General features: G+C 38.2%; 74 protein-coding genes, 1 other RNA gene and 6 pseudogenes (1 of these 81 only partly in view). 62 read left to right on the top strand and 19 right to left on the bottom strand.

Annotation, left to right across the window (positions count from 1 at the left end):
- The 8 genes and pseudogenes from SK629_RS09150 to SK629_RS09115 form a co-directional block, all read right to left on the bottom strand.
- A pseudogene (locus tag SK629_RS09150) lies at positions 1 to 236 on the bottom strand (IS4 family transposase); the annotation flags it as partial.
- A gap of 152 nt (positions 237 to 388) precedes the next feature.
- Entirely contained in the window at positions 389 to 7,135 is a 6,747-nt protein-coding gene (locus tag SK629_RS09145) for a G5 domain-containing protein (RefSeq protein WP_042901551.1), read from the bottom strand.
- 337 nt (positions 7,136 to 7,472) lie between these two features.
- Entirely contained in the window at positions 7,473 to 7,949 is a 477-nt protein-coding gene (locus tag SK629_RS09140; protein WP_042901550.1) for a glutathione peroxidase, read from the bottom strand.
- Positions 7,946 to 8,524, bottom strand: coding sequence for a DUF3278 domain-containing protein (locus SK629_RS09135; RefSeq protein WP_000711241.1), 579 nt, complete (start codon positions 8,522 to 8,524; stop codon positions 7,946 to 7,948). The genes SK629_RS09140 and SK629_RS09135 overlap by 4 nt, the downstream gene beginning before the upstream one ends.
- 26 nt (positions 8,525 to 8,550) lie before the next feature.
- On the bottom strand, positions 8,551 to 8,874 hold the full coding sequence (locus SK629_RS09130; RefSeq protein WP_000838776.1) for a hypothetical protein: 324 nt from the start codon (positions 8,872 to 8,874) through the stop codon (positions 8,551 to 8,553).
- A gap of 9 nt (positions 8,875 to 8,883) precedes the next feature.
- Complete coding sequence (locus SK629_RS09125; protein ID WP_000711746.1) at positions 8,884 to 9,126, bottom strand: hypothetical protein; 243 nt, start codon at positions 9,124 to 9,126, stop codon at positions 8,884 to 8,886.
- Positions 9,127 to 9,136: 10 nt separating this feature from the next.
- Positions 9,137 to 9,679 (bottom strand): DUF3278 domain-containing protein, encoded by a 543-nt coding sequence (locus SK629_RS09120; protein WP_042901549.1) that lies wholly within the window; start codon positions 9,677 to 9,679, stop codon positions 9,137 to 9,139.
- Between the two features lie 15 nt (positions 9,680 to 9,694).
- A complete protein-coding gene (locus SK629_RS09115) occupies positions 9,695 to 9,889 on the bottom strand; it encodes a helix-turn-helix transcriptional regulator (RefSeq protein WP_001082471.1) in 195 nt (64 codons plus the stop codon).
- Between the two features lie 165 nt (positions 9,890 to 10,054).
- Here SK629_RS09115 and rsmH point away from each other — a divergent pair, with 165 nt between their 5' ends.
- The 5 genes from rsmH to SK629_RS09090 all read left to right on the top strand — a co-directional run bounded on the left by rsmH (position 10,055) and on the right by SK629_RS09090 (position 17,014).
- Complete coding sequence (gene rsmH, locus SK629_RS09110; RefSeq protein WP_023946649.1) at positions 10,055 to 11,005, top strand: 16S rRNA (cytosine(1402)-N(4))-methyltransferase RsmH; 951 nt, start codon at positions 10,055 to 10,057, stop codon at positions 11,003 to 11,005.
- A 9-nt stretch (positions 11,006 to 11,014) separates the two neighbouring features.
- Positions 11,015 to 11,332 (top strand): cell division protein FtsL, encoded by a 318-nt coding sequence (gene ftsL, locus SK629_RS09105; protein WP_020902171.1) that lies wholly within the window; start codon positions 11,015 to 11,017, stop codon positions 11,330 to 11,332.
- A 3-nt stretch (positions 11,333 to 11,335) separates the two neighbouring features.
- Positions 11,336 to 13,588: a penicillin-binding protein PBP2X gene (gene pbp2X / locus SK629_RS09100; RefSeq protein ID WP_042901547.1), complete on the top strand. Its 2,253-nt coding sequence runs from the start codon at positions 11,336 to 11,338 to the stop codon at positions 13,586 to 13,588.
- Between the two features lies 1 nt (position 13,589).
- Positions 13,590 to 14,570 carry a phospho-N-acetylmuramoyl-pentapeptide-transferase gene (gene mraY, locus SK629_RS09095; RefSeq protein WP_042901546.1) on the top strand — a complete coding sequence of 327 codons (981 nt, stop codon included), beginning with the start codon at positions 13,590 to 13,592 and terminating at the stop codon, positions 14,568 to 14,570.
- Positions 14,571 to 14,908: 338 nt separating this feature from the next.
- The gene (locus SK629_RS09090) at positions 14,909 to 17,014 is read left to right on the top strand and encodes an AAA family ATPase (RefSeq protein WP_042901545.1); all 2,106 of its coding nucleotides are present in this window, start codon (positions 14,909 to 14,911) and stop codon (positions 17,012 to 17,014) included.
- A gap of 155 nt (positions 17,015 to 17,169) precedes the next feature.
- Here SK629_RS09090 and SK629_RS09085 read toward each other — a convergent pair whose 3' ends face one another.
- Entirely contained in the window at positions 17,170 to 17,652 is a 483-nt protein-coding gene (locus tag SK629_RS09085) for an S-ribosylhomocysteine lyase (protein WP_000032547.1), read from the bottom strand.
- 94 nt (positions 17,653 to 17,746) lie between these two features.
- Entirely contained in the window at positions 17,747 to 19,231 is a 1,485-nt protein-coding gene (locus SK629_RS09080) for a DUF1846 domain-containing protein (protein ID WP_042901543.1), read from the bottom strand.
- A gap of 152 nt (positions 19,232 to 19,383) precedes the next feature.
- Between SK629_RS09080 and SK629_RS09075 the strand changes: the two genes are divergently transcribed.
- From SK629_RS09075 to SK629_RS08975, 21 genes and pseudogenes are all read left to right on the top strand, one after another.
- A complete protein-coding gene (locus SK629_RS09075; protein ID WP_042901542.1) occupies positions 19,384 to 20,994 on the top strand; it encodes a glycoside hydrolase family 13 protein in 1,611 nt (536 codons plus the stop codon).
- A gap of 268 nt (positions 20,995 to 21,262) precedes the next feature.
- A complete protein-coding gene (locus SK629_RS09070; RefSeq protein WP_042901540.1) occupies positions 21,263 to 23,230 on the top strand; it encodes a peptide ABC transporter substrate-binding protein in 1,968 nt (655 codons plus the stop codon).
- Between the two features lie 205 nt (positions 23,231 to 23,435).
- On the top strand, positions 23,436 to 25,394 hold the full coding sequence (locus SK629_RS09065) for a peptide ABC transporter substrate-binding protein (protein ID WP_042901538.1): 1,959 nt from the start codon (positions 23,436 to 23,438) through the stop codon (positions 25,392 to 25,394).
- Positions 25,395 to 25,963: 569 nt separating this feature from the next.
- A pseudogene (locus SK629_RS09055) lies at positions 25,964 to 27,366 on the top strand (LCP family protein).
- 6 nt (positions 27,367 to 27,372) lie between these two features.
- Positions 27,373 to 28,104, top strand: coding sequence for a capsular polysaccharide biosynthesis protein Cps4B (gene cps4B, locus SK629_RS09050; RefSeq protein WP_042901537.1), 732 nt, complete (start codon positions 27,373 to 27,375; stop codon positions 28,102 to 28,104).
- An 8-nt stretch (positions 28,105 to 28,112) separates the two neighbouring features.
- A complete protein-coding gene (locus SK629_RS09045; protein ID WP_042901536.1) occupies positions 28,113 to 28,805 on the top strand; it encodes a CspC family polysaccharide chain length determinant protein in 693 nt (230 codons plus the stop codon).
- A 10-nt stretch (positions 28,806 to 28,815) separates the two neighbouring features.
- Complete coding sequence (locus tag SK629_RS09040; protein WP_042901535.1) at positions 28,816 to 29,526, top strand: tyrosine-protein kinase; 711 nt, start codon at positions 28,816 to 28,818, stop codon at positions 29,524 to 29,526.
- Positions 29,527 to 29,536: 10 nt separating this feature from the next.
- Complete coding sequence (locus SK629_RS09035; protein ID WP_080710275.1) at positions 29,537 to 30,169, top strand: sugar transferase; 633 nt, start codon at positions 29,537 to 29,539, stop codon at positions 30,167 to 30,169.
- A gap of 1 nt (position 30,170) precedes the next feature.
- Positions 30,171 to 30,590, top strand: a pseudogene (locus SK629_RS09030) (DUF4422 domain-containing protein); the annotation flags it as partial.
- Positions 30,585 to 30,806: pseudogene (locus SK629_RS12505) on the top strand (sugar transferase); the annotation flags it as partial. The pseudogenes SK629_RS09030 and SK629_RS12505, both read left to right, overlap by 6 nt.
- Positions 30,807 to 30,917: 111 nt before the next feature.
- Positions 30,918 to 31,865, top strand: a complete 948-nt coding sequence (locus tag SK629_RS09025) for a glycosyltransferase family 8 protein (RefSeq protein WP_042901534.1) — start codon at positions 30,918 to 30,920, stop codon at positions 31,863 to 31,865.
- A 9-nt stretch (positions 31,866 to 31,874) separates the two neighbouring features.
- Positions 31,875 to 32,585 (top strand): CDP-alcohol phosphatidyltransferase family protein, encoded by a 711-nt coding sequence (locus tag SK629_RS09020; RefSeq protein ID WP_235219621.1) that lies wholly within the window; start codon positions 31,875 to 31,877, stop codon positions 32,583 to 32,585.
- Positions 32,586 to 32,599: 14 nt separating this feature from the next.
- Positions 32,600 to 33,694, top strand: a complete 1,095-nt coding sequence (locus tag SK629_RS09015; RefSeq protein ID WP_042901533.1) for a glycosyltransferase family 4 protein — start codon at positions 32,600 to 32,602, stop codon at positions 33,692 to 33,694.
- Between the two features lies 1 nt (position 33,695).
- Positions 33,696 to 34,721, top strand: coding sequence for a glycosyltransferase family 2 protein (locus SK629_RS09010; RefSeq protein ID WP_050492371.1), 1,026 nt, complete (start codon positions 33,696 to 33,698; stop codon positions 34,719 to 34,721).
- Complete coding sequence (locus SK629_RS09005) at positions 34,700 to 35,668, top strand: capsular polysaccharide synthesis protein (RefSeq protein WP_042901532.1); 969 nt, start codon at positions 34,700 to 34,702, stop codon at positions 35,666 to 35,668. The genes SK629_RS09010 and SK629_RS09005 overlap by 22 nt, the downstream gene beginning before the upstream one ends.
- Positions 35,669 to 35,680: 12 nt before the next feature.
- A complete protein-coding gene (locus SK629_RS09000) occupies positions 35,681 to 36,652 on the top strand; it encodes a glycosyltransferase family 2 protein (RefSeq protein ID WP_042901531.1) in 972 nt (323 codons plus the stop codon).
- Positions 36,653 to 36,690: 38 nt separating this feature from the next.
- A complete protein-coding gene (locus SK629_RS08995) occupies positions 36,691 to 37,851 on the top strand; it encodes an O-antigen ligase family protein (RefSeq protein ID WP_160165281.1) in 1,161 nt (386 codons plus the stop codon).
- Positions 37,848 to 38,900, top strand: coding sequence for an acyltransferase family protein (locus SK629_RS08990; protein ID WP_042901530.1), 1,053 nt, complete (start codon positions 37,848 to 37,850; stop codon positions 38,898 to 38,900). Before SK629_RS08995 ends, SK629_RS08990 begins: the two co-directional genes overlap by 4 nt.
- Before the next feature lie 59 nt (positions 38,901 to 38,959).
- Entirely contained in the window at positions 38,960 to 40,384 is a 1,425-nt protein-coding gene (locus SK629_RS08985; protein ID WP_042901529.1) for a flippase, read from the top strand.
- Position 40,385: 1 nt separating this feature from the next.
- A pseudogene (glf, locus tag SK629_RS08980) lies at positions 40,386 to 41,488 on the top strand (UDP-galactopyranose mutase).
- A gap of 160 nt (positions 41,489 to 41,648) precedes the next feature.
- Positions 41,649 to 43,628, top strand: coding sequence for a peptide ABC transporter substrate-binding protein (locus tag SK629_RS08975; protein WP_042901528.1), 1,980 nt, complete (start codon positions 41,649 to 41,651; stop codon positions 43,626 to 43,628).
- Between the two features lie 289 nt (positions 43,629 to 43,917).
- Here the strand turns inward: SK629_RS08975 and pbp1a are convergent, their stop codons facing one another.
- Both pbp1a and recU read right to left on the bottom strand, forming a co-directional pair.
- Positions 43,918 to 46,095 (bottom strand): penicillin-binding protein PBP1A, encoded by a 2,178-nt coding sequence (gene pbp1a, locus SK629_RS08970; RefSeq protein ID WP_042901527.1) that lies wholly within the window; start codon positions 46,093 to 46,095, stop codon positions 43,918 to 43,920.
- Complete coding sequence (recU, locus tag SK629_RS08965) at positions 46,092 to 46,688, bottom strand: Holliday junction resolvase RecU (protein WP_000248750.1); 597 nt, start codon at positions 46,686 to 46,688, stop codon at positions 46,092 to 46,094. The genes pbp1a and recU overlap by 4 nt, the downstream gene beginning before the upstream one ends.
- Before the next feature lie 66 nt (positions 46,689 to 46,754).
- Between recU and SK629_RS08960 the strand changes: the two genes are divergently transcribed.
- The 10 genes from SK629_RS08960 (at position 46,755) to cbpJ (ending at position 63,411) form a co-directional block, all read left to right on the top strand.
- A complete protein-coding gene (locus SK629_RS08960) occupies positions 46,755 to 47,282 on the top strand; it encodes a DUF1273 domain-containing protein (RefSeq protein WP_042901526.1) in 528 nt (175 codons plus the stop codon).
- A 72-nt stretch (positions 47,283 to 47,354) separates the two neighbouring features.
- Positions 47,355 to 47,684: a cell division regulator GpsB gene (gene gpsB, locus SK629_RS08955; RefSeq protein WP_042901525.1), complete on the top strand. Its 330-nt coding sequence runs from the start codon at positions 47,355 to 47,357 to the stop codon at positions 47,682 to 47,684.
- 20 nt (positions 47,685 to 47,704) lie between these two features.
- Positions 47,705 to 48,086, top strand: an RNA gene (gene rnpB, locus SK629_RS11725) — RNase P RNA component class B.
- An 83-nt stretch (positions 48,087 to 48,169) separates the two neighbouring features.
- Entirely contained in the window at positions 48,170 to 49,327 is a 1,158-nt protein-coding gene (locus SK629_RS08950; protein ID WP_042901524.1) for a THUMP domain-containing class I SAM-dependent RNA methyltransferase, read from the top strand.
- A 12-nt stretch (positions 49,328 to 49,339) separates the two neighbouring features.
- Entirely contained in the window at positions 49,340 to 50,749 is a 1,410-nt protein-coding gene (mapZ, locus tag SK629_RS08945; protein ID WP_042901523.1) for a cell division site-positioning protein MapZ, read from the top strand.
- A 75-nt stretch (positions 50,750 to 50,824) separates the two neighbouring features.
- Complete coding sequence (gene gndA, locus SK629_RS08940; protein WP_000158785.1) at positions 50,825 to 52,249, top strand: NADP-dependent phosphogluconate dehydrogenase; 1,425 nt, start codon at positions 50,825 to 50,827, stop codon at positions 52,247 to 52,249.
- An 11-nt stretch (positions 52,250 to 52,260) separates the two neighbouring features.
- Positions 52,261 to 52,950 carry a response regulator transcription factor gene (locus SK629_RS08935; RefSeq protein WP_000518028.1) on the top strand — a complete coding sequence of 230 codons (690 nt, stop codon included), beginning with the start codon at positions 52,261 to 52,263 and terminating at the stop codon, positions 52,948 to 52,950.
- A gap of 551 nt (positions 52,951 to 53,501) precedes the next feature.
- Positions 53,502 to 55,346, top strand: coding sequence for a Rib/alpha-like domain-containing protein (locus SK629_RS12895; RefSeq protein ID WP_042901522.1), 1,845 nt, complete (start codon positions 53,502 to 53,504; stop codon positions 55,344 to 55,346).
- Entirely contained in the window at positions 55,303 to 61,854 is a 6,552-nt protein-coding gene (locus SK629_RS11030) for an Ig-like domain-containing protein (protein WP_152639379.1), read from the top strand. The genes SK629_RS12895 and SK629_RS11030 overlap by 44 nt, the downstream gene beginning before the upstream one ends.
- A gap of 555 nt (positions 61,855 to 62,409) precedes the next feature.
- Positions 62,410 to 63,411, top strand: a complete 1,002-nt coding sequence (gene cbpJ / locus SK629_RS08920) for a choline-binding protein CbpJ (RefSeq protein WP_042901521.1) — start codon at positions 62,410 to 62,412, stop codon at positions 63,409 to 63,411.
- A gap of 116 nt (positions 63,412 to 63,527) precedes the next feature.
- Here cbpJ and SK629_RS08915 read toward each other — a convergent pair whose 3' ends face one another.
- Both SK629_RS08915 and SK629_RS12700 read right to left on the bottom strand, forming a co-directional pair.
- Positions 63,528 to 64,760 (bottom strand): MFS transporter, encoded by a 1,233-nt coding sequence (locus tag SK629_RS08915; protein WP_042901520.1) that lies wholly within the window; start codon positions 64,758 to 64,760, stop codon positions 63,528 to 63,530.
- Positions 64,761 to 64,770: 10 nt separating this feature from the next.
- Entirely contained in the window at positions 64,771 to 67,230 is a 2,460-nt protein-coding gene (locus tag SK629_RS12700) for a lanthionine synthetase LanC family protein (protein WP_152639378.1), read from the bottom strand.
- 801 nt (positions 67,231 to 68,031) lie between these two features.
- Between SK629_RS12700 and SK629_RS12845 the strand changes: the two are divergent.
- From SK629_RS12845 to tig, 11 genes and pseudogenes are all read left to right on the top strand, one after another.
- A pseudogene (locus SK629_RS12845) lies at positions 68,032 to 68,256 on the top strand (transposase); the annotation flags it as partial.
- A 228-nt stretch (positions 68,257 to 68,484) separates the two neighbouring features.
- Positions 68,485 to 69,363 carry a mevalonate kinase gene (mvk, locus tag SK629_RS08900; protein ID WP_033684283.1) on the top strand — a complete coding sequence of 293 codons (879 nt, stop codon included), beginning with the start codon at positions 68,485 to 68,487 and terminating at the stop codon, positions 69,361 to 69,363.
- Positions 69,345 to 70,298, top strand: a complete 954-nt coding sequence (mvaD, locus tag SK629_RS08895) for a diphosphomevalonate decarboxylase (RefSeq protein ID WP_042901517.1) — start codon at positions 69,345 to 69,347, stop codon at positions 70,296 to 70,298. The genes mvk and mvaD overlap by 19 nt, the downstream gene beginning before the upstream one ends.
- Positions 70,285 to 71,292 (top strand): phosphomevalonate kinase, encoded by a 1,008-nt coding sequence (locus tag SK629_RS08890; protein WP_042901516.1) that lies wholly within the window; start codon positions 70,285 to 70,287, stop codon positions 71,290 to 71,292. The genes mvaD and SK629_RS08890 overlap by 14 nt, the downstream gene beginning before the upstream one ends.
- Positions 71,276 to 72,286 (top strand): type 2 isopentenyl-diphosphate Delta-isomerase, encoded by a 1,011-nt coding sequence (fni, locus tag SK629_RS08885; protein ID WP_042901515.1) that lies wholly within the window; start codon positions 71,276 to 71,278, stop codon positions 72,284 to 72,286. The genes SK629_RS08890 and fni overlap by 17 nt, the downstream gene beginning before the upstream one ends.
- Before the next feature lie 76 nt (positions 72,287 to 72,362).
- Positions 72,363 to 73,061, top strand: a complete 699-nt coding sequence (gene liaF, locus SK629_RS08880; RefSeq protein ID WP_042901514.1) for a cell wall-active antibiotics response protein LiaF — start codon at positions 72,363 to 72,365, stop codon at positions 73,059 to 73,061.
- Complete coding sequence (locus SK629_RS08875) at positions 73,058 to 74,053, top strand: sensor histidine kinase (RefSeq protein ID WP_042901512.1); 996 nt, start codon at positions 73,058 to 73,060, stop codon at positions 74,051 to 74,053. The genes liaF and SK629_RS08875 overlap by 4 nt, the downstream gene beginning before the upstream one ends.
- A gap of 13 nt (positions 74,054 to 74,066) precedes the next feature.
- Complete coding sequence (locus SK629_RS08870; RefSeq protein ID WP_042901511.1) at positions 74,067 to 74,699, top strand: response regulator transcription factor; 633 nt, start codon at positions 74,067 to 74,069, stop codon at positions 74,697 to 74,699.
- A gap of 339 nt (positions 74,700 to 75,038) precedes the next feature.
- Positions 75,039 to 76,220 (top strand): N-acetylmuramoyl-L-alanine amidase family protein, encoded by a 1,182-nt coding sequence (locus tag SK629_RS08865; protein ID WP_042901510.1) that lies wholly within the window; start codon positions 75,039 to 75,041, stop codon positions 76,218 to 76,220.
- Positions 76,221 to 76,309: 89 nt separating this feature from the next.
- Positions 76,310 to 77,491 (top strand): N-acetylmuramoyl-L-alanine amidase family protein, encoded by a 1,182-nt coding sequence (locus SK629_RS08860; protein WP_042901509.1) that lies wholly within the window; start codon positions 76,310 to 76,312, stop codon positions 77,489 to 77,491.
- Between the two features lie 221 nt (positions 77,492 to 77,712).
- Positions 77,713 to 78,996: a trigger factor gene (gene tig, locus SK629_RS08855; protein ID WP_042901508.1), complete on the top strand. Its 1,284-nt coding sequence runs from the start codon at positions 77,713 to 77,715 to the stop codon at positions 78,994 to 78,996.
- A 47-nt stretch (positions 78,997 to 79,043) separates the two neighbouring features.
- Here the strand turns inward: tig and SK629_RS08850 are convergent, their stop codons facing one another.
- From SK629_RS08850 to rnhC, 3 genes are all read right to left on the bottom strand, one after another.
- A complete protein-coding gene (locus SK629_RS08850; protein WP_042901507.1) occupies positions 79,044 to 81,410 on the bottom strand; it encodes an ATP-dependent RecD-like DNA helicase in 2,367 nt (788 codons plus the stop codon).
- Between the two features lie 241 nt (positions 81,411 to 81,651).
- Positions 81,652 to 82,266, bottom strand: coding sequence for a signal peptidase I (gene lepB / locus SK629_RS08845; RefSeq protein WP_033689324.1), 615 nt, complete (start codon positions 82,264 to 82,266; stop codon positions 81,652 to 81,654).
- Positions 82,267 to 82,269: 3 nt separating this feature from the next.
- Positions 82,270 to 83,151, bottom strand: coding sequence for a ribonuclease HIII (gene rnhC, locus SK629_RS08840; RefSeq protein ID WP_042901506.1), 882 nt, complete (start codon positions 83,149 to 83,151; stop codon positions 82,270 to 82,272).
- Between the two features lie 86 nt (positions 83,152 to 83,237).
- On the opposite strand from rnhC, the gene zapA reads away from it, so the two are divergent.
- From zapA to SK629_RS08825, 3 genes are all read left to right on the top strand, one after another.
- Positions 83,238 to 83,540, top strand: a complete 303-nt coding sequence (gene zapA / locus SK629_RS08835) for a cell division protein ZapA (protein WP_042901505.1) — start codon at positions 83,238 to 83,240, stop codon at positions 83,538 to 83,540.
- Positions 83,537 to 84,085, top strand: coding sequence for a CvpA family protein (locus SK629_RS08830; RefSeq protein WP_042901503.1), 549 nt, complete (start codon positions 83,537 to 83,539; stop codon positions 84,083 to 84,085). The genes zapA and SK629_RS08830 overlap by 4 nt, the downstream gene beginning before the upstream one ends.
- A gap of 217 nt (positions 84,086 to 84,302) precedes the next feature.
- The gene (locus SK629_RS08825) at positions 84,303 to 86,639 is read left to right on the top strand and encodes an endonuclease MutS2 (protein WP_042901502.1); all 2,337 of its coding nucleotides are present in this window, start codon (positions 84,303 to 84,305) and stop codon (positions 86,637 to 86,639) included.
- 50 nt (positions 86,640 to 86,689) lie between these two features.
- Here SK629_RS08825 and SK629_RS08820 read toward each other — a convergent pair whose 3' ends face one another.
- Entirely contained in the window at positions 86,690 to 87,619 is a 930-nt protein-coding gene (locus SK629_RS08820; RefSeq protein ID WP_042901501.1) for a helix-turn-helix domain-containing protein, read from the bottom strand.
- A 209-nt stretch (positions 87,620 to 87,828) separates the two neighbouring features.
- Here SK629_RS08820 and SK629_RS11690 point away from each other — a divergent pair, with 209 nt between their 5' ends.
- From SK629_RS11690 to SK629_RS08795, 5 genes are all read left to right on the top strand, one after another.
- Positions 87,829 to 88,938: an endo-beta-N-acetylglucosaminidase gene (locus tag SK629_RS11690; RefSeq protein WP_419991776.1), complete on the top strand. Its 1,110-nt coding sequence runs from the start codon at positions 87,829 to 87,831 to the stop codon at positions 88,936 to 88,938.
- A 61-nt stretch (positions 88,939 to 88,999) separates the two neighbouring features.
- Positions 89,000 to 90,058 carry a DUF6287 domain-containing protein gene (locus SK629_RS08810; RefSeq protein ID WP_042901500.1) on the top strand — a complete coding sequence of 353 codons (1,059 nt, stop codon included), beginning with the start codon at positions 89,000 to 89,002 and terminating at the stop codon, positions 90,056 to 90,058.
- Between the two features lie 193 nt (positions 90,059 to 90,251).
- Positions 90,252 to 90,620 (top strand): hypothetical protein, encoded by a 369-nt coding sequence (locus SK629_RS08805; RefSeq protein ID WP_042901499.1) that lies wholly within the window; start codon positions 90,252 to 90,254, stop codon positions 90,618 to 90,620.
- A 13-nt stretch (positions 90,621 to 90,633) separates the two neighbouring features.
- A complete protein-coding gene (locus SK629_RS08800; protein ID WP_042901498.1) occupies positions 90,634 to 91,095 on the top strand; it encodes a hypothetical protein in 462 nt (153 codons plus the stop codon).
- A gap of 1 nt (position 91,096) precedes the next feature.
- On the top strand, positions 91,097 to 91,768 hold the full coding sequence (locus SK629_RS08795) for a DUF2786 domain-containing protein (RefSeq protein WP_042901610.1): 672 nt from the start codon (positions 91,097 to 91,099) through the stop codon (positions 91,766 to 91,768).
- Positions 91,769 to 92,104: 336 nt separating this feature from the next.
- Here the strand turns inward: SK629_RS08795 and SK629_RS08790 are convergent, their stop codons facing one another.
- Positions 92,105 to 92,761: a hypothetical protein gene (locus tag SK629_RS08790; protein ID WP_042901497.1), complete on the bottom strand. Its 657-nt coding sequence runs from the start codon at positions 92,759 to 92,761 to the stop codon at positions 92,105 to 92,107.
- Between the two features lie 59 nt (positions 92,762 to 92,820).
- Here SK629_RS08790 and SK629_RS08785 point away from each other — a divergent pair, with 59 nt between their 5' ends.
- The 7 genes from SK629_RS08785 to SK629_RS08755 form a co-directional block, all read left to right on the top strand.
- Complete coding sequence (locus tag SK629_RS08785) at positions 92,821 to 93,387, top strand: helix-turn-helix domain-containing protein (protein WP_042901496.1); 567 nt, start codon at positions 92,821 to 92,823, stop codon at positions 93,385 to 93,387.
- Positions 93,388 to 93,650: 263 nt separating this feature from the next.
- Positions 93,651 to 94,682 (top strand): replication initiator protein A, encoded by a 1,032-nt coding sequence (locus SK629_RS08780; protein WP_042901495.1) that lies wholly within the window; start codon positions 93,651 to 93,653, stop codon positions 94,680 to 94,682.
- Positions 94,683 to 94,701: 19 nt separating this feature from the next.
- Positions 94,702 to 94,968 (top strand): hypothetical protein, encoded by a 267-nt coding sequence (locus SK629_RS08775; protein WP_042901494.1) that lies wholly within the window; start codon positions 94,702 to 94,704, stop codon positions 94,966 to 94,968.
- 300 nt (positions 94,969 to 95,268) lie between these two features.
- On the top strand, positions 95,269 to 95,583 hold the full coding sequence (locus SK629_RS08770; RefSeq protein WP_016397551.1) for a hypothetical protein: 315 nt from the start codon (positions 95,269 to 95,271) through the stop codon (positions 95,581 to 95,583).
- A gap of 190 nt (positions 95,584 to 95,773) precedes the next feature.
- Positions 95,774 to 97,438 carry an SEC10/PgrA surface exclusion domain-containing protein gene (locus tag SK629_RS08765; protein WP_042901493.1) on the top strand — a complete coding sequence of 555 codons (1,665 nt, stop codon included), beginning with the start codon at positions 95,774 to 95,776 and terminating at the stop codon, positions 97,436 to 97,438.
- 145 nt (positions 97,439 to 97,583) lie between these two features.
- Positions 97,584 to 102,569: an SspB-related isopeptide-forming adhesin gene (locus tag SK629_RS08760; protein WP_042901492.1), complete on the top strand. Its 4,986-nt coding sequence runs from the start codon at positions 97,584 to 97,586 to the stop codon at positions 102,567 to 102,569.
- An 11-nt stretch (positions 102,570 to 102,580) separates the two neighbouring features.
- Positions 102,581 to 104,556, top strand: partial view of a G5 domain-containing protein gene (locus SK629_RS08755; protein WP_042901491.1) — the 5' portion only. It continues 757 nt past the right edge of the window; 1,976 of the gene's 2,733 nt are visible here — the first part of the coding sequence; its start codon is at positions 102,581 to 102,583; the stop codon falls past the right edge of the window.

The following is a 104,556-nucleotide window of genomic DNA, read 5'->3' as shown; positions in this document are numbered from 1 at the left end:
GGTTTTATTTGATAGCGTCTTTGAACAAAGGCTGAATTTGAAACTGTCAGTCTGGCATCTAGTAATTCTTTTGACAGTGATTTCCCGCCCATTCCCAGAATTGTACGAATCATGGTTTCTAGTGATAACCTTCTTTTACGAGTAAAGGCCTGTTCATCTTGTTTGACGAACTCAACTTTTTGACCAAGGATACTCTGAATACTCTTATTCAAGTGGGATTTAATCTGTTTTATCATGGGAAATACCTCCTTAACTATAGTTTATCACATAAAAAAGAAACCCAAATACAGAATTGTATTTGAATTTCTTAACTTAATGACATTGAGACCGGCTGGTCTTCTCTTTGGGGGAACTAGAATCATTGAAAAGAATGAAGTAAAGATTTTAATTAGTCTTTAAAATTCTTTTGGAATATGAGTAGAGACAATACTGAAGTAATAGCAGCCAAGAATAAGAAGGCATTTGCTTCTTGTTCTCCAGTTTCTGGGAGTTGTTTTTCCTTGTCTTGTTTAACTGTAGTAGTAACAGGTGCTTTTTCATCTTTTCTTGGTGAATCTTCTGTTACAACTGCAGGAGCTGGTTTTTCAGTTTCTCTAGGTAGAACATACTCAGGAAGAGTAACGACTGGTGGCGCCTCTGTTCCTACAGAACTTTGTTTAGTTCCAACTTCAATCACTCGGTCTAGAGCTGGAGTTGATTCAGTTTGAACTACCTTACGATTGCTGCCGTCTACTTCGACGTACTCAACTAGCAAACCGTCTTTACCTTCTGATAGAACTTGTTCTTTTCCTTTATCTAAGTTTGGATTTTCGCGACGGATAGTCTTGAATGGTACCGCCTTCTTAACAATATCCAAACTTGGAAGTTGGAAGACAAGCTCTTTAACCCCTTCTTCAGGATTTGAAGAAGTAATTGGTTTTTCAGGTTCTTTTGGTAGAAGGTACTCAGGAAGAGTAACGACTGGTGGCGCCTCTGTTCCTACAGAACTTTGTTTAGTTCCAACTTCAATCACTCGGTCTAGAGCTGGAGTTGATTCAGTTTGAACTACCTTACGATTGCTGCCGTCTACTTCGACATACTCAACTAGCAAACCGTCTTTACCTTCTGCTAGAACTTGTTCTTTCCCTTTGTTTAAGTTTGGATTTTCGTGACGGATAGTCTTGAATGGTACTGCCTTCTTGACAATATCCAAACTTGGGAGTTGGAAGACAAGCTCTTTAGCCCCTTCTTCAGGATTTGAAGAAGTAATTGGTTTTTCAGGCTCTTTTGGTAGAAGGTACTCAGGAAGATTCACAACTGGTGGAGTATCTGTTCCTACAGAGCTTTGTTTCGTTCCAACTTCAATCACTCGGTCTAGAGCTGGAGTTGATTCAGTTTGAACTACCTTGCGATTGCTGCCATCTACTTCGACATACTCGATTATAGCACCATCTTTCCCTTCTGCTAGAACTTGTTCTTTTCCTTTGTCTAATTGTGGATTTTCGCGACGGATAGTCTTGAATGGTACTGCCTTCTTAACAATATCCAAACTTGGGAGTTGGAAGACAAGCTCTTTAACCCCTTCTTCAGGACTTGAAGAAGTAATTGGTTTTTCAGGTTGTTTCGGATCAACTGGTTGTTCTGGCTGGCTAGGTTGCAATTGCTTGATTTGTTCAAGAGCGTTATTGAGGGCTTTGTTGACGTCTTCTTGAGTCTTAGCATTTTGGATAGCTGCGATTGCTTTATCAGTAATTTCAACTAATTTCTTCTTAGCATTGTTGTTAGTACCAAGTTCAGCCACTTTTTTCTCGATAGCTTCAGTTAAGCTAGCCATAGCCTTATCATAATTGATTTCAGGCTGTTCAGGTTGTTTCGGTTCAACTGGTTTTTCAGGTTGGCTAGGTTGCAGTTGCTTGATTTGTTCAAGAGCCTTATTGAGGGCTTTGTTGACGTCTTCTTGAGTCTTCGCTTCTTGGATAGCTGCGATTGCTTTATCAGTAATTTCAACTAATTTTTTCTTAGTCTCGTTGTTAGTACCAAGTTCAGCCACCTTTTTCTCGATAGCTTCGGTCAAGTTAGCCATGGCCTTATCGTAATTGATTTCAGGCTGTTCAGGCTGTTTCGATCCAACCGGTTGTTCTGGTTGACTAGGTTGCAATTGCTTGATTTGTTCAAGAGCGTTGTTGAGGGCTTTGTTGACGTCTTCTTGAGTCTTCGCTTCTTGGATAGCTGTGATTGCTTTATCAGTAATTTCGACTAATTTCTTCTTAGCCTCGTTGTTAGTACCGAGTTCAGTCACTTTTTTCTCGATAGCTTCGGTCAAGCTAGCCATAGCCTTATCATAATTGATTTCAGGCTGTTCAGGTTGTTTCGGTTCAACTGGTTGTTCTGGGTCTGTTTCGTCTCCAGGTTTTTGGTAATTTTCATCTTTGCTAAGAATATCTTGCAAAGCAGTGACTGTTGCCATCACATCTTGTACATTTACAGTATCAGAACTTAATTGGGCAGTGAGTTTATCAAGATTAGACTTAAATGCTTGGCGTGCAGTTGCAGTATCTTTCAATCCAGCAGGATCAAAGTTAGACAAGTCTTCTTTCCATTTGGAGATAGATTGAAGGATTTCTGCTTTGCTGTATAGTTCGCTTCCTTCGCCTTGTGTAATGAATTGATCCACTTGCATACCGATTTTTTTGGTCAAATCATTCTTTTCAGGGTCTAGTTGGAGAGTTACTACGTGCAAGTTTTCATCAAGTCCTTTTAGGCTGACTAGAGTCTGGTCACCTTGGCGTTGGGCAGCATGACCGCTAAAGTATTTCTTACCATCAATAGTGGATGCATTGCCCATTCCATCTTGATAGGTGACTTCTTTACCATCAAGGAATACTTTGTAGACACCATGACCTGGGTCAACAAATCCTTTGATTTCTAAGCCTGTACCATAGAAATAAGCAGTCACAGTTGTCTTTTTCTTCTGATCCTCTGTCAGATGTCCAAATGATACCCATGATTCAGTGTTTTGGTATTTGCCAGAAGAGTTGGTTTCGTGTCTCCATCCAGGACTGTAATCTAATTGGCTAGCTTGGTCGTCGTAATTTGTCTGATTTGTCTTCAATAAATCAGCTTTCATTACTCGAATAGTTGCGTCGGTAGCAAAACCGAGTAGAGCACCATCAGACGCAGAAGTGAGTTTTGCTTTGAAGTCAAAGATTGAGTCAGCTTGTTCGGTGAAGTCGATAGTTGGAATGGTAACAGTTTTCTCTGTTTCACCATCTGAAAAGGTCACATCTTGAGTTGTATCTTGGTAAACCTTACCGTGAACACCTGTTCCAGGTTCCGTAATGAAGCGAACGGTAGCAGCTCCTTTGCTTCCACCAACACGTTTAATGGTAACAGTAACAGGTTTTCCTTTTTCTACATCGTAAGAAGTTGCTTCAAGCTCAAACATACCCTTACTGTTATTATTTAGAGTGTAGATTCCTTCTGTAGCGATTGGTTCACCTGTTTTGTTAACGAGCGTAATAGTGTGTTCTCCAGGTGCTAAATCACCAGTTTCGTAAACTTTTTGGCTACGTTTACGGCTACTGTTCTTGGTTTGTACATCTGCGACTTTTTGACTATCCACGAATACAGACATTTCACCATGGCTTGGATCGACTGTTGATACAACATAAGCCTTGGTTCCTGTGAAACGATAGGTGACTTTGGCGTCTTTCTTGTTGGTCCACATAGAAGTGCCGCGAATACCTTCTGACTCGTTGTACCAAGTTGTACCTTCCTTGTCAGCCGTTGTATTTGAGTGGTATTCTAGTCCAAGAGGATAGCCATCATTCTTTTCGATAGTGCTTGGAGTTTTAAAGACTGAGAAGTTGGTTAGGATTGGTGTAGCTTGTGAGCCAGTAATCGTAACTCGGATTTTTTGTGCTTCTACAGGTTGACTTTGGACCAAACGACGATAGCCTACGGTTGAACCTTCACCATATGGAACCCAGCGACCGTTGATCTCGACTTCGATTTTGAATCCAGAAATACGTTGTCCTTTGGCAATATCTTCCTTGAGTTCCACGACGTCAAAACGTCTCTTTTGTCCTAAATCAACTGTGAAACTACCAGTTGTAGCATCATTTGAAAGCGCCCAGCTAGTATCGTTTTTACCGTCTGTAAGGTGGCTGGCCTTGTAGAGATGATTCTGACGAGTAGAACTTGCCGTAACAGTCGCACCTTTGGCAAAGTCAGTCGCATACATTTGATCAAGGGTTGCCTTGAACTCTTTCAAGCGAGCCACATCAGCATCTGCGAATTTACCTTCTTTGTTTGGTGGAATGTTGAGAAGAAGTGGCGTTCCACGACCAACAGACTTGAAGTAGATATCCATCAATTCTTTGAGGGATTTTGGCTGCTGGTTATCGTGGTAGAACCAGCCAGAACGGATAGAAACATCTGCTTCCCCTACAGAGTACATATCTCCGTCAGGGTCACCGTGGTTAAGGTATTCGTTCTTAACGTTTTCGGTGATATTTGCTTTCTTGACCTTGTGCCATACAGGGTCACCGGCGATACCACGCTCATTTCCAATCCAACGGACACTTGTTGGTTCGGCAGAGAAGATAGCGATATCTCCTTCAGCTTCCTTGATGTATTTGAACCACTCATCAAAAGTATAGGTTACTTTTTGGGCACCGCTACCGCGTGCTCCATCCATCCAGACTTCGATAAATTTACCCTTATTACCGTATTTTGGATTGCCAAGGATTTCTTTTAGTTGATTGAGGTAGTATTCGTTGTATTCTTTTTGAGTAGCTACCTTATATTTAGGGCTATTAACATCCCATGGTGATAGGTAAACACCCATGTTCATATCGTATTTAGTAGCAGATTTAGAGATTTCTTCTAGAAGGTCCCCTTTTCCATCTTTCCATGGGCTTGCAGCTACGGTATGATTTGTATATTTAGATGGGTAAATAACGAAACCGTCGTGGTGTTTGACAACCATAATAGTGCGTTTAAAGCCAGTTTCCTTTAGAGTACGAATCCATTGGTCTGTATCTAAGTTAGTTGGATTGAAGTTTTTAGGATCTTCATTTCCGTGTCCCCACTCAGAATTGGTATAAGTATTCATACCATAGTGGATGAAGGCGGCTAATTCTTCCTTGTGATAATCAAGTTGAGCCTTGCTTGGAAGCGGACCGTGATTTCCGATTTCTGTTTCCTTATCTTCTGGATGAGCAACAGGTAAAACAGTTGAAGTCGGATTAGAGCTATCAGAGATTTTTTCGTATTCAAAGACGATATCATTCACACCCTTGTGCTGGATGCTGGCTTCTAAGCGTGGAGTGATTGCGCGGTAGCCTGCGATTTCTTTTGCTTCAAAAGTATTTACAAAGGAAACATCGTATTCTTTTCCATCGTTATTATCAGTAGTCACATCTGCTAATTCTTGCTCTGAGGCTTTCAAGCGATAATGAATGGCAAATGAACCTTTATTCACTTTATAAACCACCTTGATGACCCGTGTTCCTGGAGCTGTTTTGCTGACGACCTTGTAAGTCCACTCATCTTTGAGTTGCTTGTTGATTTCGACGCCATCAATAGAGACAATCTGGTATTTCTCTTGATTTTTTGTATAGAAGTCGGTCTTAGCGATTTCTTTTTTGAAGTCATAATCAAAAGCTGTTCCAACTTCGGTCTTTTCAACAAAAGTATCATCAGTTTTGATTGGATTGCCAGTTTCGTCTACGTGTTGAACCACTACACGTCCGTAATCGATTCCTTTAATGAGTGTTGCAACACCGTTTTCATCGAAAGAATATTGATTTTCACCAATAACAGCAGTTTTATTTCTGAACATTTCTCCTTCAGGAGTAAAGTAATATCGTTTCCCATTATCACCTTGGTACCAACCTTTGACACCATATTTAGCGATAATATCTTTTACCCATTTGACTTGCTCAGGGGAGAGAACGATTCCACCACCGAAACGGTCTTTGTCAGGGATGCCGTTTTCGATTGTGCCGTGTTGGTGAACACCGACTACTTTACCATCGCCGTTGATAATGCCAGCACCTGAAAGGCCTGAAATAGAAGTCATATGATAGGTGATGCCTTTTGAGCCTTTATCATCATACTTATCAACAGACTTCACAACACCATCTACCTTGTAAAGTTGACCAGCAACAATTGGTTTTTTGAGCTCTGGTGAGCTTGAATCGTTCGGATATCCAATCGTGCTAACAGGATCTCCTGGTTGATAGGTTTTATTTTCTGCCAAGGGAACAAAGGTAGCAGCTTTATTTGGACTAGCGATTTGAAGAGGAACAGGTGCTACAACAGCAGCCAAGTCATTTTGATATCCTTTTCCAAATTCTTTCTTGTTCCAAAAATGAATATCTTCTTCTTTAAAAAGAGTAGTATTACCCGTTACAGGTTGAGAATTACGAACTGCAGAATTAGAACCGAGGTTATAGTAAAACTTAGCAGAATCTCCACCTCGAATATGTCCTTCTTTTGTATCACGGTTTGATTCTAAAAAGTTGTGAGCGACAGTCAAGATGACATTTGGTGCCACAAAAATACCAGAACCAGGCACGATATAGCGTTGGGAACCACCATTGTAAATAGTGTAAATCATACTAGCAGCAGTAGCAGGTTGTCCTTCATAAGGTACGTGCTTCAAATCTAGACCACCGTTGATGATTGCACGATTAGCATTTTCAGCTTCTTTTGGAAGTTCTTCCTTGTTTTTTAGAATGCTTTCTGTCTCAACTTTTGGGCTATCCTTCTTGTCTACAATTGCTGAAGTATCTATGTTTTTCACGGGCGTATTAGGATAAGCTTGATCGTGGATTTCTTCAGGAAGCAGGTCAGCAGTTTTAGTATCTGCTACAGATTTTTCTTCTGCTGGTTTAACAGTTTTCTCTGCTTGCTCTGACTTTTGAGGTGTAGAGATTACAGGACTTTCATTTTTGATTTCTGGTTTGGTTTTTTCAGCCCCGGCCAATTTTTCTACGTTTGGTTGAGAACTTGTAGCTTCAAATTTTGCTTCGTCCGCTAGTGCTGTTCCAGATGCAAAAAAAGCGAGCCCAACCATAACCGAAGCAACACCAACGGTTAATTTTCTGATGCTAAAAGTTTGCCCTTTTTCAAAAAGGTATCGATTCATAATGTACTCCTAGTTTGAATAAAGACAGTCAGCTACTGTCTGAGCCCAAGTATGACTTGGAAACGATTTTCTTTAATGATAGTTGATTTGTTCAATAGTTTGAGTATAACCTTCCTCCTATTTAAGCGCTTTCATCTTAAGATAAAAAATTTAAATTGCCATCTTAATCTTTAAAATGACCCAAAATCCTTAATATAACAAATATACTAAATTATTCCAAGAAATGCAATAGAGAAATGTAAGAAAATCAATCTAACTTAAAGAAATTCATTTGCTTTTTAAAGAAAAAATACATCCTTTCAAAAATTAAACTAAATGAAAGGATGTATTCAAAAAATCAGAGTAATTTTCGTATCGCATCTTCAATTTGTTGTGGGTCTGTTTTGGAAGAGAAGCGTTCAAAAACAAGCCCATCACGACCGATGAGAAATTTAGCGAAATTCCATTCGATTCGTTTTCCTAGTGGGCCAGATTTCTGGTCTTTCAACCAAACATAGAGGGGATCTGCCTCCTTGCCGTTTACCTTAATCTTGGCAAAACGTGGGAAAGTGGTTTGATAGTTTAGGCTACAGAAGTTGTTGATTTCTTCTGCGCTGCCTGGTGCTTGTCCCATAAACTGATTGCAAGGGAAGTCTAAAATTTCAAAACCTTGTTCTTGATAGTGATCATAGAGTTCTTGAAGTCCTTGGTACTGGGGCGTTAAACCACATCCAGTAGCAGTGTTGACAACCAAGAGAACCTTACCACGATAGGTCTCTAGTGGAGTTTCTTGATTGTCTTGGTTCAAGACTGAAAAATCGTATAGTGAAGTCATTGCTTGCTTTTCTCCTTCTGTTTGGTATTTTTAGGAGTTTTCTCCTCCTGTAGTGATAGAAATCCGTAGGTCAGGGTTCCAAAAATGCTACCGATAATCAGGCCATACATCAGGAAAGGGACACTTTTATCGAATTGCATGAGCAACTTCCCAAAATCTGAAAAGGACATCTGCTGAACGAAGACCTTATGAAAGATGAGTAAGGTAAAGAGGCCAATCTGAAGACCGATAAACACAACCCAACTTCGAAATTTGATTTGAGCTTTGCTGTAGGTTTTGAGGATGATTTCTGACTTGTCATCTTTTTCCAAGTGGAGTTCTTTGACGGCTCTTTGAGTTTTTAAGGTAATGAAAAAAATGAGTCCAGAGTATACGTAGGGCATGGCATAGCGAACGGCTTCTATGAAGCGTCCAAATAATAGATAAAACAAGAAGAGAAAGAAGGAAGAATAAACGATTTGAACCATAGAACGGGCACAAGCCTTGTAGATAATCTCTTGTCGGCATTCATCAAAAGGGCCTTGGATGTGAAAGAGATTTCGAAGTAGGCGAGTGGTTAAGTCTTCTTTTTTCATACTAGTAACCTCCTAAATGAGCAGTTTTACTGACTTTCTTTTACGAATTGATAGAGATAATAAAGATAAGTGATAGAAGAAAGGATAGCGATAGTGAACAGTAAATAATATTTCCAACCGCTTGAGATGAGCATCAGTTGTGGTAAAGATAGAATCATAAAGCATAGTGCTAAGTTGAGTATGCGTGTTTTTTGGGAGTCAATCTTTAGATAAGTCAGTCCTTTGTTAAGGGCTGGAACAAAGACTAGCACGAGGAATATCTCTCTGATTAAGTTCCCTGAAACGATGATGAAGATGAGCAGAGAACTGAACAAAATATGATAGGTCAGTAAAGTTAGTAATGATTTCATAGGTACCTCCTAATCCTGGTCTTTTTTAGCTCTTGCAATACGAAGTGAGTCGACAATATGCATCATCACTCCGAAAAAGAAAGCTCCCAGTATAGTTTTAAAAATATGTTTTGTATTTAGAAGAGAAGTGATAAAATTTGGATTTTCACTTGTTAGGGTATCAATGAGTGGAATTATAAAAAATATCACTGTTCCATAAATCGAACCTGCTTTCAGACCAGGATAACGTAACTGTTTCTTTTCTTTTTTCATGAGTTTCCTCCTAATCATTATCTTGATTTTTCTTGGCTTTTGCAATGCGACGGGAGATGAGGAACTGTATGCTCGCTCCGAAGAAAATAGAACCGAGAATGCTTGATACACCATTTCTTATAGTGAGAAGAGAATGAAAATAGTCCTGACCTTCACCTATGAGTATACCGAGAAGAGGAGTTATAAAAAACATCCATAGACCAAAGAACAAACCTGCTTTCAGACCTGGGTAGTGTAGTTGCTTACTTTCTTTCTCACTCAGCATATCTGGATCAATAGCTGTAATCCCTGTTTTTTTCATTTGGTAGGTGACATAGCCAGCAGCGATGAGGGCAATCACTAAAATCAGAGGAGGATAGATTAGAGCCACTTCTTGAGGATATTTATAGGCCAGAAGGAGTGGAATGAGATTTCCGAAAATCATCAGATAAAAGAGGATGATAAAGACTTGGTTGCCGATACGATCAGCCTCACGCCGTTTGTATTCGTCAAGGGGACTAGAAATACCGTATGTGCGTTTGATGAGTTTTTCAGTGAAGGTTTCTTTTTTCATGAGTTGGCTCCTTTTTTAAAAATTATCCTCCCAAAAGAGACTGTTGAGGTCAGTTTGGAGGCTACGGGCGAGATTGAGACAGAGTTCCAGGGTTGGATTGTACTTGTCGTTCTCAATCATATTGATGGTTTGTCTCGAGACACCGATATCCTTGGCGAGCTCGAGCTGGGAAATGCCTAGTTCCTTGCGAAATTCTTTCACACGATTCATCTGTTCTCCTTTCTGATTTGTGTCGTATATATTTGACTATATTATATTCTCCTATAGATCGAATGTCAAGCATATTTGACATATTTCTTAAAGAAATCTTACTTTTTTTGACCTATTTGTCTGACTAGTGCAAGCTAGTCGGATTTGTGGTAAAATAGATAAGATATGACAAAAGAATTTCATCATGTAACGGTCTTACTCCACGAAACGATTGATATGCTCGACGTAAAGCCTGACGGTATCTACGTTGATGCGACTTTGGGTGGAGCGGGCCACAGCGAATATTTATTAAGTAAATTAAGTGAAAAAGGCCATCTCTATGCCTTTGACCAGGACCAGAATGCCATTGACAATGCGCAAGAACGTTTGGCACCTTACATTGAAAAGGGAATGGTGACTTTTATCAAGGATAACTTCCGTCATTTACAGGCACGTTTGCGCGAAGCTGGTGTCCAGGAAATTGATGGAATTTGTTATGACTTGGGAGTGTCTAGTCCTCAATTGGACCAGCGTGAGCGTGGTTTTTCTTATAAAAAGGATGCGCCACTGGACATGCGGATGAATCAGGATGCTAGTCTGACAGCCTATGAAGTGGTGAACCACTATGACTATCATGACTTGGTTCGTATTTTCTTCAAATATGGCGAGGATAAGTTTTCTAAACAGATTGCGCGTAAGATTGAACAAGCACGTGAAGTCAAGCCGATTGAGACAACGACTGAGTTAGCAGAGATTATCAAGTCGGCTAAACCTGCTAAGGAACTCAAGAAGAAGGGCCATCCTGCTAAGCAGATTTTCCAAGCTATTCGAATTGAAGTCAATGATGAACTGGGAGCGGCAGATGAATCTATCCAGCAGGCTATGGAGATGTTGGCTCTAGATGGTAGAATCTCAGTGATTACCTTCCATTCGCTAGAAGACCGCTTGACCAAGCAGTTGTTTAAGGAAGCTTCAACAGTGGAAGTTCCCAAAGGTTTGCCTTTCATCCCAGATGATCTCAAGCCCAAGATGGAATTGGTGTCCCGTAAGCCAATCTTACCAAGTGCAGAAGAATTAGAAGCTAATAACCGCTCGCACTCAGCTAAGTTGCGCGTGGCCAGAAAAATTCACAAGTAAGAGGAAAAAATGGTAGATAAAAAAGAAACAACCAGTCAATTCTTGCAGAGTCGTATAAAAAAATTCTCCCGTGTGGAGAAGGCTTTTTATCTTTCCATCGCATTTACAGCTCTCGTTTTAGCAGTAAGTATTATCTTTATGCAGACACGACTCTTGCAAGTGCAAAGTGATTTGACAAAAATCAATGCGCAGATAGAGGAGAAGAAGACAGAGCTGGACGATGCCAAGCAGGAAGTGAATGAATTGATTCGTTCAGAGCGCTTGAAAGAGATTGCAGATAAAAAAGATTTGAAATTGAATAACGAAAATATCCGAACAGCGGAGTAAGATATGAAATGGACAGAAAAAATAACCCGATTTGCGATAAGAAATCGTAAATCTCCAGCAGAAAACCGTAGAATAGTCGGCAAGTACATCAGTTTGTTAGCTGTCGTACTTTTCGCTATCTTTTTGGTCAATTTTGCTGTTATTATCGGGAGTGGTAGTAAATTTGGAGCGGATCTAGTAAAAGAAGCTAAGAAGGTTCATCAAACAACTCGCACAGTTCCTGCCAAACGTGGAACAATCTATGACAGAAATGGAGTGCCTATCGCTGAAGATGCGACCTCCTATAACGTATATGCTGTTATTGATAAAAAATACAAGTCGGCAACGGGGAAAATTCTTTATGTAGAGGATTCTCAGTTTAATAAGGTAGCAGAAGTTTTCCATAAGTATTTGGATATGGACGAAGCTTATGTAAAAGAGCAACTAGCCCAACCAAATCTGACCCAAGTTTCTTTTGGTGCAAAAGGAAATGGGATTACCTATGCCAATATGATGGCTATTAAAAAAGAATTAAAAGAGGCTAGTGTTGAAGGAATTGACTTTACAACTAGCCCTAACAGAAGCTATCCAAATGGACAATTTGCTTCTAGTTTTATTGGTTTAGCCCAACTTCATGAAAATGAGGATGGTAGCAAGAGTTTGTTAGGAACTTCTGGTTTAGAGAGTTCCTTGAATACTATTCTTGCAGGGACAGATGGGATTATTACCTATGAAAAAGACCGTTTAGGGAATATCGTTCCAGGTACGGAACAGATATCACAGAAGACTGTAAATGGTAAGGATGTCTATACAACATTGTCTAGTCCGCTCCAATCTTTCATGGAAACCCAGATGAATGCCTTTCTAGAAAAGGTAAAAGGTAAGTACATGACGGCGACCTTGGTTAGTGCCAAAACAGGGGAAATTCTCGCAACAACGCAACGACCAACCTTTGATGCCGATACTAAGGAAGGAATCACTAAGGACTTTGTCTGGCGTGATATTCTTTATCAAAGTAACTATGAACCAGGCTCAACTATGAAGGTCATGACGCTAGCTGCTTCTATTGATAACAATACCTTCCCAGGTGGAGAATTCTTTAATAGCAGTGAATTAAAAATAGCAGATGCGACTATCCGAGATTGGGACGTTAATGAAGGTTTGACTGGTGGTGGTATGATGACCTTTTCTCAAGGATTTGCTCACTCAAGTAATATTGGGATGACACTGCTTGAGCAGAAAATGGGTGATGCAACTTGGTTGGACTATCTAAACCGCTTTAAATTTGGTGTTCCAACTCGTTTTGGTTTGACAGATGAATATGCAGGCCAACTTCCAGCTGACAATATTGTTAATATTGCTCAGAGTTCATTTGGACAAGGGATTTCAGTAACCCAAACACAAATGATTCGTGCTTTTACAGCCATTGCCAATGATGGCGTCATGCTAGAGCCGAAATTTATTACAGCCTTGTATGATCCAAATGATCAATCTGTTCGTAAATCTCAAAAAGAAATCGTAGGGAATCCCGTTTCGAAAGATGCAGCTAGCCAAACTCGGACTCATATGGTCTTGGTAGGAACAGATCCTAGATATGGAACTATGTACAATCATAGTACTGGGAAAGCAACTGTCAATGTTCCAGGTCAAAATGTAGCCCTCAAGTCTGGTACAGCCGAAATCGCTGACGAGAAAAATGGAGGCTACTTAGTTGGTTCTACCAACAACATTTTCTCGGTTGTGGCTATGAACCCTGCTGAAAATCCTGATTTTATCTTGTATGTAACGGTTCAACAGCCTGAACATTATTCGGGTATCCAGTTGGGAGAATTTGCCAACCCAATCTTGGAGCGGGCTTCAGCTATGAAAGAATCTCTCAATCTTCAATCTCCTGCTAAAAATTTAGATCAAGTGACGACAGAATCTTCTTATGCAATGCCTAGCATCAAGGATATTTCACCTGGTGAGTTGGCGGAAGCCTTACGTCGAAATATTGTGCAACCAATCGTTGTGGGTACTGGGACAAAGATTAAAGAGTCTTCTGTAGAAGAAGGAAAAAATCTTGCACCAAACCAACAAGTTCTCCTTTTATCTGATAAGGTAGAAGAAATTCCAGATATGTATGGCTGGAAAAAGGAGACTGCTGAGACCTTTGCCAAATGGTTGGATATTGAATTGGAATTTGAAGGTTCGGGTTCCGTTGTTCAGAAGCAAGATGTTCGGACCAATACAGCTATCAAAAACATTAAAAAAATTAAATTAACTTTAGGAGACTAATATGTTTATTTCCATCAGTGCTGGAATTGTGACATTTTTACTAACTTTAGTAGGAATTCCGGCCTTTATCCAATTTTATCGAAAGGCGCAAATTACAGGCCAGCAGATGCACGAGGATGTCAAGCAGCATCAGGCAAAAGCTGGGACTCCTACAATGGGGGGACTTGTTTTCCTCATTGCTGCAGTTGTGGTGAGTTTCCTCGTTGCTCTCTTTACCCAACAATTAACTAACAATGTCGGTATGATTTTGTTTATCTTGGTCCTTTATGGACTTGTCGGATTTTTAGATGACTTCCTCAAGGTTTTTCGTAAAATCAATGAGGGCCTTAATCCTAAGCAAAAATTGGCTCTTCAGCTTCTAGGTGGGGTCGTTTTCTACCTTTTCTATGAGCGCGGTGGCGATATGCTTTCAGTCTTTGGTTACCAAGTGCATCTAGGGATTTTCTATATTGTCTTCGCTCTTTTCTGGTTAGTCGGTTTTTCAAATGCAGTCAACTTGACAGACGGCATTGACGGTTTAGCTAGTATTTCTGTTGTGATTAGTTTGTCTGCTTATGGAGTGATTGCCTATGTGCAAGGTCAGATGGATATTCTTCTGGTGATTCTAGCCATGATCGGTGGTTTACTCGGTTTCTTTGTCTTTAACCACAAGCCTGCCAAGGTCTTTATGGGGGATGTGGGAAGTTTGGCTTTAGGTGGAATGCTGGCAGCGATTTCTATGGCCCTCCACCAAGAATGGACTCTCTTGATTATCGGAATTGTGTATGTTTTTGAAACAACTTCGGTCATGATGCAAGTCAGTTATTTCAAACTGACAGGTGGCAAACGTATTTTCCGTATGACACCTGTCCATCACCATTTTGAGCTTGGAGGATTGTCTGGTAAAGGAAATCCTTGGAGCGAGTGGAAGGTCGACTTCTTCTTTTGGGGAGTGGGACTTCTAGCAAGTCTCCTGACCCTAGCAATTTTGTATTTGATGTAAGAATAGCACCCTGGTATTTCAGGGTGTTTTTGCTTTTTAAAAAACATTGGTCAATTAAAGTCAAATTCCTTGACCTTTTCTGACTAATGTAGTATATTATGAACGTAAGGTAAATGAAAGCCTTACGTGAACACTTATTTAAAGTAAAATAGAAAGAGGTGGGTCTATGTTTAATCTAGAAATCTTCATAAGTAAAGATAGTCTACTCCTGCTTGAAAAAGAAAAACCAGAAATAGTCCCTAGAGTAGCCATTTAGCTAGTCTAAATTTTTTAAAACAAAGGTCAAAGATAGTCAATATCAGTAATCATAACTAAGTAAACAAAAAGAGGTAAAGAATATGAACAACAACTTTAATAATTTTAACAACATGGATGATTTATTTAACCAATTGATGGGTGGTATGCGAGGATATAGTTCTGAAAATCGCCGTTACTTGATTAATGGACGTGAAGTGACACCTGAGGAATTTGCTCATTATCGTGCAACTGGCCAATTTCCAGGAAATGCAGAAGTTGATGGGCAAATGCAACAACAGGCTTCAGGTATGAAACAAGACGGTGTCCTTGCTAAACTAGGTCGAAACTTGACAGCGGAAGCTCGTGAGGGTAAGTTGGATCCTGTTATCGGACGAAACAAGGAAATTCAAGAAACATCTGAAATCCTATCACGTCGTACCAAGAACAATCCTGTTCTAGTCGGAGATGCAGGTGTTGGTAAGACAGCCGTTGTCGAAGGTCTAGCGCAAGCTATTGTGAACGGAGATGTCCCAGCCGCTATCAAGAACAAGGAAATCATTTCCATTGATATCTCAGGTCTTGAGGCTGGGACTCAATATCGTGGTAGTTTTGAAGAAAACGTTCAAAATCTAGTCAATGAGGTGAAAGAAGCAGGGAATATTATCCTCTTCTTTGATGAAATTCACCAAATTCTTGGTGCTGGTGGCACTGGTGGAGATAGTGGTTCTAAAGGGCTTGCGGATATTCTCAAGCCAGCCCTCTCTCGTGGGGAATTGACAGTGATTGGGGCAACGACTCAAGACGAATACCGTAACACCATTTTGAAGAATGCAGCTCTTGCTCGTCGTTTCAACGAAGTCAAGGTCAATGCTCCTTCAGCAGAGGATACTTTTAAGATCCTTCAAGGGATTCGTGACCTCTATCAACAACACCACAATGTCATCTTGCCAGACGAGGTCTTGAAAGCAGCAGTGGATTATTCTGTCCAATATATTCCACAACGTAGCTTGCCAGATAAGGCTATTGACCTTGTCGATGTAACGGCAGCACACTTGGCAGCTCAACATCCTGTAACAGATGTGCATGCTGTTGAACGTGAAATTGAGGCAGAAAAAGATAAGCAAGAAAAAGCAGTTGAAGCAGAAGATTTTGAAGCAGCTCTAAACTATAAAACACGCATTGCAGAATTGGAAAAGAAAATCGAAAACCACACAGAAGATATGAAGGTGACTGCAAGTGTCAACGATGTGGCTGAATCTGTAGAACGAATGACAGGTATTCCAGTATCGCAAATGGGAGCGTCAGATATCGAACGATTGAAAGGTATGGCTCATCGCTTGAAAGACAAGGTGATCGGCCAAGAAAAGGCAGTTGAAGCTGTAGCTCGTGCTATCCGTCGTAACCGTGCTGGTTTCGATGAAGGCAATCGCCCAATCGGTAGCTTCCTCTTTGTAGGTCCAACTGGGGTAGGTAAGACAGAACTTGCTAAGCAATTGGCGCTGGATATGTTTGGAACCAAGGACGCCATCATCCGTTTGGATATGTCTGAATATAGCGACCGCACAGCCGTTTCTAAGCTAATCGGTACAACAGCAGGATATGTGGGTTATGATGACAATAGCAATACCTTAACAGAACGTGTTCGTCGCAATCCTTACTCTATCATTCTCTTGGATGAGATTGAAAAGGCTGATCCTCAAGTGATTACTCTTCTCCTCCAAGTCTTGGATGATGGTCGTTTGACAGATGGTCAAGGAAATACGGTGAACTTTAAGAACACTGTCATTATCGCGACCTCAAATGCTGGATTTGGCTATGAAGCCAACTTGACAGAAGATGCGGATAAACCAGAATTGATGGACCGTTTGAAACCATTCTTCCGTCCAGAATTCCTTAACCGCTTTAATGAATTTATCGAGTTCTCCCACTTGACTAAGGAAGATCTTTCTAAGATTGTGGACTTGATGTTGGCGGAAGTTAACCAAACCTTGGCTAAGAAAGACATTGACTTGGTAGTCAGTCAAGCGGCTAAAGACTATATCACAGAAGAAGGTTATGACGAAGTCATGGGTGTTCGTCCACTCCGTCGCGTAGTTGAACAAGAAATTCGGGATAAGGTGACAGATTTCCACTTGGATCATCTAGATGCCAAACATTTGGAAGCAGACATGGAAGATGGTGGTTTAGTTATTCGTGAAAAAGCCTAATACTCTTCGAAAATCTCTTCAAACCACGTCAACGTCGCTCAAGTACAGCCTGCGGCTAGTTTCCTAGTTTGCTCTTTGATTTTCATTGAGTATAAGACAAAATTTTGAGAATAAAAAAGAAGGAGCCAGCTGAAAAAACTGGTTCCTTTATTTGTTTAAATAACATGACGCTCAAAGGCATCATCTGAAATCCCTTGTTCAAGGATGAGTTTCGCCCATTCTTTAGCAGAAAAGAGGCTGTGGTCCTTATAGTTTCCGCAAGATTCGATGGTTGTTCCAGGGACGTCTTCCCAAGTAGTAGTCTCAGCGATTTCCTTGAGCGAATCCTTGATAACAGCCGCAATTTCAGCGCTGGTATGGCGTCCCCACATAATCATGTGGAAGCCTGTGCGGCAACCAAATGGTGAACAGTCAATCATACCGTCAATGCGGGTACGGATAAGTTTTGCCAAGAGGTGCTCGATGGTGTGAAGTCCAGCGGTAGGGATAGAGTCTTCGTTTGGTTGCACCAAGCGAATATCATAATTGGAGATGATGTCTCCTTTTGGCCCTGTTTCTTCCCCAATCAAGCGGACATAGGGTGCTTTAACAATGGTGTGGTCAAGTTCAAAACTTTCAACAATAACTTCTTTTGACATGGTAAATCCTTTCAGTTTTCTTCTTTCATTATAACATAAAGCTGGCTCCTGAGACAGAGAGAAAACCTCTCCGAGAGTGGAGAGGCTGCAATCTTTACTTACGATACAAACGGTCGTATTGGTAGTAAGGGTCAAAGGTTACATTGATACCCAATTTACGAAGGACATTCTTGTCTTCATCTGTCAAGATGATAGTTGAGTGGGCTTCGCTTCCTTTGAGGTTGCCAAGTTCTTCCATAGCGCGGGCAGCATCAGGATTTTCTGTAGCTGTGATAGCAAGTGCAATCAAAATTTCATTTGAATGCAGGCGTGGATTACGGCTACCTAGATGATCGATTTTGAGACCTTGGATTGGCTTGACAAGTTCAGGCTCGATTAGTTTTACTTCCTTAGCGATGTTAGCTGATTTCTTGATGGCGTTGATCAAGGCAGCGGCTGTAGGGCCAAAGAGCTCTGAGTTCCTACCAGTGACAATTTCTCCGCTTGGCAATTCAAGGGCTAGGGCTGGCCCGCCAGTTTTTTCTGCTTTTTGACGTGCGGTAACAGCCACCTTACGGTCTGCAGGTGTGATACCGAGGTCATTCATAAGCAACTCAATTTTCTTGACAGCAGCTTCGCCAACTTTTTCAGCTTTAAAATCAAGAACAGTTTGATAGTAACGGCGGATGATTTCTTGTTTAGAAGCTTCGACAGCAGCTTCATCATCTGTAATAGCGAAACCAACCATGTTGACCCCCATATCTGTTGGAGAAGCGTATGGAGATTTACCAAGGATACGTTCTAACATGCGCTTGAGCACTGGGAAGATTTCGATATCACGGTTGTAGTTGACAGTGGTTTCTCCATAGGTTTGGAGATGGAAAGGGTCAATCATGTTGACATCATCAAGGTCAGCTGTGGCAGCCTCGTAGGCCAAATTGACTGGATGATGAAGGGGAAGATTCCAAACTGGGAAGGTTTCAAATTTAGCGTAGCCAGACTTGATGCCATTGATTTGGTCGTGGTACATATTGGACATACAGGTTGCCAATTTTCCAGAACCAGGTCCAGGAGCGGTCACGACAATCAGGTTGCGACTGGTTTTGATGTAGTCGTTTTTCCCCATACCTTCTGGAGAAATGATGTGATCCATATCCGTCGGATATCCTTTGATTGGATAGTGAAGATAAGAATCAATTCCGTTTTTCTCGAGTTGATTGCGGAAGGCATCTGCAGCCGGTTGGCCAGCGTACTGTGTGATGACCACTGAGCCAACAAAAATTCCCAATTCATTGAATTTGTCAATCAAGCGAAGAACTTCTTGGTCATAAGAAATGCCCAAGTCACCACGTGCTTTAGAATGCTCGATATTGCTAGCATTAATGGCAATGACAACCTCGACTTGCTCTTTCAATTCTTGCAAGAGCTTGATTTTGTTGTCAGGTTCATAACCAGGAAGGACACGAGCAGCGTGGAAATCTTCTAACATTTTACCACCAAACTCCAAGTAGAGCTTGCCGTCAAATTGATTAATGCGCTCCAAAATGTGGTCGCGCTGTAGATTCAAATATTGTTCAGAACTAAAAGCTTGTTTTTTCATTTTTTTACCTCTGACCTCTATTATAATAAAAAATTGGAAGTTAGGAAACTATGGAGTTAAAAAAGGAATCAAAAAGATTAGGCAAACGCTTGCACAAAATTCCGAAAAGCGCTATCATAGACTGTAGATTATTAAAATAATGAGGTAAGAAGATGCAAGAAAAATGGTGGCATAATGCCGTAGTCTATCAAGTTTATCCTAAGAGCTTTATGGATAGCAATGGAGATGGAATTGGCGATTTACCAGGTATTACCAGTAAGTTAGACTATCTAGCTAAGTTAGGAATTACAGCGATTTGGCTTTCTCCCGTTTATGATAGTCCTATGGATGATAATGGCTATGATATTGCTGATTATCAAGCGATTGCGGCTATTTTTGGGACCATGGAGGATATGGATCAACTGATCGCAGAAGCTAAGAAGCGTGATATTCGTATCATCATGGACTTGGTGGTCAATCATACCTCAGATGAGCATGCTTGGTTCGTCGAGGCCTGTGAAAATCCCGACAGCCCTGAGCGAGACTACTATATCTGGCGGGATGAACCCAACGACCTAGATTCTATCTTTAGCGGATCTGCTTGGGAATACGATGAAAAGTCAGGTCAATACTATCTTCACTTTTTCAGTAAGAAACAGCCGGATCTCAACTGGGAAAATGAAAAGCTTCGCCAGAAAATCTATGAGATGATGAACTTTTGGATTGATAAAGGCATCGGTGGTTTCCGTATGGATGTTATTGACATGATTGGGAAAATTCCTGACGAGAAGGTGGTTAATAATGGTCCTATGCTCCATCCTTATCTCAAGGAGATGAATCAAGCGACCTTTGGAAATCAGGATCTTTTGACAGTAGGGGAGACTTGGGGAGCAACTCCAGAGATTGCCAAGCTCTACTCTGATCCAAAGGGGCAAGAATTGTCTATGGTCTTCCAGTTTGAGCATATCGGTCTTCAGTATCAGGAAGGGCAACCTAAATGGCACTATCAAAAAGAACTGAATATTGCTAAGTTAAAAGAGATTTTCAACAAATGGCAGACAGAATTAGGAGTTGAGGACGGCTGGAATTCGCTCTTCTGGAACAACCATGACCTCCCTCGTATCGTCTCTATCTGGGGGAATGACCAAGAATACCGTGAAAAATCTGCCAAAGCCTTTGCAATCTTGCTTCATCTCATGAGAGGAACACCTTATATCTACCAAGGTGAGGAAATTGGGATGACCAACTATCCGTTTGAAACGCTGGACCAAGTAGAAGATATTGAATCTCTTAACTATGCGCGTGAAGCTCTTGAAAAAGGTGTTCCGATGGAAGAAATCATGGACAGTATCCGTGTCATTGGTCGTGACAATGCCCGTACCCCTATGCAATGGGACGAAAGCAAAAACGCTGGTTTCTCAACAGGTCAACCTTGGTTTGCAGTGAATCCAAACTATCAAGCAATCAACGTTCAAGAAGCGCTGGCAAATCCAGATTCTATTTTCTATACTTATCAGAAGCTGGTTCAAATCCGCAAGGAGAACAGCTGGCTGATTCAAGCTGACTTTGAGCTATTTGATACAGCTGACAAGGTCTTTGCCTATATCCGTAAAGATGGGGGCCATCGTTTCCTAGTTGTGGCTAACTTGTCCAATGAAGAACAAGACTTGGCAGTTGAAGGAAATGTTAAATCTGTCTTGATTGAAAACACCCTAGCTCAAGAAGTCTTTGAAAAACAAATCTTAGCTCCATGGGATGCTTTCTGTGTGGAATTGACTGATTAAAGCTAGAGAATCTTCAGCTTTTGGGGCTGAGGTTCTTTTTTATAGTACTCTTCAAAAGAACTTCTCAAACAAGGTCATCCTTGGATACTGTAGATATGGTTTAGCTCTTATCCGATCTCAAAGATGTGATTTGAGTGTTTTATCTACAACTGAAATGTTTTTGAATAACATCTGTTAGAATTTTCTAAAAAATCTGTCGAAAGCTCTTGCATTTAGAATAAAATAGAGTATAATGGTGGAAATAACATATTACTAAAGGAGTTTGGTTATGAAATCGAAAAAGTGGATTTTAGGAGCAGGATTAACGATGAGTGCAGCCCTTCTTTTAACGGCTTGTGGGAAAAGCGATAAGAAAGCAGATGCCCCGAGGAGCTTTTCTTATGTCTATGCGGTAGATCCGTCTTCCTTGGATTATAGCATTACGAGTAAAAGTTCGACCTCTGACGTGATTGGTAATGTTGTTGATGGTCTTTTAGAGAATGATAAATATGGGAATCTTGTTCCGTCTTTAGCAGAGGATTGGACTGTTTCAGCTGATGGTTTGACTTATACTTACAAACTTCGTAAGGGTGTGAAGTGGTACACTTCTGAAGGAGAGGAGTATGCAGAAGTTAAGGCACAGGACTTTGTTACAGGTCTGAAACATGCAGCAGATGGTAAGTCAGATGGTCTTTCTTTGATTGAAAAATCAATCAAAGGTTTGGAGGCCTATGTTAGTGGTGAGACCAATGATTTTTCAACTGTAGGTGTTAAAGCTCTTGATGATTATACGGTAGAATATACCCTTAATAAACCAGAAAGTTTTTGGAACTCTAAAGTAACCACTGCAACCATGCTTCCTGTAAATGAAGAGTTTTTGAATGCAACTGGTAAGGATTACGGAGCGCCAACTCCATCAAGTATTCTTTACAATGGTCCATATTTTTTGAAATCTTTGATTTCTAAATCTGTGATTGAGTATGAAAAAAATCCTAACTATTGGGATAAGGAAAATGTCAAGATTGATAATGTAAAATTAACATTCTATGACGGTTCAGATCAAGAGTCTCTTATCCGTAGTTTCTCTACAGGAGCATATAATACAGCGAGACTTTTCCCAAATAGTTCAAGTTTTGCTTCAACCAAAGAGAAATATGGCGATCAGATTATTTATAGCCCTCAGGAAGCAACTAGCTACTACTTTACTTTTAATGTAAATCGTCAATCATATAATAAAACAGCCAAGACAGATGAAGGACAAAAGCTTTCTACAAAAGAAGCTATGCTGAATAAAAATTTCCGTCAAGCGATTAATTTTGCCTTCAATCGCCACGCCTATACAGCTCAATTAAACGGTGAAGAAGGTGCGGATAAGATTATTCGTAATAGTCTAGTGCCAGATAATTATGTTCAGGTAGCAGGGAAGACCTTCGGACAGCTGGCTCAGGATGAACTACTGAAATATGGAGAACAGTGGAAAGATGTAACTCTCACAGATGGTAAGGATACAATTTACAATCCTACGAAGGCCAAATCAGCATTTGAGAAAGCGAAGTCAGAATTGCAAAGCAAGGGAGTAAGTTTCCCGATTCATTTGGATGTACCAGTAGAACAGACAGATGTAGTTGCAGTTCAACAGACAAATTCATTAAAACAATCGATTGAAGAAACGCTTGGTTCTGATAATGTCATTGTAGATGTTCTTCAAATGACAGATAATGAGAAGGAAAGTATTACTTCCCAAGCAAAAGTGCCAACTCAAAAAGATTATGATTTGAACGGAACAGGTTGGGGACCAGATTACCAAGATCCAGCAACCTATCTCAATATTTTAGATGCTAAGAAGGGTTCTGCCTTGAAACACCTAGGTATAACAAAGGGCAAGGATCCTGAAGTCATGGCGAAAGTTGGTTTGGATGAATACAAGAAGCTCTTGGACGATGCTGCTTCTGAGACGACCAATCTTGACAAACGTTATGAGAAATATGCTAAGGCTCAAGCTTGGGTAACAGATAGTTCTCTCCTTATTCCAGTGGCGTCTTCAGGAGGTTCTCCTATGGTAAGTCGTGCTGTACCATTTACTAAAGCTTATTCACAAGTTGGTATCAAAGGGGATCCATTTATTTTTAAAGGAATGGAACTTCAAAATGATATTGTCACAACGAAAGAGTATGAGGCAGCTCTCAAGAAGTGGCAAAAGGAAAAACTGGAATCGAATGCTCAGTATCAAAAGGATTTAGAAAAACACGTAAAATGAGTCTAGGCTCGTTTCTACAAATGGTTTTTTAGTTAATAAATCGTATAAAAACAAGGGAGGACTGTATGAAAGACAGGAATCCTTTGTTTTTTTAATGCCTAGAGTTTATAAACTTCCATTCTAGAAATTCAATTAACTTTACAAATCCCCACTAATTTGGTAAAATAAACTTATGTTATAAAAACTAACATAAAGGAGAAAGAAGATGAATGCAAAAAAGCGTGTCCTTAGTGCAGGCCTGACCTTTGCGGCTGCTTTGCTTTTAGCTGCTTGCGGGCAATCAGGTTCAGATACAAAAACTTACTCATCAACCTTTAGTGGAAATCCAACTACATTTAACTATTTATTAGACTACTATGCTGACAATACATCGATTATAACCAACCTAGTTGATGGTTTGCTTGAGAATGACAACCACGGAAATCTAGTTCCATCTTTGGCAGAGGACTGGTCTGTTTCGAGCGACGGTCTGACTTATACCTACAAATTGAGAAAAGATGCCAAATGGTTCACAGCTGACGGTGAAGAGTACGCCCCAGTCAAGGCACAAGATTTTGTGACGGGTATTAAGTACGCAGTGGATAATAAATCACAGGCCATTGACTTGATTCAAAATTCCATCAAGGGTTTGAATGATTATATTACAGGAGCGGATTCTGACTTTTCTAAGGTTGGGGTGAAGGCCATTGACGACCGGACTGTTGAGTATACTTTGACACGCCCAGAACCTTACTGGAATTCAAAAACAACCAATAGTATTCTTTTCCCAGTAAATGAAGAGTTTCTAAATTCAAAAGGGAAAGATTTTGGTACCCTATCTCCAGATAGCATTCTCTACAGCGGACCTTACTTGTTAAAAGATTTCACATCAAAATCATCTATTGAGTATGTGAAGAATCCGCATTACTATGATCATGACAAAGTATCGATTGAACACGTTAAATTGGCTTACTTTGATGGCTCAGACCAAGAATTGACCATCCGCAACTTTGAAAGTGGAGCTTACTCTATCGCTGGGGTTTATCCAAATAGTTCTAACTTTGCTAAAACTAAGGAAAAATATAAGGATAATATCGTTTATAGTCTGCAGGACAAGACTTCTTGGTATTTCAATTTCAACGTCAATCGTAAGGCCTACAACCATACATCTAAAACGACAGATGAGCAGAAGAAATCAACTGAGTCAGCTGTCTTGAACAAAAACTTCCGCCAAGCAGTGAACTTTGCCTTGGACCGCACAGCCTATTCTGCCCAATCAAATGGGGAAGAAGCGGCTAGCAAGACTCTTCGTAACACCATAGTGCCTCCTACATTTGTCCAAGTTGGAGACAAGACCTTTGGAGAAGTAGTCGCTTCTAAATTGGTTAACTATGGCACAGAATGGTCAGGTATAAACTTGGCAGATGCTCAGGATGCTTATTTCAACAAAGAAAAAGCCCAAGCAAAATTTGCGGAAGCTAAAAAAGAATTGGCAAGTCAAGGTGTGACTTTCCCAATTCACTTGGATGTGGCTGTTGATCAGACAAGTAAAAATGCTGTGACAGGTATGAACTCTGTTAAGCAGACCCTTGAGTCTGTTTTAGGTGCTGATAATCTTGTTATTGACGTTCAGCAACTCTCTACAGATGAGTACAATAATGTAGCCTTCTTGGCTCCTACTCCCAATGCAAGAGATTATGATTTAAGTTTTGATGGTTGGGTAGCGGATTATCAGGATCCATCTACTTACCTCAATCCTTTCAATGCAGAGGATGGATTCTATCTCAAGATTTTTGGTCTAGATGCCAAGGAAGATAAAGCGAAGATTGCTAGCCTAGGTTTGGATACTTACACTAAAATGCTCAAAGATGCGGATAGTGAAAATAAAGATGTAAGCAAACGCTATGAGAAATATGCTGAAGCTCAGGCTTGGATGATTGATAACTCTCTTATTATGTCAGCGATGTCAGGAGGAGGGACTGCTTCTGTGACCAAAGTAATACCATTTACAAGAGGATACTCATTGGTCGGTATCAAGGGTGACGGTTATAACTATAAGTATATGAAACTGCAAAAAGATACTGTTACGACTAAACAGTATGAAGAAGCCAAGACTAAATGGGAGCAAGAAAGCAAAAAAGCAATCGAAAAAGCTCAAAAAGAAGCAGAAAATCATGTTAAATAAATGATAGGCTGGGAAAAACTCAATTTCAGGAGAAAATGAAGTAAATACCCTCGAAATAAAATGCATAGTATCAAGGTTTTTCAATACCTGATAGTATGCGTTTTTTATTTTAATACTCTTCATTTTATAGTTTATTGAATCTGGAATAGTACACTATAGTTGCTAAAATGTTTCTAGAAATTAATTTAACTTTCCTAATCAATTTATTCATATCTTATTTCAATCTACTATAATACTCTTCGAAAATCTCTTCAAACCGCGTCAACGTCGCCTTGCCGTATATATGTGACTGACTTCGTCAGTCTTATCTACAACCTCAAAACAGTGTTTTGAGCAACCTGAGGCTCGTTTGCTCTTTGATTTTCATTGAGTATAAATTTATTGATGTAATTGTTTGTAAATCCAAAAGAATGTTTCAGAATGTTTCGGAAATAAGATGAAAACGCCTCACCTAAGTGGATTTAGCCCACAAGTGTATTTTTTATGATATAATGAAATGAAATAAAAATTGATAATAGAGGTATATCGTGAGTAGGTTTTCGAAGCGGGCTCGTCAGGGTAAAACAAAGATGTTGATTAGTTGGGGGTTGCTAGCTATCTATGCCGTACTAGCAGTCTTTTTATTGTTTTTGATTTTCAAATACAATATGCTAGACTTCCGATATATGAATATAGTAGTTACCGTCCTAATTGTGGTCTTAGCTATTTTGTGCTTTTTTTGATTTGGTCCAAGAAAGCTAAGAATCTAACGCTGATTTTATTACTGCTTGGTATTTTAATCAGTGGAACTTCTCTCTTTGCTGTAGGGCAGTTCATTGGCTTTACCAGTCGTTTGAATGCAACATCAAACTACTCAAATTATTCGATGAGTATTGCGGTGTTAGCAGATAGTCCAATTGATAATATCAGTCAGGTAACCAGTGTAACGGGGCCGACTGGAACGGATAAGGATAATATCCAACAACTGATGAATGATCTGAAAGCGACTCAAAATAAGGAATTGACAGTCGAAGAAAGCAGTTCCTATCTTGCAGCCTATAAGAGCTTGTTAGCTGGAGATACGAAAGCGATTCTTCTAAACAGTGTTTTTGAAAACATTATCGAATCGGAATATCCTGACTATGCTTCAAAAATTAAGAAAATCTATACCAAAGAATTAACCAAGACGGTTGAAACTCCAAAAGATGTCAAAGGTGACAGTTTCAACGTTTATATTAGTGGAATTGACACCTACGGTCCAATTAGTTCAGTTTCTCGGTCTGATGTCAATATCATTATGACAGTGAATCGCGAAACGAAAAAGATTCTCTTGACAACAACACCTCGTGATTCTTATGTTCCAATTGCAGATGGTGGTAACAACCAAAAAGATAAGTTGACCCATGCGGGTATCTATGGGGTAGACGCTTCAATTCATACATTGGAAAATCTTTACGGTATTGACTTGAACTATTATGCTCGTTTGAATTTCACCTCTTTCTTGAAATTGATTGATCTCCTTGGTGGAGTTGATGTTTATAATGATCAAGAGTTTACTGCTCATACAAATGGGAAGTTCTATTCCGTAGGGAATGTTCATCTTGATTCGGAGCAAGCTTTGGGATTTGTGCGTGAGCGTTATTCCTTGGCAGATGGAGACCGGGATCGTGGTCGCAACCAACAAAAGGTAATTGTTGCTATTTTGCAAAAGTTAACCTCAACAGAAGCTTTGAAAAATTATGACGGTATTATAAAAGGGTTGCAAGATTCGATTCAAACCAATATGCCACTTGAAACCATGATGAAACTGGTCAATGCCCAACTTGAGAGTGGTGGAACGTATAAGATCAATTCGCAAGATCTTAAAGGAACAGGGCGTATGGATTTACCATCCTATGCTATGCCTGAGAGCAACCTCTACATGATGGAAATAAGTGACAGCAGTTTAGAGTCAGTTAAGGCTGCAATCAATGATGTGATAGAAGGAAAATAAAGCAAAATGATTGATATTCATTCGCATATTGTATTTGGTGTGGATGATGGTCCGAAAACTAAGCAAGAAAGTAAGGCGCTTTTGACAGAAGCCTATAGACAAGGGGTACGGACTATTGTATCGACATCGCATAGACGAAAAGGAATGTTTGAGACTCCTGAGGAGAAAATAGAGGCAAACTTTCAAGAAGTTAAGGAGCTAGCCAAGGAAGTAGCTTCAGACTTGACTATTCTCTATGGAGCAGAAATTTATTATACCCATGATGTGCTTGAAAAGTTAGAGAAGCAAGTGATTCCAAGTCTCAATGGGACACGCTATGCTCTTATTGAGTTTAGTATGGCTACCCCTTACAGGGAAATCCATACTGCTTTGAGCAATGTTCTCATGCTTGGTATAACCCCTGTAGTTGCTCATATTGAACGCTACCATGAATTAGAGAATAATGAAAAGCGTGTGAAAGAATTGATTGATATGGGCTGTTATACACAAATCAATAGTTCTAGTATTTTGAAACCAAAGTTATTTGGGGATAAATACAAATTTATGAAGAAACGAGCTCGCTATTTTCTAGAGCGTGATTTGGTACATTTTGTGGCAAGTGATATGCATAATCTAGACCAAAGACCGCCTTATATGAAAGAAGCCTATGAACTTATCTCAAAACAATATGGTGAAAGAAGAGCGAGAGAATTATTTATTGAAAATCCTCGTTTAATTTTATCTGATCAAATTATTTAGGAGTTGACATGAAAGAAAATAAAGAAATCTCAATTGATGTTATTCAATTATTTAAAATCCTTTGGAAGAAAAAAATCACTATCATCTTGACTGCGATTATAGCTGCTGTTCTAGCTTTCTGCGTAAGTAGTTTTGTACTGAAGCCAGAGTATTCTAGTACGACACGTATTTATGTGGTCAATCGAAATCAATCTGATAAAGCAGGGTTGACCAACCAGGATTTGCAGGCTGGGACCTATCTGGTAAAAGACTATAAGGAAATCATCCTCTCTCAAGATGTACTTGAGAAAGTCATTTCAAATCTTAAACTAGAGAAAACAGTTAGGGAATTAAGCAAGAAGATTCAGGTAACAGTACCTGTTGATACTCGTATCGTGTCAATTACTGTAAAAAATGCACAACCAGAAGAAGCTAGCCGTATCGCAAATGCTCTTCGTGAAGTGGCTGCTGAAAAAATCATTTCTGTAACTCGTGTGTCTGATGTGACAACATTGGAGGAGGCAAGGCCAGCCCTAAGTCCTTCATCACCTAATATTCGTCGTAATACCCTGCTAGCTTTTCTAGCGGGAGGAGCAGTGATGGTAGTTTCAGTCTTGTTACTTGAGTTGTTGGATGATCGTGTTAAACGACCAGAAGATGTGGAAGAAGTAATGCAGATTGCACTTCTAGGGATTGTTCCAGATTTGAATAAGTTAAAATAAGGGAGAAAATATGCCAACATTAGCAATAGCACAAAAACGTTTAGATTTTGCGAAAAAAGCAGAAGAGCATTACAATGCTTTGCGAACAAATATTCAATTGAGTGGTGATAATCTGAAAGTTCTTTCCATCTCATCTGTTAAACCTGGTGAGGGGAAATCGACAACATCAATAAATATTGCTTGGACCTTTGCGCGTGCAGGTTATAAAACTTTATTGGTGGATGCAGATATTCGTAATTCAGTTATGTCTGGTGTTTTCAAGTCAAGGGAAAAAATTACTGGGTTGACTGACTTCTTAGCAGGAACTACTGATCTTTCAAATGGTCTCTGCGATACCAATATTGAAAACCTATTTGTTATTCAGTCAGGACCGATATCACCTAATCCAACGGCCCTCCTGCAGAGTGAAAATTTCCATACCATGATTGATACCCTGCGCAAGTATTTTGACTATGTCATTGTGGATACGCCACCAATTGGAGTAGTCATTGATGCTGCTATCATTACACAGAAATGTGATGCTTCTATCTTGGTAACGGCAGCTGGAGAAACAAAACGTCGTGATGTTTTAAAGGCCAAAGAACAGTTAGAACAAACAGGAACTCCATTTTTAGGTGTAGTTCTAAATAAATTTAACACTGAAGTTGAAAAATATGGAGTTTATGGTGGTTACGGAGCCTATGGTTCCTATGGCAATTACGGAAATTATGGGAAGAAATAATTAATTAAAAATGTATTTGATTTTAAAAAATACTTTAGATAGATTTTTGGCGTTTTTCCTATTTATTACCTTGATAATCATACCGATTATTCCTATAACAATTTTGGCTATTTGGATAGAAGATCCAGGATATGTTTTCTATTTACAAGATAGAGTTGGTTTAAATGGAAAAAAATTCAAAGTAATAAAGTTTCGGAGCATGTATAAAGATGCCGATCAGAGAATAAAGGAAAGTATTAATAGTGGTAAAACGGATCATCTAAATTTTAAAGAACATTCTCAAAGTATGACTACAAAAGTCGGTAAAGTGATACGTAAACTTTCAATTGATGAACTGCCTCAATTGTTGAATATTATAAAAGGCGACATGGCTATAGTGGGACCTCGTCCACTACAACAATTTGAGATTACGCATCATATTCTTACTAATAAAGAAATGGATAGTACTTTAAAAATGTCTAAAAGATTGTCTGTGAAACCTGGTTTGCTTTGTTATTGGCAAGTTACGCCAAATAAAAATGACATGCCTTTTAGTGATAGAATGAATCTAGATTTATTATATATTGATAATGTATCTTTCAAGACTGATTTCTTGCTTATTTTGAAGGGATTTTTTACAGTTTTAATGGGTAATAATAATTAACATGCAGAATATAAAAATATTAGTAGCAACACATAAAAAATATAAAATGCCTGCTGATACAAGTGTATATCTACCGATTCACGTAGGATGTGAAGGAAAGGAAGACTTAGGTTTTCAAGGTGATAATTCTGGAGAAAATATTTCAACCTTAAATCCTTACTACTGTGAACTTACAGGTCTCTATTGGGCTTGGAAAAACTTGGATTGTGATTATCTGGGTTTAGTACATTATCGTCGATATTTTACTAAAATGACGAAAAAATATAATGAATCAATAAATATTGATGATGTAATCTTAAATAGATATGAAATTGAAGAACTATTAGAGAACTCAGAAGTCATCGTTCCTAAAAGAAGAAAATATTATATTGAAACTCTCTATTCTCATTACGACCATACTTTTGATGGTATCCACTTGGATGAGTATGTGAAGTATGCACCTGAATAAAAATGTTGTCTAAACTTTAAACCTGGAATCACAGGCCTTTGGCAGATTAGTGGTAGAAGTAATATTATAAACTTCGATGATATAGTAAAATTAGACGTTACTTATTTAGATGGCTGGACAATTTGGAAAGATATTGAGATTTTATTGAAGACAATAAAAGTTGTAGTAATGAAAGATGGAGCGAAGTAAAAGTATTTAGCCTAATTATTATTTTTGGTGTTCAAATAAAATGATATGAGAGTTAGGTTACGTATGTAGAGAACTTAAACTCTCTTTTATGTATAGAAAAGGATAAAAGTAATGAATATTGTTTATGCAGCAGATAATAACTTTGTAGATGTATTATTACGCTTCTATTTAAGTCACTTTATAATAGCTAATCATGATTTTAAAATAAATCTTTGGATTATTGCAGATAATGTCTCTGATGAAAATAAAGATAAAATTAATGATTTATCACAAGAATATGGACAAAGAAAAATTTGTTGGGTTGATAATGTTGAAATACCATATAAGTTACAATTAGACAGAGGTTCAGCGAGTGCATTTAGTAGATTATTGTTAGGGAGTATTCTTCCGAAAAATATTTCTAAAGTTTTATATTTAGATAGTGACACTATTGTAATGAATTCTTTAAAAGAATTGTTTGATGTTGATTTTAAAGGGAATATTGTTTTAGGTGTTGCAGATGTATTTAATAAAGAATATAAGAAGGTTTTGAAGATTCCAAAAGATAAACCTATATTTAATTCCGGGGTAATGTTTATAGATTTAGAAAGATGGCGTAAGGAACAAGTTGAAACTCAATTATTTAAGGTTATCAAGGACTTTAATGGAAAAATAATTCAAGGAGATCAGGGAGTTCTGAATGCAGTTTTATTCAATTCATTTAAACCACTATCTCCGAAATATAATTTTATGACCATATTTGAAGATATGTCTTATGAGGATATGATTACTTTTAAGCAACCTGTAAATTATTATAGCAAGGAAGATTTAGAAGAAGCAAGAAAGAATATAACAATCCGCCATTTCACAACGTGTTTTCTATCACTAAGACCTTGGCAAGAAAGTAGTGAGGTAGCGCATGTGGAAATATTTAAAAAATACTATAGAGGAGAATACAAAGAAGTATCTCCATCTAAGTTATTAAGTATTTATAAAATTCTACCGAAAAAAATGTCGCTCCATCTACTAGGTTTTATTCAATCAAAAGTGCGTCCAAAACTGTATAGAATTATAAAATAGAGGTGTAAAATGATAAGTGTTAAAAGTATAGAACAAAAAACGATGACAGAAGAAAAGAAAAGAGAAGCAAAAAAAGACATTGTTGCTTTCTATGTGGGTAGACCTCTATCATACATACTGACAATTCCTTTTCTTAAAACAAAAATGACACCTAATCAGATTTCTATATTGTCTATTGTACCTTTAATTATTGGAACAGCTTTGGTAACAATAAGCTCTAATCAGTTTGTACTATTGCTAAGTTGGTTTTGTTTTTTCTTATGGAATTTACTTGACGGTGTTGATGGAAATGTTGCTCGTTTCAAGGGAATTACTTCTCCTATGGGAAGTGTTATAGATGCCATGGCAGGTTATGCTGCAATGTATTTATCATTCCTCACTATGGGAATTATTGCAAGTGATTATAGTCAAACATTGTTCTTTACACAAAAAACATATTTAATTTTAGGATCACTATCTGGTGTTTTTGTTTTGTTCCCTAGATTGATTATGCACAAGGCGATAAATACTGTAGGAAACAAAAATAGTGAACATTACAAAGGTAGAAAGAATCTTGGAATTATAGAAATGATTGCACTTAATATAACCTCTATAACAGGATTTGCACAAATTTTTATGCTTTTTGCAATATTGTTGAAATTAAGTGATTTATTTACACTAGTTTATTTCCTTATTAATCTATTAGTTATGGTGATCTCTATTAAAAAGATAATAAAGTAAGAGCAAGGTGTGTTATGAAAAAAATCGCAATAGTAAGGTATAATTTAAGTAAAATTGGTGGAGCCGAAAAAGTTGCTATAAATATGGCTAATGAATTATCTCAAAATTATAAAACATACTTAATTTCTATTTTACTAGATGAAGACAAAAGCATAAATTATGATATATCATTTGATGTTGAAGTTAAGTCGTTTTTTTATGGTGATTTAAGAGTTCGCCGTGTTATAATTCCTGCTATGATAAAGTTGAGAAAATACTTGATAAATAATGAAATTGATATAGTGTTTTCTATTGCTCCAGCTACGAATATTATAATCTTTTTAGCAACACTAGGATTAAATATAAAAACAGTCTTTTGTGATCATCATAGTTTAGAGTTTCAAGACACGTCCAGTCGCAAGATACAAAGATATATTGGAGCAAAGTTTTTTGACAAAATTGTAACTTTGACTGAGGAAGATAAAAATAGATACCGAAGAGACTTTTCATTAAGAAATGAAAAAGTTACTTCTATTTATAATTGGATTGAAGATACTGATAATATTTTTACCTACTCTAAAAAAAGCAAGAGCATTATAACAGTTGGGAGAATGGAATATCAAAAAGGCTATGACTATTTAGCTCAAATTGCTGTTAAAGTTTTGTCAAAATTTACAGATTGGGAATGGGATATATATGGTTCGGGAAATGAGCAAATAAAACAAGATTTGATAACTGAATTGGATAAAGGTGGCGTTTTGTCACGAGTTCATTTTAAAGGTAATGTAAAAGGTACAGATAATATTTACCCTGGTCATGCTATTTATGTAATGACTTCTCGTTATGAAGGACTTCCCTTAGTTCTTTTAGAAGCTAAACAATATGGACTACCCATTGTGAGTTTTAAATGTCCTACTGGTCCATCAGAAATTGTTTTAGATAAAGAAAACGGTTATTTAGTTGATGGTTATGACATTGATTCTATGAGTGAAAAAATTTGTATTTTGATTGAGAATGAAAATTTGAGAGAACAATTTGCTGATAAATCAATGAAGGACACCGAAAAATTCAGCAAGAAAAAAATTATAAAGCAGTGGGAAGATTTAATTGAGGAAATGACAGGAAAATAGAATGGAAAATAAATTATTAACCATAGCAATGCCATCGTATAATGCGGAACAGTATTTGCCAGATACTATACCAACAATATTATCTGCAAAAAATGCACATTTAATTGATTTGTTAATAGTAAATGACGGTTCTAGTGATAATACAGAGGAAATTGCTAAAAAATTTAAGCGAAATTACCCTAATATTGTTCGTGTCTTAAATAAACCAAATGGTGGGCATGGCTCAGCAGTAAATGCAGGTATAAAAAATGCTTATGGAACGTATTTTAAGGTTGTTGATGCAGATGATTGGGTTGATACAGATAATTTAGATGATTTGATAGAATATTTAAAAGAAACAGATGTAGATGAAATTCTTTCACCGTATTATCGAGTTTATGTTAATCAAACTGGAGATGTAGTTTCTGTTGAGAATTATAATGAATTTTCGATGATTCAAACAGATAAAGTGTACCAAGTCGATACTTTCTATGAAAAAATGGGGAGAACAGTAGGAATGCACACTATGACGTTAAAAACCAGTCTATTAAAAAAAAATCAAGTAGAATTATCTGAAAATATGTACTATGTAGATATGGAATATATCACCTATGTTCTACCATATATAGAAACGGTTTCTATTTTTGATAAACCTATTTACAAATATCGTTTAGGAACATCTACGCAAAGTGTTAGTATAGAAAGCTATATAAAAAATAGATCAATGCATAAACAAGTAATTTTTAATCTAATTGATTTTTACAGTAAAACGAAACTTGAATTTGGGCGTTCAGAAGCAGTAAATAATCTAATATTAAATCTAATAAATAAGCAGTGGAGTATCTATTTCAATTTAAATAGTGCAAGTGAAGCAAAAAAAGAACTAATAGAATTTGAAAAATCGATAGCTATTAAAAATAAAAGTTTCTTGAAAAAGTCTACTAACTTAAAGATGAATATTGTCAGAAAAAGCCGTTATCACTTATTTAATATTGCCAAATATTATAGTAATTGGAGAGTTAAATTTTGCATAAGATCAAAAAAATAATAAGAGAATACAGGGAATTAAGAAAAAATTTTTCGTCCCAAATTGCAAATAATATTCTCTTGGAAAAAATAGCTGCACGACTGTCAAGATATAATTTTTTTCATAATATTGTCGTATTTATTTATTCTAAAAAGCATAAGGATATTTTAGATTTTCTTAAAAAAGATTTTAATACATTTTTATCTACATATTCTTATGATTTCGAAAAATCTAATGAGCAAAATGGAAAAAAGATTTTTTCATTATGGCTCCAAGGATATGAAAATGCTCCAGAAATTGTTCAAAAAGCAATACAAACCCAAAAAGAATATGCCGAAAGATTTGGCTATGAATACATTCTGTTAGATGAGTCCAATTTAGAGACATTTGTTGAAATTCCTGAAAATACTGCAAGAAAATTTGAAGAAGGAAAAATAGATGCGATAAAATATTCGGATATTATTAGAACGTTCTTGCTATTTAAATATGGTGGAATCTGGTTTGATGCAACTATTTATATAAAAACAGATTCAAAACTAAATTATTTAGATAATGAGTTTTATACTATTCGTGCAAGGGGAGATGAAACTTATCCTAAGTATGTTTCTGATGGACGTTGGGCCTTGTTTTGTATAGCTGGATATCGTAATGGAATTATATTCGATTTTTTAAGAAGATTTCAAGTTGAGTATTTCTCTAAGTATGACTTACCAATAGATTACTTTTTGATAGACTATTTAATGCATTTGGGATATGAATATAATCCAATGATTCGTAAACAGATTGATAAGGTAATCACCAACAACCAAGATCTTTATTTTTTAGCAAATCATTTCTCTAATCTGTATATAGATGAAGATTGGAAAAAAGTATTAGAAACAACAAATATTTTTAAGTGTAGTTATAAAATAGATGTATGCGATAAATCGGATACATACTTTTATAAATTGAAAAATCAAACTCTGTAGTAAGGAAATATAATGATTTCGATTATTGTTCCAGTATATAATGTGCAAGACTATTTGCACTATGCAATGGAAAGTTTAATTAGACAAACATATAAGAACTTTGAAGTTATTTTAGTTAATGACGGTTCGACAGATAATTCTGGAGAATTATGTAATTGGTACGCTGAAAATCATGAGAATGTTTATGTATTTCATAAAAAAAACGGTGGACTTTCGGATGCTAGAAATTTTGGTGTTGAGAAGGCAACTTCGGATTGGATAGTTTTTTTGGACCCAGATGATTATTTCGAAGTAGATGCTTTAGAACTATTAGTTAAAATTCAGGAAAGATATAATGCAGATTTGATATCAACTAAGGTAAAATCTACTTCTACATATGGAGACTATAATTCTAATCACATAAAAGAATCTGATTATAGTAATCTTAGAGTGTTTTCTAAAGAGGAATCACTTGAACTGATGTTTCAGGATAAAATTGCAACAGTGTCAGCCTGTGCGAAACTGTACCGCAAGAGTATTTTAGAAAAAGCTCCTTTTCCTACTGGAAAAATTTACGAAGATTTTTTCGTTGTAGCTAAACATTTAAGATTAGCTAAAAGGATAGTTATTTCACCTGTTGTTACTTATCATTATTATCGTCGTTCTGGTAGTATCGTTCAATCTCAGTTTACAGATAAGCGATTTGATTTTTTTGATGCAGGTGAGAATAATAGAATTCAAATAAAACAATTTTATGATGGTAATAGTGTAGAAAAGGCGTTAAATTTAAAAATTGTTAGAGGTTCTTTTCCTATATCTGAAGCAGCAGCTTCTACGGACACAAAAGCTTTAAGAAATATTGTTAAAAAAGTACGATCATTTTACTGGAGTATAATTTTTGATTCAAAATCATCTGTAAAATTTAAATTTAAATATAGCTTATTCTTATTGTTTCCAGAATTTTATTTTAAATTTAAAAATATCGTTCGAAATAAGGGGATATAAAATTGAAAATTAATCTGAAAAGTATCCAAGATGTATTAATGTCGTTATTAATTGTTATAACGACAAATTCTATATATGTAAACACAGGTGATTCAAATAAGTTAATTCCAATATTAGCATTAGTAGTTATAATAGCAACAGTTTTAGAACTAATATCAAGCAAAATAAATTATAATTACTTTAAAATAATCTTAACGACAGTACTAATTTATTTAGTTGTATGTATTACTAACATTTTCATATCATTTAATTCTTTATCAATAAATGAAATATTATTTTATTTTGTGATAGCACCTCTTATGCTTATCTTATTAATGTTTAAGAATTTTAATGACCGATTATTTGATTTTTTAAATACCTTTGTGAAAATTATTTTAATTTTTGCAATAGTTTCTTTAATATTTTGGGCTTTTGGAAGTATTTTAAAGGTTGTTCATCCAACAAATGTCGTCATAAATAATTGGAACGGTGGACGTCCAACCCCAAGTTATTTCAATTTATATTTTGAAACTCAAGGGATTCATTTTTTTGGAACTACTATTACTAGAAATAGTGGCATATTTGCGGAGGCTCCAATGTGGAGTTTAATGTTAAGTTCAGCATTTATAATTCAGGAATTATTTTTAGAAAATAGTATTAAACGATTATCTTTATTAACTCTGACTATTTTGACAACAGTTTCTACAACAGGGATATTTGTAATAGGAATACTATTAATTTATAGAGTTTTAATGCTGAAGAAATCTTTATTTAAATATGTAAGTTTGATTACAATTCCAATAGTTATCTATGCTTTGTTACAGGTTTGGGAAGAAAAATCTGACTCAATTTCAGCTAGTATTAGGTTTGATGATTATATAGCTGGATTTTTAGCCTGGAGAGCTAATTTCTTTTTTGGTTCAGGATTGACGTTAGGGTTGAAAGCAATTGAATCAAATATGAATACTCTTATTCGTACGAACTTAGGATATAGCAATAGTCTATTTGTTATTTTAGCTCAGGGTGGGGTGATCCTAGGGATATTCTATTTATATCCGGTAATTAGTGTACTAATTAAGAAGGGTGTTTCTATAGATACCAAAATGTTTGCTCTCTTATTTATAATTTTATTATTTACTGCAATTTTTATAGATACACCATTATTTATTCTTTTTATAGGAATATTTTACGCTTTAATTTTGAATAGAGAGAGTACATGAAAAAGGAATACGATATTTTAAAAGTAGTAGCAATCTTAATGGTACTTGTAAGCCATAGTACATATTATATAATTTCAACTAAATATGGAGGGATTGATTATCAACAATATCTAGAACAAAATATGTCATTAGTTTTGTATAAAATTTTTGATAAAGTGAGAGAAATTCTATATTATTTTCATATGCCAATGTTTATGGCTTTATCTGGAGCTTTCTATTACCTGCAGGTTAAACGAGATAAATGGATTAATTTTATGTTAATTCTAAAACAGAAGATTAAGCGATTGGTTATTCCATTTGTTATTTTTACTTTATTATATGTTTTTCCAATAAAATATTTCTCTAATTATTTTGAGTATACAACTTTTTCTAGAGCAGTATTGGGACAATTGTTTTTAATTGGGAATAATCATTTATGGTATTTATTTACTTTATTTATTATTTTTATTATTTCATTTTTTACCTTAAAAAGAGAAATAAAATTTGCCACAATTATTATTTTTTATGTATTACATATTTTAAGTTATAAAGTTGATCCACTTTTATTTAAAGCCCCGTTACAATTTCTATTTTATTTTAGTATGGGATTTGCATTTGAATCAAAGAGAGAAAAATACAATCAATTTATAAGTACAAAAAGAAATTATGTTTTGATATTGTCTATGGTATTTGTTTTGATTACTTTGTTGAATTTTAATCTTAAATATACTTACACTCTAGTTAGTAAAATATTAGTTGAGTTATTAGCTATTTTAGGTTCTTTATTAACATATAGTATTTCCTACCTGATTTCTCGGAAAGAGCGCAGTGGTAGTAGTTGCTTTTTTAAGCTGATTTTAATGAATGGATTAGGTATATATATTTTTTCGGATCCATTAAATTATTTAATATTATATATAAGTTATTCATTGAATTCTCAATTTATGTTTTCACCTTTTGGAATCATTTTTATGGTTGTACTACGATTCTTCATTACGTTATTTGTATCTTTAATAGTAACAGTAATATTTAAAAAATGTTTTAAGAAATATACTTGGCTAGTTAATTAGCTAGCATTAAAAAGTTATTTTAATTATACAAAATATAGATATAATGGAGATGAGAAATAGTGAAAGTATTAAAAAACTATGCATACAACCTTTCCTATCAATTGTTAGTAATTATACTTCCGATTATTACGACTCCGTATGTAACACGGATATTTTCTTCAGATGATTTGGGGACATATGGTTATTTCAGTTCAATTGTAATCTACTTTATACTATTAGCAACTTTAGGTGTTGCTAACTATGGCACAAAAGTAATTTCAGGACATCGGAAAGACATTGATAAAAATTTTTGGGGGATATACTCCTTACAACTGGGAGCAACAATTCTTTCGATATTTTTGTATTGCATGTTGTATATTTTTCTTCAATTCATGCATAATCCAGTTGTACTTATTCTTGGTTTAAGTTTACTTTCTAAAGGTTTAGATATTTCTTGGCTATTCCAAGGTTTAGAGGATTTTCGAAAAATTACAGTCAGAAATATTACAGTGAAACTAGTTGGCGTTATTGCTATTTTTCTATTTATAAAATCAGCTAACGACCTACATTCATATGTATTTTTGCTTACTATTTTTGAATTGTTGGGACAATTAAGTATGTGGTTACCAGCAAGAGCGTTTATTGGGAAACCGCACTTTGATTGGGAGTATGCTAAGCAACATTTGAGACCAATTATTTTATTGTTTTTACCTCAAATTGCTATATCGCTCTATGTCACTTTGGATCGTACAATGCTGGGAGCTTTAGCTTCAACAAAAGATGTAGGAATCTATGATCAAGCTTTGAAACTTGTTAATATTTTATTAACTCTAGTGACTTCATTGGGAAGTGTTATGTTACCACGAGTTTCAAAGCTTTTATCCTTAGGTGATCATAAAGCAATTAATAAAATGCATGAGATGTCATTTCTGATTTATAATTTGGTTATTTTTCCAATTATGGCAGGAATGTTAATTGTAAATGATGATTTTGTGAATTTTTTCCTGGGACAAGATTTTCAAGAGGCACGTTATGCGATAGCAATTATGATTTTTAGAATGTTCTTTATAGGGTGGACCAATATCATGGGTATTCAAATCTTAATACCTCATAATAAGAATAAAGAATTTATGCTGTCAACAACAATTCCTGCTATTGTTAGTGTGGGATTAAATCTTCTCTTGCTTCCAAAGTTGGGCTATATAGGTGCTGCAATTGTATCTGTCTTAACAGAGGTGCTAGTATGGTTGATACAGTTATTCTATACTCGTTCTTATTTGAGAGAGGTGCCCATTTTAGATTCATTGATCAAAATTATAATCTCATCTGGAGTTATGTATGGTATTTTGCTATTTATAAAACAATTCCTAAATATATCACCGATGATTAATGTGGGACTATACGCTGTTCTAGGAGCAATAATTTATGCTAGTATGATTTTGATTTTTAAAGTAATAAATCTAAGTGAGTTAAAGCAACAATTATTAAAAAATAAAGGAGCTTAAGATGTACGATTATCTTATCGTTGGTGCTGGTCTTTTTGGTGCAGTATTTGCCCATGAAGCAGCCTTAAAAGGAAAAAAGTCAAAGTTATTGAAAAACGAAATCATATCGCGGGTAATATCTATACTCGTGAAGAGGAAGGAATTCAAGTTCATGAGTATGGTGCCCATATTTTCCATACTTCTGATAAGGAGATTTGGGATTATGTAAACCAGTTTGCAGAGTTTAACCGTTATACTAACTCTCCTGTAGCAAATTATAAGGGAGAGATTTATAACCTTCCTTTCAATATGAATACTTTCAATAAACTCTGGGGAGTTGTAACGCCAGCAGAAGCGCAAGCTAAGATTGAGGAGCAACGTGCTGTTTTAAATGGCAAAACTCCTGAAAATTTGGAAGAACAGGCTATTTCTCTTGTAGGTACAGACATCTACGAAAAATTAATCAAAGATTATACAGAGAAACAGTGGGGCAAGCCAACTACGGAACTTCCAGCCTTTATCATTCGCCGTTTGCCAGTACGCCTGACCTATGATAACAACTATTTTAATGATACCTATCAAGGGATTCCAATTGGTGGATACACTCAAATAGTTGAAAAAATGTTGGATCATGAAAATATTGATGTTGAAACAAATGTTGATTTCTTTGCCAATAAAGAGCAATATATGAAGGACTTCCCTAAGATTGTCTTTACCGGTATGATTGATGAATTCTTCGACTATAAGTTGGGTGAACTAGAGTATCGTAGTCTTCATTTTGAAAATGAGACCTTAGATATGGAGAATTACCAAGGAAATGCAGTTGTGAACTATACGGATGCAGAAACCCCATATACTCGCATTATTGAACACAAACATTTTGAGTTTGGGAGTCAAGCAAAGACTATCATTACTAAGGAACATTCTAAAACATGGGAAAAAGGTGATGAGCCTTATTATCCAGTTAATAATGATCGTAATAATCACTTATATAAATCATATAAAAAATTGGCTGACGAGCAAGGGAATGTTATCTTTGGTGGCCGTTTAGGACACTATCGTTATTACGATATGCACCAAGTAATTGGAGCAGCTTTGCAGTGTGTAAGAAATGAGTTAGATTAAACAACCCCAACGGGCTACCAATTGCTGTTTAGAAATATTATTGATAATATTCATATTTTTTAACGAAATTGTTTAAAAAATAATTTTCAAAAATTCTGAAAATTCTGTTGACAATGTTTAAAAAGGGGCTATAATGGATAGAAAAATGAAGGAGAAGTTTATGAAAACGAGAAAAGTATTGGCTCTTGCGGGAGTGACTTTATTAGCAGTGGGTGTTTTAGCTGCTTGTTCTGGTGGTTCTGCTACTAAAGGTGAGCAGACTTTTGCATTTACCTACGAGACACACCCAGATAATCTCAACTACTTAACAACTGGTAAGGCAGCGACTGCTGACATTACTAGTAATGTGATTGATGGATTACTTGAAAATGATAAATACGGGAATCTTATTCCCTCAATGGCAGAGGACTGGTCAGTTTCTAAGGATGGCTTGACTTATACTTATAAGATTCGTCAGGACGCCAAGTGGTATACATCTGAGGGAGAAGAGTATGCTCCTGTTAAGGCTCAAGACTTTGTAACAGGTCTTAAATATGCAACAGATAAGAAAGCAGAAGCCCTTTACTTGGTACAGGATTCAATTAAAGGTTTGGACGCCTACGCTAAAGGGGAAAATAAAGATTTCTCTCAAGTTGGGATTAAAGCGATTGACGATCAAACAGTCCAATACACTTTGAACAAACCTGAAAGTTTTTGGAATTCTAAAACAACCATGGGTGTCTTGGCACCAGTTAATGAAGAGTTTTTGAACTCAAAAGGGGATGATTTTGCCAAAGCAACAGATCCAAGTAGTATCTTGTATAATGGTCCTTATTTGTTGAAATCCATTGTAACCAAATCTGCTGTTGAATTTGTGAAAAATCCGAACTACTGGGATAAGGACAATGTCCATATTGACAAGGTCAAATTGTCATTCTGGGATGGTCAAGATACTAGCAAACCAGCAGAAAACTTTAAAGATGGTAGCCTTACAGCAGCTCGTCTCTATCCAACAAATGCAAGTTTTGCAGAGCTTGAGAAGAGTATGAAAGACAATATTGTCTATACGCAACAAGACTCTACGACTTATCTAGTTGGTACAAATATTGATCGCCAATCTTATAAATACACATCTAAGACTAGCGAAGAACAAAAGACATCTACTAAAAAAGCTCTCTTAAACAAGGATTTCCGTCAGGCTATTGCTTTCGGATTTGACCGTACAGCCTATGCCTCTCAGTTGAATGGACAAACTGGAGCAAGCAAAATCTTACGTAATCTCTTTGTTCCACCAACATTTGTTCAAGCAGATGGTAAAAACTTTGGCGATATGGTCAAAGAAAAATTGGTGACTTATGGGGATGAATGGAAGGATGTTAATCTTGCAGATTCTCAGGATGGCTTTTACAATCCAGAGAAAGCCAAGGCTGAATTTGCTAAAGCTAAATCAGCCTTACAAGCAGAAGGAGTCCAATTCCCAATTCACCTAGATATGCCTGTTGACCAAACAGCAACTACAAAAGTTCAGCGCGTCCAATCTATGAAACAATCCTTGGAAGCGACTTTAGGAACTGATAATGTCATTATTGATATTCAACAACTACAAAAAGATGAAGTAAACAATATTACATATTTTGCTGAAAATGCTGCTGGAGAAGACTGGGATTTATCAGATAATGTCGGTTGGGGTCCTGACTTTGCCGATCCATCAACCTACCTTGATATTATCAAACCATCTGTAGGAGAAAGTACTAAAACATATTTAGGATTTGACTCAGGTAAAGATAATGTAGCTGCTAAAAAAGTAGGTCTATATGACTACGAAAAATTGGTTACAGAAGCTGGTGATGAGGCTATAGATGTTTCTAAACGATATGATAAATATGCTGCGGCCCAAGCTTGGTTGACAGATAGTGCTTTGATTATTCCAACTACATCTCGTACAGGGCGTCCAATCTTGTCTAAGATGGTACCATTTACAATACCATTTGCATTGTCAGGAAATAAAGGTACAAGTGAACCACTCTTGTATAAATACCTTGAGCTTCAAGACAAGGCAGTCACTGTAGAGGAATACCAAAAAGCTCAAGATAAATGGATGAAAGAAAAAGAAGAATCCAATAAAAAAGCGCAAGAAGACCTTGCAAAACATGTGAAATAAGATAAAAAAGAAGTTAGTTTTTAGCTGACTTCTTTTGGTTTTTAGAAAATAGATTGATAGCTATTCTATAGTGAAATGAAATAAAATCTGAACAAATAAATGAGGGAATTTGTAATGGATTGAAGTTAGAAGAGTAGGCCATGGTTGCTAAAACATTTCTAGAAATTAATTTGATTTTATTAATCGATTCGTTCGAATCCTACTTCAATCTACCATATTTTCAATATTGCGAAATATATTTTATTATAGAAAAAATCCTGAGCAGAACTGTGAACTCAGGATTTACTTTTTACTGTTGTGGTTGCTGTTGAACTGGTGGATTTTGCGGTGTTGGTTGTACTGGTTGGACGGTTTGACTAGTTTGTCCCTGATTAGGCTCAGTTACTGGAGCATTATTTGGTTGTTGCCCAACCGTCGTATTTGCTTGAGTAGTTGAACTTTCAGTCGCTGTAGAGGAATTCTCTACTGACTGTGTTTGTTGTGTAGCTGGTGTATTCCAACTATTTCTTGCTCCGTTTTGGAAGACAAATTCTCCATTTCTGTATAAGCCCTCTGGCATTGTCCAATCTCCAGGGTGGTTATCTTCTGAGAGATAGGTCATCATTGCTCGATAGACTTTACCAGCTACGAGGAAACCATCTCCAATGATTGGAGTGAGACGATTTGAGTAACCTGTCCAAACAGCCATAGAATACTTACGAGTATAACCCACAAACATTTCATCTGGAGCTACGTAGCCAGTGTTCTTGATATATTTCTCAATTTCTTCGTCAGTATAGTTAGAAGTACCTGTTTTACCTGCTTGTGGAAGCCATGGTAAGTAGGCTCCACGTCCAGTTCCATAAACTAAGACAGTTTTCATCATTTCGGTCATCATATAGGCAGTTGTTTCTTTCATAGCTCGTGTGCCAGCGTCTGAAAATTCTTTTTCACTACCATCACTGAAGACGATTTTATTGATATACATTGGTTTATGGTAAATTCCACCATTAGCAAAGGCAGCATAAGCAGCAGCCATTTTTTCACTACTTGCGCCGTATTTTTTGTTGGATTCAGGTGTATTACTTGAAATGGCATTTGCGTAGTGTATGCTTGGATAATCGATACCAAGACCATTTAGGAAGGTTTTGGCTCTGTCCAGACCAACCTTATTCAAGGTTTCAACCGCTGTGACATTACGTGACTGTTGAAGTGCATACTGGATTGTAATATTTCCAAAGTATCCATGATCCCAGTTGTAGACTGGAGTATCAGTACCAGGATAGTTATAAGGAACATCATGTACAATAGTTGCAGTAGAGTCATAAACTCCATACTCTAAAGCGGGCGCATAGTCAGTAATTGGTTTCATAGTAGAACCCCAGTCACGGTTGGTTTCAACAGCTTGGTTGATGCCGAAAGATACATTACTTGATTGGTGACGGGCACCTAACTGAGCGACTACTTTACCATTTGATACATCTACGATAGTGGACGCTACTTGGAGTTCATCATCTGGGTAAGCAACATACTCATCTGTATTATAAACATCCCAAAGTCGCTGTTGAACATCTTTGTCCACATTTGTGTAGACATCCATACCTGTAGTAAGAAGGTTGTAACCAGTTTCTTGTTCAACTTGGTTGATTACTTCCTTGAGGTAGTTATCCATATAGGCTGGGTAACTATTGGCTGATTTCAAGCTCTGGAGACCATTAGTGATAGGAGTATTAATTGCTTTTTCATACTGTTCTGCACTGATGTAATTTTGCTCTTTCATTTCTGAAAGTACTAAATTACGACGTTCGAGAGCAGCTTCTGGATGGGAATAAGGGTCATATTGGTTCGGTGCCTGAGGCATTCCAGCAAGGAGTGCTAACTGCGGCAAGCTTAATTCTTTCAAGTCTTTTCCATAGTAATTTTGGGCTGCAGTTTGCATTCCATAGTTACCGTTAGACATGTAGACTTTATTGATGTAATAGGTCAGGATTTCTTGCTTGGTTGCTTTTTGTTCTAGCTGAACTGCTAGCCAAGCTTCTTGAGCTTTACGTGATATGGTTTGGTCAGCAGTTGAAGTAGAAAAGTAAGTTAATTTAATCAATTGCTGGGTCAAGGTTGAAGCACCTTGGAGTCCTCCTTGTCCTTGGAGGTTTCTCAATGCAGCTCCCATGATACGAATGGTATCAACACCTCTATGATCAAAGAAGCGGTGATCTTCGATTGAGACGATAGCTTTGACCAAATCAGTGGGAATTTCATTGGCTTGAGCATTTACGCGACGTTCAGAACCAAGGTCAGCAATCAATTCGTTCTTGTTGTCATAAATCTTGCTAGAAGTTGTCGTAACCAATTTACTTTCAGATAAGGCTGGAGCCTTGCTAACAAAGTAGAGGAAGACACCACCACCTAATAGAAATAAAGCGATAAATAAGGTAAGGGATGTAATTCCCATATACTTTAAGAATCGCAGAATAATTTGTTTGTTCATCTTGTTTTACCACCTAGTAAATGTTCTTTGATAATATCGAGATAGGGAATTTGAGGGAAAGCACCTTGCTTTACTAAATATCCGTTTTCCCGAATATATCCAAGTGGCATTGATTTTTGACCCTTATCTTGATGATAAAAACGAATCAAATCAAGTGCCGGTAACAAGTAAGTTTCTTGTTGAGAAGAAAAATGAAGTAGAACGAAGCAAATGCCCTGCTGTTCCAGAACTTGTTCCATATGTTGAATCTGATGAAGATGGAAGTTCTTTAGTGGAATAGCATTTTTTTGTCGTGTTTCCTTGGCTTCAAAGTCAATGTAATGTCCTCTATACACGCCAGAGTAATCTGTTGTGGAAGCTTGTCTAAAATAGGCCTCTACAATTTTGGCTCGACTACGTTGAGGATAGTCTACTCGAACAATCTGAACAGGAGTCGGCTTTTTATGGATAACTGCCATGCCATGCGTCAGATAGTAGTCGTTGGTAGCGTTAATCATCTTTTCAAAAGTCATTCCTCGATTTGCGAAATTTTTTGGTTGAGAAATAGATGTTTGGCTTTTTTTTGATGAAATTTTATGAGGATAGTTGACCATATTTCTCCTTATTGGTACAATAACATCGCTCTATTATACCATAAAAATATAAAGAAAGGGGCAAAAATGACTACAGCTTTAATTATGGGCTACTCTAACTTCGACTTGGGTGTCTTTAACGAAAAGGATGTCAGATTAAAAGTTATAAAGAAAGCGATTCGAAGGGATTTAGAAAGTTTAGCAGAAGAGGGGCTTAAATGGCTGGTATTTACAGGGAATTTGGGATTTGAATCTTGGGTTCTCGATGTTGCAAATGAAATGAAAGACGAGTATGATTTCAGCCTAGCGACTATTTTTGATTTTGAAACACACGGGGAAAACTGGAATGAAGCTAATCAGCTTAAACTTAGCCAATTTAAGCAGGTAGATTTTATTAAATATGCTTATCCTAAGTATGAAAACATGGGACAACTGCGTGATTACCAACGATTTTTGATAGAAAATACTGATTTAGCCTATTTTTTCTATGATCCAGAAAATGAGACAAAATTAAAATTTATGGACAAGCTGATGACAAATCAGGAAGGCTATCGTATAAAAAGGCTAACCTTTGAAGACTTAAATGAGCTGGCAGAAAATTTTTCTGAAAAGTAGGCCTTTGACCTTGATTTTTGTTTGCCTTTTTTTATATAATAATACTATTAGAAATCGAGAATGGAGAGAGAGATGGCAAGTATTATTTTTACAGCAAAAGATATTTTTGAGCAAGAGTTTGGACGTGAAGTCCGTGGATATAGTAAGGTTGAAGTTGATGAATTTTTGGATGATGTCATCAAGGACTATGAAACTTATGCTGCCCTAGTCAAGTCTCTCCGTCAAGAAATTGCTGAGTTGAAGGAAGAATTATCTCGTAAACCGAAACCTTCACCAGTTCAAGCAGAGCCTCTTGAAGCGGCAACTTCAGGCTCTATGACGAATTTTGATATTTTGAAACGCTTGAATCGTCTCGAAAAAGAAGTGTTTGGTAAACAAATTTTGGATAACTCTGATTTATAAGCGCTTATTTAAAATGTGCAATTTTTGGATAATCGCGTGGAGAGAATTTCTTTTCATGAGGAAAGTCCATGCTAGCACAGGCTGTGATGCCTGTAGTGTTTGTGCTAGGCGAATTCATAAGCCTAGGGACGAGAAATCGTTACGGCAGTTGAAATGGCTAAGTCCTTGGATAGGTCAGAGTAGACTTGAAAGTGCCACAGTGACGGAGTCTTTCTGGAAACGGAGAGAGTGGAACGCGGTAAACCCCTCAAGCTAGCAACCCAAATTTTGGTCGGGGCATGGAGTACGCGGAAACGAACGTAGTACTCTGACTACTATCAGCTCTATGCTCTTAGTGGTAGACAGATGATTATCAAAGGAAGTGGTCCTAGTCACTTCTGGAACAAAACATGGCTTATAGAAAATTGCATATAGGTTGGGGCTGAGAAATTTTCTCAACCTCATTTTTTAAAGTGGACATATAGAAAGGTCTTACAAGACTGAAAATGAAAAAGGAATTTAATTTAATGGCTACTGCAGCAGCAGGTCTTGAAGCTGTTGTGGGACGAGAAGTGCGAGAGTTGGGCTATGATTGTCAGGTTGAAAATGGACGTGTTCGTTTTCAAGGAGATGCAAGAGCCATTATCGAAACCAACCTCTGGCTTCGAGCAGCAGACCGTATCAAGATTATTGTAGGCACTTTCCCTGCTAAGACTTTTGAAGAGCTGTTTCAGGGAGTATTTGCCTTAGATTGGGAACATTATTTACCGCTTGGAGCTCGGTTCCCGATTTCGAAAGCTAAATGTGTTAAATCTAAACTTCACAATGAGCCCAGTGTACAGGCTATTTCAAAGAAGGCTGTTGTTAAGAAATTGCAGAAACACTATGCCCGCCCAGAAGGCGTACCTCTGATGGAGAATGGCCCAGAGTTTAAGATTGAGGTATCTATTCTCAAAGATGTAGCAACTGTCATGATTGATACGACAGGCTCTAGTCTCTTTAAACGTGGCTATCGTACCGAAAAAGGTGGGGCTCCTATCAAGGAAAACATGGCAGCAGCTATTTTGCAACTTTCTAACTGGTATCCAGACAAGCCTCTGATTGATCCGACCTGTGGTTCAGGAACTTTCTGTATCGAGGCAGTTATGATTGCTCGAAAGGTGGCTCCTGGTCTTCGTCGATCCTTTGCCTTTGAGGAATGGAACTGGATTAGTGATCGTTTGATTCAAGAGGTTCGCACAGAGGCAGCTAAGAAAGTGGATCGTGAGTTGGAACTAGATATTATGGGCTGTGATATTGATGCTCGCATGGTGGAAATTGCTAAGGCAAATGCCCAGGCAGCAGGGGTTGCAGGAGATATTACCTTTAAGCAGATGCGCGTGCAGGATTTGCGTTCTGATAAAATCAATGGAGTGATTATTTCCAATCCGCCTTATGGTGAACGTTTGTCAGATGATGAAGGGGTTACCAAGCTTTATGCTGAAATGGGGCAAGTATTTGCACCGCTGAAAACCTGGAGCAAATTTATCTTAACTAGTGATGAAGCTTTTGAGACCAAGTACGGTAGTCAAGCAGATAAGAAACGTAAATTATACAATGGTACCTTAAAAGTTGATTTGTATCAATATTTTGGTCAGCGTGTTAAACGCCAGAAAGTAAAGTAGGAAGGTAAACTCATGACTAAGAAGAGACGGAATCGTCATAAAAATGAAGATCAAGAACCGCAATTTGATTTTGATGATGCCAAAGAGCTAACGGTTGGACAAGCTATTCGAAAAAATGAAGAGGTGGAAGCAGGTGTATTGCCTGGAGATTCTATCTTGGACAAGTATGTGAAACAACATAAGGATGAAATTGAGGCAGATAAATTTGCGACCCGACAATACAAAAAAGAGGAGTTAATCGAAAAAGAAGAGGCAGAGGTAGAGCAGCCCCAGACTCTAGATAATTTGCTTCAAGAGCTTCGTGACGAAACAGGAGTAACTTCTCCAGAACTAGAAAATGAATTGAGTCAGTTTGATGATCTAGAATTCACACGCGTTTCAGAAGCTCCTCTTGCCGAAGAATTTGAGACTGAAGAAGTACAATTGTTTGGAGAGGAAGAAGTTCCAACATTTTCTCGAGTTACGGATAGTGAAGATGAAAAAAGTAAGAAGAAATGGGTGATTTACGGTATTCTAGCAGCCTTAGTAGTTCTTATCCTTGGAACTGGTTATTATGTTTATCGTCAAGTAGCTCGTTCGACCAAGGAAATCCAGACTTCTCAATCAACCACAAACTCGCAGGCAGAAGCGGAAGAATTTAATAATTTATATGATGCCTTCTACACAGATAGCAACAAAACGGCTTTAAAAAATAGCCAGTTTGATAAACTGACTCAACTTAAAACCTTGCTTGATAAGCTGGAAGGTAGTCGTGAACATACGCTTGCCAAATCTAAGTATGATAGTCTAGCAATGCAAATCAAGGCCATTCAAGATGTCAATGCACAATTTGAGAAACCAGCTATTGTTGATGGTGTTCTGGATACCAATGTCAAAGCTAAATCTGATGCTAAATTTACAGACATTAAAACTGGAAATACGGAGCTTGATAAAGTGCTAGATAAGGCTATTAGCCTTGGTAAGAGCCAGCAAACAAGTGCTTCAAGTTCAAGTCAAACTAGCAGTTCAAACTCTAGTCAAGCCAGCTCAAATACTACTAGTGAGACCAGTCCAAGTAGCTCAAATGCGGCCTCAACTGAGACTAGAAGTTCTCGTAGTGAGGTCAATATGGGCGTATCAAGTGCAGGAGTTGCTGTTCAAAGAAGTGCCAGTCGTGTTTCTTACAATCAATCGGCTGTTGATGATAGCAATAACTCTGCTTGGGATTTCGCGGATGGTGTTTTGGAACAAATCCTAGCGACTTCACGCTCACGTGGTTATATCACTGGTGATCAATACATCCTTGAACGTGTCAATATCGTTAATGGCAATGGTTATTACAACCTCTACAAGCCAGATGGAACCTATCTCTTTACCCTTAACTGTAAGACAGGATACTTTGTTGGAAATGGTTCTGGACATGCGGATGCTTTGGACTACTAAGCAGTCGTTACAAAATTCTTTCTTTTCAAAAGTAAAAATGATAAAATAAAACAAATCAAATAAGAGGAGTGTCAAATGACAAAAGCTAACTTTGGTGTCGTAGGTATGGCCGTAATGGGTCGTAACCTTGCCCTTAATATTGAATCTCGTGGTTACACAGTTGCTATCTACAACCGTAGTAAAGAAAAAACGGAAGATGTGATTGCTTGCCATCCTGAAAAGAACTTCGTACCAAGCTATGACGTTGAAAGTTTTGTAAACTCAATCGAAAAACCTCGTCGTATCATGCTCATGGTTCAAGCTGGACCTGGTACAGATGCTACTATTCAAGCCCTTCTTCCACACCTTGACAAGGGTGATATCTTGATTGACGGCGGAAACACTTTCTACAAAGATACCATCCGTCGTAATGAAGAATTGGCAAACTCAGGTATCAACTTTATCGGTACTGGGGTTTCTGGTGGTGAAAAAGGTGCCCTTGAAGGTCCTTCTATCATGCCTGGTGGACAAAAAGAAGCCTACGAATTGGTTGCGGACGTTCTTGAAGAAATCTCAGCTAAAGCACCAGAAGATGGCAAACCATGTGTGACTTACATCGGTCCTGATGGAGCTGGTCACTATGTGAAAATGGTTCACAATGGTATCGAGTATGGTGATATGCAATTGATCGCAGAAAGCTATGACTTGATGCAACACTTGCTAGGCCTTTCTGCAGAAGATATGGCTGAAATCTTTACTGAGTGGAACAAGGGTGAATTGGACAGCTACTTGATCGAAATTACAGCTGATATCTTGAGCCGTAAAGACGACGAAGGTCAAGATGGACCAATCGTAGATTACATCCTTGATGCTGCAGGTAACAAGGGAACTGGTAAATGGACTAGCCAATCATCACTTGACCTTGGTGTGCCATTGTCACTCATCACTGAGTCGGTATTTGCCCGTTACATTTCAACTTACAAAGAAGAACGTGTGCATGCTAGCAAGGTCCTTCCAAAACCAGCTGACTTCAAATTTGAAGGGGACAAGGCTGAGTTGATTGAAAAAATCCGTCAAGCCCTTTACTTCTCAAAAATCATTTCATACGCACAAGGTTTTGCTCAATTGCGTGTAGCTTCTAAAGAAAACAACTGGAACTTGCCATTTGCAGACATCGCCTCTATCTGGCGTGATGGTTGTATCATCCGTTCTCGTTTCTTGCAAAAGATTACAGATGCTTACAACCGTGATGCAGATCTTGCTAACCTTCTTTTGGATGAATACTTCTTGGATGTTACTGCTAAGTACCAACAAGCAGTGCGTGATATCGTAGCTCTTGCGGTTCAAGCTGGTGTACCAGTACCAACCTTCTCAGCAGCTATTACTTACTTTGATAGCTACCGTTCAGCTGACCTTCCAGCAAACTTGATCCAAGCGCAACGTGACTACTTTGGTGCCCACACTTACCAACGTAAAGACAAAGAAGGAACATTCCACTACTCTTGGTATGACGAAAAATAAGTAGGTCTGCCATGGGGAAACGGATTTTATTACTTGAGAAAGAAAGAAATCTAGCTCATTTTTTAAGTTTGGAACTCCAAAAAGAGCAATACCGAGTTGATCAGGTTGAGGAGGGGCAAAAAGCCCTCTCCATGGCTCTTCAGACAGACTATGACTTGATTTTATTGAATGCTCATCTGGGGGATATGACAGCCCAGGATTTTGCAGATAAGCTGAGTCGGACTAAGCCAGCCTCAGTTATCATGGTCTTGGATCATCGTGAAGAATTGCAAGATCAGATTGAGACAATCCAACGCTTTGCCGTTTCTTACATCTATAAGCCAGTTATTATTGAGAATTTGGTAGCTCGTATTTCAGCTATTTTCCGAGGTCGGGACTTTATCGACCAACACTGTAGTCAGATGAAGGTTCCAACGTCTTACCGCAATCTGCGTATGGATGTAGAGCATCATACCGTTTATCGTGGCGAAGAGATGATTGCTTTGACCCGTCGTGAGTATGATCTTTTGGCTACTCTTATGGGAAGCAAGAAAGTTCTGACTCGTGAGCAGTTGTTGGAAAGTGTCTGGAAGTATGAAAGTGCGACCGAAACAAATATCGTGGATGTCTATATCCGTTATCTACGTAGCAAGCTTGATGTAAAAGGTCAGAAAAGCTACATTAAAACCGTTCGTGGTGTTGGTTACACCATGCAAGAATAGAAAAGCAGTCACCCTTGTGTAACTGTTGTTTGAGCTCTATACTATCTGTAGCAGGAATTCCTGAACTCCAGATAGTATAGAGCTTTTTTTGAAGAATAACAAATGCAGGTTCTTATACTCAATAAAAATCAAAAAGCAAACTAGGAAGCTAGCCGTAAGCTGTACTTGAGTACGGTAAGGCGACACTGACGTGGTTTGAAGAGATTTTCGAAGAGTATTGGTATCTGATAAGCTTACTTTCATAGTTCTCTACTTTTTGACGCTCAAAAGGAAAGAGCTAGCTGTAGGTAAAATCAATATACTCTTTATAAGTATTCGAAAAATGGCATTTATCATAGTTTTGAAGAAAAGAGGGATTTTATTTTTATTGCAATATTACAATATAGTGAATGGTTTAAATCCTAGAATTTTCTGAAAATAATGGAAAATAATAAAAAATAATTAATATAATTGACAAATCTGCTTATATAAATTATAATGTTGAATGTATGTGTATGTGTATGTGTATGTGTACTACATGCTATTTTTAGAAATTAAAAGGAGAAAATATAGTGTATTTTAATCGTAAAAATGCAGAGCAAAAGAACTGGAGAATGATCAAAAAAGGAAAGCATTTCCTATTCGGTTGTTCTCTTGTTTTTGCGGTCGGAGCTAGCTTAGCTACTCAAGTAGTTCATGCAAACACAGCAGAAACTACTGTAGCAAGCAACTCGACTACTGGGAATGTTAACCCTACACAGAACGGAGATGGCAAGACTTATGAGGCACCTGCTGCTGTAGCAGAAATCAAGCCAGAAGTTGCTACAACACCAGCAGTAGCGGCAAAATTAGGTGGAGAAACTGCAAAAGAAGTTAAAGCTTTAGATAAAACTAAACTTGAAAACTACATTGCAGAAATCGAAGCAAAATTAGCTAACGGAACATACGAAAACAAAACAGAAGAGAGTGTTGCGGTATTAAAAGCTGACTTAGAAGCTGCGAAAGCTACATTAGCAAACGCAACAACTCAAGACGAAATAAAAAAAGCTTACAGCAAATTAGTAACTACAGCTAACACTAAATTAAAAGCAAAACCTGTAGAGAAAAAAGAAACTCCAGCAGTAGACACTACTAACGGACAACCAACTGTAGGTAAAAAAGCAGAAAACACTGAGAAAAAATCAGAATCTAACTCAATCGAAAACACAGGATCTAACGACTCACGTAACGGTAAAGCATTAGATAAGAATAATGCTTTTAGAGCGGAAGTTGCCTATGCAGAAGGTACAAATGCAGCCGCAAATGGTCATAGTGATACCTATATCCTTAATGATGTTAATAAAGCCACGTCTACAGCTGACGCTGTTAATGCAGTTTCTAGAGTTACAAATTATAAAGTTAAATATAATAAAGACGCTAGTGGGAAGATTACTTCATTAGATTGGCTTGTCTTTTATAATGATCATGCAGAAAATCTATCTAATACGTATAATACAGATGGAGGAGATGTATATCGAAATTTCATCCAAATTCCTGCAGAAGTTAATATGCCAACTAGCATTACACGTGCAAAATATAACTCTCCAATCAACCCTAAATTTATAAATGGAAAAGTTCAACGTATAAAACCTGATGGTTCAGCGTTGAGTAGTTCTGTAACGTTTGAAAATCCATCACCAGATAAAGCTGCTGGATTACCATTAGACAAAAAAGATACCTTTGCTCTGGCTTCTGGTTGGGAAAGTAATCTCTATGGTCGTTCTATAGAAAAACTTGCCGGTCAGGAGGACAGATATTTCAAGAGTGCGGCGTCTAATTCTTCTCCGAGAACTAAAGAGTTATTGAATAATGTTGCCTTGAATGACAAACGTTTGATTGTGGATCGTTCGACTACAGGTGGTGATGGGTATGATGCCTATGCATGGAGTTTTAGAACTGAAGTTCCTGCAACAACATCTAACGAACAGTTGAAAGATATGAAGGTTGTGTTTGGTATGATGCGTAGCGCCACTGCAGGTGCCAATGCAGCTTTCGCCAACATTGCAACTAACCCTGTGAAAATGTGGCAGTCTGATGTTTCCCCTGAACCAACAGCGAAAGTTCAAACTGTAAAAGTTGGTCAAAAACCAGATGCGACAAAATCAATTGGAAACTTAGACACTCTTCCAAAAGGGACAACAGTTAAGTACAAGAATGCAGTTGATACACAAACTCCAGGTGAAAAACAAGCAACAGTAGTTGTAACTTACCCGGATACATCTACAAAAGAAGTTCCTGTAAAAGTAATCGTTGAAAAAGAAGCAGTAGCACCAGCTAAGCCAGTTATCACGACAAGTCTAACAGGTAAGGCTAATACTAAAACTCCGGTTGATAGTGAAAGCAGAAGCGGGGTCTACAGTTTCCTTGTTCGCCCATGATGGCACTAAGCTTGGTACAGCCGTTGCGAACGACCAAGGTGTAGCAAGCATCACTCCAACAGTAAACATTCCAGCCGGTATTGTAGCAGCGACAGCTACCAAAAATGGTAAAACATCAGAAGTAAGTGCTGCTGTAGAAGCAACTCCAGCGGCAGATGCTGCAACTAATAATCCAACGCCAGGTGCAGCGACTAACAATCCATCGGCAGGTGCTGCAACTAACAATCCAGCGACAGATGCTGCGACTAGCGGTCCAGAAATTGTCAATGATTTGGAAGGTAAAGCAAGTACGCCGGCTGATGTGACAGTTAAAGCACCAGCAGGTTCAACTGTTAAGCTTTACAACACAGATGGTGTTGTGATCGGTGAAGCTGTAGCTAATGCTCAAGGTGTAGCAACTGTTCACCCTACAAACAGCCTTCCAGCAGGAGAGATTACAGCGACTTCAACACCAGCAGGTGGAACAGAGTCAGCTAAGAGTGCACCAATTACGGTTACAGCATCACCAGTAACTGTTAAGGATGGTGGTGTGACTGGTAACAATGACACTAGACTATTGGTAAGTAAGTCAGAGATTACAGTATATCCTGGCGATAACATTGATATTGATGTTGTAGCTCAAGCTACAGCTTTAGAGAAATTTTCGGTTGAGAAAAATCCGATAGCTATTAAAGGTGTAGTGCCATCAGGGGGGTACCTAGGATCTTCAAATGGAGCTACGATTAGACAACGTGATGCTAAGTATAGTGGTACTGTTGCAATGGACCAGCCAGCAGGAACAACTGAGGTTGTTTTTCATGCGAAGAATCGAGATAAACCAACAACGATATACAGAGCACTTATAGTAAATGTTCTTGAGACAGCTAAGAAATATGAACCAGTTGCAGGTACAAAAGTAGATATTGCAGATTCTAACGGCGTTAGTGAAACTGAAAAGAATAAGATTATCGAAGCAGTGAAAACTGCTAACCCAAGTCTTCCAGCAGATTCACAATACAGTGTGGATGAGAAAGGAAATCTTACTATCACTTATCCTGATGGATCAAAAGATAAGATTGCAGCAACATATCTAGTTAACCCACCAGCTCCAGCAGCTCCAGCAGCTCCAACAACTCCAGCAGTAGCTCCAACAGTAGAAATTCCATATTCAGATAAGTCTACTAAAGAAGTCTATGTATATGGTGGAGAAGAAAACTCATTCGATATCAAATTCAAAGATGATAGTGGGAAAATTGCAAGTGCCACTGTAAAACAAGGTGGTAACAGAGCGTTTGCTGATGTTGCAGGTGAAGCAAATACTATCAATACTCAATATGGATTTAAAGCAAATGTTATCAATGCTGAAACTCCAGCGACAGCAGATACACCAGCAGTCATTACTTACTCAGGTACTCCAGCAGCGACAGATGGTTTGAAACAAGAAGCCTTAGATGCAGCGACTAAAGGAGAAAATCCATCTGGTATGGCTTTAGGCTGGCGTTATGCAACTGCAACGGATACAGATGGTGCATTTATTGAGAATAAAGCTGTGGGTAGCTCAACTGCAACTGATCCAGGTGCATTCCGTGTCATGCTTAAGGGGCAAACTCAAAAATATGACATTGCAACTCCAACTGAAAAAGTTGTTGTAGCAGATCCAGCTAATGTAACAGATGCCGACTTGGCTAAAATCAAAGAGAAACTCCAACTTGAGTACTCTCAAACGAATGATGATGCTAACTTAGCAGACAAAAAAGGTACAGCTGTAGCTGATAAAGATGCTAAGATTGAATCAGTCACAAAAGACGACAAAGGAAATCTTGTAGTAACCTATAAAGATGGTTCTGTAGATAAAAAACCATTATCAGAATTTGTACGTACAAATGAAAAACCAACTGTAGAAATCCAATATTCTGATCCAGCGCCTAATAAGAAAGAAGTCTATGTTTACGCATCAGAAGTGAATTCTTTTGATATTAAAATCAAAGATGATAGTGGCAAACTTGCAAGTGCTGAGTTAAGAAGAGGTTCTAACCAATCATTCCAAGATGTAGCGGGAGAAACTAATAAACAAAATACAGAATATGGATTCACTGCGAATAAATTCACTACTGAAACAACAGCGACAGCAGAAAATCCAGCTGTTATCACATACACAGGTACTCCAGCACCCGAAGGGAAATTTACAAAAGAAAAATTTGAAGCTGCGATTCAAAATGGAGGAACTCCATTAGGATGGCGTTTTGTAAAAGCCATTGATAAAGATGGAGCAGATGCTAGAGGAAATGGTAGAGATGCTACTGATCCAACTGCGGTTAATGTAATTCTTAAACCTCAAACTCAAAAATATGATATTAAAACTCCAGCAGAAGCTGACAAAGTAGTTGTATCAGATGTTAACAATGTTACTGATAAAGAGTTTGAAAAAATTAAAGAGAAAGTTAAACTTGAATATTCTCAAAACAATCCAGACGCACGTTTAGCTGATAAAAAAGGTTCATTAGTGGATGCACAAGAACAACCTTCACGTATTCAATCAATTACTAGAGATGCTGATGATAATGTAGTTGTGACATATGCTGATGGTTCAAAAGATAAAAAACCTTTATCAGAATTTGTAACTAAAAAACCAACAGATGCAGATAAGAACACACCAACAGCTAAACCACAAACTGTAAACAAAGGAACAACACCAAAAGCAGAAGATTCAATTGGAAATGTAAAAGATCTTCCTAAGGGTACAAAAGTAGCCTTCAAAGCTCCAGTAGACACAGCGACACCAGGTGAAAAAGATGCGACAGTAGTTGTAACATACCCAGATGGATCTAAAGAAGAAGTTCCAGTTAAAGTAACGGTTAAAGCCCCAAGTTCAACACCAGATACAAAAGCACCAGCTAAACCAGAAATCAAAACAGATCTAACAGATAAAGCAGGAACTAAGACACCAGTTGAAGTAAGTGCAGAACCAGGATCTAAAGTTGAGTTATTTGATAAAGATGGTAACAAGATTGGTGAAGGCGTAGCAGGAAAAGATGGAAAAGCTACAATCACACCAACAGTAGAACTTCCAGCAGGAGATGTAATAGCGAAAGCAACAGACCCAGCAGGAAATGTATCACAACCAAGCGCACCAGAAAAAGCAACAGCAGATACAAAAGCTCCATCTAAACCAGAAATCAACACAGACCTAACAGATAAAGCAGGAACTAAGACACCAGTTGAAGTAAGTGCAGAACCAGGATCTAAAGTTGAGTTATTCGATAAAGATGGTCACAAACTTGGTGAAGGTGTAGCAGGAAAAGACGGTAAAGCAACAATCACACCAACAGTAGAACTTCCAGCAGGAGATGTAACAGCGAAAGCAACAGATCCAGCAGGAAATGTATCACAACCAAGCACACCAGAAGAAGCAACAGCAGATACAAAAGCACCAGCTAAACCAGAAATCAAAACAGATCTAACAGATAAAGCAGGAACTAAGACACCAGTTGAAGTAAGTGCAGAACCAGGATCTAAAGTTGAGTTATTTGATAAAGATGGTCACAAGATTGGTGAAGGTGTAGCAGGAAAAGACGGAAAAGCAACAATCACACCAACAGTAGAACTTCCAGCAGGAGACGTAACAGCGAAAGCAACAGATCCAGCAGGAAATGTGTCAGAACCAAGTACACCAGAAAAAGCAACAGCAGATACAAAAGCTCCATCTAAACCAGAAATCAACACAGACCTAACAGATAAAGCAGGAACTAAGACACCAGTTGAAGTAAGTGCAGAACCAGGATCTAAAGTTGAGTTATTTGATAAAGATGGTAACAAGATTGGTGAAGGTGTAGCAGGAAAAGACGGTAAAGCAACAATCACACCAACAGTAGAACTTCCAGCAGGAGATGTAACAGCGAAAGCAACAGATCCAGAAGGAAATGTGTCAGAACCAAGTACACCAGAAAAAGCAACAGCAGATACAAAAGCTCCATCTAAACCAGAAATCAACACAGACTTAACAGATAAAGCAGGAACTAAGACACCAGTTGAAGTAAGTGCAGAACCAGGATCTAAAGTTGAGTTGTTCGACAAAGATGGTCACAAGCTTGGTGAAGGCGTAGCAGGAAAAGATGGTAAAGCAACAATCACACCAACGAAAGAGCTTCCAGCAGGAGACGTAACAGCGAAAGCAACAGATCCAGCAGGAAATGTGTCAGAACCAAGTGTTCCAGCAACCGCAACTAAGGATACAAAAGCACCAGCTAAACCAGAAGTTAAGACAGACTTAACAGATAAAGCAGGAACTAAGACACCAGTTGAAGTGACAGCAGAACCAGGATCTAAAGTTGAGTTGTTCGACAAAGATGGTCACAAGCTTGGTGAAGGCGTAGCAGACGAAAACGGAAAAGCTACAATCACACCAACGAAAGAGCTTCCAGCAGGAGACGTAACAGCGAAAGCAACAGATCCAGCAGGCAATGTGTCAGAACCAAGTGTTCCAGCAACCGCAACTAAGGATACAAAAGCACCAGCTAAACCAGAAGTTAAGACAGACTTAACAGATAAAGCAGGAACTAAGACACCAGTTGAAGTAAGTGCAGAACCAGGATCTAAAGTTGAGTTGTTCGACAAAGATGGTCACAAGCTTGGTGAAGGCGTAGCAGACGAAAATGGAAAAGCTACAATCACACCAACGAAAGAGCTTCCAGCAGGAGACGTAACAGCGAAAGCAACAGATCCAGCAGGCAATGTATCAGAACCAAGTGTTCCAGCTACAGCAACAAAAGATAATGCAGTTAAGGATCCAGCGGTAACACCAGTTGTAGATCCAAGCAACTTGACTGAAGCAGAAAAAGCTAAGGTAGCAGACGAAGTTAAGAAATCAAACCCAACAGTAACAGATGTTAAGGTTGGCAAAGATGGCACAACAACGGTAACCTTCCCAGATGGTACAACAGCCGTTATCCCATCAGGTGATACAGTTAAGAAATCATCAGATAATGCAGTTAAGGATCCAGCGGTAACACCAGTTGTAGATCCAAGCAACTTGACTGAAGCAGAAAAAGCTAAGGTAGCAGACGAAGTTAAGAAATCAAACCCAACAGTAACAGATGTTAAGGTTGGCAAAGATGGCACAACAACGGTAACCTTCCCAGATGGTACAACAGCCGTTATTCCATCAGGTGATACAGTTAAGAAATCATCAGATAATGCAGTTAAGGATCCAGCGGTAACACCAGTTGTAGATCCAAGCAACTTGACTGAAGCAGAAAAAGCTAAGGTAGCAGACGAAGTTAAGAAATCAAACCCAACAGTAACAGATGTTAAGGTTGGCAAAGATGGCACAACAACGGTAACCTTCCCAGATGGTACAACAGCCGTTATCCCATCAGGTGATACAGTTAAGAAATCATCAGATAACGCAGTTAAGGATCCAGCGGTAACACCAGTTGTAGATCCAAGCAACTTGACTGAAGCAGACAAAGCTAAGGTAGCAGAAGCAGTTAAGAAATCAAACCCAACAGTAACAGATGTTAAGGTTGGCAAAGATGGTACAACAACCGTAACCTTCCCAGATGGCAGCACAGCCGTTATTCCATCAGGTGATACAGTTAAGAAATCATCAGATAATGCAGTTAAGGATCCAGCGGTAACACCAGTTGTAGATCCAAGTAACTTGACTGAAGCAGACAAAGCTAAGGTAGCAGAAGCAGTTAAGAAATCAAACCCAACAGTAACAGATGTTAAGGTTGGCAAAGATGGCACAACCACAGTCACCTTCCCAGATGGTAGCACAGCCGTTATCCCATCAGGTGATACAGTTAAGAAATCATCAGATAACGCAGTTAAGGATCCAGCGGTAACACCAGTTGTAGATCCAAGCAACTTGACTGAAGCAGACAAAGCTAAGGTAGCAGAAGCAGTTAAGAAATCAAACCCAACAGTAACAGATGTTAAAGTTGGCAAAGATGGAACAACCACCGTAACCTTCCCAGATGGTACAACAGCCGTTATCCCATCAGGTGATACAGTTAAGAAATCTAATCCAACAGCAACAGATGTTAACGTAGGTAAAGGTGGCACAACAGCAGTAATCCCAGCTAATAAAGCAGATGATAAGTCTAAGGATGCAGATGGTGTTAAAGATCCATCAGTAACACTAGTTGTAGATCCAAGCAACTTGACTGATGCAGAAAAAGCCAAGGTAGCAGAAGCAGTTAAGAAGTCAAACCCAACAGCAACAGATGTTAAAGTAGGTAAAGATGGTACCACAACCGTAACCTTCCCAGATGGTACAACAGCTGTAATCTCAGCTGATAAAGCAGTTACATCTGCTGAACAAGGTTCACATGGAGTAGCACCAGCTGGTAAGGCAGTTACATCTGCTGAACAAGGCTCAAATGCAGCAACACCAGCTAAGAAAGCAGGAGCGAAAGAGTTGCCAAATACTGGTACAGAACAATCTAGCGCTTCACTTGCTCTAGCACTTCTTGCAGCAGCAACAGGGGGACTCCTTATCGCGAAAAAACGCGAGGAAGAAGAGTAAGAAATTACCTTGATAAAATAATTTATAGGATAAACATTCTATAAATTTAACGAAAAGAGATTGGAACACTATGTTCTAGTCGCCCCCAAAAAGATAGCATCTCCGAGAGGAGATGTTATCTTTTTTTACTAGCTAATCAAATGATAGTTCATTATTATAGTAGATTGAAATAAGATATGAACAAATTGATTAGGAAAGTTAATACTCTTCGAAAATCAAATTTAAACCACGTCAGCGTCGCCTTACCGTACTCAAGTACAGCCTGCGGCTAGCTTCCTAGTTTGCTCTTTGATTTTCATTGAGTATAAATTAATTTCTAAAAATGTTTTAGCAGTTGTAGTGTACTGTTTTAGTTTCAATTTACTATAGTTCATTATTATAGTAGATTGAAATAAGATATGAACAAATTGATTAGGAAAGTTAAATTAATTTCTAGAAATATTTTAGCAACTATAGTGTACTATTCTAGCTTCAATAAACTATACATTATTTTAAGGCCGTCATATTGACATACAATTTGATTTTTACTATAATTCTTGCAGGAGGATACGTCTAATGAAAATAATAAAAAAATTGATGCAAATTGCCTTAGCAGTCTTTTTCTTCGGTTTGCTAGCAACAAGTGCAGTATTGGCGGATGATGCTGATTCAGAAGGATGGCAGTTTGTCCAAGAAAATGGTAGAACCTACTACAAGAAGGGGGATCTAAAAGAAACCTACTGGCGAGTGATTGATGGCAAGATCTATTATTTTGATTATAATGGTGAAATGGTTGTTGGTTGGCAACACATTCCAATGCCAGTTAAAGGATATACAATTGGTCCTTACCCTAATGGTATAAGATTAGAAGGTTCCCCAATGCCAGAATGGTACTACTTTGACAAAAATGGAGTGCTACAAGAGTTTGTTGGTTGGAAAGCATTAGAGGTTAAAACTAAAGACAGTGTTGGAAGAAAGTATGGGGAAAAACGTACAAATCTGGAAGATAAAGAAGAGAAGAGTTTTTACACGAACTATTACTTTAATCAAAATCATTCTTTAGAGACAGGTTGGCTTTATGACCAGTCTAATTGGTATTATCTAGCTAAAACGGAAATTAATGGAGAAAACTATATTGGTGGTGAAAGACGTGCAGGTTGGATAAATGATGGTTCAGCTTGGTACTATCTAGATCCAGAAACTGGTATCATGCAAACTGGTTGGCAACATCTTGGTAACAAGTGGTACTACCTCCGTTCATCAGGAGCTATGACAACTGGCTGGTATCAGGAAGGCTCAACTTGGTACTATTTAGATGCTGAAAATGGCGATATGAAGACAGGCTGGACTTATGTCGGTAACAAGTGGTACTACCTTCGTTCATCAGGAGTCATGGCAACTGGTTGGGTGAAAGATGGTTCAACTTGGTACTACCTAAATGCAAGTAATGGAGCTATGACGACAGGTTGGTTCCAGGTCAATGGCAAATGGTACTATGCTTACAGCTCAGGTGCTTTGGCAGTGAATACGACCGTAGATGGCTATTCTGTCAACTATAATGGCGAATGGGTTCGGTAATGACAGGGCGCTTATAATTATATTAGAACACTCGCTTAATCAAAGGAGTGACTTATTGTACTTGACCTGACGATTGGGGAGATTAAAAGCATGTGAAATCTACACATGCTTTTTCGTTAGTTATGAGTGTTGAACTTGACTAACCATTGACAAAAGATAAGAGTAATCAAAATAAGATACAAAAATACCAATGCTAACTGCACCGAAACGCTCGATGCTATGGATAGGGCTAATAGAGAGAGCAGTGACGGGGCGAGAATGTCCACTGTGCTCAGAGCAGAGCCCACCGTCCCCATCTTGTCACTGGGGATATAGGCAAAGACAGCTGCTTGTAGGCGAGGGCTGAGAATGCCGATAATCGTAGAACTGATGAAACTGGTCATGAAAATCACGATATAGGCTTGACAAAAGATACTAGTTATTAGAGCCAATAGGGAAATCTCACAGAAAACCAAGAGGTGCGTGAAACGGATATTTTTAAATAGATTACTGCTGGTCATATTGCCAAGGATAGCTCCACAAGAAATGATGATGGAGAGCAGGGCGAGGAGTTGCCCAATGCTCAGTTGTGCTAGTGTCTGTTGGATGAAGCGGAGGGCAATCAGCCGAGGGGACACATCCAAGATGGCAATCATACTGGTCGTCAGAAACAGTAGTATGACGGTCTCTTTTAATCTCAGGAGCACAGCCAGCGACTGTCTAAGATGTTGAAAATATTTCTTAAAAGTCAGTGCTGTATGTGACATTTCAATCCTTTTTTCAACCTCATACAAGGTATGTCGAATAACATACAGGCCCAAAAAGGCAATGACAAAAGTCAGAGTGTTGATAAGGGAAATAGTTTGAATACTCATAACATTGATAAGGAACGCGCCAGCCAGATTGGCAACAATGCGGACAGCCCTCATCAGTGACTGCCTGAACCCCATGGCATCATGCAGGTCGTCCTTAATTACACTGATGTAGAGGGCGTTCATCATGTAGGCAGACAGGTAGCTCAAGGTGTCAGAGATGAGGTTGATGATGACAATCATAATGACTGAAACTAATGAAAAGGGCGACAAGACGAGAAATACTGTCAAAATAGCGTAGAGCAGGATTTTGATTTTGGAAATCCAGAGTGCGTGTTTGACTCTATTTTCTTGAAAATCTCCTAGAATCCCGAGAAAGAGTTGAGATAGTAGGGGAACCATCTCTGAAATGGAAATCAGTAAAATCGCTAGCGGAGCGAAATTGTACTGAGCCACATAATTGATAATGGCGAGGTAGAAAATACTGTCGCCGAATGATGAAAAACAGCTGTTTAGCAGCAACTGTCTATATATGTTGTTTGTCCAAAATAATTTCATACTTTTCCCCTTATGTCTGCACATCGAATGGGAATTTATTATTTAATAGACACCAATATACCCCCATGCTTCCTATTCCGAAGTCAAACAAATCTGCTTTACCACTATCTCCTTGAAACATCAGTAAACCGTGATCATCTCGTTCAGAACATGCTAAAATTACCTGTTGGATTTTTTTCATCAGTAATTTGTTTTGATTGTAGACAGTGGTTTGTAGTAAGCTAGTTATTCCGTGGCAATATCCTGTCATCATTTTTAGATGATGGTTAAAAACAAATTCTTGATATTTACTAATAATATCTTTGTTTCCGTCACAATCGTACATACAAAGATATAAGATTATTCCGGAAATTCCTTCGCACCAAGAAAGTTGTAAATTTCCTAAATTTTCAGTATTAGAAGTAACTTTTTCTAATAATTTTTTTAATTCAGTATGGAATGTATGGAGATCATTATAGAACATAGAAGGTTCTAAGACTTTAGAATAGGCAAATAAAGTATATGCAATTCCACAATATCCATGAGCAAAGCTATAGTCTAAAATGGTTTCTTTGGCTGTATCTCTTTGTAGGAAATAATGATAAATTTCCCCTATACTATTGTGGATGAAAATTTTAAGAGTATTGTCATTGGTAAATTGATAGTATTTTATTAATGATAATAGGACACCAGATTTTCCCAATGCAAAGTCTATTTCCTCTAGAGTATCATAATTCTCTATTAATTTCTTAGCGGTGTCGTTTGCTAATTGTAGATAGTATTGATTTTTACTGATAGAAAATAAATGTAGGAGTAACCATAGATAGCCTGCATCACCAAATAGCAGTGAGTATTGATATTCATATGTGTGTGTCGTTCTAATTGTCACTGCCTTCTTGATGATAGAGAGTATTTTAGAATCCAGTTCTGGGTGGTACAATTTATTTAGAGGAAACAGTAGTCCAGCTATTCCGTGTTGGAATGATAAATTACTTACGAAATTTCCAAATTCTGTTGAAGAAGTGATCCTTCCTTCAGAATTTACAGTTTTATCTAGTAAAAATCGTAGAACACTATTACATTCTGTTTTGTAATCATATTTATGTTCCTCTATTTTTTTAATTTTGACTAAATTATTTGTTTGACTTAAATTTAGTAGATATTGTAACCAAAATAGTTGCTCATCTGTGAGCTGACCTTGAGTATGTGATAGTTCTAGTAATTGTTCTATTTTGTTCAGTACAGTTATATGATATTTAGAGTCGCCTTTAAGAAATTTTAATGTTCCACTCGTAAATATAGAATATCCTAGCATACATAGAGCAAAATACACTTGTCCAATAGTACTTTGTTTTAAGTCTACATCAGGATTGACAAAAAAAGGTGTGTGTACATTACGTACAGTAGTCATGATAGGTTCTAAGTTTTCTAAGTCAATCAAAAAAACATCATCAGTTTTAGAAGAGTATAGAAAATTTGAAGGTGATAAGTCCCCGATTTTATATCCCTCAGAATGAATATCATTTAGAATATCAATTATTTTATTCATAATACCTATTCTTTTGTTTGTATCGATGTTTGACTGTTTCAAAAAATTAAGTAAGTCTACTCCATCTATAAAATCCTGAACTACGAAGTAATCATCTGAGATATAAAAATCTTCTATAAAGTACCCAGTATATGTCTTGGATTCAAATGATTGTAATAATAATGCTTCATTACGTAATTCATCGTTAGCATAATACTTACCCTCAAAATCATACGATAAGAATGGGCGACACTGCTTAATAATGACTTTTTGGTGAGTTGAGCTTAGAGAGGCTCTATATACATTTCCTCTGTTGGATTTTTTTAGTATACACTCCATATTATAGTTTGTAATAGGGGTGTTTGATTGACTTTGAGTTTTAACATCAACTAAAAAATAATCTTCTAGCTCTTGATTTGTAAATAGAGGTTTAACATATGTAGGTAGAATTGGATAATTAAGCCTTTTATCTTCTACGAAATTGCCAGTATTATCTTTGATAAGGTAAAGTAATTTTTTGTTTTGTTTATCATATCTTCTAATTTTTTTGAATGCTCCAAAGCGATAATGTACAGGAGAGTGGCGTCCACATTGAAAATCTGTCAGTATTCTAGGGGCTTTGAATTCTGCAAGAAGTGATACTAAGTCAAGAATAGCACTTCTTGCCTCTCCTGAACTATTATTGTAGATTGTAATAAATTTGTTTGCAGTTGGTGATATTTCTCGGGGAGAGTTAATCTTTTTTAGTCTATGAATATTCTTACAAACTTTAAAGCAGTATTGATGTTTAATTAGAAAAGGTAATAGTATACGGAATATTTTCTTATAATCTTTTAATTGGGTGCTAATATGAATTTTCCACCCTTGGTCTACCGTAAGATTCTGTTTTGCAATATAACACCAATCTTCATCTTCAGTATATACTATATTATTAGACAAAAGACTGTTTTTTATAAAATCCATACATTTCTCCTTACAAATAATACTCAATGAAAATCAAAGAGCAAACTAGGAAGCTAGCCGCAAGCTGTACTTGAGTACGGTAAGGCGACGCTGACGTGGTTTGAAGAGATTTTCGAAGAGTATAAAATAAGCCTCTTTCGACTGTTTTGTGGAAAGAGGCCTGTTATATATTAGTTATCCAGTGACGCTACAACTGACACCACATGTGATTTCACAAAGCTCTAGCATATCTTGTTCGTTTGTATTTTCACTTGGTAGCATTTCGAGTTCGATTAGAGTGCTCATGTTTGACCCCCCATAATATTATTTACAGTTTTTGTCCGGTAAGGGTAGCTGTATGAACCTTAAGTGATATACATTGATTGAATAGGATCCTTTAGTTAGATTCAATCAATCTATAACATATCAATATAATAACTCTTTTAGGATGACTTGTCAAATATTAGTATATATTTTTAAATCTTGAATTGTCAAATTAAGTGTATACAATAGAATGAAATAAGAAATGAACAAATTGATTAGGAAAGTTAACTTAATTTCTAGAAATGTTTTAGCAACTATAGTGTACTATTCTAGCTTCAATAAATTATAGCTTTCCCGTAGCATACTTCATAAGATAAGGCGTTTTCCACTTAAGAAATTTTCGTGGTCGATTATTTAGAACCTGTATTCACAAAAAAATGTTAAACTAGAGTTATGATCCGCAAAGCATATGATACTGATTTAAACGATCAAGAATGGGCTAAGATTGAACCCTATTTCTCCAAACACCGCACCTATAAATAGCCGAAACGAGTACTTGTTAATGCGACTTTGTACGTCACTAAAACAGGTTGTCAATGGTGCATGCTCCCTCACGACTTTCCTCTTTACCTAACGGTATGGAGTTTCTTTCGTCGTTCTATGACGACAGGTTGGTTCCAGGTCAATGGCAAATGGTACTATGCTTATAGCTCAGGTGCTTTGGCAGTGAATACGACCGTAGATGGCTACTACGTCAACTATAATGGCGAATGGATTCAATAATGAAAGAGGTGATTGTGAATGGAAACAATCGCTTTTTTTGTGAAAATATAATAAAATAGATAGGAGAGAATAAATACTTGTAGGAAAAAATAATACTCTTCGAAAATCTCTTCAAACCACGTCAGCGTCGCCTTACCGTACTCAAGTACAGCCTGCGGCTAGCTTCCTAGTTTGCTTTTTGATTTTCATTGAGTATGAGACGGCTTTTTCGTCTAGTAAAAGGAAAATATGACAAAAAAAGTTGGTGTCGGTCAGGCACATAGTAAGATTATTTTAATAGGGGAGCATGCAGTCGTTTACGGTTATCCTGCCATTTCTCTGCCTCTTTTGGAGGTGGAGGTGACTTGTAAGGTAGTTCCTGCAGCGAGTCCTTGGCGTCTCTATGAGGAGGATACTTTGTCCATGGCGGTTTATGCTTCGCTGGAGTATTTGGATATCAAAGAAGCCTGCATTCGCTGTGAGATTGACTCGGCTATCCCTGAAAAACGAGGAATGGGTTCGTCAGCTGCTATCAGCATAGCGGCCATTCGTGCGGTTTTTGACTACTATCAGGCAAATCTGCCTCATGATGTACTAGAAATCTTGGTCAATCGGGCTGAGATGATTGCTCATATGAATCCAAGTGGTTTGGATGCCAAGACCTGTCTCAGTGACCAACCTATTCGCTTTATCAAGAACGTAGGATTTACAGAGCTTGAGATGGATTTATCCGCCTATTTGATAATTGCCGATACGGGTGTTTATGGTCATACTCGTGAAGCCATCCAAGTGGTTCAAAATAAGGGCAAGGATGCCCTACCATTTTTGCACGCCTTGGGAGAATTAACCCAGCAGGCAGAAGAAGCGATTTCACGAAAAGATGCTGAAGGACTGGGGCAAATTCTCAGTCAAGCGCATTTACATTTAAGAGAAATTGGTGTCAGTAGCCCTGAAGCAGACTCTTTGGTTGAAACGGCTCTTAACCATGGTGCTCTGGGTGCCAAGATGAGCGGTGGTGGGCTAGGAGGTTGTATTATCGCCTTGGCAACCAATTTGACTCAAGCACAAGAACTAGCAGAAAGATTAGAAGAGAAAGGAGCTGTTCAGACATGGATAGAGAGCCTGTAACAGTACGTTCCTACGCAAATATTGCTATTATCAAATATTGGGGAAAGAAAAAAGAAAAAGAGATGGTGCCTGCTACTAGCAGTATTTCTCTGACTTTGGAAAATATGTATACGGAGACGACCTTGTCGCCTTTACCGACGGATGCGACAGCTGATGCCTTTTATATCAATGGCCAGTTACAAAATGAGGCGGAGCATGCCAAGATGAGTAAGATTATTGACCGTTATCGTTCAGCTGGGGAGGGCTTTGTCCGTATCGATACTCAAAATAATATGCCTACCGCAGCGGGCCTGTCCTCAAGTTCTAGTGGTTTGTCTGCCCTAGTAAAGGCTTGCAATGCCTATTTTCAGCTTGGATTGGATAGAAGCCAGTTAGCGCAGGAAGCTAAGTTTGCCTCAGGTTCTTCTTCTCGGAGTTTTTATGGACCACTAGGTGCATGGGATAAGGATAGTGGGGAAATTTACCCTGTAGAGACAGACTTGAAACTAGCTATGATGATGTTGGTGCTAGAAGACAAGAAAAAACCAATTTCTAGCCGTGACGGTATGAAACGTTGTGTGGAAACTTCGACGACCTTTGATGACTGGGTGCGTCAGTCTGAGAAGGATTATCAGGATATGCTGGTTTACCTCAAGGAAAATGACTTTGCCAAGATTGGGGAATTAACGGAGAAAAATGCCCTTGCTATGCACGCTACGACGAAAACAGCATCACCAGCCTTTTCTTATCTGACCGATGCGACTTATGAAGCCATGGACTTTGTTCGCCAGCTCCGTGAGCAAGGAGAAGCCTGCTACTTTACCATGGATGCTGGTCCCAATGTCAAGGTCCTCTGTCAGGAGAAAGACTTGGAGCATTTATCAAAAATCTTCGGTCAACGTTATCGCTTGATTGTGTCAAAAACAAAGGATTTGAGTCAAGATGATTGCTGTTAAAACTTGCGGAAAACTCTATTGGGCGGGTGAGTACGCTATTTTAGAGCCAGAGCAGTTAGCCTTGATAAAGGCTATTCCCATCTATATGAGGGGCGAGATTGCCTTTTCTGACAGCTACCGCCTCTATTCAGATCTGTTTGATTTCGCAGTAGACTTGACGCCAAATCCTGCCTACAGCTTAATTCAAGAAACGATTGCTCTAGTGGAAGATTTCCTGACTTATCGAGTTCAAACTTTAAGACCGTTTTCTCTAGAAATTCGAGGAAAAATGGAACGAGGAGGGAAAAAGTTTGGTCTAGGTTCTAGCGGTAGTGTCGTTGTTTTGGTCATCAAGGCCCTGCTGGCTCTGTATGATATTACGGTTGATTCGGAACTCTTGTTCAAGCTGGCTAGTGCTGTCTTGCTCAAGCGAGGTGACAATGGCTCTATGGGAGACCTTGCCTGTATCGTGGCAGAGGATTTGGTTCTCTACCAGTCGTTTGATCGCCAAAAGGTAGCTGCTTGGCTGAAAGAAGAACACTTGGCAACAGTTTTGGAGCGTGATTGGGGATTTTCCATCTCACACGTACAACCTGCCCTAGAATGTGATTTCCTAGTTGGATGGACCAAGGAAGTGGCCGTGTCTAGTGATATGGTCCAACAAATCAAGCAAAACATCAATCAGAATTTTTTAAGTTCCTCAAAAGAAACGGTAGCTGCTTTGGTAGAAGCCTTGGAACAGGGGAAATCAGAAAAAATTATCGAGCAAGTAGAAGTAGCCAGCAAGCTCCTAGAAGGCTTGAGCGCAGATATTTACACGCCTTCGCTTAGACAGTTGAAGACAGCTAGCCAAGATTTGCAGGCTGTTGCCAAGAGTAGCGGTGCTGGTGGTGGTGACTGTGGCATTGCCTTGAGTTTTGATGTGCAATCAACTGAAACCATAAAAAATCGCTGGGCCGATCTGGGGATTGAGCTCTTATACCAAGAAAGGATAGGACATGACGACAAATCGTAAGGACGAGCACATCCGCTATGCCCTTGAGCAGAAAAGTTTCTATAATAGCTTTGATGAGGTGGAGTTGATTCATTCTTCCCTGCCCCTTTATGATCTGGATGAAATCGATCTTTCCACAGAATTTGCTGGTCGAAAGTGGGACTTTCCCTTCTATATCAATGCCATGACAGGTGGAAGTGATAAAGGACGAGAAATCAATCAAAAACTAGCTCAGGTGGCGGAAGCCTGTGGGATTTTGTTTGTAACGGGTTCTTATAGCGCAGCCCTCAAAGATCCATCAGATGCCTCTTTTTCTGTCAAGGCTAGTCATCCAAATCTCCTTCTTGGAACCAATATTGGATTAGACAAGCCTGTTGAGTTGGGACTTCGGACTGTAGAAGAGATGGATCCCCTTCTCCTGCAGGTGCATGTCAATGTTATGCAGGAGTTGCTCATGCCCGAGGGAGAAAGAAGGTTCAGAAGCTGGCAATCGCATCTAGCAGACTATAGCAAGCGAATCCCCGTTCCTATTGTCTTAAAGGAAATCGGCTTTGGGATGGATGTGAAGACCATCGAAAGAGCCTATGAACTGGGTGTTCGAACCTTTGACCTGTCAGGTCGTGGTGGCACCAGTTTTGCCTATATTGAAAACCGCCGCAGTGGTCAACGTGATTACCTCAATCAATGGGGCCAGTCCACCATGCAAGCCCTTCTCAATGCCCAAGACTGGAAAGACAAGGTTCAACTCTTGGTCAGTGGAGGGGTTCGGAATCCGCTGGATATGATTAAGTGCTTGGTCTTTGGTGCCAAGGCTGTAGGCCTGTCTCGAACAGTTCTGGAATTGGTTGAAACCTATTCAGTTGAAGAAGTGATTGGCATTGTCCAAGGCTGGAAAGATGATTTACGACTCATCATGTGTGCCCTTAATTGTGCCACCATAGCAGATCTACAAAAAGTAGACTATCTTCTTTATGGAAAATTAAAAGAAGCAAAGGATCAGATGAAAAAGGCGTAACCATCGCCTTTTTTCCATCTTCAGACCGAGGTGACTTTTTCCAATTGTGATAAAATAGAAGGGAGAGGATGAACCTATGAGAAAATTTAAAATCTTTTTATTTATCGAAGCCTGTCTTCTGACAGGAGCTCTGATTTTGATGGTATCAGAGCATTTTTCGCGTTTTCTGCTGATTTTATTCCTCTTTTTGCTTTTGATTCGCTATTACACTGGTAAGGAGGGCAATAATCTTCTTTTAGTAGTGGCAACCATTCTCTTCTTTTTCATCGTCATGCTCAATCCTTTTGTGATTCTAGCTATTTTTGTTGCGGTTATATACAGCCTCTTTCTTCTTTATCCGATGATGAACCAGGAAAAAGAGCAGACCAATTTGGTTTTTGAAGAGGTGGTAACGGTTAAGAAGGAGAAAAATCGTTGGTTTGGCAATCTCCATTATTTTTCAAGCTACCAGACTTGCCAGTTTGATGATATCAATCTCTTTCGTCTCATGGGCAAGGACACTATTCATCTGGAGAGGGTCATCTTAATCAATCATGACAATGTTATTATCCTCAGAAAGATGGTAGGAACCACTAAAATCATTGTACCTGTAGATGTGGAAGTCAGTCTCAGCGTTAACTGTCTCTATGGGGATTTGACTTTTTTCAATCAGCCTAAGCGAGCCCTCCGCAATGAACACTATCATCAAGAAACAAGAGACTATCTCAAGAGTAACAAGAGTGTCAAGATTTTCTTGACCAATATGATTGGCGATGTTGAGGTGGTCAGAGGATGAAAAAACAAGCTTATGTAATCATTGCCCTCACCTCCTTCCTATTTGTCTTATTTCTCTCCCACAGCTTGCTGGAAATTCTTGATTTTGACTGGTCTATTTTCCTGCACGATGTCAAAAAAACAGAAAAATTTGTCTTTTTGTTGTTGGTATTCAGCATGTCCATGACCTGTCTCTTAGTCCTGTTTTGGCGAGGTGTCGAAGAGCTTTCTTTAGGAAAAATGCAGGCCAATCTCAAGCGTTTGTTGGCAGGGAAAGAAGTGGTTCAGGTTTCTGATCCAGATTTGGATGCCAGTTTCAAGTCCTTGTCAGGGAAACTTAACCTCTTGACAGAGGCTCTTCAAAAGGCTGAAAATCACAGCCTTGATCAGGAAGAGGAAATCATCGAGAAGGAACGGAAGCGGATTGCTCGGGATTTGCACGATACCGTCAGTCAGGAGTTGTTTGCGGCCCACATGATTTTATCAGGTATCAGTCAGCAGGCTTTGAAACTGGATAGAGAAAAGATGCAGACCCAGTTGCAGAGTGTCACAGCCATCCTTGAAACAGCCCAGAAGGACTTGCGGGTCTTGCTCCTGCATTTGAGACCAGTTGAATTGGAACAAAAGAGCTTGATAGAAGGGATTCAAATTCTCCTAAAAGAGCTTGAGGACAAGAGTGATCTCAAGGTTAGTCTTAAGCAAAATGTGATGAAATTACCTAAGAAAATCGAGGAGCATGTCTTCCGTATCCTGCAAGAGTTAATCAGCAATACCCTCCGTCATGCCCAGGCATCTTGTCTGGATGTTTATCTCTATCAGACAGATGTTGAATTGCAGCTGAAGGTGGTGGACAATGGGATTGGTTTCCAGTTGGGGAGTTTAGATGACCTGAGTTATGGACTCCGCAATATTAAGGAGCGGGTTGAAGATATGGCTGGAACAGTTCAACTCTTGACAGCTCCCAAGCAAGGACTGGCAGTTGATATCCGTATTCCCCTCCTCGATAAGGAATGATAAAGGAGTAAAGATGAAAATTTTACTAGTAGATGACCATGAAATGGTCCGCTTGGGCTTGAAAAGCTACTTTGACCTCCAAGACGATGTAGAAGTTGTGGGCGAGGCTGCAAACGGGTCTCAAGGTATTGACTTGGCCTTGGAATTGCGTCCAGATGTCATTGTCATGGATATTGTCATGCCTGAGATGAATGGGATTGATGCGACCTTGGCTATCCTCAAAGAATGGCCTGAAGCCCAAATTTTGATTGTGAGCTCTTATTTGGACAATGAAAAAATCATGCCCGTCTTAGATGCAGGTGCTCGTGGCTATATGCTCAAAACTTCTAGTGCAGACGAACTACTCCATGCCGTCCGTAAGGTGGCTGCTGGCGAGTTGGCCATTGAGCAAGAGGTCAGCAAGAAGGTCGAATATCACCGCAATCACATAGAACTACATGAGGACTTGACTGCGCGTGAGCGAGATGTTCTCCAACTCATCGCCAAGGGCTACGAAAATCAGCGTATCGCAGATGAACTTTTTATCTCTCTCAAGACGGTCAAGACCCACGTGTCCAACATTCTTGCCAAACTTGAGGTCAGCGATCGTACCCAGGCTGCAGTCTATGCCTTTCAGCATCACTTGGTGGGGCATGAGGAGTTTTAGTAGTTATATAAAATAATGTTGGAGAAATGACTTAATTTAGTATCAAAGAAGTGAGTAAGTATCTCTAGTGTGATAAAATATTTTTTTCACAATATTTTTATGTTATTTGTTGACATTCATTTTATAGGGGAGTAGAATAGAGTTATAAATAGATAAAATAATATATTGACTATAAAAAGATTGATATAAACTCAAAAGGAGGTTAAAATCATGTCCCCGTAAATTATTAAAATAAGGTCACTAGAGCGTTAAGGTCTTTATTTCATCGCTTTAAGAGCGCTATAATAATATGGTCAAACTAACTCTATCTCACAGTTTCAATTCGTGGAGGAAATAACTATGAAAAAATCTAAACTACTCACACTTGGTTTGCTTGCAGGTGCTGGTCTGCTTTTGTCTATCAACCAAGCACAAGCTGCAGATACTTGGGTTAAAAATGGTTCTGATTGGAATCTTTCACAAGATGGTAGTCTTGCTAAAAATAAATGGGTACAAAATGCTGGTTATTGGTACCACTTTGACGGTTCTGGGAAAATGCAGACAGGCTGGCTCAAAGACGGTAACACTTGGTATTCCCTAGCAGATAGTGGCGCTATGCGTACTGGCTGGTACAAGGAAGGAAATACATGGTACTCCCTAGCAGATAGTGGTGCCATGCGTACTGGCTGGTACAAAGAAGGGTCTACATGGTACTATCTCAAAGACAGTGGAGCTATGGCAACAGGATGGGCAACTGCAAATGGTCAATGGTCTTACTTTGAAAAATCAGGTGCAATGGTCGCAGACAGAGCTGTTCCAGCCAGTGATGGGGAAAGTTATGTAATTGGTAAGGATGGATATCTGTTAACCAAACTCCCAAGTCAGGTTGAACAATCTCAAGCGGATGATACAATTATCACAAATATTGTTACTTTGTCTGATGGATATGATTATCATCTTATTCATAGAAAAGATGGAGTCATTGTTGAAAAGAATGCCTGGTACATCAAACCAGAGTTTAAAAAGTTTTCTAATAAATATGGGGATCACGTGTCAAATACGATGTTGGCTTTAACAGATAATAAAGATCAAGGACAGGAAATTGATCCTAAAGCTGTTATAAAGAATTTCCAAAACTTACCAAACAGGTATTACTTTGGGGCAGATGGTCGTCGAGTAACAAATTTACCAGAAATGACTACCTATTCAGAGATTAAAAAAGTTGGAAATGATGTCTATCTAGAAAATCCAGGTGCACGACTTTTTCTTGGAGCTACCAGCTTCACAATCAATAATAATAAACTATATTACTTAGATGGTGCTAATGACAAACTCAAAACAGGTTATTTTGCATTGATTGATGATAGACCAAGCTATCATCACTATCATATTCTTGTTTATGCAGACCAATCTGGTGAAATTCTTAAAATGAAACGATTGCCAACAGGAATTTCAGATTATCTTAATAAAGAAATTGACGGTTTCTACGGTCAAACTGTTAAAATCGATAGTAAGACAGGAAATGTTTCTGTTGTGAAATAAACTATCTGACATAGTAAAAAGAAAAAAGCGAACAGTTTCGTTTACTAGGAAGTCATGTTCATTTCACTATAGAACAGGAGGAAATGGCTATGAAAAAATCTAAACTACTTACACTTGGTTTACTTGCAGGTGCTGGTCTACTTTTGTCTATCAATCAAGCACAGGCTGCAGATACTTGGGTTAAAAATGGTGCTGACTGGAATCTTTCACAAGATGGCAGTCTCGCTAAAAACAAATGGGTACAAAACGCTGGCTCATGGTACCACTTTGACGGTTCTGGGAAAATGCAGACAGGCTGGCTCAAAGACGGTAACACTTGGTATTCGCTCGCAGATAGTGGCGCCATGCGTACTGGCTGGTACAAGGAAGGCAATACCTGGTACTCACTCGCAGATAGTGGCGCCATGCGTACAGGTTGGTACCAAGAAGGGTCTACATGGTACTATCTTCGTTTTAGTGGTTCTATGCAGACAGGTTGGGAGTGCATAGATAATAATTGGTATTATTTCGAACAATCAGGTGCAATGGCCTCTGATAGAGTTGTAAATTCTAGTGATGGGACAGGCTATATTCTCAGCAAGGATGGCCATATGTTGACTTTAAAAAATAGCCCTTATAAAGATGATGATATTGTTCGTTTAGGTGATGGATATGAGTATCTGATTAAATCAAAATTTGACGGACATAACTATACTGATGTTATCGTGGCTAAAAATACTTGGTATATCAAACCTGAGTTCAAGAAGTTCTCCGACAAATATGGAGATGAGGTTGCAAATACAACCTTAGCTTTAGTAGATAATAAAGAAGAAGGACAAGAAATTGATCCTAAAGCTGTTATTCGTAATTTCCAAAATCTACCAGGTCGATATTACTTTGGAGCAGATGGTCGTAGAGTATTACCACTTCCAGAGATGACGACTAGATCAGAAATCAAAAAAGTTGGCAATGATCTTTATCTAGAAGACCCAGGTGTACGACTTAGACTATCTGCTCACTTCACAATCAATAACAATAAACTATACTATTTAGATAATGGACAAGGTAAGCTCAAAACAGGTTATTTTGTATTGATCGATGATGGTATGGCTACAACCCACCATCACTTACTTGTATATGCAGACCAATCTGGTGAGATTCTTAAGCTGAAACGCTTACCATCAAGATTTATAGATTATTTTGACAAAGAAATCGATGGTTTCTATGGTCAAAAAATTAAGATTACACAGCCAAATAAGTATGAATATTACAAGGTTCTTGTGGTTAAATAAGACAAAACGAATCGCCTAATGAGGGATGTTTGGGCGATTCGTTTTTTACTGTAATCAGCCATCATTAAGCATCTTTTATAAGATTATATTCGAAAACTAAAGAAAACTAAGAAGAAACCGTACTTCCAGCATGATTGAAAAGCGCAGTCATTACTTGAAAAAAGTCGCTCATTTATGTTATAATAGACTGTATTTAAAAAATTTTAAGGAGAAATGACAGAATGTCTGTATCATTTGAAAACAAAGAAACAAACCGTGGTGTCTTGACTTTCACTATCTCTCAACACCAAATCAAACCAGAATTGGACCGTGTCTTCAACTCAGTGAAGAAATCTCTTAATGTTCCAGGTTTCCGTAAAGGTCACCTTCCACGTCCTATCTTCGACAAAAAATTTGGTGAAGAGTCACTTTACCAAGACGTTATGAATGCTCTTTTGCCAAATGCTTATGAAGCAGCTGTAAAAGAAGCTGGTCTTGAAGTCGTTGCTCAACCAAAAATTGATGTAACTTCAATGGAAAAAGGTCAAGACTGGGTTATCACTGCTGAAGTTGTTACAAAACCTGAAGTAAAATTGGGTGACTACAAAAACCTTGAAGTATCAGTTGATCTAGAAAAAGAAGTAACTGACGCTGACGTTGAAGAGCGTATCGAACGCGAACGCAACAACTTGGCTGAATTGGTTATCAAGGAAGCTGCTGCTGAAAACGGCGACACTGTTGTCATCGACTTCGTTGGTTCTATCGACGGTGTTGAATTTGATGGTGGAAAAGGTGAAAACTTCTCACTTGGACTTGGTTCAGGTCAATTCATCCCTGGTTTCGAAGACCAATTGGTAGGTCACTCAGCTGGCGAAACTGTTGATGTTATCGTAACATTCCCAGAAGACTACCAAGCAGAAGACCTTGCAGGTAAAGAAGCTAAATTCGTGACAACTATCCACGAAGTAAAAGCGAAAGAAGTTCCAGCTCTTGACGATGAACTTGCAAAAGACATCGACGAAGAAGTTGAAACACTTGCTGAATTGAAAGAAAAATACCGCAAGGAATTGGCTGCTGCTAAAGAAGAAGCTTACAAAGATGCAGTTGAAGGTGCAGCAATTGATAAAGCTGTAGAAAATGCTGAAATCGTAGAACTTCCAGAAGAAATGATCCACGAAGAAGTTCACCGTTCAGTAAACGAATTCCTTGGAAACTTGCAACGTCAAGGTATCAATCCTGACATGTACTTCCAAATCACTGGAACTACTCAAGAAGACCTTCACAAACAATACGAGGGAGAAGCTGAGTCACGTACTAAGACTAACCTTGTTATCGAAGCAGTTGCCAAAGCTGAAGGATTTGACGCTTCAGAAGAAGAAATCCAAAAAGAAATCGAGCAATTGGCAGCAGACTATAACATGGAAGTTGCACAAGTACAAAGCTTGCTTTCAGCTGATATGTTGAAACACGATATCACAATCAAAAAAGCTGTTGAATTGATTACAAGCACAGCAACAGTTAAATAATCTTAATAGACAAAAATCCCACCTGAATTGGTGGGTTTTCTGATGCACTATTTTCCAAAAATCTCTTTGAGATCTGCTTCTGTAATCCCAATCATGGCTGGGATGCTGTTCCAGTTTTCTTCGGTTAAGATGTAGGATTGTTCAGAGTCAGTTAATGTGGCAGTTTCAGAGACAGCTTGTTGCTTTTCTTCAACATTTTCAATTAGATCACTGAAGCGTTCAATCAGATAGGTTTTTCGGGCAGTTCCGATGTGCTGGGTAGCATAGTCGAAGGCCTGTAATTCACCTAGTAAGATGAGTTTGCTTTTGGCGCGTGTAATGGCTGTGTAGATGAGGTTTCTCTCCAGCATACGTCGACTAGCACTAGTAATGGGTAGGATGACAACAGGGAACTCACTTCCCTGAGATTTATGGATACTCATGGCATAGGCTAGGCGAATCTTGTACCATTCGTTACGTGGGTAAGAGACCTCGTTGCCATCAAAATCAATGACAATCTCGTCTTGTTTCGACTCGGTATATTTACCAGGAATCAGGTCTGTGATGGCTCCTAAATCTCCATTAAAGACATTGATTTCAGCATCGTTGACCAAATGAATGACCTTGTCCCCCTTACGATAGTGGCACTGGGGAGCTTCAAAACTGGGTTGGTCTTTTTGTGGTGGGTTCAGGAGGTCTTGCATGAGCTGGTTGATGGCATCAATCCCTGCTGTCCCTCTGTACATAGGAGCCAGAACTTGGATATCACGGGCGGGGATACCACTTCTAAGGGCAGCGCCTAAAATCTTTTCAATAGTAGCAGGGATATGACCACTAGCGATTTCAAAGTAGGAACGGTCTGCTTTTTTCTGGGTGAAATCAGCTGGCAAGATACCCTGTCGAATCTGACTAGCTAGGGTGACGATGGTTGATTCTTCGCTTTGTCGATAAATTTTTTCCAAGCGAGTCTGAGGAATCAAGGGAATATGAAGCAGATCCGCTAGAACCTGTCCAGGGCTGACAGAAGGCAACTGGTCGCTGTCACCCACTATGAGGATCTTGCTGTTAGAAGAGATGTTGGAGAAGAGTTGGTTGGCCAGCCAAGTATCAACCATAGAAAATTCATCCACGATAATAAAGTCGGCATCCAGATAATCTTCCAGATGGCTGGTGTCATCGTCGCCTGTCATTCCCAAGTGACGGTGTATGGTCGCGCTAGGCAAACCTGTCAATTCATTCATGCGTCGAGCGGCTCGTCCAGTTGGAGCAGCAAGAAGAATAGGCAAATTGCTTTTTTTCCTGAGGTCAAGCCCTTCTAAAAGGGCATAAACAGCGATAATCCCATTGATAACCGTTGTCTTACCAGTACCAGGTCCACCTGTTAGGATAAAGACTTTATTCTGGATAGCATCGCAGATAGCTTGTTTTTGAATGCTATCATAGTGGATTCCCAGATCTTCCTCGACAGTAGTGATATGTTTTTGAATGGTTTCCATATCTGGGCTCTTTTGTTCTCTTTTTTCAAGGATACGAACCAAGTGACTGCGGATGCCTTCCTCAGCGAAAAAGAGGCTGTTGTCAAAAATCTTGGTATCAATCTGCTGAACCTTGTCTTCTTCGATCAGGTAGGAGAGCTCTTGGGCCACTTGGCTGGGATCCAGTTCAACGGGGCGGGAAGACTCAAGGAGGGTAAGGGTTTGTTCTAGTAAATCCCGTGCTTCAACATAGGTATCCCCTGTTTCCATACAGGCCTGAAAAAGACTGTGAACTAGACCGGCGCGGAAGCGTTCAGGAGCCTGACTTTCGATGCCTAGTTCCTCTGCTAATTGGTCAGCAATGGTAAATCCCAAGCCCTTGATATCCTCAACCAGCTGGTAGGGATAATTTTCAACCACATCAAGGGTTTCTTCCTTGTAAAAGTCTTGAATCTGAAAGGCTAATTTATTGGGAATACCGTAGTTAGCAAGTTTGGCCAAAACCATCTCGGTTCCGTAGTTGAGACGGAGGGTGGAGACGAAAGCCTCGCGATTTTTGGCAGAGAGTCCTGCGATGCCTTCTAACTTTTCTGGGTGTTGCAGAATTTCGTCAATGGTATTTTCGCCATAGGTGTCGACGATTTTCTGAGCAGTCTTGAGACCAATTCCCTTGAAATGACTACTTGAAAAGTACTTAACAAGACCCTTGCTAGTTGGTTTTGCTCGTTCATAACGGCTGATTTGCAGTTGTTCCCCATACTTGGAGTGCTGGACAATTTGTCCCCAAAATGTATAGTCTTCTCCCTCAATCACGTCAGCCATGGTTCCTGTGACAATGATTTCAAAATCATCAAAATCCGCTGCGTCCGTATCTTCGATTTCTAGGAGGAGAATGCGATAAAAATTGCTGGGATTTTCAAAAATAATCCGTTCAATGGTTCCTGAAAAATAAACTTCCATAAAATTCCTTTGCATGAATAGGTGAGAGTTAACTTTGTATCTATTTTATACTCAATGAAAATCAAAGAGCAAACTAGGAAGCTAGCCGCAGGTTGCTCAAAGCACGGCTTTGAGGTTGCAGATGGAAGCTGACGTGGTTTGAAGAGATTTTCGAAGAGTATTAAGCAAACTGGGACTAAAGAATCCCTTCTCGCGATAGAAGAAGAGGCTGAGATTGTCGCTTCTCGGCCTCTTCGATTTCTTAAAATGTTCCGATACGGGTGATTGGCCAGAAGCGGAATTTAGCTTCCCCTGTGATATCTTTTGCTTTAAAGGTACCTACGTGACGGCTGTCGCTAGAAACCAGGCGGTCATCTCCGAGGAGAAGGTATTCTCCTTCTGGGACAGTAAAGCTAAAGTTGGTGTTGTAATTGACATCAACTGTGAAGGCTTGGGCTTTTTCAGCAATACTTCTAAAGAAAGTTCCTTTATTTCCTTCAAATCCCTTGCCTGAGTAGGTGCTTTGGAGTTTGTCGTCCTTGAAGCGTTTGATGTAGTCAGCTAGGTAAGGTTCATCTGTCTCTTTGTCATTGATGTAAAGTTTATCATTTTCGTAACGGATAGTGTCGCCAGGCATTCCAATCACGCGCTTGACGATGTCCTTATTGCCATCTTCCTCATGGGCCACCACGATATCAAAACGGTCAATAGGGAGATGTTTGACAACAAAGAGGATTTCGCCATCCGCTAGGGTCGGATCCATGGAATGGCCTTCTACACGGACATTACTCCAAAAAAAGATACGGCTTAAAGCTAGTAATGACAGAATCAGGAGGAATAATCCCCACTCTTTTAGAAAATGTTTAAATGAATTCATAACTTACCTTTCTAAGCGTTTTTTCGCTTTTTCAGTATTTTTAAAGTGCAACTTGGCGCAGAAGTTGAGTCCCTGCATACCATAGACTTGTAAAATCTGGCTAGCCACCTTGTCAGAAGCTGTTCCAGCTCCACTTGGAAGTTGATAGCCCAATTCTCGTCCCAGATTTTCAAGATTTTCCAGAAAGAGATCACGCGCAATGACAGAAGAAACTGCGACAGCCAAGTATTTACCCTCAGCCTTTTCTTCTAAGCTGATAGGATTGCTGAAACGATTGGCCTCTTGTGCCAAGTACTTGTCATAATTTTTAGCACTGGTGAAGGCATCAATCACAATTTTCTCAGGCTGAAGACCTTTTTGAAGGAGGAGATAGATAGCCTGATTATGGAGGGCGACCTTAACTGAAACAGCATTGTAGCGGTCTCCGATGACCTCGTTGTACTTGCTTGGTGAGAGAAGCAGTGCCTGGTGCTGAATTCTTTCCTTGAGAATAGGAGCAATCTGACGAATCTTTTGGTCGGTCAGAGTCTTGGAATCTCCCACACCGAGTTTTCGCAAGAAGTCATGCTGGTCAGGTGTGACAAAGGAAGCCACAACTGCCAGCCCACCAAAGTAGGAACCATTTCCTACCTCATCTGTCCCAATCAAAGGGAAATTTTGTCCCCTATTTTCCTCGACAACCTGATGGCCAAAGAAACTGGCGTATTTCTCAGCCCCTTCACCCTGAAGCAAGACCTTTCCAGAAGTATAGATAGAAACGGTTGCTTGAGGTAGTCGCAAAAAGTAGCGAATATAGGGGTTTTTACTGGGAGCCAGACTGGTTTGATAGTGTTCAAGAAAAGTCTGAATCTCCTTTTCGCTTGGTGTGAGTGTTATACTTGCCATAGTTTCTATTGTACCATAAAAGCAGGCAAATTTGTAAAAACTGACAAAATTAGCGAATTTTGGTATAATATCGTGAGGTGAATTTTATGGCAAATCTAAATCGATTCAAATTTACATTCGGGAAAAAATCATTAACCTTGACAAGCGAGCATGATAACCTTTTTATGGAGGAAATCGCCAAGGTTGCGACAGAAAAATACCAAGCAATTAAAGAACAAATGCCAAATGCAGACGATGAAACAATCGCTCTTTTGTTGGCAGTTAACTGTTTGTCAACTCAACTCAGCCGTGAGATTGAATTTGACGATAAGGAGCAAGAGTTAGAAGAACTCCGTCACAAGCTTGTGACCTGCAAGCAAGAACAGAGCAAGATTGAGGATTCCTTATGATTTCACTCCTTCTTCTATTGGTCTTGGCTTGGGGATTTTATATCGGCTATCGGAGAGGCTTGCTCTTGCAGGTTTATTACCTGATTTCAGCCATGGCATCGGCTTTTATGGCTGGCCAGTTTTACAAGGGGCTTGGTGAGCAATTCCATTTATTGCTCCCTTATGCAAATCCGCAGGAAGGTCAGGGAACTTTCTTTTTCCCATCGGATCAACTCTTTCAGTTGGATAAGGTCTTTTACGCAGGTATCGGCTACTTGTTGGTTTTCGGGGTTGTCTATAGCATCGGTCGTTTGCTTGGTCTCCTCTTACACTTACTTCCTAGTAAAAAACTGGGTGGCAAGTTGTTCCAAGTTTCAGCAGGTATCTTGTCCATGTTGGTGACCTTATTTGTCTTGCAAATGGTCTTGACCATACTAGCAACCATTCCCATGGCAGCTATACAAAATCCTCTTGAAAAGAGTATCGTCGCAAAACACATCATCCAGAGCATACCAGTAACAACCAGTTGGCTCAAACAAATCTGGGTGACAAATTTAATCGGATAAAAAGGGCAGGAGTTTTCCTAGCCCTTTGTTTACAGATTGACTAGAATCTATCAGAATGTAAAAAGCTAATACTCTTCGAAAATCTCTTCAAACCACGTCAGCTTCCATCTGCAACCTCAAAACACTGTTTTGAGCAACCTGTGGCTAGCTTCCTAGTTTGCTCTTTGATTTTCATTGAGTATCATACACCTAGACATTCAAAGACAAGGAAATAAAGATGAATAAGAAAATATTAGAAATATTAGAGTTTAATAAGGTCAAGGCCTTGTTTGAACCCCATTTGTTGACCGAGCAGGGCCTAGAGCAATTGAGACAGCTGGCTCCGACTGCCAAAGCAGAAAAAATCAAACAGGCTTTTGCTGAGATGAAGGAAATGCAGGCTCTTTTTGTTGAGCAACCGCATTTTACCATTCTCGCAACCAAGGAAATCGCAGGAGTCTGCAAGCGGTTGGAGATGGGGGCGGATCTCAATATCGAGGAGTTCCTACTCTTGAAGCGCGTGCTTCTTGCCAGCCGAGAGCTTCAAAGTTTTTATGCTAATCTAGAAAATGTTAGCTTGACAGAATTAGCCCTTTGGTTTGAGAAATTACATGATTTTCCGCAATTACAAGGAAATCTCCAAGCCTTTAATGATGCAGGTTTCATTGAGAACTTTGCCAGTGAAGAATTGGCGCGCATCCGTCGAAAAATCCATGATAGCGAGAGTCAGGTACGCGATGTCTTGCAAGACTTGCTCAAGAAAAAAGCGCAGATGTTGACAGAAGGGATTGTTGCCAGCAGAAATGGCCGTCAGGTTTTACCAGTCAAAAACACCTACCGCAATAAGATTGCAGGTGTTGTTCATGATATTTCTGCTAGTGGAAATACCGTCTATATCGAACCCCGTGAGGTGGTCAAACTGAGCGAAGAAATTGCCAGTTTACGAGCAGATGAGCGCTATGAAATGCTTCGCATTCTCCAAGAAATTTCTGAACGTGTCCGCCCTCATGCGGCTGATATTGCCAATGACGCCTGGATTATCGGCCATCTGGACTTGATTCGTGCCAAGGTTTGCTTTATCCAAGAAAGGCAAGCAGTCGTTCCTCAGCTATCAGAAAATCAAGAGATTCAACTGCTCCATGTCTGCCATCCTTTGGTCAAAAATGCCGTCGCAAATGATGTCCATTTTGGTCAAGATTTAACAGCGATTGTCATTACAGGTCCTAATACAGGTGGGAAGACCATCATGCTCAAAACTCTGGGATTGACGCAGGTCATGGCCCAGTCAGGCTTGCCGATTTTAGCTGATAAGGGAAGTCGTGTTGGTATTTTTGAAGAAATTTTTGCTGATATTGGGGATGAGCAATCTATTGAGCAGAGCTTGTCTACCTTCTCTAGCCACATGACCAATATTGTGGATATTCTTGGCAAGGTCAATCAACATTCACTCTTACTCTTGGATGAGTTGGGAGCTGGTACAGACCCTCAAGAAGGAGCTGCTCTTGCCATGGCTATTCTGGAGGACCTTCGCCTACGTCAAGTCAAGACCATGGCGACGACCCACTATCCGGAACTCAAGGCCTACGGTATTGAGACAGCCTTTGTGCAAAATGCCAGCATGGAGTTTGATACTGCAACTCTTCGCCCTACCTATCGCTTTATGCAGGGTGTGCCTGGCCGAAGCAATGCCTTCGAAATTGCCAAACGTCTAGGCCTATCTGAAGTCATCGTAGGGGATGCCAGCCAGCAGGTCAATCAGGACAATGATGTCAATCGGATTATTGAGCAACTGGAAGAGCAGACGCTGGAAAGCCGTAAACGCTTGGACAATATCCGTGAGGTGGAGCAAGAAAATCTCAAGATGAACCGTGCGCTCAAAAAACTTTACAACGAACTCAATCGTGAAAAGGAAACGGAGCTTAATAAGGCGCGTGAACAGGCTACTGAGATTGTGGACATGGCCCTCAGTGAGAGTGATCAGATTCTCAAAAATCTCCATAGTAAGTCCCAGCTCAAACCCCATGAAATCATTGAAGCCAAGGCCAAGTTGAAAAAATTGGCTCCTGAAAAAGTAGATTTGTCTAAAAACAAGGTCCTTCAAAAGGCCAAGAAAAAACGAGCTCCCAAGGTGGGAGATGATATCGTGGTTCTCAGTTACGGTCAGCGTGGTACTTTGACAAGTCAGCTTAAGGACGGCCGCTGGGAAGCCCAAGTCGGTCTGATTAAGATGACCTTGGAAGAAAAAGAATTTGACCTTGTTCAAGCCCAGCAAGAAAAGCAAGTCAAGAAGAAACAGGTCAATGTTGTGAAACGGACTTCTGGTCGTGGCCCACAAGCAAGACTGGACCTTCGAGGCAAACGTTATGAAGAAGCCATGAATGAGCTAGATGCCTTTATCGACCAAGCTTTGCTTAACAATATGGCTCAAGTTGATATCATCCATGGTATCGGAACAGGTGTTATCCGTGAAGGTGTCACCAAATACCTACAAAGAAACAAGCATGTCAAGAGTTTCGGCTATGCCCCACAAAATGCTGGAGGTAGTGGTGCGACTATTGTGACTTTTAAAGGATAAGAAAAGCCTGAGGAAATACAAGATTCCTCAAGCTTTTTTTGATTTCTAGACTAGATGTCTAAAGGTTGCCCAGTGTGATTGAGTTGTGTGACAGTTGCAAAGAAGTCTTCTCTCATTCGTGTCAAAAGTTGATTTGGATAAATTTTTTCAAAGTTATCGAGACTAGCAAAAATGTGTTTTGCAAGTTCTAGTCCTCTGACGTCATCCTGTCTGAGAAAATTATTAGCTCGTTCCATGGAAAGATTAATCATTTCTATCATCTTGGTACTCAATAGAGGGAAGGCATTAATTACTTCCAGAGTCTTCACCGCTAAATTCTCAGCCTTATCATAGTAGCCATTGACAGAGTAATGCTTGATAGCAGTTCTTAAGCAGGCGATATAGTAGTCAGCAGTACGGATTGAATGGTATTCAGTCTGTTTTTTGAGAGTATCTAATAAGTGGTAGAGTCTGTAGTCTAAAAATTCGATTGAAAAGTGAGGCAGGATAGATGAAAAGATATTGACCTCAATTTTGTTCCAGTCGTCCAATTCGCTCAAATAGTTCTTGATATATTCTAGTTCTTGATAATCTTTTGGAGTCAGAAAAGAATCGCCGATGATGTTTGCGATAGCAAATTTATTGACTACACGATTGGCAATCACATAGTGTTCAGCGATCCCAGGATTTTCCATGGGTTGATTAATAAAACTAAGGATCTTTTTAAATTCACGCTTATAGGCTAAATCAGCAACCTGAGCCTGTAATTTATGAAATTCCGTTGGAAACATCTGAGTTTTGAGACTATCAAAGGTTTCTTTATCAATTCCAATATTAGATAGAATCTCTTCAAATTTTTGAATGGTTATTCGAGATTTCCCTTGCTCAAACTGACGTAAAAAATGAGGAGTCACTGTAGACCCAGCAGCTTCCTTCTGTGTAAATCCTCTCTCCTCACGGATGGCCTTATAGACTAATCCATACACACTTTCATCTTGCATCCTAAATCTCCTCAAGTCCTTTTTTCCATTCTATCATAATTCTACCAGTTTTTAAGGGAATTTTTAGAAAAAAGTAAATATAGTTACGCTTTTTCGGGGGGGGGGGGTAATTGTTCAATAAAGGTAAATATAAATACGCTTTTCGTAAATAAGGTAAATAGCATGCTATACTGTAACCGTAAACAATAAAAATTTAAAGGAGATCTTTGATGATGAAGTCAAAAACAGTTTTAGTAACAAGCCTAGCGGCTGCAACATTTGGTCTTGTCTCTCTTGTAGACACAGCAGGAGTTCTACCTTTTTCAGCACAAACGGTGCAGGCTGACACAACTCAGGCTTCTCTTGATGTAAAAGCAGAAGTGCTTGGGGATAAGCATCTTGTCTTAAAAATTAAGGCGACTCCTTTTTTGGAAGAGTCTGAAGATATCGTTCCCACGTTATTTAGTGCCGATACACATGAACAAGTTTGGGGCTATAGAGGTCCAGAATTTGGTGAAGTGAGCAAAGAGAAAGGGCTTGAGAAAGATTTTTATTATGTACCTTCTAAGCATGTAAGTGTTAATAAGTTTGAAAAGTTACCAGATGGGAAGTATTACTTTGAATTTAGCCATCAGTATCTAAGGGGTCAAAAGTTTTTAGGAAGGTCAAATCTTATTACTGTTAAAGATGGAAAATATGTAAAAGATGAAGCAAGTTTAACTACACAGCCAGCAGAGAGTTCTAAGGTAGCAGAGAGTTCTAAGCCAGTAGAGAATTCTAAACTGGTTGATAATGCACAAGCTGTAGAAAGTACAAGATCAGTTGGAAATTCTAAAACTAATCAAAGTCCAAAATCAACTTCTAATAGGGTTCAATCTGGTTGGTCAGGTTTATCCTACTACCAGAATGGCACTAAAGTCACTAGTAAGTGGATTTTCGATAAAAACTATAATTCCTACTTCTACCTAGATGCTTCAGGTAACTTTGTCCAAAATTCTTGGATAGGAAACTATTACCTTAAATCAGGTGGTTACATGGCTAAGAGTGAGTGGATTTTTGATAAGAACTATGGTGCCTACTATTATCTAACGTCTGAGGGAAGCTATTCTTACAGTACTTGGGTTGATAGTTATTATGTTAAATCAAATGGCAAGATGGCTACAAAAGAGTGGATTTTTGATAAGAACTATGATTCATACTACTACTTAACATCAGAAGGTAGCTATGCGCGTAACACATGGGTAGGTGACTATTATCTCAAGTCAAATGGTAAGATGGCAGTCAACGAACGTACCCCAGATGGTTATCAAGTGGATGAATCAGGTAAGTGGGTTAAATAAAATAAAAATAGTGAAAGGAATTAGCACAGGCTGGTTCCTTTCTCTTAGATAAGGGAGTAATATGAAAAAGTTTTTATTAGCCACAACGCTTTTACTGACACTGGTTTTGGGAGGCTGTCAGTATCTACCTTGGAACAAAAGCTCGGAAACACCATCTGCTTCAACATCAGATACATCTGTAGCGACACCAGAGATAGATTACAGCCAATATAACAAGGTTCTCGATGACTATGAAAAAGTAACCAAAGGTATCTTTCCTACAGGTATGGAGGTCAATCCTTTGGCTAGTCAAGTGAAGTCTTCTCAAGGTTTTTACACAGATGTGGTTTACCACAATACAGATTTGAATAACGACGGAGTGGATGAACTCTTGCTTGCTCTTGAAATGAAGAGTGGCGAAAAGAGTTTGCTTGATATCCGTACTTTGAAAGATGGAAAGGTGATCCGTCTGACCAATCAAGAAAATCGTTTAGACCAGATTGGTGAGAGAATGACAGTCGGTATTTTGCCAGACAATTCTCTGCTTTATCGTGGGGCTGGTACAGCAACGAGTCACATCTATGTCCACTATCAATTTAGTGAGGATGGCCAGTCCTTGGTGAAGGCCAAGGAAGCTCAAGAGTTAGCAGATCTTGGTGTCGGTTCGCCTATTTCTCTAGAAACCCTAAGTTGGAAGTCTGTTTCAGATAAGATTCCTGGAGGAGCAAGTGCAGATAAGGGGACAGCTGAGACATCATCTTCAACAAACCAACATACTTCTGGGAAAATGGATATTAACGCCATAAAAAATGGAGATTTCTCTAGTATTGAAGGAAGATGGAGTAATGGTCACGGAGGAGAAGACCTAGTCTTTAGCAAGGATGGGTTAGTGGCTCCAGAACAGTTTACAGTTAAAGTTGCAGAATCAGAAATAGTAAATGAGTTTCTACGAGCTCGCTATTCAGGTCCATCTTTTGGAGTCTTTATTCAATTCATACCAGCAGGAGTTAGAATACCTGATGAGACATCTATGGATGGAATAATATCAGACGCTTCGGATATTAGTAAAGATAGAATCATCTATCGTGCTTCATTTCCAGTACATAATAAACCAGAACAATTCTTATATCGTGTAGACTAGAAGTGAAATAGATTCATTTAATTAATAGCATTTCACGCACATGGGAATGCTCAATCTTTTTCTACAGAGTCAAATAAGATTTTTCCAGTAAGTGTCTAGAGTTTTGAGAAATGCAATAAACATATAAATGTATGTAGAGGACGAGGAAATTCGTTCTCTTTTTTCGTTGCCAAAATTAAGGAAAGGAGAAAAAATGTCAGATAATATTGAAATTGTTATGGATATTGATTCGCTAGAAATTTTCGATGTAATAGATCTTGATAAGAATGAAAATATGGTTGATTGTATCCCTGAAGGAAATTCTGATGAAAAAGTATCTGTATACGATGAACTCAATAGAGTTTGGCTTGGAGACGGTTATTATTATAAGCCCTCTAGTCTACTTTGGGAAGTTATTAAAGACGATGTTATTCATGAATTAAAGCCTAGAAATAAACATGGCAGTTATCCTTACTCCAGAAGAGCAAGAGATGAAACATGGGGACAAACTAGCCAATTGACTCAGGATGAAGCCTTATGGTTGACTCTAGAATTTAATCCAGAATTGATGGGATATGTGTAGGAAGGAGTAAAGCATGGAGACTGGAATTTGTAGACGATGTTCTTGCAACTGGGTTACACCTTGCATCAATGAAAAGTATGGTCCTTGTTGGTGGGTAGATAAAAACAGAACGCTGTGTAGCCACTGTTTTTATGGATTTAATGATGAATCTTGTCAGACAAAAGTTTATTACAGACCAGGGCATGATTGGCTAGAGAGAGATTGGGAATTTGCTTGGGAAATACTGACAAATTCAAAAAGTCATTGGGTATATGATATGGAACATGATGTGTTGTGTGTGGTTGGTTTAGGAGATCATATTGGAGCTGTTAGATTTATTGTAAGGAACTTTTATGGACTTAATCGCATTTATCGCGAGGAGATTCCTAAATGGCAAGAAATTATTGGGGATAATATGATTTTTTATAATGCAAAGGTTAATGATTCAAAACATTACGCTAGTTCCTTATCTAGAAAGTATAAACATGTGGATTGATATGGATAATAAAATTATTGAGAAGATACAAAACCTTTTAGAATTAGCTTACGATGCACCAAACGATGAAGAGGGGCAGACTGCACTTCTTATGGCTCAAAGACTTATGGTGAAGCATAATCTTTCTATGAATGATTTAACGAATAGTAAAACTCAAAAAGATATTGGTGAAACAATAGGAACATGGGAATATAGACTTCCATGGTGGCAAGAAAAGTTGGCAGGTATTTTAGGTGAAAATTTTAGATGTAAAACGATAAGAAGACGACTTCACGAAGATGGCATCACACAGATAATTTTCTTTGGATATCAATCTGATGCTGAATTTTGTAGTAAGGTTTACGAAGGTGCGCTCTTATACCTTAAATATCGACTGAAACGACTTTTCCCTACAGTCTCAAGAGCAAGATGGAAAGACTATAAGAAATCGTACTTACTAGGTTTCTTAAACGGAATAGATCAACGTTTTCAGGACCAGGCTCAATCATCAGAAGAATTTGGTTTGATGGTAAAAATCCCAGCAGAAGTTTTGGAAGAACAACGACTACGTATGGGTAAATTAGAGAGTAGAAGCCTAAAAATAGAAATTGAAGTTGATTATGAGGCTTATATTGCTGGTTTTGAACAGGCAAAAGAGACTAGGCTGCTATCAGAAGAATTACTACAAGTATGAATATAAAGTGGCTTACTTAAAGAAAGGATTACATATGAAACAACACCAAACAAACTTCTCAAGTTTGACTAGAGATGTAATGATTTTCGATTTGATGAATAGGAAAATAAATGATATATCTTAATTCTATACTTTGTTAATATCAAAAAACCTGGCATCTAACCAGGTTAAGGAGGAAACAAATGAAACCATTAGTAAAAATATTTACTAAAGTGACCATGTATACTTTTTTAGGTTACGCTTTGTTTATGATTAGGTTGGTAGGTGGAGGTCAAACTTTATTGTCCTTAATACTAATTAGTTTAACTGTAACCGCCTTAATTTATTGCTGTACGGTTATTGAATCATTTTTAAAACAAAGAAAAAAATCCAATAGGCGATAGTGAATACATAAGTGAGAGAGTTCTTAATAGATTTCTTAAAGAATGCATTAAATCCAATCAACAAAGGACTAAGAATGGTTGATAGGACCAGAATGATATAGAAAGCGGTAAGAACTATATTATAGCTAGGATAATACGATAAAAGTTCGAAAGCTTTTGGTATTAAGCTACTGAAAAAACTATTTACAGCAGTTTTCCAAGAGGATAAATCGGGATTTGTACTCATCTTATCCAATATTGATTGAAAATTAGCTGGGATTTGATTACTAACTGAGAATATTGTCGTTAGAGTACTTAGGACAGAAGGAACCATTTCAGTGATTAGTAGCTTCATGTCTTTTGATTTGAAATAAACATAGCAATTGACAACGATAAGTAGAATGATTTGAGTCATAGTAATTACTTGTTTATGTTCTTGAATAAAACCTAGAAGTAAGTTTCCTAGAGATAGTGTAATTACTAGAAAAATGATAATCCACATACCTGAATTATCTGATGAGCTACTAGGTTGAGGATCACCGTATGTTAAAAATATATTTGTTGTAATACTTTGATCGATGTATTGATTTCCATGTCCGTAATGAGTTTGGTTATTATTTTTGTTTAGCATGTCACCTCCATGACCACCTACCGAAAATTATTATAACACAATATATATGAGGAGTAGTTATGTCTAATAGGCTTAAAAATCTAAGAAAAGAAAAATTGCTAACTCAAGCTGACTTAGCAAAAGTTTTGAATACTAACCAGTCTCAATACGGGAAATATGAAAATGGAAAAACAAATCTTAGTATAGAAAATGCAAAAATTCTTGCAGGATACTTTGGAGTGTCCGTACCTTACTTACTAGGTCTTGATGATGGTTTTAGTATTGATGGAAGAAAAAAGATGACTCCATTCCAGTCACTTGCTAGAGATAGAGGGTTATCCCTGAAGGAGATAAGTGAGGCTACAGGTATAGGCTACTCTACTCTCGGAAATTACAATCAAGGGAGTAGAAGTCCAAATGCTAAAAATGCGCAAATTCTATCAGAATACTTCGGAGTGTCTATCCCATATCTACTTGGTTATGAAGAGAACTCTATGGCTAATAAACCAAACGCAACAATATCGATAGAGTTAGTTAAAGAACTTTATTCTATCAGTGAAAAAAGGGCAAAACTTCTACAGGAATACATAGAACTTGATAAAAAGGAAAGAGATACTATCAAACAGATAAAGGAAATAGTTCGATAATTTATTGATTGTCCCTTTAAAATAGAATTTCTCATTATACATTATGATATAGCTGTGAATAAATCACCATCAGCTGCTGATAAGAAAGGATAACCCAATGACAAGACAAGCGCAACAATCACGTGACCTAGTATTGAAAGAAATTATGAAGTCACAAAATATGACAAGAACGAGAGCACATTTAATTTTGAAAGAGCTAGAGGAATTTGGTTTGTTTCAGTTTTCTGATACTGGTCAGTTTTTGTTGAAAGTAGGTGTTTAGTATGAAGCGAATTTCTGCAAGCCAGATTCAATCAAGTGAAAGATTTTATAAAATACCAAAAATATTTGTTGAATCGCCACTTTATAAACCGATGAGTACAGATGCTAAATTTACATACGCTATCTTGAAAGATCGTTTTGAACTATCTCTTAGAAATAACTGGATTGATAAAAATGGAGATGTCTATCTGATTTATACAATTACTGAACTTCAAGAAATTTTAGGCTATGGTAATAAAAAAGTTATTAAACTAAAAAAAGAGCTCCAAGAATATGGCCTCTTAGAAGAGGTTCGACAAGGTTTGAATAAGCCTAATCTACTGTACTTGGGCAATATTGACTATCAAGTTCTCCCTGCTGAAGAAATTCACTCCCACCCATCGGCAACGGCGGAAATGTCAAAACGACACTTCCAAAAAAATCAAGGAAATGTTAGAACGACATGTCAAAAAATGTCGAAACGACACGCTAATGATACTGAGAATAACGAGACTGAATTATCTAACGATACTAATCGATACGAGAACGAATCTCCTTTATCTGATTTATCAATTTCTGAAGCATTTAAAATGGGGCAACATGGTTTTCTTTCTCCTCAACTAGTTCAGAAACTCAGTATGTTTGGAAAAGATGCAAAAATTCTTGAAAATAAAATCTATCAAGCAAAACGCCAAGTTGAGAAGAATTACAACAACCTCTTAGCTGATCAGGAAATTTATGGAGAGGTTTGGCTGCAAGATCTTGAGCGTGAGCTTGATAAATTGATTTTTAAAATCAAAACCGGAGAGGCTGAAGGAAAACCAATCCAGAATGTCCCAGCCTACTTCTACAAAATGATGATTCGTTTTTGGAAGATGGCTCTACTCATTGAAAAAGAACAGGGTTTCCTTGAGCTATCAGGACAAAGTGAGTATGCTAGAAAATTTCCTGAAGAGTGTCCTAGTGTGGTTGCACATTATTATCCAGACAAACTATCAGAGATTAAACTGAATCATTTTTTAGCTGAGTTGTCTAAAGACACTGTGACTTGTTAAAAGAAAGAGAGTTGATTTTATGGGATTGTTTAATCATCAAGATAGAATTAACAGAATACAAGCTGTGAAGGCTACACCTCCCCAACCAGTTCAAGAGATTGAAATGATTGTAGAGTATTTTGATAAAGCGGTAGAAAGTATTACTATCACTTCCAACTTGGAGGAACTAGTAAAATTGGTATCAAGTTCATTTGGAAAAGGAGCAAGTATGAATTTTACATCAGCGACTCCTCCGTTTTCTATCAATCCTCGATGGGTGAAGAAGATAACTTATCGGACAAAATAAAGCTATTGTATAGTATTCAACCTTGACCTAAGCAAGTCAGTAAACTACTTTTGACCTTTGAAAATTGAATACCCCCACTGTCCTGATTAGCGGAACTAAGCATAAAAAGAAGAACAAGGGCGGTGTGTAGGCTAGAAAAGGATATCTAGTGCTGTTCCACCACGTAAAAGCAGGCAAAGCCTAAGCTGAAGGAGTTTGCGGTTTCTAGACTTAAAACCGTGTGTAAAAAATACAGCAGGTATGTACGTCATACCTCGGCATGGCTGTAAATCAGCCTTGATTCAGTAAGGAGGAGATAAGATGAATCAATCAAAATTAGTTACAGAGGTCACTTTAGCTGACCTTAGACGCTTAGGAAATCAAGGAAATGCAACCGCAAGACTTGATAATGGCGATGAAATCAAATTAACCAGCAGATATGGTTTGGTACCTAAAAAAGGATATCTAGCAGGTAAACTAGAAACAGTTTGGATGATTGTAGAATATTCAAAAATTTATAAAGAGATTCGTACCATCAAACGAGGTGATGTTTTAGTGGCTAGACGCATTAAACAAGGAAATACTAATCGTTTACTGCTGACTGGTAAAGGATATCATCGTCCAACGAAGCATTAAACAGATAGAGCCTCATCTATCTGTTTCATCAAGGAGAGGAAATCTGAACGGTTCTAAATGTCCTATCTTTGATTAAGCGGATAGATGAATGAAAATCAAGAAAAAATTGAGAAAAACCTCTAAAAATGGTAAAATAAAAGTATAAAATAAATATTTTAAGAACGTTTTCAAACAAAAAGGAGATAAGATTATGAAATTGAGAACAACTATCTTGGCAACAACTGCCAGCGTAACGTTGCTTGGGTTAGGAAATAGTCAACCTGTGTATGCGAATAGTACAACAAGCAGTCAAGTAGAGAATTTAAAAAGTGAATTGATTAAAGCTAAAAGAGAATATGAACAAGCTAAAAGTATCTATGACAATGCTTTATCATCTGCACCTAGCAATACGATTACACTGAGCGATAAGTATATAAAGGCTTTGAAGACGGCTTTTTCTGATTTTAATATTAGCCAGACTGAACGTGATAAGGCACAGTATATTCTTGAGTCAGAGAGTGCTCAATTGAAAAATCAGCACAAGTTCCAAAAAGATTCAGTTGATCAAGGGGAGTATTTTGATGTCAACACTCTACCGCTAGTTGTTCGTCAGGAGTTGTCATTTTTTGCCCAAGATTTAATTAACCAAGTTCGTTCTCAGGTTGGGACACCTAGTGTCAGTGTTTCTAGCTCGGCGATTGATTTTGCGGATAAGGTGGCGAAAGCATATGTTCAAGATAACTGGGGATGGGATAAAATGAATATCTCAGGAAGTTCAGGACATGATGCAACTGGAATCAATCGTGTGGCGAGAGAGTATGGATTACCTACATCTAATGCAGAATCAGAGCTAAAAGGTGGGCAAAATTATGAAAATCTAGCTTCTCGTCTACCTGGTTTTAAAACAGCTACTAAGTCTCAATTGAAAGAGGCTATTTATGATGGTATGGTTGAATTTATGGTCGGTGGGACAGAATGGGGCCATGCTCAAGCAATTGCAGGATTGAACTGGGGGAATCCATCAAGTAAAGATTATTTTGGATTATCGTTTTCTAGTCTTTCCTCAGTAAGCTCTGCTCATTTCATCACTATTTCTCAGGAAAATATTAATCGAGCAACGAAATCTAATTTTAGTACAGCTTCAGTAACGGATCCAAGATCTTCAAATCGTTATCAGGCTGTAAAAAAATTAGAAAATGATTACAAAAATAAAGAGAAAATTTATCAAGATTTAAAAAGTAAGCTGGAGAACCAGACGGGTAAAAGTACTGTAGAAGAAAATAATTCTAAGAAAGCAGAACCCATTAAACCGATTGAAAACACATCTGATTTGCATGACCAATGGAAACAAGATGGAAGTTATTGGTATTATTTTGATCATGCAGGAAAAGCTCTTGTCAGTGGTTGGAAGGGAAACTATTATCTCAAATCAAATGGTGTGATGGCACGTAATGAATGGATTTATGATACAAACTATAAAGCTTGGTATTATCTCAAGTTAGATGGAAGCTATGCACAAAATAGTTGGCAAGGAAGTTACTACCTTAAGTCAGATGGAAAAATGGCACAAAGTGAGTGGTTATACGATTCCAACTATAAAGCTTGGTACTATCTCAAGTCAGATGGAAGTTATGCACAAAATAGTTGGCAAGGAAACTACTACCTTAAGTCAGATGGAAAAATGGCACAAAGTGAGTGGCTATACGATTCCAGCTATAAAGCGTGGTACTATCTCAAAGCAGATGGAAGTTATCTGAAAAATCAATGGTTCAAAGACGGAAGTGCTTGGTATTATTTAACAGCAGATGGTAAGATGGCACAAAATGAGACGATTGGCGGTTATCGTTTAGATTATTCTGGTAAGTGGATTTCTTAAAATTCATTACAATATTGTATAGAAAAGTCAGTGAAAGCTGGCTTTTTTCTATTGGAAAGGAAAGAGATGATTTTATATTATAAGAGGCCTCGGGCGCCAACATTTGAGGTTTTATATTGATTGATATTTTAGATAAGGAGATAGAATGCACAGAGTAAGAGAAACAAAAACATATGGATCTATTCGGAAATCAAAAATTTATGGAACTTGTGGAGTGATACTAGGTTTAGCAGCTTTAAGTATGATAAGTCCAGTTATGGCAGATGAACGAACTGAAAATAAGGCCACAAATGCGCCTTATGCCCAGACGAGTCCAAGCAGTATTTCTACTGAAAATCAAGGAAAGAGTGAAGAAAAAATAGGAAGGATAGAAATTTCTTTTTCTCATTCCAGTTTAGATGAAACTATTCGAAAGGCACAAGAAGCTGGATTGAAGGTGGAATTTGATTCTGTAGTAGATAAAGGAACTGCAAGTACAGCCTCTGAGTTGGAAAAAAAGCAAAAGGAAGTCGAAAGTGATTATCGCACACAAGCAGATAGTATTGAGAAAGCTACTGAAAAATATCGTGAAGATCAAAGACAAAATCAAACGAACCGAAAGAAAATCCAAGATGAAAATACTGCGAAGAAGGAACAATATCAAAAGGATTTAGCTTCTTATCAGGATGAAGTGAATCGAATTAATCAGAAGAATGCTGCTATTCGTGCAGAGAATGAAAAAAATCAACGAGAGAATCAGGCAGAAACAGATCGTATTAATCAAGAGAATGCAGAAATCCGAAAACGAAATGAAGCCAAGAGAGTAGCTTATGAAAGCTCTTTGACAGACTATACAAAGAAGCTAGCAACTATTAAAGCTGAACGAGAGGCAATTCAAACAAGCAAGCCTTTATTTGGATCTGAAACAGGTTTCAAAGTTTATGGAGGATACAATTCAGCTGGTAGGGGAAGTTTAGACTATTATCATAATTTTACAGTAGTACCAGATGATAATCTACCAGTAGAAAGTATGAGTGGTTTTTTAGGTTATCATGCAGATACCTATGTAACAGGAGGTACAGGAACTCGAGTTAGTAAGGATATTACGGGAACTTATGATGTAATTAAATCTCCAACATTTGGAGATACATTTTATATTCATAATATTGGGACGTTGACAGATGGTAGAAAGATTATGGCCAAAGTCATGGTTTCGGATTTAGGAGACTATCAGGGAGAAGTTCGAAATGGTGTTCCTGTGACAGATCCAGATATCTACCTCAAGAGTGGAGATGGTGGTAGTCTTTATTTTGTATATAATAATCATACACGTTTAGAGTTGATTTTTGATTTTTACATTGAAGGTACGACAACTCCTGTTTCCCTTTTAATTGGAACAGTGATTACCGATGTAGATTGGGGTCAAGGTTCAAATTTGAGTTATGGCTCGTCTGGTCGTGGAATGGTTCTTAATCCAAGTGGTTCAGGTTTGGATTTTGATGGTCGCGTTATGAAGGGAATAGAAAATGGTGTTAATGATACCTCGGATATTCCTAAGGGATCCTTTGCTTCAGTAGGGTATGGTTCTAGTTTAACGTACCTTCACATATCATCTCCTGGATCAACAGAGGGAAGAACTCCCGCTGAATGGGATGCAGAGAATGCGAGTGGAAATGTTCAAAACGTTGTTTTCACAATTCTTGGGGAGGGGGCGGAGTTGAAAAGTATTACACCTATCAAGCGTATCACTGAGCCAACCTATGAGAAGGAAACTACTCCACCCAATTCTCCAACTGGAAAAACTGAAGATGTACTCCCACCTAAACCTGAGGAGCCAAAGGAAAAAGAGATCCCCTCATTACTATCTCCTCCAACAGTAAGGGTTAGATATGCACGTTTACAGGCAATGCCTGGTCTAGAAAAATTTGTAAAAAATTCTTCTGGTGAATCTATTGATAAAAGTTATGTACCTAAACTTTCAACGGTCCAGTGGGAATTAACAACTAAGCCTCTTCCAGCTAATCGTGAAGCTATTACAGACTTTGAAATTGTGGATGCCTTGCCTTCAGGTTTTGTGTTAGATGTTGAAGCATCAAAAAAAGTTAGCTCAGATTTTGAATTAACTTATGACGAATCGAGCCATATTGTTCGGGTGAAAGGCTTAGAAAGTTTGAAATCTAAGCTTAATCAAGATTTAAGTAAGGAAGTACAAGTACCAGCTCCAATTTTAGTTGGTAAAGTAACGAATGATGGTGCAACCTATAAGAATAACTTCCAATTAAAAATTAATAATAAGTACGAAAGTTATTCAAACATTGTTCAGGTTTCAACACCTGGTAAACCGAATGATCCTAACAATCCGAATAATAATTTAATTCAACCTCTTAAACATAATTACAATAAGGATAAAGTTATCATTGATGGTAAACCAGTTCTAGCTGGTTCGACAAACTACTACCATATTACCTTGGATTATGATCAATATAAGGGGATGAAGGCAGATTCATCTACTATTTTAAAAGGATTCGGAGCGATTGATGATTACCCAGAAGAGGCTGTTACGATTAATCAATCGGATATTCGTTATATTGACAGCGAAGGACAAGAAGTTGCTGGTATCTCAGTGTATCAGTATGATTCTATAGATGCCGTTGATAATGATAAGGTAAAAGCTTTTCTTGCTAGTTCTGAAATTAAGCCTAAGGGTGCTTTCCAAGTATTTTTAGTGGATGATCCAGAAGCCTATTTTAACCAGTATATTAAATCAGGAAAATCGGTTACAATTATTGATCCAATGGTAACCAAGAAAGAACTGCGAAATACAGGGAAATCATTTGAAAATACAGCTTATCAAGTTGATTTTGGTAACGGTTATCAAACAGAAACAGTCGTTAATAATGTTCCTACTGCGAAACCAACCAAGAAGAATTTGAATAAAGCAGGCGTGAACATTGATGGGAAACAGGTCTTAGCAGGCTCTGTCAACTACTACAAGGTAACGGCAGATTATAGTCAATACAAGGGTATTGAAGCAGATAAAGACCGTATTGCCAAAGGGTTCTATATCGTTGATGATTACCCAGAAGAATCTGTTACCATCAATCAAGATGGTGTACAAGTGACGGATTCTAAAGGGCAAGTAGTTAAAGGTTTGAAAATGGCTCTTTATGAGAGTCTAGATAAGGCACCATCAGGCGTCCAAGAAGCCTTGAAGTCCAGCAATTTCACTCCTAAAGGAGCGATTCAAGTATTCGAGGCAGAGAATCCAGAGGAGTTCTACAAGACCTACGTGCAAACTGGAGAAGTTCTGACCATTACCAATCCAATGACTGTTAAGAAAGAATTAGGCAAAACAGGTGGTAAGTATGAGAATACAGCCTATCAGCTTGATTTTGGTTCAGCTTATATCACGGAAACAGTCGTTAATAATGTTCCTACTGCGAAACCAATCAAGAAGAATTTGAATAAAGCAGGCGTGAACATCGATGGGAAACAGGTCTTGGCAGGCTCTGTCAACTACTACAAGGTGACGGCAGATTATAGCCAATACAAGGGCATTGAAGCAGATAAAGATCGTATTGGTAAAGGGTTCTATATCGTTGATGATTATCCAGAAGAAGCTGTTACCATTAATCAAGATGGTGTACAAGTGACGGATTCTAAAGGGCAAGTAGTTAAAGGTTTGAAAATGGCTCTTTATGAGAGTCTAGATAAGGCACCATCAGGCGTACAAGAAGCTCTGAAGTCTAGCAATTTTACTCCGAAAGGAGCGATTCAAGTATTCGAGGCAGAGAATCCAGAAGAGTTCTACAAGACCTACGTGCAAGCTGGAGAAGTTTTGACCATTACCAACCCAATGACTGTTAAGAAAGAATTGGGTCAAACAGGTGGTAAGTATGAGAATACAGCCTATCAGCTTGATTTTGGTTCAGCTTATATCACGGAAACAGTCGTAAATAATGTTCCTACTGCGAAACCTACCAAGAAGAATCTGAATAAAGCAGGCGTGAACATCGATGGAAAACAGGTCTTGGCAGGATCTGTCAACTACTACAAGGTAACGGCAGATTATAGCCAATACAAGGGCATTGAAGCAGATAAAGACCGTATTGGCAAAGGGTTCTATATCGTTGATGATTACCCAGAAGAAGCTGTTACGATCAATCAAGACAGTGTACAAGTGACGGATTCTAAAGGGCAAGTAGTTAAAGGTTTGAAAATGGCTCTTTATGAGAGTCTGGATAAGGCACCATCAGGTGTCCAAGAAGCCCTGAAGTCTAGTAATTTCACTCCGAAAGGAGCGATTCAAGTATTCGAGGCAGAGAATCCAGAAGAGTTCTACAAGACCTACGTGCAAACTGGAGAAGTTCTGACCATTACCAATCCAATGACTGTTAAGAAGGAATTGGGTCAAACAGGTGGTAAGTATGAGAATACAGCTTATCAGGTTGATTTTGGTATGGCTTATGTTACTGAAACTGTAGTCAATAATGTTCCGAAGATTGAACCTAAGAAAGATGTAGTGATTGACCATTTAAGCAAAGAAAGTTTGGATGGAAAAGAGCTTAAGTTAAATCAAACATTTAATTATAAATTAGTTGGTTCCCTGATACCAAAGGATCGCTCGGAGCAGTTGTTTGAGTACAAGTTTAGCGATGATTATGATGAAACACATGATGAGTATCAAGGTATTTATCAAGTGTTTGCGACTGTAGATTTTGAAACAAGTGATGGCCAAAAATTTAAAGCTGGTGATGAATTAACTAAGTATACTAGTCAGGTAGTAGACAAGGCTAAAGGAAAAGTAGATATTAGCTTTGATGATGCTTTCTTGAAGTCGATTTTAGAAACTTCAGTATTTCAAGCAGAAGCTTACCTACAAATGACACGTATTCAAGCAGGAACAGTAGAAAATACATATCGTCATACGGTTAATGGTGTGGAAGTTGTATCTAATACAGTTGTGACTCATACTCCAGAAGAAGTCAAACCAAAGAAAGAAGAACCGAAATCCGAGGAACCAAAAGAAGAAGTTTCAAAAGTGGAATTGCCTAATACTGGTATGAGTAGTTCCAACAATTTAGCTCTTCTTGGAATGGCTATGGGAACAATCGCTTTAGCTTTATCTATGCGAAAAAAGAAGGAAGAATAGGTTAAAAAATTATGAGAAAATGGAAACAGAGTTGTAGTGTAATCTTAGGGCTAACAGTTCTAGGATTTGCGAATTTAGTTGAAGTTGTTACACCGTTTGTAGAGACCACAAAGGTTTATGCACAAGAGAATAGTAACGTAAATGGTAATACTCTAACTTTTACGGCTAAGTCTAGAGAAGAAATCAATCGAACTACAGAGAAGAAGATAAAGCCTATGGATTTATTGGTTTTGTTAGATTTTTCACCTTCGAATAACAGTAATATCACTAAAATGTTTTCAGATTTGAAGTCATTGGTTTCAACAATGTCTGATGAAGATCAAATTTGGTTGTTTAGTTATGATATGAATTTTAAAGATTCTTATAAAGCTAAAAGGTCTGAAATTGCATCGGGAAAGCCGATGAATAAGAAAAATCTTATTAATTTATTAGAAAATAAGGAACTTTCTTTTCTTTCGAGAGACACAGCTGCTTATAAGTTTAAAGATTTATTCAAAACAGAAGGCTGGAATGTATCAGGAGATAGTATAGGGAAAGATTTTTCAGAAATATACAATAATTATAGCGGAAAAAAGAACTCTTATGTTTCGACAATTCAGTTTACTGATGAGTGGCAAGGTGATGAAAAAATCGATGTTCAATATGCGAATTGGGCAAAAAATCATGCTAAAACATTCTATACAGTTACCTATAATGCCAATGAGAGTAGCTACTCTGTTGAAGCTATGAAGGCAGCAGGTCATAATAATATTTTTATATCTGGTTACTCTACGAATGAATCAGAAAGACAAAAAGCAATTAATGCTCAGTTTGCTAAAACAGCTGTTGAGGAAATCAAAGAAGAGACAGTTTCTGTGAAACAAAAAGGAACAGTCTCTATTATCCCTGAAGCAGATTTGACATTAACATCAGCAGAGCTAGTTTCTCCTAATGGTCAAAAAACTCCTCTAACTATCACCAATAATACCGTTTCTTGGTCAGGTGATTTGGATAATGGTTCTTATACTGTTCATTATACCTTTACTGGTACACCGTCTGTAGAACGTAGTATTCGCAGTTCTGTAACAGTAGATGGTAAAAAAGTAGATGAAAAAATCAATACTCTCAGACCTGAAAAAATTGCTTTTGAAACCAAATATGAAGAGGATCCATCGCTGGCTGCTGGTCAAGAGAAAGAAAAGCAAGCTGGTAGTGAGGGTTCACAATTGGTTTCTCTAAAAGATGGTAAGGTTATTTCAACTACTATTACAAAACCTAAAGTTGATCGCATTGTTCTTAGAGGAACTAAAGGATCAGACGTTGAGGTGAAGACAGAAGACATTCCTTTTAACACAACTTATACAGAGGATCCTGAGTTAGAAATTGGACAGACCAAAGTTGTAACTGAAGGCACTGTAGGTCAAAAAGAAATAACAAAGACTTATGTTACTCAATCAGGCAAACGTGTAGGGGATCCAGCTGTCACAGAGAAAATCCTTAAAAAAGCCGTTGATAAAGTAATTGCAAAAGGTACAAAAGGGCAAGATGTGGATGTTTCAGAGTCTGATATAGCTTTTAAGACTGTTTATACAGAGGATCCTGAATTAGAGTTTGGACAAGAAAAAATTCTAACTGAAGGTGTTCTAGGGGTTAAAAGAACTACTAAAACCTATGTAACTCAAAAAGGAGTTCGAACGAAAGATGAACCATCTATAAAAGAGGAAGTCCTCAAAGAAGCTGTTGATAAAGTAGTAGCTAGAGGCAGCAAATCAGCTGTTGCGGCTAAGGAACTAGATTACAAAACAACATATGTTGAGGATAAGGACTCAGAAGCAGGTAAAAAGACAGTTGTTACAAAAGGTAGCAAAGGTCATGAAACAAGCACTGTTACTCATAGCTTTAATTCTGAAACGGGAGAAGTGACCGCAAATGAACCAAAGGTTGAAAAAACTGAATCTGTAGACGAAGTTATTTCTGTGGGAACAAAGCCTGTTGTCACAACTAAAGA

It is taken from the genome of Streptococcus mitis (genome assembly GCF_000722695.1).
In the GTDB taxonomy this organism is placed as follows: domain Bacteria; phylum Bacillota; class Bacilli; order Lactobacillales; family Streptococcaceae; genus Streptococcus; species Streptococcus mitis_O.
This window is presented reverse-complemented; position numbering and strand designations above follow the sequence as displayed.

Bases quoted from the DNA above. Each gene is read 5' to 3' on its own strand.
- SK629_RS08975 (WP_042901528.1), top strand. From the start codon at position 41,649: ATGAAAACGAGAAAAGTATTGGCTCTTGCGGGAGTGACTTTATTAGCA.
- lepB (WP_033689324.1), bottom strand. From the start codon at position 82,266: ATGAATTCATTTAAACATTTTCTAAAAGAGTGGGGATTATTCCTCCTG.
- SK629_RS08770 (WP_016397551.1), top strand. From the start codon at position 95,269: ATGAATCAATCAAAATTAGTTACAGAGGTCACTTTAGCTGACCTTAGA.
- mraY (WP_042901546.1), top strand. From the start codon at position 13,590: ATGTTTATTTCCATCAGTGCTGGAATTGTGACATTTTTACTAACTTTA.
- SK629_RS11690 (WP_419991776.1), top strand. From the start codon at position 87,829: ATGATGAAGTCAAAAACAGTTTTAGTAACAAGCCTAGCGGCTGCAACA.
- SK629_RS09015 (WP_042901533.1), top strand. From the start codon at position 32,600: ATGAAAAAAATCGCAATAGTAAGGTATAATTTAAGTAAAATTGGTGGA.
- SK629_RS09020 (WP_235219621.1), top strand. From the start codon at position 31,875: ATGATAAGTGTTAAAAGTATAGAACAAAAAACGATGACAGAAGAAAAG.
- SK629_RS08950 (WP_042901524.1), top strand. From the start codon at position 48,170: ATGAAAAAGGAATTTAATTTAATGGCTACTGCAGCAGCAGGTCTTGAA.
- SK629_RS08990 (WP_042901530.1), top strand. From the start codon at position 37,848: ATGAAAAAGGAATACGATATTTTAAAAGTAGTAGCAATCTTAATGGTA.
- SK629_RS08890 (WP_042901516.1), top strand. From the start codon at position 70,285: ATGATTGCTGTTAAAACTTGCGGAAAACTCTATTGGGCGGGTGAGTAC.
- SK629_RS09035 (WP_080710275.1), top strand. From the start codon at position 29,537: ATGTATTTGATTTTAAAAAATACTTTAGATAGATTTTTGGCGTTTTTC.
- recU (WP_000248750.1), bottom strand. From the start codon at position 46,688: ATGGTCAACTATCCTCATAAAATTTCATCAAAAAAAAGCCAAACATCT.
- SK629_RS08780 (WP_042901495.1), top strand. From the start codon at position 93,651: ATGAAGCGAATTTCTGCAAGCCAGATTCAATCAAGTGAAAGATTTTAT.
- SK629_RS08790 (WP_042901497.1), bottom strand. From the start codon at position 92,761: ATGCTAAACAAAAATAATAACCAAACTCATTACGGACATGGAAATCAA.
- SK629_RS09090 (WP_042901545.1), top strand. From the start codon at position 14,909: ATGAACAACAACTTTAATAATTTTAACAACATGGATGATTTATTTAAC.
- tig (WP_042901508.1), top strand. From the start codon at position 77,713: ATGTCTGTATCATTTGAAAACAAAGAAACAAACCGTGGTGTCTTGACT.
- rnhC (WP_042901506.1), bottom strand. From the start codon at position 83,151: ATGGCAAGTATAACACTCACACCAAGCGAAAAGGAGATTCAGACTTTT.
- SK629_RS09085 (WP_000032547.1), bottom strand. From the start codon at position 17,652: ATGTCAAAAGAAGTTATTGTTGAAAGTTTTGAACTTGACCACACCATT.
- SK629_RS08795 (WP_042901610.1), top strand. From the start codon at position 91,097: ATGGATAATAAAATTATTGAGAAGATACAAAACCTTTTAGAATTAGCT.
- SK629_RS09080 (WP_042901543.1), bottom strand. From the start codon at position 19,231: ATGAAAAAACAAGCTTTTAGTTCTGAACAATATTTGAATCTACAGCGC.
- SK629_RS09075 (WP_042901542.1), top strand. From the start codon at position 19,384: ATGCAAGAAAAATGGTGGCATAATGCCGTAGTCTATCAAGTTTATCCT.
- SK629_RS08800 (WP_042901498.1), top strand. From the start codon at position 90,634: ATGGAGACTGGAATTTGTAGACGATGTTCTTGCAACTGGGTTACACCT.
- rsmH (WP_023946649.1), top strand. From the start codon at position 10,055: ATGACAAAAGAATTTCATCATGTAACGGTCTTACTCCACGAAACGATT.
- SK629_RS08915 (WP_042901520.1), bottom strand. From the start codon at position 64,760: ATGAAATTATTTTGGACAAACAACATATATAGACAGTTGCTGCTAAAC.
- SK629_RS08960 (WP_042901526.1), top strand. From the start codon at position 46,755: ATGACTACAGCTTTAATTATGGGCTACTCTAACTTCGACTTGGGTGTC.
- SK629_RS08820 (WP_042901501.1), bottom strand. From the start codon at position 87,619: ATGCAAGATGAAAGTGTGTATGGATTAGTCTATAAGGCCATCCGTGAG.
- SK629_RS09000 (WP_042901531.1), top strand. From the start codon at position 35,681: ATGATTTCGATTATTGTTCCAGTATATAATGTGCAAGACTATTTGCAC.
- SK629_RS12700 (WP_152639378.1), bottom strand. From the start codon at position 67,230: ATGGATTTTATAAAAAACAGTCTTTTGTCTAATAATATAGTATATACT.
- SK629_RS09010 (WP_050492371.1), top strand. From the start codon at position 33,696: ATGGAAAATAAATTATTAACCATAGCAATGCCATCGTATAATGCGGAA.
- SK629_RS08850 (WP_042901507.1), bottom strand. From the start codon at position 81,410: ATGGAAGTTTATTTTTCAGGAACCATTGAACGGATTATTTTTGAAAAT.
- SK629_RS08785 (WP_042901496.1), top strand. From the start codon at position 92,821: ATGTCTAATAGGCTTAAAAATCTAAGAAAAGAAAAATTGCTAACTCAA.
- SK629_RS09135 (WP_000711241.1), bottom strand. From the start codon at position 8,524: ATGAAAAAAGAAGACTTAACCACTCGCCTACTTCGAAATCTCTTTCAC.
- cbpJ (WP_042901521.1), top strand. From the start codon at position 62,410: ATGAAAATAATAAAAAAATTGATGCAAATTGCCTTAGCAGTCTTTTTC.
- mvk (WP_033684283.1), top strand. From the start codon at position 68,485: ATGACAAAAAAAGTTGGTGTCGGTCAGGCACATAGTAAGATTATTTTA.
- SK629_RS08830 (WP_042901503.1), top strand. From the start codon at position 83,537: ATGATTTCACTCCTTCTTCTATTGGTCTTGGCTTGGGGATTTTATATC.
- SK629_RS09065 (WP_042901538.1), top strand. From the start codon at position 23,436: ATGAATGCAAAAAAGCGTGTCCTTAGTGCAGGCCTGACCTTTGCGGCT.
- SK629_RS08810 (WP_042901500.1), top strand. From the start codon at position 89,000: ATGAAAAAGTTTTTATTAGCCACAACGCTTTTACTGACACTGGTTTTG.
- SK629_RS09120 (WP_042901549.1), bottom strand. From the start codon at position 9,679: ATGAAAAAAGAAACCTTCACTGAAAAACTCATCAAACGCACATACGGT.
- gpsB (WP_042901525.1), top strand. From the start codon at position 47,355: ATGGCAAGTATTATTTTTACAGCAAAAGATATTTTTGAGCAAGAGTTT.
- SK629_RS09125 (WP_000711746.1), bottom strand. From the start codon at position 9,126: ATGAAAAAAGAAAAGAAACAGTTACGTTATCCTGGTCTGAAAGCAGGT.
- SK629_RS09115 (WP_001082471.1), bottom strand. From the start codon at position 9,889: ATGAATCGTGTGAAAGAATTTCGCAAGGAACTAGGCATTTCCCAGCTC.
- SK629_RS09140 (WP_042901550.1), bottom strand. From the start codon at position 7,949: ATGACTTCACTATACGATTTTTCAGTCTTGAACCAAGACAATCAAGAA.
- liaF (WP_042901514.1), top strand. From the start codon at position 72,363: ATGAGAAAATTTAAAATCTTTTTATTTATCGAAGCCTGTCTTCTGACA.
- SK629_RS09130 (WP_000838776.1), bottom strand. From the start codon at position 8,874: ATGAAATCATTACTAACTTTACTGACCTATCATATTTTGTTCAGTTCT.
- SK629_RS09145 (WP_042901551.1), bottom strand. From the start codon at position 7,135: ATGAATCGATACCTTTTTGAAAAAGGGCAAACTTTTAGCATCAGAAAA.
- SK629_RS08825 (WP_042901502.1), top strand. From the start codon at position 84,303: ATGAATAAGAAAATATTAGAAATATTAGAGTTTAATAAGGTCAAGGCC.
- SK629_RS08865 (WP_042901510.1), top strand. From the start codon at position 75,039: ATGAAAAAATCTAAACTACTCACACTTGGTTTGCTTGCAGGTGCTGGT.
- SK629_RS08870 (WP_042901511.1), top strand. From the start codon at position 74,067: ATGAAAATTTTACTAGTAGATGACCATGAAATGGTCCGCTTGGGCTTG.
- SK629_RS08760 (WP_042901492.1), top strand. From the start codon at position 97,584: ATGCACAGAGTAAGAGAAACAAAAACATATGGATCTATTCGGAAATCA.
- cps4B (WP_042901537.1), top strand. From the start codon at position 27,373: ATGATTGATATTCATTCGCATATTGTATTTGGTGTGGATGATGGTCCG.
- SK629_RS08775 (WP_042901494.1), top strand. From the start codon at position 94,702: ATGGGATTGTTTAATCATCAAGATAGAATTAACAGAATACAAGCTGTG.
- zapA (WP_042901505.1), top strand. From the start codon at position 83,238: ATGGCAAATCTAAATCGATTCAAATTTACATTCGGGAAAAAATCATTA.
- SK629_RS08860 (WP_042901509.1), top strand. From the start codon at position 76,310: ATGAAAAAATCTAAACTACTTACACTTGGTTTACTTGCAGGTGCTGGT.
- SK629_RS08995 (WP_160165281.1), top strand. From the start codon at position 36,691: ATGTCGTTATTAATTGTTATAACGACAAATTCTATATATGTAAACACA.
- gndA (WP_000158785.1), top strand. From the start codon at position 50,825: ATGACAAAAGCTAACTTTGGTGTCGTAGGTATGGCCGTAATGGGTCGT.
- SK629_RS09025 (WP_042901534.1), top strand. From the start codon at position 30,918: ATGAATATTGTTTATGCAGCAGATAATAACTTTGTAGATGTATTATTA.
- pbp1a (WP_042901527.1), bottom strand. From the start codon at position 46,095: ATGAACAAACAAATTATTCTGCGATTCTTAAAGTATATGGGAATTACA.
- mapZ (WP_042901523.1), top strand. From the start codon at position 49,340: ATGACTAAGAAGAGACGGAATCGTCATAAAAATGAAGATCAAGAACCG.
- SK629_RS08765 (WP_042901493.1), top strand. From the start codon at position 95,774: ATGAAATTGAGAACAACTATCTTGGCAACAACTGCCAGCGTAACGTTG.
- SK629_RS08805 (WP_042901499.1), top strand. From the start codon at position 90,252: ATGTCAGATAATATTGAAATTGTTATGGATATTGATTCGCTAGAAATT.
- ftsL (WP_020902171.1), top strand. From the start codon at position 11,015: ATGGTAGATAAAAAAGAAACAACCAGTCAATTCTTGCAGAGTCGTATA.
- SK629_RS09070 (WP_042901540.1), top strand. From the start codon at position 21,263: ATGAAATCGAAAAAGTGGATTTTAGGAGCAGGATTAACGATGAGTGCA.
- SK629_RS09045 (WP_042901536.1), top strand. From the start codon at position 28,113: ATGAAAGAAAATAAAGAAATCTCAATTGATGTTATTCAATTATTTAAA.
- mvaD (WP_042901517.1), top strand. From the start codon at position 69,345: ATGGATAGAGAGCCTGTAACAGTACGTTCCTACGCAAATATTGCTATT.
- SK629_RS08935 (WP_000518028.1), top strand. From the start codon at position 52,261: ATGGGGAAACGGATTTTATTACTTGAGAAAGAAAGAAATCTAGCTCAT.
- pbp2X (WP_042901547.1), top strand. From the start codon at position 11,336: ATGAAATGGACAGAAAAAATAACCCGATTTGCGATAAGAAATCGTAAA.
- SK629_RS08875 (WP_042901512.1), top strand. From the start codon at position 73,058: ATGAAAAAACAAGCTTATGTAATCATTGCCCTCACCTCCTTCCTATTT.
- SK629_RS09040 (WP_042901535.1), top strand. From the start codon at position 28,816: ATGCCAACATTAGCAATAGCACAAAAACGTTTAGATTTTGCGAAAAAA.
- fni (WP_042901515.1), top strand. From the start codon at position 71,276: ATGACGACAAATCGTAAGGACGAGCACATCCGCTATGCCCTTGAGCAG.